Source organism: Streptomyces sp. NBC_00690 (assembly GCF_036226685.1).
GTDB lineage: Bacteria > Actinomycetota > Actinomycetes > Streptomycetales > Streptomycetaceae > Streptomyces.
Genome location: NZ_CP109009.1, coordinates 6421691 through 6537033, shown reverse-complemented (window position 1 = coordinate 6537033; position 115343 = coordinate 6421691). Strand labels below are relative to the sequence as shown.

General features: G+C 68.5%; 96 protein-coding genes, 2 pseudogenes and 1 riboswitch (2 of these 99 running past the window's edge). Of the genes and pseudogenes, 26 read left to right on the top strand and 72 right to left on the bottom strand.

Annotation, left to right across the window (positions count from 1 at the left end; translation table 11 throughout):
• The 5 genes from OID54_RS28675 to OID54_RS28655 all read right to left on the bottom strand — a co-directional run.
• On the bottom strand, nt 1-81 hold the 5' portion of the coding sequence (locus tag OID54_RS28675; RefSeq protein WP_329027843.1) for an oxygenase MpaB family protein. It extends 1344 nt beyond the left edge of the window; the window shows 81 of its 1425 coding nt (coding positions 1-81); its start codon is at nt 79-81; its stop codon lies off the left edge, out of view.
• A 71-nt stretch (nt 82-152) separates the two neighbouring features.
• The gene (gene uppS, locus OID54_RS28670) at nt 153-866 is read right to left on the bottom strand and encodes a polyprenyl diphosphate synthase (RefSeq protein WP_329024133.1); all 714 of its coding nucleotides are present in this window, start codon (nt 864-866) and stop codon (nt 153-155) included.
• A 550-nt stretch (nt 867-1416) separates the two neighbouring features.
• The gene (locus OID54_RS28665) at nt 1417-1968 is read right to left on the bottom strand and encodes a DUF6328 family protein (protein ID WP_329024132.1); all 552 of its coding nucleotides are present in this window, start codon (nt 1966-1968) and stop codon (nt 1417-1419) included.
• A gap of 284 nt (nt 1969-2252) precedes the next feature.
• The gene (locus OID54_RS28660) at nt 2253-2600 is read right to left on the bottom strand and encodes a PRC-barrel domain-containing protein (protein ID WP_329024130.1); all 348 of its coding nucleotides are present in this window, start codon (nt 2598-2600) and stop codon (nt 2253-2255) included.
• 350 nt (nt 2601-2950) lie between these two features.
• Nucleotides 2951-3121, bottom strand: coding sequence for a hydrophobic protein (locus OID54_RS28655; RefSeq protein WP_329024129.1), 171 nt, complete (start codon nt 3119-3121; stop codon nt 2951-2953).
• 235 nt (nt 3122-3356) lie between these two features.
• Here OID54_RS28655 and OID54_RS28650 point away from each other — a divergent pair, with 235 nt between their 5' ends.
• The 3 genes from OID54_RS28650 to OID54_RS28640 all read left to right on the top strand — a co-directional run bounded on the left by OID54_RS28650 (nt 3357) and on the right by OID54_RS28640 (nt 5784).
• Nucleotides 3357-4556: a phospholipase D-like domain-containing protein gene (locus OID54_RS28650; RefSeq protein ID WP_329024128.1), complete on the top strand. Its 1200-nt coding sequence runs from the start codon at nt 3357-3359 to the stop codon at nt 4554-4556.
• Nucleotides 4557-4845: 289 nt separating this feature from the next.
• Nucleotides 4846-5253: a DUF2267 domain-containing protein gene (locus OID54_RS28645; RefSeq protein ID WP_329024126.1), complete on the top strand. Its 408-nt coding sequence runs from the start codon at nt 4846-4848 to the stop codon at nt 5251-5253.
• Nucleotides 5254-5541: 288 nt separating this feature from the next.
• Nucleotides 5542-5784, top strand: coding sequence for a hypothetical protein (locus OID54_RS28640; RefSeq protein ID WP_329024125.1), 243 nt, complete (start codon nt 5542-5544; stop codon nt 5782-5784).
• A gap of 51 nt (nt 5785-5835) precedes the next feature.
• Here the strand turns inward: OID54_RS28640 and OID54_RS28635 are convergent, their stop codons facing one another.
• The 5 genes from OID54_RS28635 to OID54_RS28615 all read right to left on the bottom strand — a co-directional run bounded on the left by OID54_RS28635 (nt 5836) and on the right by OID54_RS28615 (nt 10104).
• Nucleotides 5836-6348: a hypothetical protein gene (locus OID54_RS28635; RefSeq protein WP_329024123.1), complete on the bottom strand. Its 513-nt coding sequence runs from the start codon at nt 6346-6348 to the stop codon at nt 5836-5838.
• Nucleotides 6345-8408, bottom strand: a complete 2064-nt coding sequence (locus tag OID54_RS28630) for a hypothetical protein (RefSeq protein WP_329024121.1) — start codon at nt 8406-8408, stop codon at nt 6345-6347. Before OID54_RS28630 ends, OID54_RS28635 begins: the two co-directional genes overlap by 4 nt.
• A complete protein-coding gene (locus OID54_RS28625; protein WP_329024119.1) occupies nt 8408-8851 on the bottom strand; it encodes a hypothetical protein in 444 nt (147 codons plus the stop codon). Before OID54_RS28625 ends, OID54_RS28630 begins: the two co-directional genes overlap by 1 nt.
• A 156-nt stretch (nt 8852-9007) precedes the next feature.
• Complete coding sequence (locus OID54_RS28620; RefSeq protein WP_329024116.1) at nt 9008-9253, bottom strand: DUF397 domain-containing protein; 246 nt, start codon at nt 9251-9253, stop codon at nt 9008-9010.
• Entirely contained in the window at nt 9250-10104 is an 855-nt protein-coding gene (locus OID54_RS28615; RefSeq protein WP_329024114.1) for a helix-turn-helix domain-containing protein, read from the bottom strand. The genes OID54_RS28620 and OID54_RS28615 overlap by 4 nt, the downstream gene beginning before the upstream one ends.
• A 368-nt stretch (nt 10105-10472) precedes the next feature.
• Between OID54_RS28615 and OID54_RS28610 the strand changes: the two genes are divergently transcribed.
• Nucleotides 10473-10916, top strand: a complete 444-nt coding sequence (locus OID54_RS28610) for an ATP-binding protein (RefSeq protein WP_329024112.1) — start codon at nt 10473-10475, stop codon at nt 10914-10916.
• A 46-nt stretch (nt 10917-10962) separates the two neighbouring features.
• On the opposite strand, the gene OID54_RS28605 is transcribed toward OID54_RS28610, so the two are convergent.
• Together OID54_RS28605 and OID54_RS28600 are read right to left on the bottom strand one after the other, a co-directional pair.
• On the bottom strand, nt 10963-12072 hold the full coding sequence (locus tag OID54_RS28605) for a M20 family metallopeptidase (RefSeq protein WP_329024110.1): 1110 nt from the start codon (nt 12070-12072) through the stop codon (nt 10963-10965).
• Between the two features lie 320 nt (nt 12073-12392).
• Nucleotides 12393-12698 (bottom strand): beta-Ig-H3/fasciclin, encoded by a 306-nt coding sequence (locus OID54_RS28600; protein WP_329024108.1) that lies wholly within the window; start codon nt 12696-12698, stop codon nt 12393-12395.
• 141 nt (nt 12699-12839) lie between these two features.
• Between OID54_RS28600 and OID54_RS28595 the strand changes: the two genes are divergently transcribed.
• Complete coding sequence (locus tag OID54_RS28595) at nt 12840-15641, top strand: AfsR/SARP family transcriptional regulator (protein WP_329024107.1); 2802 nt, start codon at nt 12840-12842, stop codon at nt 15639-15641.
• A gap of 14 nt (nt 15642-15655) precedes the next feature.
• Here the strand turns inward: OID54_RS28595 and OID54_RS28590 are convergent, their stop codons facing one another.
• Nucleotides 15656-15832: a helix-turn-helix domain-containing protein gene (locus OID54_RS28590; protein WP_329024105.1), complete on the bottom strand. Its 177-nt coding sequence runs from the start codon at nt 15830-15832 to the stop codon at nt 15656-15658.
• Nucleotides 15833-15991: 159 nt separating this feature from the next.
• On the opposite strand from OID54_RS28590, the gene OID54_RS28585 reads away from it, so the two are divergent.
• The gene (locus tag OID54_RS28585) at nt 15992-16342 is read left to right on the top strand and encodes a VOC family protein (RefSeq protein WP_329027841.1); all 351 of its coding nucleotides are present in this window, start codon (nt 15992-15994) and stop codon (nt 16340-16342) included.
• A gap of 116 nt (nt 16343-16458) precedes the next feature.
• On the opposite strand, the gene OID54_RS28580 is transcribed toward OID54_RS28585, so the two are convergent.
• On the bottom strand, nt 16459-17778 hold the full coding sequence (locus OID54_RS28580; RefSeq protein WP_329024104.1) for a serine hydrolase domain-containing protein: 1320 nt from the start codon (nt 17776-17778) through the stop codon (nt 16459-16461).
• A gap of 158 nt (nt 17779-17936) precedes the next feature.
• On the opposite strand from OID54_RS28580, the gene OID54_RS28575 reads away from it, so the two are divergent.
• The gene (locus tag OID54_RS28575) at nt 17937-18074 is read left to right on the top strand and encodes a hypothetical protein (RefSeq protein ID WP_329024103.1); all 138 of its coding nucleotides are present in this window, start codon (nt 17937-17939) and stop codon (nt 18072-18074) included.
• Between the two features lie 164 nt (nt 18075-18238).
• Here the strand turns inward: OID54_RS28575 and OID54_RS28570 are convergent, their stop codons facing one another.
• The 7 genes from OID54_RS28570 to OID54_RS28540 form a co-directional block, all read right to left on the bottom strand.
• Nucleotides 18239-20305, bottom strand: a complete 2067-nt coding sequence (locus tag OID54_RS28570) for a PhoX family protein (protein ID WP_329024100.1) — start codon at nt 20303-20305, stop codon at nt 18239-18241.
• A 738-nt stretch (nt 20306-21043) separates the two neighbouring features.
• Entirely contained in the window at nt 21044-22471 is a 1428-nt protein-coding gene (locus OID54_RS28565; RefSeq protein ID WP_329024099.1) for a GntP family permease, read from the bottom strand.
• A gap of 152 nt (nt 22472-22623) precedes the next feature.
• Entirely contained in the window at nt 22624-23751 is a 1128-nt protein-coding gene (locus OID54_RS28560) for a glycerate kinase (RefSeq protein WP_329024097.1), read from the bottom strand.
• A 182-nt stretch (nt 23752-23933) separates the two neighbouring features.
• Nucleotides 23934-25001 carry a CdaR family transcriptional regulator gene (locus OID54_RS28555; protein ID WP_329024095.1) on the bottom strand — a complete coding sequence of 356 codons (1068 nt, stop codon included), beginning with the start codon at nt 24999-25001 and terminating at the stop codon, nt 23934-23936.
• Nucleotides 25002-25245: 244 nt separating this feature from the next.
• Complete coding sequence (locus OID54_RS28550) at nt 25246-25443, bottom strand: hypothetical protein (RefSeq protein WP_329024093.1); 198 nt, start codon at nt 25441-25443, stop codon at nt 25246-25248.
• Nucleotides 25444-25638: 195 nt separating this feature from the next.
• On the bottom strand, nt 25639-27450 hold the full coding sequence (locus OID54_RS28545) for a sacsin N-terminal ATP-binding-like domain-containing protein (protein ID WP_329024091.1): 1812 nt from the start codon (nt 27448-27450) through the stop codon (nt 25639-25641).
• On the bottom strand, nt 27447-28334 hold the full coding sequence (locus OID54_RS28540; protein ID WP_329024089.1) for a hypothetical protein: 888 nt from the start codon (nt 28332-28334) through the stop codon (nt 27447-27449). Before OID54_RS28540 ends, OID54_RS28545 begins: the two co-directional genes overlap by 4 nt.
• Before the next feature lie 296 nt (nt 28335-28630).
• On the opposite strand from OID54_RS28540, the gene OID54_RS28535 reads away from it, so the two are divergent.
• The 3 genes from OID54_RS28535 (at nt 28631) to OID54_RS28525 (ending at nt 33651) form a co-directional block, all read left to right on the top strand.
• Nucleotides 28631-29248, top strand: a complete 618-nt coding sequence (locus OID54_RS28535) for a chloramphenicol phosphotransferase CPT family protein (RefSeq protein ID WP_329024087.1) — start codon at nt 28631-28633, stop codon at nt 29246-29248.
• 125 nt (nt 29249-29373) lie between these two features.
• On the top strand, nt 29374-29880 hold the full coding sequence (locus OID54_RS28530; protein ID WP_329024086.1) for a DinB family protein: 507 nt from the start codon (nt 29374-29376) through the stop codon (nt 29878-29880).
• 132 nt (nt 29881-30012) lie between these two features.
• Nucleotides 30013-33651: an nSTAND1 domain-containing NTPase gene (locus OID54_RS28525; protein WP_329024084.1), complete on the top strand. Its 3639-nt coding sequence runs from the start codon at nt 30013-30015 to the stop codon at nt 33649-33651.
• Nucleotides 33652-34083: 432 nt separating this feature from the next.
• Here OID54_RS28525 and OID54_RS28520 read toward each other — a convergent pair whose 3' ends face one another.
• From OID54_RS28520 to OID54_RS28510, 3 genes are all read right to left on the bottom strand, one after another.
• The gene (locus OID54_RS28520) at nt 34084-34839 is read right to left on the bottom strand and encodes a DUF2637 domain-containing protein (RefSeq protein ID WP_329024082.1); all 756 of its coding nucleotides are present in this window, start codon (nt 34837-34839) and stop codon (nt 34084-34086) included.
• A complete protein-coding gene (locus tag OID54_RS28515; protein WP_329024080.1) occupies nt 34832-35020 on the bottom strand; it encodes a hypothetical protein in 189 nt (62 codons plus the stop codon). Before OID54_RS28515 ends, OID54_RS28520 begins: the two co-directional genes overlap by 8 nt.
• Before the next feature lie 515 nt (nt 35021-35535).
• On the bottom strand, nt 35536-35829 hold the full coding sequence (locus OID54_RS28510) for a hypothetical protein (RefSeq protein WP_329024078.1): 294 nt from the start codon (nt 35827-35829) through the stop codon (nt 35536-35538).
• A 377-nt stretch (nt 35830-36206) separates the two neighbouring features.
• Between OID54_RS28510 and OID54_RS28505 the strand changes: the two genes are divergently transcribed.
• Complete coding sequence (locus OID54_RS28505) at nt 36207-37682, top strand: cellulose binding domain-containing protein (protein ID WP_329024076.1); 1476 nt, start codon at nt 36207-36209, stop codon at nt 37680-37682.
• 120 nt (nt 37683-37802) lie between these two features.
• On the opposite strand, the gene OID54_RS28500 is transcribed toward OID54_RS28505, so the two are convergent.
• Complete coding sequence (locus OID54_RS28500) at nt 37803-38438, bottom strand: helix-turn-helix domain-containing protein (protein ID WP_329024075.1); 636 nt, start codon at nt 38436-38438, stop codon at nt 37803-37805.
• A gap of 58 nt (nt 38439-38496) precedes the next feature.
• Between OID54_RS28500 and OID54_RS28495 the strand changes: the two genes are divergently transcribed.
• On the top strand, nt 38497-39504 hold the full coding sequence (locus OID54_RS28495) for an NAD(P)/FAD-dependent oxidoreductase (RefSeq protein WP_329024073.1): 1008 nt from the start codon (nt 38497-38499) through the stop codon (nt 39502-39504).
• A 113-nt stretch (nt 39505-39617) separates the two neighbouring features.
• Here the strand turns inward: OID54_RS28495 and OID54_RS28490 are convergent, their stop codons facing one another.
• From OID54_RS28490 to OID54_RS28415, 16 genes are all read right to left on the bottom strand, one after another.
• Nucleotides 39618-40121 carry a MarR family winged helix-turn-helix transcriptional regulator gene (locus OID54_RS28490; RefSeq protein ID WP_329024072.1) on the bottom strand — a complete coding sequence of 168 codons (504 nt, stop codon included), beginning with the start codon at nt 40119-40121 and terminating at the stop codon, nt 39618-39620.
• Nucleotides 40122-41012 carry a class I SAM-dependent methyltransferase gene (locus OID54_RS28485; protein ID WP_329024071.1) on the bottom strand — a complete coding sequence of 297 codons (891 nt, stop codon included), beginning with the start codon at nt 41010-41012 and terminating at the stop codon, nt 40122-40124. It lies immediately after the preceding gene.
• Entirely contained in the window at nt 41005-41538 is a 534-nt protein-coding gene (locus OID54_RS28480) for a VOC family protein (RefSeq protein ID WP_329024070.1), read from the bottom strand. Before OID54_RS28480 ends, OID54_RS28485 begins: the two co-directional genes overlap by 8 nt.
• Complete coding sequence (locus OID54_RS28475) at nt 41535-41882, bottom strand: hypothetical protein (protein ID WP_329024068.1); 348 nt, start codon at nt 41880-41882, stop codon at nt 41535-41537. The genes OID54_RS28480 and OID54_RS28475 overlap by 4 nt, the downstream gene beginning before the upstream one ends.
• Complete coding sequence (locus tag OID54_RS28470) at nt 41879-42979, bottom strand: class I SAM-dependent methyltransferase (protein WP_329024066.1); 1101 nt, start codon at nt 42977-42979, stop codon at nt 41879-41881. Before OID54_RS28470 ends, OID54_RS28475 begins: the two co-directional genes overlap by 4 nt.
• Before the next feature lie 20 nt (nt 42980-42999).
• On the bottom strand, nt 43000-44562 hold the full coding sequence (locus tag OID54_RS28465) for an ABC transporter substrate-binding protein (RefSeq protein ID WP_329024064.1): 1563 nt from the start codon (nt 44560-44562) through the stop codon (nt 43000-43002).
• On the bottom strand, nt 44559-45515 hold the full coding sequence (locus OID54_RS28460) for an ABC transporter ATP-binding protein (RefSeq protein ID WP_329024062.1): 957 nt from the start codon (nt 45513-45515) through the stop codon (nt 44559-44561). The genes OID54_RS28465 and OID54_RS28460 overlap by 4 nt, the downstream gene beginning before the upstream one ends.
• Nucleotides 45512-46543 (bottom strand): ABC transporter ATP-binding protein, encoded by a 1032-nt coding sequence (locus OID54_RS28455; RefSeq protein ID WP_329024060.1) that lies wholly within the window; start codon nt 46541-46543, stop codon nt 45512-45514. Before OID54_RS28455 ends, OID54_RS28460 begins: the two co-directional genes overlap by 4 nt.
• A gap of 1 nt (nt 46544) precedes the next feature.
• Nucleotides 46545-47444, bottom strand: coding sequence for an ABC transporter permease (locus OID54_RS28450; protein ID WP_329024058.1), 900 nt, complete (start codon nt 47442-47444; stop codon nt 46545-46547).
• Between the two features lie 3 nt (nt 47445-47447).
• A complete protein-coding gene (locus tag OID54_RS28445) occupies nt 47448-48395 on the bottom strand; it encodes an ABC transporter permease (RefSeq protein ID WP_329024057.1) in 948 nt (315 codons plus the stop codon).
• Between the two features lie 91 nt (nt 48396-48486).
• Nucleotides 48487-49494: an SDR family oxidoreductase gene (locus OID54_RS28440; protein WP_329024055.1), complete on the bottom strand. Its 1008-nt coding sequence runs from the start codon at nt 49492-49494 to the stop codon at nt 48487-48489.
• 39 nt (nt 49495-49533) lie between these two features.
• Nucleotides 49534-50937: an aldehyde dehydrogenase family protein gene (locus OID54_RS28435; protein WP_329024053.1), complete on the bottom strand. Its 1404-nt coding sequence runs from the start codon at nt 50935-50937 to the stop codon at nt 49534-49536.
• A gap of 14 nt (nt 50938-50951) precedes the next feature.
• Entirely contained in the window at nt 50952-51749 is a 798-nt protein-coding gene (locus OID54_RS28430; protein WP_329024051.1) for a maleate cis-trans isomerase family protein, read from the bottom strand.
• Nucleotides 51746-52882 (bottom strand): FAD-dependent oxidoreductase, encoded by a 1137-nt coding sequence (locus OID54_RS28425; protein WP_329024049.1) that lies wholly within the window; start codon nt 52880-52882, stop codon nt 51746-51748. Before OID54_RS28425 ends, OID54_RS28430 begins: the two co-directional genes overlap by 4 nt.
• 460 nt (nt 52883-53342) lie before the next feature.
• Complete coding sequence (locus OID54_RS28420; RefSeq protein WP_329024047.1) at nt 53343-54212, bottom strand: HpcH/HpaI aldolase/citrate lyase family protein; 870 nt, start codon at nt 54210-54212, stop codon at nt 53343-53345.
• A gap of 75 nt (nt 54213-54287) precedes the next feature.
• Nucleotides 54288-55736 (bottom strand): dihydroorotase, encoded by a 1449-nt coding sequence (locus tag OID54_RS28415; RefSeq protein ID WP_329024045.1) that lies wholly within the window; start codon nt 55734-55736, stop codon nt 54288-54290.
• A 163-nt stretch (nt 55737-55899) separates the two neighbouring features.
• Between OID54_RS28415 and OID54_RS28410 the strand changes: the two genes are divergently transcribed.
• The 4 genes from OID54_RS28410 (at nt 55900) to OID54_RS28395 (ending at nt 60245) form a co-directional block, all read left to right on the top strand.
• The gene (locus OID54_RS28410; RefSeq protein WP_329024044.1) at nt 55900-57099 is read left to right on the top strand and encodes a CaiB/BaiF CoA transferase family protein; all 1200 of its coding nucleotides are present in this window, start codon (nt 55900-55902) and stop codon (nt 57097-57099) included.
• A 2-nt stretch (nt 57100-57101) separates the two neighbouring features.
• A complete protein-coding gene (locus OID54_RS28405) occupies nt 57102-57875 on the top strand; it encodes a cyclase family protein (protein WP_329024043.1) in 774 nt (257 codons plus the stop codon).
• On the top strand, nt 57868-59289 hold the full coding sequence (locus OID54_RS28400) for an MmgE/PrpD family protein (protein WP_329024041.1): 1422 nt from the start codon (nt 57868-57870) through the stop codon (nt 59287-59289). Before OID54_RS28405 ends, OID54_RS28400 begins: the two co-directional genes overlap by 8 nt.
• A gap of 134 nt (nt 59290-59423) precedes the next feature.
• A complete protein-coding gene (locus OID54_RS28395; protein WP_329024039.1) occupies nt 59424-60245 on the top strand; it encodes an IclR family transcriptional regulator in 822 nt (273 codons plus the stop codon).
• Between the two features lie 89 nt (nt 60246-60334).
• On the opposite strand, the gene OID54_RS28390 is transcribed toward OID54_RS28395, so the two are convergent.
• The 4 genes and pseudogenes from OID54_RS28390 to OID54_RS28375 form a co-directional block, all read right to left on the bottom strand.
• Complete coding sequence (locus OID54_RS28390) at nt 60335-61216, bottom strand: siderophore-interacting protein (RefSeq protein ID WP_329024037.1); 882 nt, start codon at nt 61214-61216, stop codon at nt 60335-60337.
• 424 nt (nt 61217-61640) lie between these two features.
• The gene (locus OID54_RS28385) at nt 61641-62678 is read right to left on the bottom strand and encodes an ABC transporter substrate-binding protein (RefSeq protein ID WP_329024035.1); all 1038 of its coding nucleotides are present in this window, start codon (nt 62676-62678) and stop codon (nt 61641-61643) included.
• A 508-nt stretch (nt 62679-63186) separates the two neighbouring features.
• On the bottom strand, nt 63187-63543 hold the full coding sequence (locus OID54_RS28380) for a cupin domain-containing protein (protein ID WP_329024033.1): 357 nt from the start codon (nt 63541-63543) through the stop codon (nt 63187-63189).
• A 188-nt stretch (nt 63544-63731) separates the two neighbouring features.
• Nucleotides 63732-64558 (bottom strand): annotated as a pseudogene (locus OID54_RS28375) (sulfurtransferase).
• Nucleotides 64559-64783: 225 nt separating this feature from the next.
• Between OID54_RS28375 and OID54_RS28370 the strand changes: the two are divergent.
• Complete coding sequence (locus tag OID54_RS28370) at nt 64784-65584, top strand: VOC family protein (protein ID WP_329024032.1); 801 nt, start codon at nt 64784-64786, stop codon at nt 65582-65584.
• Between the two features lie 159 nt (nt 65585-65743).
• On the opposite strand, the gene OID54_RS28365 is transcribed toward OID54_RS28370, so the two are convergent.
• The 4 genes from OID54_RS28365 to OID54_RS28350 all read right to left on the bottom strand — a co-directional run bounded on the left by OID54_RS28365 (nt 65744) and on the right by OID54_RS28350 (nt 71365).
• A complete protein-coding gene (locus OID54_RS28365; protein WP_329024030.1) occupies nt 65744-66481 on the bottom strand; it encodes a thymidine kinase in 738 nt (245 codons plus the stop codon).
• An 84-nt stretch (nt 66482-66565) separates the two neighbouring features.
• Nucleotides 66566-67768 carry an alkaline phosphatase family protein gene (locus tag OID54_RS28360; RefSeq protein ID WP_329024028.1) on the bottom strand — a complete coding sequence of 401 codons (1203 nt, stop codon included), beginning with the start codon at nt 67766-67768 and terminating at the stop codon, nt 66566-66568.
• Nucleotides 67768-68382, bottom strand: coding sequence for a DUF5998 family protein (locus OID54_RS28355; protein WP_329024026.1), 615 nt, complete (start codon nt 68380-68382; stop codon nt 67768-67770). Before OID54_RS28355 ends, OID54_RS28360 begins: the two co-directional genes overlap by 1 nt.
• Nucleotides 68383-68428: 46 nt before the next feature.
• Complete coding sequence (locus tag OID54_RS28350) at nt 68429-71365, bottom strand: bifunctional acetate--CoA ligase family protein/GNAT family N-acetyltransferase (RefSeq protein WP_329024024.1); 2937 nt, start codon at nt 71363-71365, stop codon at nt 68429-68431.
• A 367-nt stretch (nt 71366-71732) separates the two neighbouring features.
• Here OID54_RS28350 and OID54_RS28345 point away from each other — a divergent pair, with 367 nt between their 5' ends.
• Nucleotides 71733-72014, top strand: coding sequence for an HPr family phosphocarrier protein (locus OID54_RS28345; protein WP_329024023.1), 282 nt, complete (start codon nt 71733-71735; stop codon nt 72012-72014).
• A 294-nt stretch (nt 72015-72308) separates the two neighbouring features.
• Here the strand turns inward: OID54_RS28345 and OID54_RS28340 are convergent, their stop codons facing one another.
• From OID54_RS28340 to OID54_RS28330, 3 genes are all read right to left on the bottom strand, one after another.
• On the bottom strand, nt 72309-73199 hold the full coding sequence (locus tag OID54_RS28340) for a M23 family metallopeptidase (protein ID WP_329024021.1): 891 nt from the start codon (nt 73197-73199) through the stop codon (nt 72309-72311).
• 12 nt (nt 73200-73211) lie between these two features.
• Nucleotides 73212-73374: riboswitch (cyclic di-AMP (ydaO/yuaA leader) on the bottom strand.
• Nucleotides 73375-73622: 248 nt separating this feature from the next.
• A complete protein-coding gene (locus OID54_RS28335; protein ID WP_329027839.1) occupies nt 73623-74990 on the bottom strand; it encodes a M16 family metallopeptidase in 1368 nt (455 codons plus the stop codon).
• A gap of 26 nt (nt 74991-75016) precedes the next feature.
• Nucleotides 75017-76369, bottom strand: coding sequence for a M16 family metallopeptidase (locus OID54_RS28330; protein ID WP_329027837.1), 1353 nt, complete (start codon nt 76367-76369; stop codon nt 75017-75019).
• 176 nt (nt 76370-76545) lie between these two features.
• Between OID54_RS28330 and OID54_RS28325 the strand changes: the two genes are divergently transcribed.
• The gene (locus OID54_RS28325) at nt 76546-78996 is read left to right on the top strand and encodes a DNA gyrase/topoisomerase IV subunit A (RefSeq protein WP_329024020.1); all 2451 of its coding nucleotides are present in this window, start codon (nt 76546-76548) and stop codon (nt 78994-78996) included.
• Nucleotides 78997-79315: 319 nt separating this feature from the next.
• Here OID54_RS28325 and OID54_RS28320 read toward each other — a convergent pair whose 3' ends face one another.
• Nucleotides 79316-80509 carry a CobW family GTP-binding protein gene (locus tag OID54_RS28320; protein WP_329024018.1) on the bottom strand — a complete coding sequence of 398 codons (1194 nt, stop codon included), beginning with the start codon at nt 80507-80509 and terminating at the stop codon, nt 79316-79318.
• 10 nt (nt 80510-80519) lie between these two features.
• A complete protein-coding gene (locus OID54_RS28315) occupies nt 80520-81701 on the bottom strand; it encodes a citrate synthase/methylcitrate synthase (protein WP_329024016.1) in 1182 nt (393 codons plus the stop codon).
• A gap of 80 nt (nt 81702-81781) precedes the next feature.
• Between OID54_RS28315 and OID54_RS28310 the strand changes: the two genes are divergently transcribed.
• From OID54_RS28310 to OID54_RS28300, 3 genes are all read left to right on the top strand, one after another.
• Nucleotides 81782-83014, top strand: coding sequence for a citrate synthase (locus OID54_RS28310; protein ID WP_329024013.1), 1233 nt, complete (start codon nt 81782-81784; stop codon nt 83012-83014).
• Between the two features lie 177 nt (nt 83015-83191).
• Nucleotides 83192-84859 (top strand): sensor histidine kinase, encoded by a 1668-nt coding sequence (locus OID54_RS28305; RefSeq protein ID WP_329024012.1) that lies wholly within the window; start codon nt 83192-83194, stop codon nt 84857-84859.
• Entirely contained in the window at nt 84856-85605 is a 750-nt protein-coding gene (locus tag OID54_RS28300; protein ID WP_329024010.1) for a response regulator, read from the top strand. The genes OID54_RS28305 and OID54_RS28300 overlap by 4 nt, the downstream gene beginning before the upstream one ends.
• A gap of 126 nt (nt 85606-85731) precedes the next feature.
• Here the strand turns inward: OID54_RS28300 and OID54_RS28295 are convergent, their stop codons facing one another.
• The 5 genes from OID54_RS28295 to OID54_RS28275 form a co-directional block, all read right to left on the bottom strand.
• The gene (locus tag OID54_RS28295; protein ID WP_329024008.1) at nt 85732-87324 is read right to left on the bottom strand and encodes a solute symporter family protein; all 1593 of its coding nucleotides are present in this window, start codon (nt 87322-87324) and stop codon (nt 85732-85734) included.
• The gene (locus OID54_RS28290) at nt 87321-87962 is read right to left on the bottom strand and encodes a DUF485 domain-containing protein (RefSeq protein WP_329024007.1); all 642 of its coding nucleotides are present in this window, start codon (nt 87960-87962) and stop codon (nt 87321-87323) included. Before OID54_RS28290 ends, OID54_RS28295 begins: the two co-directional genes overlap by 4 nt.
• A gap of 99 nt (nt 87963-88061) precedes the next feature.
• Nucleotides 88062-88859, bottom strand: a complete 798-nt coding sequence (locus OID54_RS28285; protein WP_329024006.1) for a response regulator transcription factor — start codon at nt 88857-88859, stop codon at nt 88062-88064.
• Nucleotides 88856-90016, bottom strand: a complete 1161-nt coding sequence (locus tag OID54_RS28280) for a sensor histidine kinase (RefSeq protein ID WP_329024004.1) — start codon at nt 90014-90016, stop codon at nt 88856-88858. The genes OID54_RS28285 and OID54_RS28280 overlap by 4 nt, the downstream gene beginning before the upstream one ends.
• A 226-nt stretch (nt 90017-90242) precedes the next feature.
• Nucleotides 90243-92360: a DNA gyrase/topoisomerase IV subunit B gene (locus OID54_RS28275; protein ID WP_329024002.1), complete on the bottom strand. Its 2118-nt coding sequence runs from the start codon at nt 92358-92360 to the stop codon at nt 90243-90245.
• Nucleotides 92361-92816: 456 nt separating this feature from the next.
• On the opposite strand from OID54_RS28275, the gene OID54_RS28270 reads away from it, so the two are divergent.
• The gene (locus tag OID54_RS28270; protein ID WP_329024000.1) at nt 92817-93047 is read left to right on the top strand and encodes a DUF7455 domain-containing protein; all 231 of its coding nucleotides are present in this window, start codon (nt 92817-92819) and stop codon (nt 93045-93047) included.
• 249 nt (nt 93048-93296) lie between these two features.
• On the opposite strand, the gene OID54_RS28265 is transcribed toward OID54_RS28270, so the two are convergent.
• The 6 genes from OID54_RS28265 to OID54_RS28240 all read right to left on the bottom strand — a co-directional run bounded on the left by OID54_RS28265 (nt 93297) and on the right by OID54_RS28240 (nt 103039).
• Nucleotides 93297-94109, bottom strand: a complete 813-nt coding sequence (locus OID54_RS28265; RefSeq protein WP_329023998.1) for a serine protease — start codon at nt 94107-94109, stop codon at nt 93297-93299.
• 213 nt (nt 94110-94322) lie between these two features.
• Nucleotides 94323-95873, bottom strand: a complete 1551-nt coding sequence (locus tag OID54_RS28260; protein WP_329023996.1) for an RNA polymerase sigma factor — start codon at nt 95871-95873, stop codon at nt 94323-94325.
• Between the two features lie 423 nt (nt 95874-96296).
• Nucleotides 96297-97184, bottom strand: a complete 888-nt coding sequence (locus OID54_RS28255) for a FadR/GntR family transcriptional regulator (RefSeq protein WP_329023993.1) — start codon at nt 97182-97184, stop codon at nt 96297-96299.
• A 159-nt stretch (nt 97185-97343) separates the two neighbouring features.
• The gene (locus OID54_RS28250) at nt 97344-99323 is read right to left on the bottom strand and encodes an ATP-binding cassette domain-containing protein (protein ID WP_329023991.1); all 1980 of its coding nucleotides are present in this window, start codon (nt 99321-99323) and stop codon (nt 97344-97346) included.
• 1255 nt (nt 99324-100578) lie between these two features.
• On the bottom strand, nt 100579-101343 hold the full coding sequence (locus tag OID54_RS28245) for an NUDIX hydrolase (protein WP_329023990.1): 765 nt from the start codon (nt 101341-101343) through the stop codon (nt 100579-100581).
• Between the two features lie 193 nt (nt 101344-101536).
• A complete protein-coding gene (locus OID54_RS28240) occupies nt 101537-103039 on the bottom strand; it encodes a DUF4192 domain-containing protein (RefSeq protein ID WP_443055686.1) in 1503 nt (500 codons plus the stop codon).
• A gap of 132 nt (nt 103040-103171) precedes the next feature.
• Here OID54_RS28240 and OID54_RS28235 point away from each other — a divergent pair, with 132 nt between their 5' ends.
• Both OID54_RS28235 and OID54_RS28230 read left to right on the top strand, forming a co-directional pair.
• Nucleotides 103172-105397 carry a RecQ family ATP-dependent DNA helicase gene (locus OID54_RS28235; RefSeq protein ID WP_329023987.1) on the top strand — a complete coding sequence of 742 codons (2226 nt, stop codon included), beginning with the start codon at nt 103172-103174 and terminating at the stop codon, nt 105395-105397.
• A 230-nt stretch (nt 105398-105627) separates the two neighbouring features.
• The gene (locus tag OID54_RS28230) at nt 105628-106257 is read left to right on the top strand and encodes a hypothetical protein (RefSeq protein ID WP_329023986.1); all 630 of its coding nucleotides are present in this window, start codon (nt 105628-105630) and stop codon (nt 106255-106257) included.
• A 290-nt stretch (nt 106258-106547) separates the two neighbouring features.
• On the opposite strand, the gene OID54_RS28225 is transcribed toward OID54_RS28230, so the two are convergent.
• The 6 genes and pseudogenes from OID54_RS28225 to OID54_RS28200 form a co-directional block, all read right to left on the bottom strand.
• Nucleotides 106548-107165, bottom strand: coding sequence for a hypothetical protein (locus OID54_RS28225; RefSeq protein ID WP_329023985.1), 618 nt, complete (start codon nt 107163-107165; stop codon nt 106548-106550).
• Nucleotides 107166-107247: 82 nt separating this feature from the next.
• Complete coding sequence (locus OID54_RS28220; protein WP_329023983.1) at nt 107248-107949, bottom strand: ribonuclease HII; 702 nt, start codon at nt 107947-107949, stop codon at nt 107248-107250.
• A 492-nt stretch (nt 107950-108441) separates the two neighbouring features.
• A pseudogene (locus OID54_RS28215) lies at nt 108442-109646 on the bottom strand (DUF4153 domain-containing protein).
• Nucleotides 109647-110086: 440 nt separating this feature from the next.
• Nucleotides 110087-111004 carry an ADP-ribosylglycohydrolase family protein gene (locus OID54_RS28210; RefSeq protein WP_329023982.1) on the bottom strand — a complete coding sequence of 306 codons (918 nt, stop codon included), beginning with the start codon at nt 111002-111004 and terminating at the stop codon, nt 110087-110089.
• A 12-nt stretch (nt 111005-111016) separates the two neighbouring features.
• Nucleotides 111017-111676, bottom strand: a complete 660-nt coding sequence (locus OID54_RS28205) for a histidine phosphatase family protein (protein WP_329023981.1) — start codon at nt 111674-111676, stop codon at nt 111017-111019.
• A gap of 205 nt (nt 111677-111881) precedes the next feature.
• Nucleotides 111882-112487 (bottom strand): YdbC family protein, encoded by a 606-nt coding sequence (locus OID54_RS28200; protein WP_329023979.1) that lies wholly within the window; start codon nt 112485-112487, stop codon nt 111882-111884.
• Nucleotides 112488-112702: 215 nt separating this feature from the next.
• Here OID54_RS28200 and OID54_RS28195 point away from each other — a divergent pair, with 215 nt between their 5' ends.
• A complete protein-coding gene (locus OID54_RS28195) occupies nt 112703-113227 on the top strand; it encodes a TerD family protein (protein WP_329023977.1) in 525 nt (174 codons plus the stop codon).
• Nucleotides 113228-113520: 293 nt separating this feature from the next.
• Here the strand turns inward: OID54_RS28195 and OID54_RS28190 are convergent, their stop codons facing one another.
• Nucleotides 113521-115343 carry the 3' portion of a vitamin B12-dependent ribonucleotide reductase gene (locus OID54_RS28190; RefSeq protein WP_329023975.1) on the bottom strand. The gene runs 1063 nt beyond the window's last position, so 1823 of the gene's 2886 nt are visible here — the last part of the coding sequence; its start codon lies beyond the right edge, outside the window; it ends in the stop codon at nt 113521-113523.

The following is a 115343-nucleotide window of genomic DNA, read 5'->3' as shown; positions in this document are numbered from 1 at the left end:
GACCATCGCCAGCGCCCAGCGCGGATCGTTGAAGAACTGGTCGAACTGCGAGCCGGGGCCGAACAGCGGGCTGTCATCCACGGCCTGGTGCGTCGGCCCCCCGTCGCTGGCGGCCGTCGATTCGCCGCTGCCGGGCTGAGGGGTGGTGGTGGTCACGGTCGGTGGGCTCCATTCACGGCAGAAGTGACACCGCCGAATCGGCGGTCGCGCTGTTGGTAGGTGTGCACGCACTCCACGAAGTGCGCCGCACGGAAGTCAGGCCAGAGGACGGGCGGGAAGACCCACTCGGCATAGGCGACCTGCCACAACATGAAGTTGGAGATGCGCTGCTCTCCCGAGGTCCGGATGACGAGATCCACATCGGGTGTGTCGGGAAAGGGAAGATGGGCGGCGAAGCTCTGCTCGGTGACCGCATCGGCCGGTACGCCACCGCGAATAAGGGACCGGGCCGCCTCGACGATGTCGCCGCGCCCGCCGTGGTCGAACGCCACGGTCAACGTCATACCGCGATTGGCCTCGGTCAAGGTCATCAGGTCCTCGAAGTCCCGGGCCAGGGGCGCCGGGACCTTCGAGTCGGACACCCCGAGGAACCGACAGCGAATTCCGCGCGCATGCAGCAGCGGTGCATGCTTGCGCACCACACGGCGCACCAGATGCATAAGGAAGTCGATCTCACTGCTCGGGCGGCGCCAGTTCTCCGTGGAGAAGGCGTACAGGCTCAGCCACTCCACCCCGGCCGAGCGGGCGGCCTCGATGACGTCGATCACCGTGGTCTCCGCCGCGCGGTGCCCCGAAGTGCGCGGCAGGGACCGCTGCGCCGCCCATCGACCGTTGCCGTCCATCACGCACGCGACGTGACGCGGCACGCCCCTGCGCCGGCTCCCGCTCTCCGAAGGCCGCTTCTGGGTCTGAGTCGGTAACCGGGTTGAACCACCGACGTCCCCGTCGACCTGCACGTGCGCCCCTCCCGTCGTTGCGGCAAGAGCAGCTCACCGCAGGCGATCCCGCTGACTCGGCAGGGCGGGCCGCGGCTCGAAAGGTTCACTACGGGTCGGCACATGCCGTACCGAGGCACACCGGCGGCGCTCGGCGACGAAGAATCGCCGAGCCGTCGGTCAACGTGAAGCCCCCGACGAACCAACCCTCAGTACGGACAACTGCGCGACCGTCCCTCTCCCCTGAGGACCACCCCGGTCAACATGCAGGAGGATGCCGGGCCACCCCGTCGGATGCACGGGACTTGACGCCCATTCACTCGTACGGGGCACCGGACGTACGGGCGGCGTGCGCGGCGGCGTGGCCATGAGGGCGTACGTCTCGCTCCGAAGGGCTGCATCGCGAGCGGCAACAGGAATCGTTCGCGGACCCCGTCAGCGCTGTCAGACCCGTCGGACCCCGTCAGCCCCGCCAGAACCGTTAGAGGGTGGGGGTGCGGTTCGCCTGTTGGCGCAGGCGGAAGGGGAGGACGTACCAGCAGAGGGCGAACCAGAGCATCACCACACCGCTGATCGTGGTGGCGAGGGGGCCCGGTAGCACCACATGCAGGATGAGGAGCAGGGTGCAGCCGATGGTGCAGGCGAGCAGGACCATGCCGAGGACCATCAGTCGCCCTGCCGTGCGGACGACTTCGTCCTTCATGCGCTGGCCCGAGAGGAAGCGGTGGATCGATACGGGGGCTATGAGGGAGGCGGTGGCCAAGGCCCCGAGTGCCACGGTCGCGACGTAGAGTGCGCGGCCGGGCGTGTCCAGTTCACGGAAGGTCGGGGTGAACGCCAGGCTCAGCAGGAACCCGAACAGGATCTGAACACCGGTCTGGGCTACCCGGGTCTCCTGGAGGATCTCGTTCCAGCGTCGGTTCTCGCGCTCGCGCGGCGACTCCTCGACGTCATCCGATGTGTCGTTCCGACCGCCCGGGCACCGGCACACGTGCTCGACACCGGGTCTTTCGCTTCCATCCGTCACGCTCATCGGCGCACCCTCCCTTTTCTGGCCGAGCGTCTACCCCTCTTGCACGGGAACACGCCGTGCAACCTTGCTCCGACGCTCTCCCCCACGAGGGCCGCACGACCCGAGCCGCCCCACGGCGGCCGTCATGCCCGTACGAGAATCACAACCCGGCAACGGACTGGATGGGCCGGGCCCGGCGGGGGCAGACGGACGAGGCGGGTGCGGCGCCTGGGGAGGTCAGCCGCACCCGTCGCTCCTCGTGCCCGTGACCGGTGAGGGGTCATGCACCGGTATGGGCAGGCGACCTAGGCGCGGGGCGTCCCGTAGTAGGTGCCGACCTGGTGGTGGTAGCCGGTGTCTCCGACGTGCTTGTCCTTATCGAACTCAGGCGAGCCCTTGATCTCGTCCTTGGTGCGGTCGACGTAGACCTTCTGCTCGGCAGGGTCGATGCGGGAGATGGTGCCGGCCGGCAGCAGTACGTGCTTGCCGAAGATCCACATGCCGGTGTCCACGACGAGGAAGGCTGCGCCGACCTCCTCCGAGTACTTGTCGACCTTGCCGATCTGGCCGTCGGTCGCTTCCACCTTGAAGCCGGTCAGGTCCGAGCCGGTCTGATGGCCGGACGCTGCGTGGTATCCCCATATGTTCGTCATGTTGAATCCTTTCGATCAAAGTGACTGCACGGATCAGACAGTGAACTCATCGACCCGGCAGGTGATTCATAGAAGCGGCTTCCCGAATCGATCCGGAACATTCCCGAAAAGATGGAACACAGGGATAAAAACGGGATCAGCCTCCTGGTCGCGGTATCACCGATAGTGCCGCTGGTTGGTTTTCTCGCCCTTGCCCATGGACTAAGGCAGCACGTTTTCGATGGCGAATGTCACCCCGATATTTCGACTGCCGGGGCACTGCTCAGGGCACAACCAGCTGCCTCACACACGCAGGTGGGCCGGGACAGAAGAAGATCTCTGTCCCGGCCCACCCAATGCGGGAAGACGTGCTACCAGCGGTACCAGCGACCGCGACGGCCACCGCCGCCACCCGGCCGGACGACGAAGCCCAACACCCATACGACGAGCAGGATGACAGCGAGCCACCACAATGCTTCCAGAGCGAATCCAGCGCCGAAAAGCAGAAGGACGAGAAGAAGAACGAGAACCAAGGGAACCATGATTATTAACCTCCGGAAAATCAGGTGCCCCGACGAGAAACATTCACTCCTGAAAATCTGCTGTTTTGATCTGACCGAGCCTGGGCAAGAGAGGTGGCCGTGACGTGACACACCCCCCACATTTCCGGATCCGACGATGCCGTAGGGTGCCTCGCTCTTACGAATGCGCGGTACAGTCAGCACACCGTGCCTGCCGATCCTCGGGGCGGCATTTCCCGAATGGCCAGGTGACGACATGACACGACTGCCGTACGAAACCGCCCCATCGTCTTCCCTGCTGGACGAGCGGAAGCAGCGCATGAGACGCAGGCTGGAGCGTCTGATCGGCATCGCCGCCACGGAAGGGAACGCCCTGCTGCCACTGCGCAACGGGGACGAGATCTTCCCCGCGATGCTGGAGAGCATCCGCAACGCGGAACACACGGTGGACATGATGACCTTCGTGTACTGGCGCGGTGACATCGCGCGCCAGTTCGCCGAAGCGCTGGCCGACCGGGCTCGCAACGGAGTGCGGGTGCGTCTGCTGCTGGATGGTTTCGGCAGCCGTCTCATCGAGAAGGACCTGCTCGACCTGATGGATCGGGCCGGTGCGCAGGTGGCCTGGTTCCGCAAGCCCCTGTACCTCTCCCCGCTGAAGCAGAATCACCGTTGCCACCGCAAGGTGCTGGTCGTGGACGAGTCGGTGGCGTACACCGGCGGGGTGGGCATCGCCGAGGAGTGGTGCGGTGACGCCGGCAGCGAGAACGAGTGGCGTGACACCCACGTCCGGGTGAGCGGTCCCGCCGTGGACGGTATCGCCGCGGCGTTCGCACAGAACTGGGCCGAGTGCCATGACTCCCTCTTCGACTCCCACGACCGCTTCACCACCCACTCTCCGCAGGGGGACGCCGTGGTGCAGGTCGTGCGCGGCTCGGCCAGTTTCGGCTGGCAGGACATGCAGACCTTGATCCGTGTCACGCTCGAATCCGCCCAGGAACGCTTCCGACTGGCCACCGCCTACTTCGCCCCGGACGCCTACTTCATCGATCTGATCTGCGCTGCGGCCAGACGCGGGGTCGAGGTGGAGATCCTGCTCCCCGGCCCTCACACCGACAAACGGGTCTGCCAACTCGCGGGCCAGCACCACTACGAGGAGCTCCTCGAATGCGGTGTGAAGATCTTCCAGTACCAGCCGACGATGATGCACGCCAAGGTGATCACGGTGGATCGGATCACCTCGCTGATCGGCTCCACCAACTTCAACCGCCGCTCCCTCGACCATGACGAAGAGGTCATGCTCGCGGTCCTGGACGCGTCGTTCACCGCCACCCTGGACGGTCACTTCGACGAGGACCTCCAGCTCAGTGAGCGGATCGAGAAGGGACGCTGGAAACGGCGATCCAATGGTCAGCGGCTGCGGGAGGCCGCTGTCGCCCCCATCCGAAGGTTCCTCTGACCGGGGTACGGCGTGGGGTCGATCCGCGTCTGACCGCCACCCTTCTGAGGACACTGAGAACCCTGAGGGCACTGAGCCCACTGAGAGCGCTGGGACCGGTTCACCACGAGCCGCGGCAGCGACGCATGAGCGCCCCGGGAACGGGAACCCTTGTGCCCGACGGGTCGCGCTCCAACCCTCAGCGGATGGCGGCCCGTTGTGGGACGCCGACGATCCGCGCGGTTCGCATGCCGAACCGCTTCCGTGCCGTCCGGTGTATCCGGACAGCTTTGAGAAAGGACACCCCATCTTGCCGTGGCAACTCCTCCTTGAGCAGGTCAGGTACGCCGGCCGATACGCCACCCCAGAGGAGGGTGAACGGGCCCTGCGCGCAGTACTCACCGTCCTGGGCGGACAACTCAGTGACAAAGAGAGTGCGGAGCTCGCTCGGCTCCTCCCCCGCGAGGCGGGACAACTGCTCGTCGCTCAACCGTCGCTCGTCGAGCCGCTGAGCGCGCCCGCGTTCGTCGCTGCTGTCGCCTTCCGGCTCGCACCCACCACCTCACCCCAGGCCCGCTGGGCCGCCAGCACCGTCCTCGCCCTCGTCGCCCAGCACGCCGGCCGTCCCCTCACCCGCCGCCTCCTCGCCAAACTTCCGCCCGGGCACGCCGTGCTCTTCGGGCAGAGCGGATTCACACCCACTGCTGCCGCGGCCTGAGCCCGCAGGCCCGGCACAGGGCCGGGTCAGGTGCGGGCGTAGTGCGGTGGGTGAGCGGGCGTCGTCCCCTGGCGGCGGTGCTTCCACGGCTTGTGCGGCGGCGGGTGGATCAGGGTGAGCAAGATTACCTGGCCTTCCCAACTATCCATTGGTGCAGACCACTTGTCGAGCCTCGTTCGATGCGGATAGTTTTCACCCGGCCGCCCCAGCCGGGAGCAACCGTGCCGTCGGCGGAGCATGTCGCGACCCCCGTCCCTGGACCACCGCACCGCACCTTCAGGAGTTGTGATGACCTTGAAACGAAGTGCTGCCGGCGTGCTCGCCGGGTTCCTCACCATCGGCGCCGTCCTGTTCGCGGGCGCCGGCTCCGCATCGGCGTCGATCGGCTATCGCGCGATCAGCGACCACTCGACATACGCCGAATGCAAGCGCGCAGGCGCCGCCGTGGCGCATCTGTACGGACCGCTCTCCGACTGCAGGCCCCACCAGTTCGTCGCCAACGTGTACACCCTCTGGGTCCGCGTGCTCTGATCTTCCACGGCGTGTCGCCGCCTGCCTCGGCGCGGCGGCGACACGGTTGGGTCATGACGTGCAGTCGACGGCTGCCTGGGCCTTCGGGAAGTACGCCGCCATGAAGCGGGTGAGGTCCTCACGACGCTCCGGGAGGTCGGAGGCCGTTGTCAACGGGTACGCCTGGACGACGAACTTGCGGCGCTCGCCGGCGGAGGCGCAATCAGCCACGGCGATCGCCATGGCATCGCTGACCCGGGCATTGTCGCCCACGCTGATCTCGGCGGGATTCGTCAGCTCCCAGGCTTTGGTCTCGACGGGGTCCTCCTTCGCGGGTACGAAGTAGCTCTTCACCGAGAGGACTCCCTTCCCGTCCACACTCAGGCGGCACTGCGAAAGTGTCGCCTGTGAACCGGACTTGGTCTGGTCGAGCTTCTTCCCCTCCGGCAGGAGCGGGTCCACCGCCCCACTGTCGACGGCCACCCCACAGACTTCGTCGGGTGCCGCGTAGACCTCATCGGATGAGCAGGCCGCCGTAGCACCGACGAGTACGAGTGCGACGACTGCGATACGGGTCCGCCTCACTGGTCGCCCGCCAATCCGGCCGCCCGACCGTTGCCGTCGAAGGCGGCGCCGTTGATCTGGTCCGTCAGGACATAGCGGTTGGCTCCCGAGTCGGGGTTGGCCTTGGCCCATTCATCGGCGAGCGCCTGCAACTGCTGTTCACGGGCTCTGAACGTCGTGCCGTTCTCGCGCGAGATCTCGTCGTTGATCCGAGCCTGCTCGTCGAGTTGCCATTGGTAAGCGAGCGCATCGACACCGCGCTGGGCCGCGTCGCCGAGTACCGGAATGAAATTGGCGGCCCCGCCGAAGCCGTGGTACATCCACTTGGCTTCCCAGGAGGGGTCTTCCTTGTCCGTCTTGAGCGCCTGGTAACGCGCCTCCTCCAGGAAGCCCACCGTGGCTCCGGACCTGAGCAGCGTCTCCTGCGGGTCGCTCGGACGATCGTGGTGGATGTCGCGCAACATCTCCTGGTTCATGCCGTCGTTGAGGATGCCATAGGACTCCTGATCACGGGAGATCTGCTTGCTGACCTCCAGTAGCTGGCTGCGATCCAGCAGTCTGGGGTCCTTCGCATCGTCCGCCTGCGCGCTGGCCGTGTGGTGCACCACATCTCCATGGTTGATCAGGACCTTCGCCATGTCGTCGCGCATCTCGACGGGGAAGTCGTCGCCGCGTTCGGAGAGGAACCTCAGGGAGCGGTCCAGTGCCTCGCGGTGTGCGGGGGTGTGGTCGACGGGCTTGGCGGTGGGGTCGTTGGGGTTGATGCCGGTGGTGGCGGCGACGAGGGCGGCGCCGGTCGCCTCACGGGCCCCGTTGCCGTCCTTGCTGTCGAGGGGCGTGTCGTCGAAGGTCTGCCGGTCACCGAGTACGTATTGGGCGTTGTCGGTGGGGCGGGTGGTGTTGAAGAACTCGGTGGCGGCATCGGGGCTGGCCGCGAGCGCGCTCATGAAGCCGGTCATGGGGTCGCGGCCGAAGTCCTCGCCGATGAAGTTCAGCTTCGGCGTGGGCGGGAGTCCACCGTTCCAGTAGTTCGCCGGGAGTTGCATCTTCTTCTCGGTGGCCACGAGCGCGTTGCCGTAGTTGTTGAGGAAGCGGTTGTCCCAGTCCCCGGTGCGCATCAGGTTGCTCATGATCTGGTAGCCGTAGACCTGGCTGCCACGGGTCTGGACGCGCTCCTCACCGAGCTTGACCATGTCCTTCTCCCAGTTGCGCATGGCGGGGCTGTCGGACTGGGTGGCACCCGCCAGGGTGAGGGAAAGATTGCTCTGGAAGTCGCCGAACTGTTCATGGCGGGAGCGCTGGAGCGCACCACCGTCCGAGGGATCGGCGAGATCCGCCCAGAAGTCGAGCAGTCCGCGCGGCCCGATCGCGGTGGCCAGTGTCTCCTGGAACAGCGGGTCGTCCTGGTAGCGGGCGAGATCGCGATTGAGGCGGTCGAACTCCTCGGGGGACATGTCGTCGCCCTTGGTCTGCATCAGCTTGGCGATCCGGTCGGCGTCCTTCATCGCCTCGGCCGCCCGGTCGCGGTCGTAGTACGCGGCGTCGGAGAACCCGAACTCGGTCTGCCCCACGAGCATGGTCAGGGCGCGGGCAGCGCTGCTGTCGCTCTCGGTCGCGCCTTCCAGGATGCGTTGGATCTCGTCCCGGAACGCGATGGCGTCGGCTTCGGAGTGCTCGGGAACCGTGTGCCCCTTGGCGGCACGGTCGGGGTGGATGTTCATCGTGACGGTGAAACCGCCGTCGCCGGTGCCGATGACGGTGAGGTTCTTCTCCAGCCCCCGCCCGATGGCCGCGTTCAGCTTGGCCTTGTAGTCGACGAGTTCGCCGTGGGTGTCGCTGAGGATGTTCTTGATGCTGGTCGCCTGGGTCGCGGCATCGGCGAACTCCTTGGCCGTCTTGCCGATGAACTCCCGGGTGACGGTGGCGTTCACCCCGGCCCAGTTGGCCTTTGCGGCCTTCCCTCCGAGATCCCGACGGGCGTCCTCCTCCAACTCCCACAGTTTGGTGGCCATGGCGGTCCAGTCGGTGACGGCGGTGGCCAGTTTGGAGAAGTCCGCGAGGCGCAGGGCGTCGAGGTCCATCAGCGCTGCGCTCCTTCTTCGAATCCCTGGTCCAGCTGGGCGAACTTGAACTGCGTGACCAACCAGCGCTCATCACCGGCGTGGGCGTTCTGGGTGTAGTCGAGGTGGTTGGAGATATGGGCGCAGGCGTCCAGCACCGTGCCCATCTGGGTCTGCCACTTCTCCGCCACCGTCGCCAGGGCGGCCCCCAGGGCGAAGTCCACCTTCAGGGAACCCGCGGCCTCGGTGGTGCTGGCCTTGGCGTGGTCGCCGTCCGTGCCGAGCCGCTGGCGCAGTTTGAACGCGGCGTCGCCCACCGCCGCCAGATCCTGCTGGTCGACGGCCAGGTCACCTTGCGGCCCGGGACCACCGCCTCCATCCGGGGCGACCTGGTTCAGCCGCATCGCGGTCTGCCGATCGGTCGCCGCCGACCTCAGCTCAGCCCATTCACTATCAAATGACACAAGTCCCCCTGGCGAACACGTATGACGATCAACTTTCTATCAAGCGATCGATAAATGAGGCCAGGAAGGGGGTCGGTTCGGCGCTCGGAGGGGGGCAGAACAGGAGAACGCCCCGCCGCCGGAGATCCGGAGCGAGGCGTTCTGTCGCGCGGTGGGTCAGTGGTGGGACGCGTACGTGAGGAAGGTGTTCCAGGCTTCCGGGGCGACGGCCAGTTGCGGGCTCTGCCGCAGCTTGGAGTCCCGGACATGGATCGTGGTGGGGCAGGCGGCGACCTCGACGCAGTCACCCTGACTTCCACTGCTGTAGCTGGACTTGTGCCAGGACATCGCCACCTCGACGCAGTCATCGCCCTGCGAGCCGCTGTAGCTGCTCTTGAACCAGGCCAGTTCGGACGTGCTCATAGCGTTCCTCGCAATCGCTTCAACAGGCCCAAGGAGTCCTCGGGGGTCAGGGCCTGTGAGCGCATCTTCGCATAGCGTTGATGAAGACGGCTGACCTCTTTCGGGTCGGAAATGAGGCGTCCGTTTTCCTGGCCTTCCGAGTAGCCGAACCACCGGTTGTCCGGGGTCTCCGCCAACCGCAGTGGTCCGTCCAGACCCGCGTGCACCGGCTGCCGTAGCGGCATGAGCTGCAATTCCACGTTCCAGTTGCGCTCGATCAAATCCAACAGGTGGTCGTACAACTCGCGTGTTACGGCGTCTCCTCCGGTGTGCCGTTCCAGCACCGCCTGTTCCACGATGAAGCTGAATGACGTTGGCGGTTTCCTGCTCGTGGACAGTAGGTCGTGACGGGCCAGTCGAGCCGCGATCCGCTGGTCCATCGTCTCCGCGTCCGGCAGGGGCGGCACGCTGAATGTCACCGCCCGCGCGTACCCCTCCGTCTGCAACAACCCCGGCACCACCCGGCACTCGTAGGTGTTGAGGCTCACCGCCTCCGCCTCAAGCTTGGCCCACTGGCGGAACCAACTCGCCAGGCCAGGTTGGCGGGAGAGGTGTCGGGCGGCGCCGCGCAGGGCGCCGAAGGCGTCCAGGACCTCTTCCGCGCGTTCCACGAAGTCCGGTGGCGGGAAGCGGCGGCCCTGTTCGATGGAGGCGATGGTGGGGACCGAGTAGCGGACCCTCGGGGCGAACTCCTCCTGGGTCAGGCGCGCCCGTTTGCGGAACGCTTTGACGACCTCGCCGAACGCCCTGAGGCTGTCCGATGTCTCCGGTTCACCACCGGCGGCGACGCCCGCACCCGTACCGTCCGTCATTCCAGACACCTCCCGCGCGACCGTTGTTCCCCGTATCCAACGCGCCAACTCGGCCATGCTCACGGGCGGTTACCCCTACCGTCCAGGCCCCGAACCCGTACGCTGCTCCCGCGTACCAGTCGCCAGCTGCCCGTAACAGCAGGTCAGCGCCGTAGGTAAAGCGTTCTCTGACATGGCCCGACCAGAATGGCGCGACTACCGTACGTATGTTCATACCCTCACCCGGGCCACGGGCGGATGCACCGCGCGACGACCCCGCGGAGGTTACGGGCGGTCGGTCCTACGGTCGAGTGGGGAACTCGTACGCAGGGACGGCGTAGGGGTCGTCGATCTGGTGAACGTCCCTGGCCAGCGGGCACATTGGCGCCATGCCAGCTTTCCCCCTCCACGACATTGAGGCGACCGTGCACGTCTTTCGGCAGCGGTTCACCTCCTCACCGCTGGGCGCCCGCTTGGCTCGCCACCTCGCGAGCTACCGCCTCCAGGACTGGGGCGTACCGGCCGGTTCCGCCGTCGGTGATATCGCCGCCCTCCTCATCGCGGAACTGGCCGCGAACGCAGCCACCCACGGCCGAGTGCCCGGCGCGGACTTCGAACTGGAGCTCTCGCTCACACCGGAACTGCTGCGGATCGATGTCTCGGACAGCCATGCACGACGTCCCCCAGGGCCCGGCGCCCTGGTCGAAGCGCGGCTCGAACAGGACGGCGGACGGGGGCTGATGCTGGTGGAGGCACTCGCCGACCGCTGGGAAGTGGTCGATCGGGCGCCCCGGGGGAAGACCGTGCGCGCCGAACTGGACCGGCAGCGCTGACGGTCGGCGGGTGCTTCGGCGCCCGCCGCTCACGGTCCCTACGCGCTCACTCGCTCCGGGAGTCGCGGATCGCGTTCACCAGTCCGGTGACGAGGTTCGCCCGCTCCTCCATCGCGTCGATCACCAGATACTCATGCTCGGCGTGGGCACCGCCACCGACGGCTCCCAGACCGTCGAGCGTGGGCACTCCCAACGCGCCCGTGAAGTTGCCGTCGCTGCCGCCACCGACCGCCTTGCCCAGGATGCCCGGCTGAATCCGCTGCGCCATCGCGAACAGCTCCGCCGACGCCGACTCCGGCATCGGCGGCCGACCCACGGCTCCCGAAACGGTGATCTGGGCCTCGTCCAGATGGGGGGCGAGTGTCGCCATCCACGTCTCGACCCTTTCCTTCTCCTCGGCCGATTCGACGCGGACATCGACCAGGACCGTCGCCTCGGCGGGAATCACGTTGTCCGTGGTTCCCGCAGATGCCACCGTCGGCGTCACCGTCGTCCCGATCTCTGGCCGACTCAGTGCCGAGATGTCCAGCACCTGGTGCGCCGCTTCGATCAGGGCGTTCACTCCCGCTTCGGGCTCCAGCCCCGCATGCGCTGCACGTCCCTTGATGGACACCTCGAAGGTGCCGCACCCCTTGCGGCCCGTCTTCAAGCCGCCGTCATCGGCGGCGCCCTCGAACACCAGCACAGCTCCGCAGGTGCGGGCCAGCTCCTCGATCAGGGCCCGAGAGGAGCGCGATCCGACCTCCTCGTCGGCGGTCACCAGGATCTCCACACCCGAAAGATCGTCCAGCGCCGCCAGACCGTGGATCGCCTGCACCAGGCCACCCAGCATGTCGAAGACTCCCGGGCCCGTCGCATGCCCGTCCGCCACCCGGAACGGGCGGCGCTCCAGCGTGCCCAGCGGAAAGACGGTGTCATGGTGGCCGAGGATCAACACCCGGGGCTCGCCGCCGCCCGACCAGCGCAGGTGCGGTCCGGCCGCGCTCTCCACCAGGACGGCCTGTCCACCCAGCCGGTTCTCGATGACCGCGGCCACCGCGCGGGCCGATGCGTCCAGGGCGGCGAGATCACGCGACGGGGACTCGACCTCGACGAGCGTCCGTAGATCCTCGATCATCGCGTCAACACTCACAGCAGCGCTCTTGTGCATCGTCATGCCACCAAGATACGGGCAGCGTCCCACGCGCCAGGGGACGCAGCATGGGACGGAAGAATCCCCGCACCACCCGCGTCACAGCCCCTGCACCCCGCAGGAACCGTTGCAGCCCCGCTCAGCCGTTGTGCTGCTCACAGCGGTCGCGCGGGGCTGCCGCGGGATTCCCGGGGCGGGCTGTGGACACGCCACATCCGCCCCGAGATCCACGGCTGTCACCCGGCGTGACGATGACAGGAGCACAGTGCGGCCCGATCGAGTCGTCAGGCACCCCCGCGGCCGACGCGTTCGAGGTGTCGGGGTGGTGAGGTAGCGCGGTCCCGTCAGCAGTTCACCGTACGGTCGTAGTTCCCGAGGATTCCGCTGTAGATGTACAGCGTGCTGGCGCCGCGCGCCAACCGGTAACACTGGCTGTCCGGGGCCAGGGACACGACGACCCGCACCGAACGGGTGCCGGAGCAGTTGTTGGTGAGCAGGACGTCGAAGCCGTCGGTGGTCGCCGTGACCATGCGGCCGACGCAGGACGGAGCCGTCGTCGCAGCCGCCGCGGGCGACGCCGAGAGCGCCAGGGAACCGACGAGAGCCACCGCGGTCACCGCGGCCTGTGCAGCCTTCCGGGACTTTCGCATCATGCACTCCTTGCGTAGGGGTTGTTCACAACAGCCCGAAGGTTAGGCTGGCGCGCGCACAATGTGCGCACGACATATGCACAACTCGGTTTCGGACAGCCCACGTTGTGGGTCCCCGCTCTCGCGACATGGTTGGTGACGGTGCGCTTCGCTCTCCTGGGCCCCCTGGAGGTCACACTCGACGGGCAAAGCATCGCCCTGGGCTCCATCAAACAGCGCCTGCTGCTGGCTACCCTGCTCAGCCGCCCCTCGGAGACGGTGCCGACCGGTGTACTGGTGGCCGCCCTGTGGGGCGAGGACCCGCCGGCGTCCGTCGCCGCCAACCTGCGGACCTACGCCCGGGGGCTGCGTGGCGCCCTGGGCGGCGACGGCTCCTGGGACGGCATGCCGCACACTCGGGGCGGCTATCTGCTCCGCGTCCCACCGGGCGCGACGGACGTGGAACGCTTCGACGAGGCCGCCTTCCGGGGCCGCCGCGCGCTGGCGGCCGACGATCCGGCCCTGGCCTGCGAGGAGTTGTCCCGGGCGCTCGCCGAGTGGCGCGGCCGGGTCCTCGAAGGGCTCGCGCTGCCGGACGCGCTCGTGCCGTGGGCGACCGGTCTGGAGGAGCGCCGGTGCCACGCCGAGGAGGACTACGCCCAAGCGCTGCTCGCGGAGGGCGACCTCTCGCAGGCGGTGCGGCGGATGCGGAGACTGGTGGCGTCCCAACCCCTGCGGCAACGGGCCTGGGGCCATCTGATGCTCGGCCTGTACCGGGTGGGCGATGTGGGGGGAGCCCTGGAGGCGTACCGCACAGTGCGCGACGCGCTGGTCCGGGAAACCGGTCTGGAACCCGGGCCCGACCTGGCGCAACTGCACCAGGACATCCTCAAACAGCGAGCGACCACGGGCGGCGGTGACTCCCCGCCACCGCCGCCACGCCCCCAGCAACTCCCGCTGATCACACCCGATTTCGTCGGCCGGGAGGAGGCCATCGCCGCGCTCGACTCCAGTCTCCAGCGCACGGACGACCAGCTGTCGGGCGTCGTGATCACAGCCGTCTCCGGAATGGCAGGGGTCGGCAAGACGACGCTCGCGCTGCACTGGGCCCACCGGGTCGCCGAGCGGTTCCCCGATGGGCAACTCCACGTCGATCTGCGGGGGTACGACGAGAGCGGGGTGGTGTCCGCGTCCGACGCGCTCCAGGGGTTCGTTCAGGCACTGGGCGTACCGCAGGCCCGCATACCGTCCGGTACGCAGGCGCGGGCGGGCCTGTTCCGCAGTCTCCTGGCCTCGCGCCGGATGCTGATGGTGCTGGACAACGCCCGGGACTCCGCCCATGTCCGGCCGCTGCTCCCCGGTGCCGGGACCAGCGTGGTGATCGTCACCAGCCGGGACCGGCTCCAGGGGTTGGTGACGTCCGAGGGGGCGCGGGCGCTGACCCTCGATGTGCTGAGCGCCCAGGAGTCGGCCCGGATGTTGGCCCGTCGGCTGGGCCCGCGAGTGGAAGCCGAACCGGACGCCGCCGCCGACATCGTGGCCCTGACGGGGCGGCTGCCCCTCGCCCTCGCCGTCGTCGCCGCACGGGTGGCGGACCACCCGACGTTCCCCTTGCACTCCTTCGCGGCCGAACTCCGTCCCACCGGAGCCCTGTTGGACGTACTGGAGGACGGCGACGCACAGCGGATTCTGTCCTGGTCCTATCTGGCCCTCTCCGCGGAGGCGGCCCGGCTGTTCCGGCTGCTCGGGCTGCACCCGGGGCCTGATCTGACTCTGGACGCCGCGGCTGCGCTGGCCGGTGCCCCGGTGTACTCCGTCCGACCCCTCCTGCGGGAGCTGACCCGGCTGCATCTGCTGACCGAACACCGCCCCGGCCGCTATCGGTTCCACGATCTGCTGCGGACGTACGCGACCGCGCTGGTCAGGACCACCGAGCCGGCCTCCGGTGTGCTCCAGGCCCGGGAGCGGTTCTACGACCACTGTCTGCACCGCGCGCACGCCGCCGCCGTGCTCGTACAGCCGCAGTGGCCCGCCGTCGTGCCCGTGCCCCGGCTACCGTCGAACAGCGGCGAGTGCGCCCGGGACGCGGAGGCCGCCCTTGCGTGGTTCGCCGGCGAGCGCCAAGTGCTGTTGCGGGCGGTGGCGCAGGCCGCGGCGTACGGCTTCGAAACGTACAGCTGGCAGCTCGCCTGGGCACTCACCGCCTATCTGGCGCCCCTCGGCCAGTGGCAGGACCAGCGCACGGTCCAGGAGACCGCGTTGGCCGCCGCCGAACGGTCCGGTGACGAGGTGGGCGAGGCCATGGCCTGTCGGCTGCTCGCCCGGGCCGACTCCCGACTCGGCGCCCTCGACACCGCCGAACAGCTGCTGCGCCGGGCCCTCGGGCTGTACGAGCGGTTGGGCGAGTGGAACGGGCAGGCCCAGACCCTGCACAACTACGTCGAGCTCTGCTACATGAGCGGTCGGCTGGCCCAGGCCCTGGAACACGGGCGGGAGGCGCTGCGCCTGTACGGGCTCTCCGGCAACCGGGACGGCGAGGCCCGCACCCTCAATGCGATGGGGTGGCTCCATGCCGCGCAGGGCGACTACCCGGCCGCCATCGACCACTGCACGCGTGCGCTGGAGCGACAGCGGCAGGCGGGCGATCGCAACGGGCAGGCCGCCACGCTGGACAGCCTGGGGTTCGCCTACCACCACCTGGCCCGCTACGACCGGGCGGTGACCAGCTATGAGGAGGCGATCGAGCTGTTCCGGTCCTCGGCCGACCGCTACCACGAGGCCGAGACCCTGGTCAGGCTGGGCGACACCAAGTTGGCGACCGGCCGTTCGGCGGAGGCGGAGGAGATCTGGGAACGGGCCGCCGCGATGTTCGACGCACTGTGGGACCCGGAGGCCGACGCCGTACGGGAGCGCTTGGCGGAGCTTCGAGGCACGGCCGGGGGAAGCGCCCCCTTGGCGCCCTGAGACCGGTTCCCGCATCAGTCGTATGAGTCAGCCCCCTGGGTCGGCCATCCGAGTTCCCGCAGCCGGGCGATGTCCCGTCGGACCGTGCGGTCGGTGGCCGCCATGCGCTCGGACAGCTCGCGGCAGGTCCACGTCGATCGGGTGGACAGCAGCGAGACCAGTCGCAGCAGACGGGTGGAGGTGCTGATCACATCCCGAGGTGTGCCCCATGATCAGGACCGAAACTGTCCTCATCTCGTCCTAGCGTCCTCCCCATGAGTACCGAAACCACCTTGACCACCGACAGCGCTTTGCACACCGAAGCCTCATCGGACACCGACACCGCCACCGCATCCGGGCCCGCGATCCGCATGCTGTCCATCGACTTCGACTGCCCGGACCCGATCGTGCTGGCCCGCTTCTACGGTGACGCTCTCGGCCTGCCCGTCATCTACTCCAGCGATGACTTCGTCCTGCTCGGTCGGGAGGGCGCACCCGGTCTCGGGTTCATCCGGGTGGCCGACTACCGGCCGCCGACCTGGCCGGACCCGTCCCAGGGGAAGCAGGCACACATGGAACTGGGCGTCGACGACCTGGAGGCGGCCCACGCCCGGATGCTGGCCCTGGGCGCCGTGGAGCCTTCGGTTCAGCCACACCCCGATGAACGGAGGGTCCTGCTGGACCCCGCAGGCCACCCGTTCTGCATCTCCACGGAGAGCTGACGGCATCGGCCGGCCGATGTCCACGACCGCGCACCTGCGGCTCCCGAGGTCCGTGGGTCGGTGTTGTGGGTGCGCGGTCGGGTGGGCAGCGTGACCGCCGGGCGCTGCCAACAGGCTCAGCGCCTGGCGGTCACGGGGTGGAGGCGTTGGGAGATCCCCGTGATCCCCTCCGAGATCCCCTCCGAGGTCGTGTCATTGGGAGACGGGGTGCCGGTTGCGCTTCCCGTACCCGAGCCGTTGGCACTCCCCTGCTCGGTGCCTTGTCGGTCGGCTCTCGGAGTGCCGCAGAACTCGGCCTCCATCGTTTCGAGCATCCCCGCCGAACTCCAGTCACCGTTGAGGTTGAAGGCGAACGCATGGCGGCCGTCCTCGGTCGCCACGGCGTACGAGAGCGAGCCGACCCAGCTTCCGCCGTGTCCCCACAGCGTCTTGCCGCAACTCGACGTGAGGCGTTCGAGACCGAGTCCGTAGTCCGAACCGGGCGATACGGTCCTCATGGCCTTCAACTGGCGCGGGGAGAGCAGTCTCCCCTTCATCAGTGCACTGAAGAAGCGGTTCAGGTCGCCCGCGCTGGAGATGATGTCGCCCTCGGCCCAGGTCTGCGACGCGTTCTGCAGGGTGATGTCGTAGATCTTGGTGGCCGCGGGGTCACGCGTCAGTTTCGAGTACGCCCGGCTGCTCGGTCGCGGCATGAGGGAGCTGTTCCCCGGCATGACGGTGGCGCGCAGCTTCAGCGGCTTGATGATGCGGTCGCGGACCTCGCGCTCATAGGTGCTCCCCGTGGCCTTCTCCATGATCAGCGCGGCCAGCACATAGTTGGTGTTCGAGTACGCGTACTCGGTACCGGGCGCCGACGTCGGTGGGTTCGACATGGCGGCGTCGACCGCCACCTGAGGCGTTCTGGTCTTGAAGCGGTTCTGGTAGAAGCCTGGTTCGAGGTACTTGGCCGCATAGGCGGGATCATTGATGAAGTCGAACACCCCGCTGGTGTGATTGAGCAGCTGCCGTACGGTGATCTTCCGTCCGTCGTGCCCCTGGCCGCGCACCACTCCCGGCAGCCAGGTGTCGACGGTGTCATCGAGGTCGAGTCGCCCCTCCGCCTCCAGTTGGAGCATCACGGTGGCGACGAACGTCTTGGTGATGCTGGCGACACGGAACCGGTCGTCGGCCTTGCGCGGAGCACCGGTCTTCAGATTGCCGACGCCCGCCGTGGCCTTCCACACGCCGTCCTCGGTCAGGGCCTGCGCCGTGACGCCGGGGATGCCGTTGCGGACGATGGCCTCCATCGCCTGTTGTGTTCCTCGATGTGCGGTGTGGTCCGGATGGTGGTCGGTACTGTCCGAGCGGGCCTGCGCCGGTGCCGTGAAGGCGGAGGCGGCCAGCGCCACAGCCATCAGGCCCACCACACTCGTACGCGCTCTCCCTCGTGCTGGCATGTGCGACTCCCTACGGTTCGCTGCGCCGCGGGCCGGGGTGGGCCGCGCGGTCGTGATGTGGGGTGGCGCCCTGGTTCGGCTGAGACCGCCCCGCATCGCAACAGACCGCAAAGAGGGATGAAATGGTTGATTCCCGGAGAAAATTACTAGATCACCGCTTGAGTTCCTGGATCACGGCCCAGTGGTCGAAGACCACGGCTCAGTGGTCGAAGACCACGGCTCAGTGGTCGTCGGACGGCGAGGAGAGCATGCGCCGCGGCACCTATGAGGACTCCGGTCTGGGGTGCGGGGGTTGACTGCGCAGGGCCTCGATGCCGGGCACCCGTCAGACGAGGAATGGCCGCAGGTCCATCCGTACCGGACAGACCGAACAGACCAAACAGACCGGACAGAGGTGTGCCCGGCAGCCGAGGAAACCGCTCCCGTCGCCTCGACCACCGGGCACCTGAACGCGCGGACGTCAGACGCCGATGTCCCGGCCGTCCTTGCGCCAGATCGACACCACGGCCGGCCGGACGAGCTTGCCCGGGCCGTCCGGCCAGGTGCTGTCGGGCTTCTCGACCGTGGCGAAATCGGTCTCGCCCGGATGTTGGACGGCGACGAGGACTCTTCGGTCCTGCACCACAGGGCCGCAGGTCTCCGCCCCGATCGGCACGGTGAGGAACTGCTTCAGCTCACCACGGCGCTCGCCCTGGGTGGCCACCCCGAACAGCCCGTCGTTGGAACCGAGTTTGTTGCCGTCGGTGGAGATCCACATATTTCCGTGCGGGTCGAACGTCACATTGTCCGGGCAGGAGATCGGGCTCACCCGGTCCTTGGGGAAGCCGGCGAAGTAGGTCTGCGGGTCGTTCGGGTCACCTGCCACCAGGAACAGCCGCCAGGCAAAGCCGTCGCTGGATGGATCGTCCCAGTTCTCCGCCAGCTCCAGGATCTGGCCGTGCTTGTTGAAGTTCCGCGGATTGGCCTCGTCCGCGCCCGGCTTGCCGGGGTTGCCGCGCTCGGTGTTGTTCGTCAGCGCCACGTACACCCGGCCCGTGCGCGGGGACGGTTCCACGTCCTCGGGACGGTCCATCTTGGTGGCCCCCACCTTGTCGGCCGCGAGCCGGGTGAAGACGTACACCTCGTCCGCCGTCATCCCCGGCACGTGCGAGACCTTGTTCGTCGCCAGGGGAATCCACACACCGGAGCCGTCGAACTCACCGTCGGCCGGATGCGCGCCCGTACCGGTGCCGTTGGTGTACTCGGGGCTGTCGCCGGTCAGCTTGGCGACGTACAGCGTGCCCTCGTCCAACAGGGTGAGGTTGTGTTCGCGCGCCGCACGGGAGTTGCCCTTCTTCATCCGCCGTGAGGAGACGAACTTGTAGAAGTACTCGAAACGTTCGTCGTCGCCCATGTAGACGACCGGGCGGCCGTCGTCGGTCAGCCGGGGCTGTGCACCCTCATGCTTGAAGCGGCCCAGCGCGGTGCGCTTGCGGGGAGTGGAGTCAGGATCGTACGGGTCGAGCTCGACCACCCAGCCGAAGCGGTGTGATTCGTTGGGTTCCTGTCGGACGTCGAAGCGCTTGTCGAACCGCTCCCACTTGCGCTCGGTCGCGCCCGTGGCGAGCCCGTAGCGCCGGTCGGTGGGACGACTGGAGTTGGCGAAGTAGTTGTTGATGTTCTCCTCGCCGTGCAGCGTCGTCCCCCAGGGCGTCTCGCCACCCGCGCAGTTGTTGAACGTACCGAGGACTCGGGTGCCCGACGGGTCGACGGAAGTCTTCAGCAGGGGACTACCGGCAGCAGGCCCGGTGACACGGAACTCCGTGGTGGCGGTGATCCTCCGGTTCAGCCGGTGGCGCGGGACGGCGGTCAACCGGCCCGTACCCCGTTCCTCCTGGACCACCACGACCGACAGCCCGTGTCCGGCCCAGCCGATCTCCACCTGTTCGCGAGTCGGGTTCTGGGGATCGTAGTTGCGGAACATCAACCACTCGCTGGTGTATTCGTGGTTGGCGACCATGATCTGTCGACCGCGCTCACCGGGCAGCGGGAGCAGGGACAGGAAGTCGTTGTTGTAGCCGAACTGGCCGGCCTGCGCCTTGGCCGTCTGCCTCTCGGCGTCGAAGGCGGGCGCACCGCGCAGGATCGGATCGCCCCAGCGGATCACGATGTCCTGCCGGTACCCGGAGGGGATGGTGACGGTGTCGGCCACATTGGGTGCGACGGGTGCGAAGCGCAGGCCACGGGCGCCATCGGCGCGCCCGCTCCCCGCCCCCCGGGAGACCGCAGCGGCAGCGTGCGCCTGTCCGCCCCCGCCAGGGCCGGTGACGCTCGCGGTACCGGCGGCAGCGGCGACGGTCACCACGGCTGCGGCGCGCACCACGGACCGACGGGAGAGCGCTCCGGCGATGATGTCGGCGGCGTACTCGTTGTCACTGGTGTTGGGGACTTCCTGGAAACAGGCGTCACCGCACCGGTATCGGCAGGTGAGCGCGGAACGTCCACCCTGGTGCGGCTTGGAGCTCAGAAGCGGCAGCATATTGCGCACTGTGTCCTCCTCCGGCGCGATGGCGCCGACAGCTTTGGGAGTTTTCCCGGCCAGACACTAAGGGGATATGAACCAGGTCACAAGACAATGGATCTGGAATTTCTAAAAAGTCGAATCAATAATCATGGCCATTACACGCATAGGTGCTCACTCATGGGCAAGCCTGCGAACATGCCTGATCAGAGAGGGAGTGCACACCTCTCTTCAATATCCGGTCTCGGTGATATCCAACCGGCATCTCAACAGGTCCGTTTCAATGCGAAACAAGGTCGGTCCATGGCGAACCGACACCGAGACCCCCACATATACCTACCCGATGAGAACCCTTGAGCCACCACCTCTCGATGTCTCGCAATTTTGGATATTCGATGCCAGGTCGTCCATCTACGGGTTACGCCACGGGTGATTTTTCCCCGATACCGCCTTTCCCCGACGCTCACCCGTTTCCAGGAAATAGGCTGCTTTCCCATCCAGAACGGAACTCCAGGAGGGAATGCCCAGAAGGCGGGTGCGCCGATGGTGGATGTCCATGGTGGGGAGTCCGTGGCTCAGACTCCCCACCACCCCGACCAGCGGGCCTTTCCGACAGTCAGGGCGGGACCCGGAAAGGGGGCGAGGGCGGAACCCGGGGTCGGAATCGGCGGTCGACCCGGGGCTCCGCCCTGACTGTGGGAACCGGTGGTGGCAGCGGCCGGCAGGAGCCCGCTGCCACCATCGGCTTCAGGGAACTACCGGGGGCTACAGGACGAAGACTCCGATGAGCATGACCGCGGCGAGCGCGGTGACGCCCTGGACGAGGGTCGCCGCCGTATGGGCCCGGTAGGCCGTCTTGACGTTCATGCCGGAGAACTGTGAGACGACCCAGAAGTAGGAGTCGTTGACATGGCTGACCACCATCGAACCCGCACCGATCGCGAGGACCGCCATGACCTGGCCGATCGGGATCGCACCCATCGTCCCGTCCAGACCCAGCGCGGGCAGGAGCGGCTGCGCCAGGGTGGAGGTGATGATCAGGGCGGCGGTGGTGCTGCCCTGCGCGGTCTTGAGCAGTGCCGCGAGGGCGAACAGGACGAGCAGCGCCGTGAGTCCGCTGACCGCCGAACCATCACCGATGAGGGTGCCGATGTAGTCGGCCATCGGGGTGCCCTTGATCACCGCACCGAACGCACCGCCCGCACCGGTGATGACCAGGATCGGAGCCGCGTCCACCAGTCCCTCGGCGACCCATGTGGTGAGCGCCTTGGCATCGAGCTTCTTCGGGAGCAGCAACAGTGCCAGCAGCACACCGATGAGGAGGGCGTTGACCGGGGCGCCGAGGTCCTTGAGCAGACTGCCGAAGGCGCCGTCGATCACGGTGCCGTCACCCGAGGGGAAGGCGGCGACCGAACCCACAGCCATCAGCACGATCGGCAGGAGGATCGGGGTGAGGGCGCGGGACAGGCTGGGGAGGTGGTCGAACTGCTCCTTGTACTCCTCGAACGTCTGCTTGGCGTCGGGGAGCTTGCTCTCCAGATTTCCGGTGCGGCGCAGCGCCCAGGCCAGTCCGGCGAGGGCGGCGACGAGGGAGACCGGGATGGAGAAGAGGATGACCCAGATCAGTCCGTCGGAGCCGATGCCGACGTTGCCGGCCGCTGCGATCGGGCCGGGGGTCGGTGGCACGAAGGTGTGGGACGCGTACAGGCCGGTGGCGAGTGCGGTGCCCAGGACCACGGGGTTCTTGCCGGTCTTGCGGGCGATCGAGCGCTGGAGCGGCGAGAGCACCACATAGCCGGAGTCACAGAAGACCGGGATGGAGACGACCCATCCGATCAGGGACATGGCTATCGCGGGGTGGCGTTTGCCCACGACCTTCAACACGGCTTCGGCGAGGGTGACGGCCGCGCCCGTGCGCTCCAGCACCTTGCCGATGATCGTGCCGAAGAGGATCACCAGACCGATGCTGGCCAGGATGGCGCCGAAGCCCTCGGCGATGGTGGTGCCGAGCTTGTCGACGTACGCCTGGTCCGAGCCGGTCGCGGCTCCGATGCCCATCGCGACCAGGCCGAAGCCGTAGGTGGCGAGGACGATGGCCAGGAACGGGTGCATCTTGAATCGGCCGCACAGAAGAATGATCAGGCCGATACTTGCCGCCAACGCGGCGAGCAGGGCGGGTCCAGCGGTGCTCATGGGACTCCTTGCGGGGACAGGAACGGCGTTGCGGGTACGGGGAGGGAAGGGAGCCGGTCCTGAGCAGGACGGGAGCCCTCGGGTGGGTCAGGCAATGCGGTGCGCCGGTGGGTTCGGCGGGGTCAGTGCGTGCGGTGGGCCGGGGGGAGGGGTCAGCCGGACCGCAGGCGTACGGCTTGTTCGGCGGCGTTGGCCAGCAGCCGATCCGCCGACTCGGTCATGAAGGACAGCGCCCGGGGACCGTCAGCGATGCTGAGCGCGGCGGTCAGACCGATCTCGTGCAGTTCGTCGATCGGGTGGACGATCTCGCCGGCGAGTGCGACGGCGGGGACACCACGCTCCCGGGCGAGCCGGGCGACGATGGAAACGACCTTGCCCGCCGCGCTCTGCCGGTCGAGCCTGCCTTCTCCGGTGATCACCAGGTCGGCGCCGGCGAGCGCCGCCGGGAGTCCGACGGTGTCGGCGACCAGTTCACAACCACGGACCGGCTCGGCGCCCAGGACGGCGACCATGCCGCCGCAGGTGCCGCCGGCCGCTCCGGCGCCGGGCAGATCGTGCACCCGTACGCCGAACTGTTCGGCGAGCACATCGCCGAAGCGGGCGAGGGCGCTGTCCAGTTGCCGTACCTGTTCGGGGGTGGCGCCCTTTTGCGGACCGAAGACCGCGGCTGCACCTTCGGGGCCGACCAGGGGGTTGGTGACGTCGCACGCGATGCGGAAGCGCGTCTGGCGGACGGAGTCCTTCACCCCGCTGACGTCGATGCGCGCCAATTGTGCGAGCGCCGCGCCGCCGGGGGGCAGTTCGGCGCCTTCGGCGTCCTCGAACCGTACGCCGAGCGCACGCATCAGACCGGTACCGCCGTCGGTGCTGGCGCTGCCACCGATGCAGACGAGCAGGTCGCGCGCTCCGCGTTCGATGGCGTCGGCGATCAGTTCGCCGGTGCCGGTGGTGTCGGCGTGCAGGGCGTCCCGCTCCCCCTCGGCGAGCAGGGGCAGTCCCGATGCGGCGGCGAGTTCCACCACCGCGGACCCGCCGTCACCGGAGAGCACATAGCGGGCGGGGACGGGACGACCGAGGGGGCCGGTGGCACTCAGGGTGACTTCCTGGCCCCCGGTGGCACCGAGGATGCAGTCGAGGGTGCCTTCGCCACCGTCGGCCATGGGGACCCGGACCACTTCCGCGGCCGGCAGGGCGCGACGTACACCCGTCTCGATCGCCGCGCAGACCAGGGAAGCAGAAAGGCTGCCCTTGAAGGAGTCGGGAGCGATAACAACACGCACAGAACCAGGCCCTTCGGGAGGAATGAGCACATCCGGGGAGTCCGATGAGCTGTGTCGGAACTCTAGGTACTGGGGTGCCCGGTCAGTATTGGCCCGGATGACGAACTTTTCCCCCCTGTGCACACCCGAGGTTGTGCACGGTGCACAACACGGATCTGGCGCAGTGGGCCGATCCCGACGATTCAGTCGAGCTCGGTGAGATGCAGGGCGACCTGGAGGACGACCGCGTCCTGGAAGGAGCGGGGATCGCGCGAGGTGAGGTCCTCGATCCGGCCCAGCCGATAGGCGAGGGTGTTGCGGTGCACATTGAGCGCCAAGGCGGCATCGGTGATGCTGCGGTCCTGGGCGAAGTACACCCACAGGGTGTGTCGGAGCTCGGCGGAGAGCGTGCCGAGGATGCGTTCGGCGGTGGCGTTGCGGGTGTCGGTCGCGATCCGGGCGAGCAGTGCCGGGAGTTCCAGGTCCGACAGGCGCACCTCGCCGACGAGCTTTCTGCGCATCGCGAACCTGGCCTGCCCGGTGCGTTCCACCAGGGCGGCGAAGTCCTCTGACCGACCGGCGTCGAGGACACCGATGTCCTTGCGGCTCTCGCACAGGGACACAAGGCGGCGGCGCAGGGCCACGGCGGCGGTGCCACCGGCCACGGCCCACACCGCGCCCTCGGCGTCGGCCGCGACCAGCACGGCCGCCTCGTCCACTTCGAGCCAGCGGTACAACTCGCGGGGGTCGGCAGCCGTGTCCTGCTGTCCGCAGTGCAGGACGAAGAGGGTGTACGGGGCCTCCACCCGGCAACCCGCGAGTTGCTGGCGTTGACGCCAACTCTGCACGGTGAGCCGTTCGGCGACGAGGTCCTCGACGATCTGCTGTCGCACCCGGTGGCGCCAGCCGGCCTCACCGAGGAACGCCTGTTGCATGACCATCAGCTCGGCCAGGTGCGCGATCGCCCGGGCGATCTCACCGACATCCCGCGGCTCACCACTGACACCGACGACACCGACGATCTCGTTGTCCAACCGCAGGGGCAGGTTCACACCGGCCCGGGTGCCGTGGAGGGTACGGGCCTCTTCCCCGGTGACGGAGAAGGGCAGCCCCGTCTCCAGTACCCGTCGGGCACCCTCATGGAGGCTTCCCACGCGCGATCGATCGCCACTGGCGGTGATCACACCTCGCTCATCCATGATGTTCACGTTGACCCCGAGGCGGCCGACGATGTCGTCGACAATGGCCTGAGCGGTCGTGCCGGCAATCATCGGGCCAAGATACCCGCGTAGACGGAGTACGCCAGGGTTCGTGCACCAGGGTTCGCGACCGTTGTGGGTGTCGCGGTACGACGATGAAGCTGCCGGCCACTCCCCCGGCCGTCCTGCACCGCGCGAGTCCCCGTACGGCATCTCGTGGACGGCGGGCAGTGCTGGAGGGGTGGCGGCGGGGATCAGACCGGGTCAGTGGGCGGTGTCGACGCGCACCGACCCGGTGTGATCCCCGCGCACGACCTCAGCCGAGGATGTCGTAGATCCCGCACTGCGCGGACTCGGAGTCCACCACGAAGCCGGGGCTGCACCCCACGACGATGCGCGGGTCCTGCTCGATGGTGATGATGATGTCGCCGAAGTCTTGGGCCGAGGCGGTGGAAGCGCCGGCGATGCCGGCGACGGTGAGCGCGAGGGCGGCCAGCAGGGTACGCATACGCATGGATCTGTCCCTTGGTCGTGGATGAGCCATCGAATGTGAACGTCGAGCGGACACTACCGACGCGGCGTGATCGTGACGGTGTCCACATCGCGCTGCGCCGACCACGGCACCCGATCGGCCCCCATCCCACGGGAGCGAGGTCCGGCCACGGGCTGCGGCCGGACCTCGCTCCCGAAGAATGGACACGTCGAAGGGCTACTCGACCGTTCGGGCGAAGCGCGCCCAGTCGGTGAACTCCCAGTCCCAACGACGGCAGACCCGCTCGCGCGGCAGATCCTCCTGCGAGGGGTCGAGGAGCATCAGGGCGACATGGCGACCGTCTCCGACGATCACCGCCAGCAGATAGCCGCCCTGGGTCGTCAGCATCAGGGACATCTCGTTGTTCGTCATGGCGAACCGCGCGTCGGGACGGTCGACCTTCTTGACCTCGATGCGTACGGGTCGCCCCTGCGCGTCGATGCCGTCCAGGTCGTAGCCGACGTTCTGCCCGCTGACGTCCTGCAGGCTCCAGCCCTTGCCGTTGAGGAACTCCATGGTGGCGATCTCGGCGGTGCGCCAGCGCGCCAGGACCGCCGGCAGGGAACCGTCCGGCGCGGGGGCGGCCTTGGCTGCGGACACCACCGGGGCGGTGGGCGGCGGCGGTGGCACGGCGGGCGCCGCCGCTTCGACGAGTTCCCGTTCGACCGGGGTGAGCTTGCGGCCGTGTGTACGGGCGAGTTCCTGGAAGTGCCCGCCCAATCGGCTCTGGAGCGGTTCGGAGAGTACTTCGCTCCCCCGTGCGCTCAGGACCGCCGACAGATCGAGCGTCTCCAGTCCAAGGACCGCCTTGACGGCCCGCGCGGCCGACTGGTTGCCGGGGGCATACAGCGCCGCGGGCGCCCCCGCGGGAAACACAGCCGCCACGTCGTCGGGCTCCAGCAGGACGCCGGAGTACGCGAAGGGCGGGCGACGGGCCGTCATCTCCTGCCGGAGCGCGGTGACCAGGAGCTTGCTCGCCGATGTGCCCGGGGACACCAGCAGGTTGCGGATGTCCTCGCCCTCCAGAACCAGTTGCCACAGCCGATCGAACACGGGATCGCCCGGGGTGCGCAGCCTGTCGGCGATGGCCCGGGCAGCGTCCGCGAGGACCTGTCGGGTGGATTCGTCGGCGACCACGGCATGGGTGCGCGAAGGATCGGTGAGGAGGTCTCCCGAGACGACGACGGGCAGACCGACCTCGTCGTCGAGGGGAAGGAAGCACGCCAGTCGGCCGCGCAGTCCGGTGAGCGTCATGGCCCGGGCATTCAACGGAACGGCAACGGTCGCCCGGCCGTGCACCAGGACCCCGAACCGGGCTTCGCCCTCCGCCAGCCGAAGGACGATGTCCGAGGCGTCGCGCTCGATGTGGATGTCGCGCTTGCCGACGTCGGAGCTGATCTCGATACGCCGCACGTTCCGTAGGAAGAGCGCGCTGATCGGGTCGAGGGCGTCGAACCCGGCATCCGCTTCGGGTCGGCAGGTCACGGTGAAGACGGCGCCGTGCACCGGGTCCCCGCGGTGGATCTCGGAGGGTATCCGGATCAACGGGATGGCGTTCGGGCTCATCTCCCCGAGCAGCGCGGCCGAGGCGGCACGGTCGAAGGAGAAGCCCACATCACCGGAGCGCACGTCGATGCGGGTGGCGACCGCGGCCAGCGACTTGAAGCCGATGCCCCGGTAGCCGATCGAATCCCCACCACGGGTCTTGGTGGAACTCGCACTGCGGCACAGCGCCTCGACGTCCGCGGCGTCGAGGAGGCGTCCGTCGTTGGTCCAGCGAAAGCGCCCGCCGCCGAGGGCTTCGATGCGTACGGTGCCGGAGCCCGCGTCGTCGGAGTTCTGGAGCAGTTCATACGGGACGCGATTGCGGTAGGTCTCGGCGAGCAGCCCCTCCATGCGCGCGATCTCCCCGAAGAGACCGGGCGCCTGGGTGTGTTCGCGGACCAGCGCGTCCTGGAGTGCGGTGAGTCGAGGGACGAGCTCGCTCACAGGTCTTCCGCATCGACGAGCCGGACGACGACACGCACCGGCTGCCCCGCGTACTCGTCGAGGTCGTCGCCGACGTCCGCGATCCAGCGCGGCTGGCGCCCGGGAAGCTTCCCCCCGTCCTGGACGGCGATGTGGCCGTACAGGCTGACCTCGCGCTTTTGCAGGAGGAACCCGGCCTCGTCGAGCACTTCCACCACCAGACCGGGCAGGGCCACCTCGAAGGGGCACTCGTCGTCGAGGGTCGCGTCCTGATCGCGCCAGTCCTCGGCCGCGAGGTGGTCGGCGAGCAGTTGCTGCGCCGTACCGAACTCGGCGGAGCCTTCGAGGTGGACCCGCAGCACCTTGTCGTAGGAGTCACGGAGGATGTGGGCGCTGCTGGTGTTGAGCCGCAGTCGTACGGACTCGTGGGTAGTCTCGTCCAGCACCTCGATCGGCAGGGCGGTGAAGTTCGTCGGCGGCAGGCTCAACCCCGAGTCGATCTCCTCCACGTCGAAGGCGGTGAGGCGCAGGGCGATGTCCTCGGCCTCAAGGGGCTTCTTGCACTCCCATGACGCGCTCTTGAGGGAGATCCGCTGGGGGCGCTTGCTCACCTTCTTGACGGTCTCCAGGACGACTCGCTCGTACCGGGGGGCCGCGGAGGAATCCTCCCGACGGCTCAGGGCGATCAGCAGGGGTGGCGCGTAGTCACCGCCGCCGAAGCGGTCCGTCCAGTCCTCGGGGAGGAACCGGACCGTGCCGGAGACCGCTATCTCCTGGAAGTGGTCCTTCTTCCCGTAGCTCTTGGTGACCAGTCGCGCTTCGACCTCGTCGATCTGCCATCCCACCAGGGACAGAGAGAGGTCGTCGACCTCGATATTCAGCGTCTGAACAGACTTGTCACTCATTGTCCTGCTCGCCCTCCCCGCGGTGGTGCACACTGCGCACGCCAGGATCCGATCTGGCAAACGGACGATACCGCCTGTAAGGGTCGTTCAGGTCGGTGGGGGAAAGGAGAGGGTTCCCGATCCGAAGGCCCGAGGTAGCCCGTGCCCGCAGGGATGCTCGGGGCCGAGGTCGGGCTCTGCTCTCGGACCCTGCCGGGTGTGCCGTGGGGCCGGGCGACCGGGAGGATGTGCACCGACGGTAGGTTGGTCCGGGTGAGGCCCGACGATGCATCCCCGCAGACCGTGAGCGAGCGACGATGACGACCACACCAGCCGCCGCAGCGGACGGGCCTGTCGACCGGCCGGAGGTGTCGGAGACCGTCGGCGGTCTCGTCATCTTCCTCAACGGCACGTCGAGTTCCGGCAAGTCGAGCATCGCCCGCGAGTTGGCCACGCAACTCGAAGACCCCTGCTTCCATCTACCGGTGGACGCCTTCCACGCCATGCGGTCGAGCCCCGCACTCGCACCGGATCGGCTACCGGCCGTCCTCAAGCGCACCTGGATGGGGTACCACCGCGCGGTGGCCGGCATGGCGGCGGCCGGCAACACCGTCATCGTCGACTACGTACTGAGCGAGCCGTGGCGCCTGAGGGAATGTGTGGCGCTCCTTCGCCCCCAGGACGTCGTCCTCGTCGGTGTGCACTGTCCGCTGCCGGAGTTGGAACGCAGGGAACAGGCCCGGGGCGACCGCCTCGTGGGGCTGGCCGCCCACCAGTTCACACGGGTCCATGCACACGGCCTGTACGACCTGGAGTGCGACACCAGCACCACCACATCGGCCGAGTGCGCCCGACGGATCAAGGACTTCCTACCGTCGCGGCCCACTCCCACCGCCTTCGAACGCCTTGCCGCGCTCGGCCCGGCCCCCTCCTGAGCAAGGCCCTTCCCGCACCTGCCGGCATGGCCGTTCGTCACATCCGAGGACTTGCCGGGCGGTGCCGCCGTCCGCACCGGGTCGCACCCGGTGTGGCGTCGGTACGGACGGGCAGGAAGGACCGCATGGAGACGACACTGCCGGACGGACGCCCCGTCCCACCCCCTCAGGCCGATGAACGCGCCATGCTGGAAGCCTGGTTGGACTTCCACCGCGAGACCCTCGTACTGAAGTGCGCGGACCTCGACGACCACCAACTGCGCACCCCGTCCGCTGCACCGTCCAGCATGACCCTTCTGGGCCTGGTGCAGCACATGGCGGAGGTCGAACGCAATTGGTTCCAGCGGGTGTTCGCCGGAACGGACATCGCTCCGGTGTACGGAACGTGGGACGGCGACGGTTTCGCCCTCCGATCCGACCGGGGGTGGGAGCAGGTCCTGACCGACTGGCGGACCCAGATCGCACGCGGCCAGGAATTGGTCAGGGACGTCCCCCTCGACGCATGTGCCCGTACCGAGGGGCAGGAGTTCTCGTTGCGTTGGATCCTGATCCACCTCATCGAGGAGTACGCACGTCACAACGGTCATGCCGATCTCCTGCGGGAACGGATCGACGGGGTCACCGGCGCCTGAGCCCGCTCACCGGCTGATCGACAGGGTCCCCACATCGGCCCGCTCACCGGGCCGGCGGTGGAGCGTGGCCCTCCGATCCATCGCACCCTTCGGTTCCCCTACGCTCGCAGTCATGGGGGAGGGAGCCTGATCATGGGACGTCGGGAGAAACCGTTGGAGCCGGAGGCGGGGCCGGTACAGCGCTTCGCATCCGAGCTGAGGGAGTTACGCCGTACGGCGGGGGGCCCGACCTATCGGGCGATGGCGAGGAGTTGTCCATACTCCGCGCCCACGCTCTCGGTCGCGGCGGCAGGTGAGCGCCTGCCATCCCTCGCGGTGACGCTCGCCTATGTCGTGGCCTGCGGCGGGGACCCGGAGTTGTGGGAGAAGCGTTGGCACATGGCCGCCGCCGACGAGGCCGGCAACACGCGCGACGACGGCGCCGAAGCCCCGTACCCCGGTCTGGCCCGCTACGAGCCCGAGGACAGCGACCACTTCTTCGGCCGGGACGCACTCGTGACCGAGCTGCTGGAGCTCATCGGTCGGCGCCCCTTCGTCGCGCTCGTCGGGGCGTCCGGCAGTGGGAAGTCATCGCTGCTACGGGCCGGGCTGATCCCCGCCGTCCGGGCGTCGACGGACGGCCCGGAGGTGATCCGCATCCTCACCCCGAGCCCGCCGCACATCCGCGATGGGCTGCTCAGCGAAGGCGCGCTGGTCCTCGTGGACCAGTTCGAGGAACTCTTCACCGTCTGCCGCAACCCGGTGGAACGCAACGCCTTCATCCAAGCGCTGCTCGACTCCCCGGCCAGGATCGTCATCGCCGTCCGCGCCGACTTCTACGGCCGGTGCGCGGAACACCCGGCACTCGCCGCAGCCTTGAAGGAAGCCGTCCTGTTGGTGGGACCGATGACGGCCGAACAGTTGCGGGAGGCCGTGGTGGGCCCCGCCACCGCGGAGCAACTCACGGTGGAGCGGGCGCTGACCGCCCGTATCGTCGCCGACGCGGGCGCCGAGCCCGGCGGGTTGCCGCTGGTGTCGCACGCCCTGCTGGAAATCTGGCGGCGCCGACGCGGCCGGACGCTCACCGAGGCGGCGTACGAGTCCATCGGCGGCCTCCACGGGGCGATCGCCCACACCGCCGAGGGGGTCTTCGCCGGCTTCACCGAACCGGAGGCGCACGCCGCCCGCGTACTCCTGCTCCGGTTGATCACCCCGGGCGAGGCGAGCGCGGACACCCGTCGCCCCGCCCAGCGGGCCGAGTTGGAACTGTCACCGGAGTCGACCCTCGTGCTGGAACGACTGGTGCGGGCCCGGCTGCTCACCATCGACGACCAGGCGGTCAATCTGGCCCACGAAGCCCTGATCACCGGCTGGCCCCGATTGCGGCGGTGGATCGAGAACGACCGCGAAACACTCCGCATGCACCGGAGGTTGACGGAGGCGGCCGGCGTCTGGGAAGAGTTGGGGCGGGACGAGGGCGCACTGTACTGGGGCGCACAACTGGAGTTGGCACGGGAGGCGTTCACCGAATCGGACGCGCTCACCCCAGAGGAACGCGCGTTCCTCCTGGCCTCCACACAGGCCCATGACAAGGCCCGGCGTGCGGGTGCCCGGGCCACCCGTCGACTGCGGTTCCTCACCGCGTGCCTCTCCCTGCTGGTCTGTCTGGCCACCATCGCCGGGGGGATGGCCTGGTGGCAGAGCGAGGTGAGCCAGCGACGCGCCGTCGATGCGGAAGCCCGCCGAGTGGCGCAGATGGCCGACACCATGCGGGAGACCGATCCGGCCACCGCCATCCGGCTGAGTCTGGCTGCCTGGCGACTGGCAGATCTCCCGGAGACACGGCGGGCGCTCTTCGCGGCGGCAGCCCAGTCCGACATCGCGTCATTCACTCCGCCGTGGACCTCCGCGCCCGGGTTCATCAACGGTCAGCACCGCCTCAGCGCGGACGGTCAGACAGTGATGAGCGTCGGTGCGAACCACATCGACCGCTGGGACGTGTCGAGCGGCAATCGACTTCCCCAGCTGAAGATCCTGGAACGCAGTTGGACACGGGTGATGGAGATCGCCCCCGATCTACGGACCGCCGTCGTCCGCGTGGCACGCGGAGTCCAGTTGTGGGACCTCTCGTCGAGCACACCGACGGGCCAGGTACTGACCTCGCCCCACGGATTCTCCCAATCCTGGTTCACGACGCGCGGCCATCTGCTCGCCCTGCACGAACAGGGGCGATCGGTGGGGCTGTGGAACATCCGGTCCGGAGCGAAGGTGCTCGATACGGGCGGCAGATGGGACACGATCCACCAGGTCGAGGTCACATCCGACGATCGCCTGCTGGTCTTCTGCGCCGATGAAGGCCCGCTCCAGCTCTGGAACGTCCGCGAGCGGCGCCGGATCGCCACACCCTGGCTCGACCGCATCGGCAGCTGTGCGCGGAACTCGTTCCGGTTCACCCCGGAGGGAGGGACGCTGGCGGTCGCCACCGCCACGGGTGTCCGTCGCTGGGAACTGTCGTCGGGACGGGAGTTGGCCCGGGTCGGGACGACACCCCAGTCCGATCTTGCGTTCAGCGCAAACGGAGCCTATCTGGCCACGCTCGGCGACGGGGAGATCCTGGTCTGGCGCATGACCTCCCCCACCCAGCCCATGCTCCGCTTCCCCGTACACGGCAGGAACGTCTTCGCCCTCCGCCTGGACATGTTCCGGGGTGTGCTGCGCTATGCGATGGGCCAGAAGCACGCCTTCACCGTGCGCACCATCCATGTGAGCACCCCCACGCGTGACGTGGCACAGGAAGTACCGCTCACAGCTGCGAAGTACAGCCCGGACGGCACCGCGCTCGCCACCGTCAGCGCTGGACGGTACGAGCTCCGCAATGGCGACGGCACCGGACGCCTGGGGGAGCTTGAGCCCGCCCCGGCGGCCTGCGACGTGGACTGCGCCCGCTTCCTGGCGTTCGACCGCCACTCCGAGACCTTCGCGTATCTCCCGGCGTCGGGCCGGGTCGTGGTGTGGAACCTGAAGAACGTCAGACGCACCCGGACGCCCCCGGTTCCCCCCGGTGTCACGGCTCTGGCCCTCATCGACTCACTGGGCAAGGTCGTCGTGTCCCGTACCTATGCGCACCTTCAGTTCGTGGACGCGCTCTCACTGGCTCCAGGACAGAAGGGGGCGGTGTGGTCGAATCTGGTCGAAGACCGCCCGGGTACAGTCCTCGCGACGGGCGCGTACGACTCCCTCGTGACCTCGGCCCGGCAGCGCATCACCCACGACTCGAACGGGATGTCAGCCGACCACTTCATCGCCCATGGGGAGGGGCCGCTCACGGCGGTGGCGGTCAGCAATGACCGTGAACTGATGGCAGTCAGCGACGTGGACGGGCGGATCACCCTGTGGGATGGCGAAGGGAGGCGAAGGATCAGTGTGCTGAGCGCGGGCGACCCACTGGACAGGACGGTCGATGCGACACCTCCGGCGCTGGCCTTCTCCCCCGACAGCCGCAAACTCGCGGTCGGCGAGGCCAGCGGTGGAGTACGGGTGTGGGACACCGCCTCGCCCCGTTCGCCGGGGAAACCGCTCCCCCAGTCCTACGGGCCGGTGTTGGCGCTCTCCTTCACCCCCGACACCCGGCAAGTACGGGTGACCACCCCGCACACGGCGTCCCACACCTGGTCGCTCGACGCCAGCCACACGGCCGAGGCACTGTGTTCCCGACCGGGGCAGTCCTTTCCCAAGGCCGAGTGGAAGACCTATCTCCCCGATGTTCCGCATCGGTCCATCTGCCCCGGCTGAGCCGCCCGCGCCGGCGGACGTACGCCACGAGGCACGTCCGCCGGCGACGCCAACCGGAGCCCTATACAGTTCCCGCCACGCCGGAGCATCGAGAATCGGCGTGGCGCAACAACTGCGCCCATAGCCCCGCATCTAACATGGAGAAAACCACCGAAGCCATGCGATATCCCACATATGATCGTCGCATCGCGCCCAGGCGAGCCCACATCGGATGCGCGGGACTCGGCCGAGCTTGATCACGGGTGTGACCTGAGGGGGCCTCCCTCGTTCAACACATCATGATCGACAAGTCTGGATCACCTGTCGGGAGCGGCCTGTTGGCCGCCGCGGGAGGATTCCGCACGGCGGCCCACCATCACGCGGGTCGCCCACACCCGCAACTGCGCCCTGTCGAACCTCGATGACCCTCTCTGGCCAGCCGGTTCCTCGCGGTCAGGCGTCGGTGCGCCGGCCCTTCCGCAGTCCGTCGACGGCAGTTCTGGCCCGGTGCGCGGCATCGGAGCGGACACGGGCGTGCCGGGGATGAGTGAGGGTGACCTGCCGGATGAACTGATGGAAGCAGGCCAGCGCCGCCACCGGCGGAATGGCCGCGACCGACACACCGGGCACCGTCTTCGTGGCATGCGCGATGCACAACACCATCGCCACACCGGTGAAGCACACGACGATCAGCCAGGCGTGCAGGGCCTGCCGTCGATGCATCGCGGCGCGCAGGATGGACAGACAGGCCACCAACCAGGGCCCGAAGACAAGGAACGGCCATCCTCGGGCCAACTCGTCCGGAACACCCACCAGCGCCAGATAGCGCAGGGGGTCGTAGGAGACCAACGCACTGAGCATTCCGACGGCGGTCATCAAAAAGGCGGTCATCATCGCAATGATCGCGCTCAACAGCCGCGTTCCGCTCGGCCAGACGATGGGCTTGCGCGGCTCGCGCACCTTGCGCCGACTGTGCGAACGCGGCCGGGGAACTGCGGGCGGCGCCGCGGGAGTGGCCCGCAACAGCAGGGTCAGCTCATCGTCCCAGTCCATCGTCGGCTGCCCGATGTCATGATCGAGGAGATAGGGCTGGTACATCTCCTGAGGTTGCGTCAGCTCGTCTTCGACCCTGCGCACGCTGTCCCGGTACCAGTCGTCGGGCCCCACCTGGGGATACCCATGGTCAAAGGGGTCCGGCGGGTCATACATGCCGCACCGGCTCGCGTTTTCCCTCATCCGCCCGGAGCGCCGCGGGGGGCGACGTCGGGGGACATCCCTCGAAGCGGGTGCGGAAGTCCTCCCTGATGTTCTCCAACCTGGCCAGGAAGTCGGCCAGGATGTCGGCGCAGAACGGCGGGGGCTGCAACCTGACGATGTTCGGGTCGCTCACGTCCGGAACGATCTGAGGGCTGCGCATCGGCACCGCCCTTCCGGGCACGGGAGCGAGGGCGGCGAGGTCACGGACGGGTGGGGCATCGCATTTCAGTGGTGTCACGCCGAGCCAACGATCCCGACGACCTCGCCGAAATGGGTCGATTGGGTGACTCGGCCCGGAACGGGGTGATCTCTTCAGCGCCCGCTTGACCTGTATCTCTACGTGATATGAGACAAAAAAGCCGATCTGATATCGGCGTCACTCGCCCGCCCGGCGCGTCCTACTGTCCGTTTGCCAGATAGATCCGCTACAGCACCCGAACGACCAAGAGCCCCTGGCCCCGGCGCCATGGGGCGCCTTCACTTCTACCTCCGGGGCGCTCCCGTTTCCTCGACGCGACTCAGGGAGGCTCCGACCGGGGGCATTCCGCCCGGCGTGGTCCGCTGCCGTGAGAGAGCCGGCCTCCGCATCGGCACTGGATACGGAGGCCGCGCATCGTGCACTCGGCACTCGGCTCTCGACATGACATTTCAGTTCACGCAGAGTGGCGGATCGGTGCCGCGTGAAGTGCGGTGCTGCGGCCGCCAGCCGAGGGCGTGGTTGATCACATTGCCGTTGGTGCAGTTGTTGGTGTGGTCGGCCAGGTAGTCCCCGAGTACGGGGACGACCGCCACCTCCTGGAGGCAGACCGCGGCAGCGGTGAAGTTCCAGTTGTTGGCGGCGTTGACGCCGCCGCCGAAGTTGCTGTCGTTGTCCGCGTGGGCAGGGGTCGCGATGGAGACGCCCGCCAGTGCGACAACCGCCAGAGTGATGATCTTCTTCATGGTCGGTGAACGAGCAACGGTTGAAGGCGTTACGCCGTTGTGCGAACACGGCCGACCACCGCAGCGGGGCATGGCGCCTCGGGCCGGTGACCCCGCGGGCGGTGTGCCGCGGGCACATATCCGGGGAAATCCCGGGAGCGACCAGCATGGGTCCGAGGCAGACGGTCCTTCGTCTTGACGCGGCAGCCCGCGACCGATAGTCAATGCAGGCGGCTTTGGTATAGACCAAAGCCCGCATCGACCGGTACGGCTCGCGCTCGTTCCCCGTATGGGAGGCAGCAATGCGAAGACCATTGGCGTCCTTGGTCGCCACCGTCCTCGGGGTTCTCACCCTGTTATGCGCCCCACCCGCCTCCGCCACCAGCCCGTTGGTGCTGGTGACGGCAGAGTTTCGAAAGACCTCCTCCTGGGAGAACGGCTACCAGGGCACGTACACGATCAAGAATCACAGCCGTACGGCGCTGAGCGGTTGGACCGTTGAGTTCGATCTGCCCGCGAGCACCACCGTCGGCGCCCACTGGGACGCCCAACTCATCCGCCAGGGGAACCGCTACAGCTTCCGCAACGTGGGCTACAACGGGCCGCTCGCCCCCGGGGCCTCCACCACGTTCGGATGGGTGGCCCAAGGCAGCGGTGTGCCTGCGCAGTGCGTGGTCAACAAGGGCGGGCCCTGCGAAGGGGGCGGGGACATCACAGCGCCGACGGTTCCCACCGGTGTCCACATCACCGGGATCGAGGACGGGGCGCTCACCCTCAACTGGACGGCATCGGTGGACGACCAAAGCCCGGTGGTGAACTACGACCTCTTCGTCAACGGAGTGCGGTACGCGACCCTGGCCGGCGTCACCTCCTACCGTGTGACCGGCCTCCAGCCCGCTACGCCGTACACCTTCCAACTCATCGCGAAGGACGAGGCCGGCAACCAGTCCGCGTCGAGTAACGCGGTCACGGGCACCACCGGGGACCTCAGTCCGACGCGCACCAAGCCCACTGCGCCCTACGTCGACATGGGTGCCTGGCCCACTCCGAGTCTGAGCACGCTGGCTTCGGAGAGCGGACTGAAGAACTTCAGCTTGGGCGCCATCACCTCACCGACCTGCAAGGCGATGTGGTTCAACTACTACGACCCCCGGGCCGGGTGGGGCAAGGAGAACATCAACGCATTGCGGGCCACGGGCGGAGAAGTCAAGGTCACCTTCGGCGGTGCGGGCGGCAGGGAACTCGCCCAGAACTGTGACTCGGTGGACGCCCTGTTCACCGAGTACGACGCGGTGGTCAGACAGTACGACCTGCGCTATGTCGACTTCGACATCGAAGGCGCGGCCGTCAACGATCCGGTTTCCATCGCGCGCCGCTCGGCGGCCCTCGCCCGACTGCAACAGGCCCACCCGGGTCTGCGTATCTCGCTCACCCTGCCGGTCGCTCCATCGGGGCTGACACAGACGGGCCTCTCCGTGGTGACCTCGGCCCGCGATGCGGGTGTCGCGTTGGACGTGGTCAATGTGATGACGATGGACTACTTCATGGTCATCGACTACGGCGATGCGGCGATCCAAGCCGCGGAGGCCACGGTCACCCAGTTGAAGGCGCTCTACCCGGCCCGCACCGACGCCCAGCTCTGGGGGATGCTCGGGGTCACACCGATGATCGGTGAGAACGACGACCACCAGATCTACGACCAGGCCGACGCCCGGCAGTTGGTGGCGTTCGCGCGGAGCAAGAAGCTCGGCATGATCTCGTTCTGGGATGTCACACGCGACCGCAACGCCTGCACCGGAAATCTGTCCCTGTGCACCAACGTCCCGCAGTCGCCGTATGAGTTCTCCCGGATCGTCGGCGCCTACAACGGCTGACGGGCCCACGGCTGTCGCCCCCTCCGTCACCGCGGACAGTGGGCAGTGCGCAGTGGGCACGGAAGGCGCCGTCCCCGCCCCGAGGAGGAGCGGGGGCGGTGCCCATGCCGGAGACTGGTGCTACTCCTGCTGTTCCGCCGTCGCGGACTCCAGAGCCTTGCGTCCGCCGCTGGCCGGGCGGGCACGGACATGGACCCGCTCGCCCTGGCGACCGAAGAGGCTCAGCACCTCCACCGGATGCTCGCCCGTACTCCCGAACCAGTGGGGAACGCGCGTGTCGAACTCGGCCGCCTCCCCCGCACCCAGCAGCAGATCGTGCTCGGCGAGGATCAACCGCAACTGCCCGGAGAGTACGTACAGCCACTCGTACCCCTCATGAGTGAAGAGCTCCGGTGTGCTGCGGGACGTCGGAATGACCATCTTGAACGCCTGGAGCGGGCCGGGGTGACGGGTCAGCGGCAAGACGACAGCGCCGTTGATCCGCTGTGGTGTGATCCGCACGCGGGGATCGCCGACCTCGGGTGCGCCGACCAATTCGTCGAGGGGCACCTGATGGGCCTGGGCGATGGGCAGCAGCAGTTCCAGGCTTGGGCGCCGCTGGCCGGATTCCAGCCGGGACAGGGTGCTCTTGGAGATGCCCGTGGCCTCCGAGAGCGCAGCCAGGGTGACCCCGCGCTCCGTACGCAACTTCTTGAGCCGCGGGCCCACCTCGGTCAATGCCCTGGCGATGGCAGATGAGTGCTCCACGCCTCCCATTGCACACCCTCTTCCCGAAAACAGCAACAAACGTTGTCGCCCTGGCATGGAGATCCGCATGCTGACGGCAGAGGTGATGGCGATGGACGGCTTGAAGGAGGCACCGGTGGTGGACGAATCGATATACGACGTGGTGGTGGTCGGGGGCGGGGCCGCCGGACTCAATGCGGCACTGGTGCTGGGGCGGGCCCGACGCCGGGTCGCAGTGATCGATGCGGGCGAGCCACGCAATGCACCGGCCGCACATATGCAGGGGTTCCTCTCCAGGGACGGCATGTCGCCCGCGGCCCTGCTGGAAGTGGGGCGCGCCGAGGTCGCCGGCTACGGAGTGGATCTCATCGACGCGCGGGTGGAGCACATCGGGCCCGGGTTCTCGGTACGGCTGGAAGGCGGCGCCGCAGTGGCGGCACGCCGCGTCCTGGTGGCGAGCGGGCTCCGCGATGAGCTGCCCGATCTGCCCGGAGTCGCCGCGCGCTGGGGGCGCGATGTGCTGCACTGCCCGTACTGCCACGGCTACGAGGTGCGCGATCGGCCGCTCGGGGTGGTCGCCACCGGCCCGGGTGCCGTGCATCAAGCGCTGTTGCTGCCCGAGTGGTCGCAGGACGTCGTCTTCTTTACCCACGAGGCTCACGGGGCCCGCGGGTTCGCAGTGGGTGAGGACGAGCGGCGGCAGTTGACCGCACGGGGAGTGCGCATCGTCGAGGGTGCCGTCAAGCAACTGGTGCTAGCGGGCGACCAGTTGGTGGGCGTCGAGCTCGCCGAGGGACAGGTGGTGAGGCGCGAAGCCGTGTTCGTACAGTCCCGCATGGTGCCCCGCGACACGCTGCTGATCGCACTGGGGTGCGCGGTGGACGACGATGGCTGGGTGATCACCGATGGGGCCGGGCGGACCAGCGTCCACGGCGTCTGGGCGGTGGGCAATGTCGCCGATCGAAAGGCCCAGGTGGTGACGGCAGCGGGAATGGGCTCTGCCGCCGCGATCGCCGTCCACCAGGATCTCGTCGCCGAGGACACCCAGCGGGCGGTCGAGTCCCTACGGGCGGGGACCGCCGTCCCCGCGGTGTGACACCTCCTGCGTCGGGGCAGATCACCGGCCGATCGGAGTGATTCCCCCCGATCGGCCGGATTCCCCCGGGTCCGGGATCGTTCGGCGACCCGGAGGAATCCGCAACCGCTTGCTCATCGCGTGTAGACGTCGCGATCCCGGGCCGGCAGGGCCGCCAGTACCGCGGGCTCCAACCAGGACAACACCCTGGTCAGCACCCGCATGGTGGTGGCGAGGTCCTCGCCGCCCGCGATCTCCTCGATTTCCCGCTGAAGCCCCGAGATCACCGCGAAGACCGATGTCTCCAGGTCCCGCCCCAGCGGGGTCAGGGTGATGACCTGGCGGCGGCCGTCGGTCGGATCCGGCGAACGGGCCACCAATCCGGCCCGTTCCAGATCGGCGAGGAGAAGGGTCCCCGACGGTCGGGCGAGCGCGAGAGAGGTGACGAAGTCGTTCTGCAACATGCGCCCGTCGGGCGAACGCCACAGTCGGACCAGCGCCGCGGCCTGGGCATAGGTGACGCCCAAGGGCCGCAGCGCGACAGATAGACGGTCCTGTATGAGCCGTGAGGTCAGCGTCAGGAGACCGCTGAGGTGGTTCTCCGACCCGAGGAACGCGCCCTCACCGTTGTCCGCCACCTAACCGAGGTTACCCTTGACTGCCCGCCAGCTGGCGGACTGGCTGTGCCGCTCGACCATCACGATCTCCTCACAGCCCAACTCGGCCAGGATCGCCGGGTGGTTGGCCCGGGAGTAGTCGAGCATGAAGGGCTCGACGTTGTTGCGGACCATGCCCTCGCGCTGTCGCCAGTCCCGGTCGTTCTCGGGGATGGCCCAGTCGAAGAAGCCGAGGAACCCGCCCGGTTTGCAGACCCGCACCATCTCGTGGACGGTCCGTTCGATCTGGTACGTCGGCATCTCGTGCAGCAGATGCGACTCGTGGACCACGTCGAAGGTGCCGTCGTCGAAGTGGGAGAGCTCGCCCGAATCCATGTGGTAGAAGCTGACGTTGTCGATCCTCAACTCCTTCGCCCGTTTGCGAGCCCAACGCAACACCGAAGGGGAGAGGTCGACCCCGATCACTTCGGCATCGGGGAAGACCTGGGCGTAGACGAAGGCGGTCGCTCCCGTGCCGGCGCCGACCTCCAGGATGCGCTGGGGACGCACCCCGCGGTCGAGCACCTGGCTCTCCACCCACCACTGGATCTGTTCCCGCTTGCCGAGGGGGAAGTCCTCCGCCATGCGCTCCAGCCGGTAGCCCATGGACGGGTGCATCCAGTGCAGTCCGTTCATGTGGTGGACCGGGTTGGAGACGTAGTAGGAGGGGAAGTCGGCGGGGCGGTCCTGGCCGGGCGCCAGCAGATCCGACAGATCACCGGGACCGGTGGCCTTGGGCGCCCGGTTCATCTCCCACTTGATGATGGCGCGCGAGAGCTTGGGGTGCTTCTTGGCCAGCCGCAGGGACAGCAGGGTCGGCTTCCAGCCTTCGGGCAACGGGGGGCGCGGACGGGTCGTCGTCTGCTCAGCCATGGCTCACCTCCGGGTCGGGTACGTACTTGGGGTCGTCCAAGTACCGCGGGGTGTTCGGGTCTTCGAGGTTCTGCTCCTCGACGCACCGGTCATTGGGGGCCTGGATCTTGATGATGTTGTTGTCGGGGTCGAGGATCGTCAGGAGCATGCCGTACTGCCCCTTGAACTCCGGGGTGAAGTACGGGACGCCCATGGCCTCCAGATGGGCCCGGGTCGCGGCCAGGTCCTCCACCTGGTAGGTGACCGAGACGGGGGTGTCCCACACGTCGACGGGTTCCTTGCTGGGCACCCCGCGACCGGTGATCTCGATCCGCCGGTTGTCCGGGCCGACCAGGACGGCCATCCGGAACGGCCGGTTGGGCACTCGGATGGGGATGTCGAACTCCAGCTTGAAGCCCAGGACGTTGCGGTACCAGCGCACCGCCCGCGGCTGGTCGGTGGAGCGGATGGTGATCATGCTGGTGCGCCAGAGGATCGACCCGTCGCTCTGCAACGGCTCACGCTCCAGCCAGGCGGGTGTGCTCACGAGGCTGCCGCCTTGCCGGCCGCGGTCGCCTTGACGACGGCGTCGGCCTTGAGGGTGGCCTCCGGGCCCATGAGGTCGGCCGCCAGCGGGCCGAGGAGACGGTCGAAGAAGGCGTCCCGGTCGGTGCGCCAGGCCGGCTCGGCCTCCGCGGGAATCACATAGTCCTCGGCCGCTCCGGCGGGCAAAGTTCCCCCGTCGGTCAGCAGCTGCTCCAGTACGCGGACCCGGTCGCGCAGGACGTAGGTCTCGCCTGCCAGGGCCAACACCATGCCGAGGAGCTTGTCGATGGCGGGGTCGTCGAAGAAGACCATCTGTCCATCGACGATCTTGGGTGCCTGCTTCATTCCGGCTTCCTTCCCGTGACCAGACGCCAGCCGCCCGCACGTGCCCGACGCGGGTCGGGGGGAGCGGCAGAGCCGTACGCCTTCTTGTCGCCGTGCTTGAACGCGTCCACGACGGTCGTGACGACATCGGTGTAGCCCGCGTCGATGAGGGGCTTCTCCAGGTCCGCCCTAAAGAACTCGGACATAAAGGGCTCATTGTTGATGTGAGCGTGCCAGTCCATCATGAACAGGCCGTAGGTGGTGGGCAGTTCACCGGCGGTGTAGATGGCGAACTGTCCACCGGGCTCCAGTAGTCGGAAGCTCTCCCGGACGATCGCGGCCACGTGCTCCGCGGGCATCTCATGGAAGATCATCGTCGAGGTGGCGAGCTGGAACGAGCCCGACTCGTACCCGGTTTCCGCGGCGTCCTTCTGGACGAAGGTGATGGGCAACCCCCGGTCCGCGGCCTTGAGGTGCGCCCACTTCAGGAAGGGCGCCGCCAGGTCCACGCCGATGACCTCGGCCCCGGGGAAGGTCTCGGCAAGACCGAAGGTGCCGTCGCCGGTGCCGCAGCCCAGATCGATGATCCGACGGTACGGGCCCTTGGGCAGGGCTTCCGTCTTCGCCCGGTGGATCGAGCCGACGTTCTCCAGGCCCGCGAAGTGGATGCGGGTGCCGAAGTCATAGACCGGACCGTCCAGATCGTCCTGCCAGTAGCCGCCCTTCTCCAGGTGGTAGTCGGTGTCGGCGTAGTAGGCGGGCATCTCCAGCTCGGGATCGAGTTCAAGACCCTCGATGCCGGCGATCCGCTCCTCCAGTTCGGCCCGATGCCCTTCGATGTAGGCGTGGGTGCCGCGGGGGCCGTACTTCATCAGCAGTTGGGTGTGCCGCTGGAGGTACATGAAGTACCGGAAGAGGGCGGATTCCTCGATGACCTCCCCTATCTCGGTGGTCTCCTCGGGGGCGCGGCCGTGCTCCGCCGCCCAGTCCCCGGCCCGCTCGTCGAACGCGTCGAGGAGGGGATGGTGGAGCTTGGCCCAGCCGATCCGCAGTCCTAGGTAGAAGTCGAGATAGGCACGGTCGGTGCCCGTTACGGGTTGATCGTTGAGTCCCAGCATGATCGATTCTCCTGTTCTCCTTAACGGCTTGAGATGCTGACGCCCCGCAGGTTCAACCGACCGAGGAGCAGCGCCTTCTCGTCCAGGCCGCTGACCTCGGCGCGCTGGGCGACGAGGAGCTTGGGGTACACGGGCGGCAGTTCGATCGCCTCTTCGGCGAGGATCCGGTTCAACTTGCCGGCCAGTTGGGCGCGCTCGGCCTCGTCCGAGGTGGCGAAGAGACGACCGAAGTCGCGGTCGAAGGCGCCGTTGCGGTAGCCGGGGTTCTGTCGGGACGCCGCCCGGTAGACGGTGAACTGCGAGAGCGGCATGGAGCCGCCGACCAGCCCGTATTCCTGGACGGTGAGGGACATGTCGTAGTCGCGGATCAGCCAGCGGCGGTTCCAGTTCGCCGGATCGGCGACGTCCAGGGTGACCTTGATGCCGAGCCGGCCCCAGTTCTCGGCGAAGACCTGGGCGATGTCACGGGCCGCGCCGCTGGTGGACACCATGATCTTGAAGGTGGTGTCCTTGGAGACGCCCGACGCCTTCAGCAACTCCCGCGCCTGGTTCAGATCGGCCTTGGCCGGATAGGGCCGGTAGCCGGCGTCGTAGCCGATGACATTGGGCCCCAGCGGGCCCTGAGCGATCTCCGCCTCACCGTGGAAGACGGCCTCGCGCACGCCCTCGCGGTCCATGGCGAAGGCCAGTGCCCGTCGGAAGTCCGGGTTGTTGAACGGCTTGCGGGTCATGTTGAGCATGGCCCGGATGCCCCCCGTGCCCTGGATCTCGTGGAGCTTGAGGGACCGGTCGCGCTGGATGCCGGCGATGTCGACGGGCTGCACCCCGGTCGCTATGTGGATCTTGCCTTCCCGGAGGTTGACCAGCCGGGTGGACGGGTCGGGGACCGACGTCATCACGATCGCCGACAGTTGGGGCTTCGGTCCCCAGTAGCCGTCGAAGCGCTTCAGCCGCATGGACTGGCCGGTGACGACCTTGTCCACCTGGAACGGGCCGGTCGCCACCAGTTTGGCCTTCTCGGCGATGAAGTCCTTGTGGCTGATGGGGATGCGGGCCAACTGATCCGGCAGGATGCCGTACGGCATCCGCAGTTCCAGCCGTACGGTCAGCGGGTCGACCACCACCGCCCTGTTGAACCAGGGCGCCAGCAGCGACAGGAACTGACTCTTGCCCCGGCTGCCGGGGATGAAGTTGAAGCTGGCCGCGACGTGCTCGGCCGTGAGGTCGTCCCCGTTGTGGAAGCGGACGCCCTTGCGCAGTCGGATCGTGTACGAGACCCCACCGGGGCCCGCCACCGGCAGGGCGGCGGCCAGATGTGGGACGAGCTTGCCGGACGCGTCGTGGGTGAGCAGGGTGTCGGTGGCGGGCTCGGTCACCCAGCGGACGTTCTGGGAGTTGGAGTAGAGCGGCGCGAATCCCACCGGTACTTCGAAGAGCCCGACGGAGAGGGTGCCGGAGGAGCCGGACGACGAGGAACCGCCGGTGTCGTCCGCCCCCGCACAACCGGAGAGCGCGGCGGCGGCGATGGCGGCTGAGGAGATGCGCAGCACATCGCGTCTTGAGTGGCCTGGCAGAGCGTTCATGACGGGCTCCATGCGGTGAGGTGGCAGGCGGCGAGATGGCCTTCGCCGGATTCCCGCGCGGCGGGGCGGGTCTCCGCGCACTTGGGCAGGACGTGCGGACAACGGGTGCGGAACCGGCAACCGCTCGGCGGATCCACTGCGGACGGAACCTCCCCTGCGAGCGGGAGCAGTTCCTTGCGTCGTCGGGGGTCGGGCACCGGTACCGAGTCGAGGAGGGAACGGGTGTAGGGGTGGACGGGGTTGTCGAAGACCGCGTCTGCGTCGCCGGATTCCACGACGTGGCCCAGATACATCACCAACACCTGGTCGGCCAGCAGTCGCGCGACATCGATCTCGTGGGTGATCAGGAGGTACGTCAGACCGAGGTCGTCGCGCAGGTCGCACAGGAGGTTGACCAGGCTCGCCTTGACACTGACGTCAAGGCTCGCCGTCGGCTCGTCCAGGACGAGCACCCGGGGTTGGGCGGCGAGGGCACGGGCGATGGTGACGCGTTGCAGTTCGCCGCCGCTGACATCGCCCGGGTAGCGCAGCAGGAAGTCCGATGCCAGTCCGGTGACGTCCAGCAACTCCTGGACCCGTGCGGCACGCCCGTCCTTGTCCAGGTCGGGCCGGTGGATCAGGAGGGGCTGGTTGAGCGCGTGCCCGATGGTCTTGCGGCGGTTCAGAGCCGACCAGGGGTTCTGCGCGACCAGTTGGATGCGGCGCTCCCCCGCGATGGTGATCGAACCGGCAGTGGGTTCGGTGAGTCCGAGGAGCAGTTTGGCGACGGTGGACTTGCCGCAGCCGGACTCTCCGATGATGGCCAGGGTCTCGCCCGCGGCGATCCGGAAGCCGACGTCGTCGACCGCGTGCACGGTCCGCATGCCGCGGGCCCTGAACCAGGGAACGGATCCCTTCCCCTGCTTGAGCGAGAAGTGTTTGGTCAGGCCCTCGGCCTCGATGGCGATCGTCATGCCGCGGCCTCCCCCCTCGGCACACCGACGCCCGCCGCGTCCTCGGCGAAGTGGCAGCGCACCAGGGCCCCACCGACCGTGCGGTTCTCCGGCTCCTGTTCCCGGCACCGGGATTCGGCCCGCGGACAGCGCGGGGCGAAGGCGCACCCCGGCAGCCGGTTGGCGCCGGCAGCGGTCCCCTCGATCACCTTGATGCGTTCGCCGCGCTTGTAGCGGCTGGGCAGCGCCCGGAGCAGCGCCTGGGTGTAGGGGTGCCGGGGGTTGTCGAAGAGTTCCCCGATGGGGGCGGCTTCGACGAGGCGTCCCGCGTACATCACCCCGACCCGGTCGCAGACCTGGGCGATCACTCCGAGGTCGTGGCTGACGAAGACGACTCCGAGGCCGAGCCGGTCGCGCAGATCGAGGATCAGCCGCAGCACCTGGGCCTGCACGGTGGCATCCAGGGTGGTGGTGGGTTCGTCGGCGAGGAGGAGCGATGGCCGTCGCGCCAGCGCCGCCAGCATGATCAGGAGGCGCTGGAGCTGTCCGCCGGAGAACTCGAAGGGGTAGCCGTCGAGTCGTTCGGCGACCGCGCGCAGCCCCACTTGGTCGAGGAGGTCCACGATCTCGGACTGCGGCATGTCGCCGAGGAACCAGCGCAGTTGCTTGCGCAGGGGTGTGACGGGGCTGAGGGAGGTCATCGGGCGCTGCGGGACGAGTCCGATGCCGGTACCCCGGATCTGCCGCAGTTGGGCGGGCTTCATGGACATGAGGTCCAGGCCCTGGAAGCTCAGCTGCGAGGCGTTCGTCACCGCGACGCCCGGGAGCAGTCGCATGATGGCCGACAAGACGGTGCTCTTGCCGCTGCCCGACTCTCCGACCAGGCCGAAGACTTCGCCCGCCGCCAACTCGAACGTCACCCCTCGTACGGCGGGGACTTGGCCGCGTGCGGTGTCGAAGACGACGTCGAGGTCACGGACAGCGAGTAGGGGTTCGGTCGTCATCGCGGCTCCCGAGGCACCGGGGCGACGGTCGGCGGTACGGTCCACATCAGCGCTCTCCTCGGTCCAGCAGGTCGTTGGCGCCGTCGCCGAGGAGGCCGAAGCCCACGGTGGCGACCAGCAGGACAAGACCGGGCATGACGCAGTACCACCAGGCGCCGGCCATCATGTAGCGGGTGGCGTCGGCGATGACTCCGCCGAGCGTGGGGGTGGGCGGTTGCACTCCCACGCCCAGGAAACCGAGTGCTCCTTCGGCGAACACGGCGACCGCCATCCACAGACAGCTCTGCACGATGACCGGCGGGAGCACGTTGACCATCAGCTCGTCCATGATCACGCGGCGCCGGGACACCCCCAGGAGCCGCAGGGCGGAGATGTAGTCCTCCTGGATCTCGGCGAGGGTGGCTGCACGGGCGACCCTCGCGAAGTAGGGGGTGGCGGCGATGGCGATCAGCAGGATGATCTTGCCGGCCGCGCTGACCTCGATGGGCCCCAGATGGAAGGAGCTAACGCCGGTGATGCCGAGGACGACCATGGCGAAGACGAACAGCGGCACCGTCTGGATGGCTTCGAAGACGCGCATGATCAGTTCGTCCGGCCAGCGCCCGGCGAAGTATCCGGCGCACACTCCCAGGGGCAGGGCGAAAACCAGGCCGATGCCGACGCTGATGACGGCCACCAGGACGGACACCCGGGCTCCGGCCGCCACCCGGGAGAGCAGATCGCGTCCGAGGTGGTCGGTGCCGAACCAGTGGGCGGCCGAGGGGCCGGCCAATGGGTCGCCGGTGCGCTGCAAGGGATCGACGGTGAGCATCGGACCGAAGACCGCGAGGAGCAGATAGCTGGCGACGAGGACGACTCCGATGACCGTCATCCCTTTGACATGGCGGCCTTTGACGACGATGCGGCGTCGGCCGACTCGTACGCGGGTGGGAGAGATCGTGGTCATGGCTCAGGTACCTGCGAATTTCTGCCGGACGCGAGGGTTCAGGGCCGCGTAGAGGATGTCGACGATCAGATTCGCGAGCAGGAAGAAGACGGCGAGCGAGAGCGTCGCCCCGACGGCCAGCGGGTAGTCCTGGCGGCGGATGCTGTCGACCAGGAGCCGCCCCATGCCCGGCAGGTTGAAGAGGTTCTCGATGAGGACCGATCCGCTGAGCATCACCCCGACCAACTGGCCCACCACCGCGGTGGTGGGGAGCAGGGAGTTGCGGAAGGCCAGGGAGCGGTTGATGCGCCGCTCCGACAGGCCCATGGCGTGACCGAACCGCACATAGTCGGTACGCACGGACTCGATCATCGAGACCCGCAGGGTGTTGGCGGTGACACCGAAGGTGCCGAGTCCAAGGACGAAGGCGGGCAGGACCAGGGAGCGCAGATGCCCCATGGGGTCTTCGGCGAGACCGACCCAACCGCTGGAGGGCAGCACTCCTGGTAGATAGAGGCCGAAGAGCAGGACGAGCAGTGCGCCGAGCCAGAAGCTGGGGACCGCGATGGAGAGGTTGCCGATGATCCGGACGGTCGCGTCGACCGGGGTGTCCCGGCGGGCTGCGGCCACTCGTCCTGCGATCAGGGCGAGGGGGATCCAGAACAGCAGCGAGACCATGGTGAGTTCGAGGGTGATGGGCAGTCTGAGCATCAGCTCATGGGAGACGGTGTCTCCGGTGAAGATCGATTCGCCGAGGTCTCCGGTGAGTATGCGCCCGAGTTCGGTTGCGTACTGCACCATCAGTGGCTTGTCGAGTCCGAGTTCGCGCTCGACGCTGGCGATCTCGGCCGGGGAGGCGTCCGCGCCCACGATCAGATAGGCCGGACTCCCGGGCGCCATGCGCATCAGGAAGAAGACGAGAGTCAGGACGATGAGCAGGACCACCGCCATGGCGGCTGCCCGGCGGAGCATGTGGGCTACCAACGGAACCTCACTTCCGTTAGGTTACCTAACTGATTGGGTGGGGCCGGGGCGACCGAGGCCGCCCGGCCCCCGCTAGTCGTTACGACTTATTGGAGTAGTGGTCTCTGAACACGCGGTACGCGGCGACCAGTTCGGGATCGTGCTCCTCCGAGCCCTCGGGCCGGAGCAGACCGAAGCGGAAGACACCTTCACCCCGCTCGTTGTGGACCATGACCCAGTACTCGGTCTTGCCCGAGTGCCGACCGGGGCCCTCCCCGAACTCCAGACGCCAGCGGGTTTTGCGCGAGAAGTGCAGCTCCGGCCCGTCGAAGTAGTTGACGTAGTTCTCGGAGACCTTCCAGTTGGTGAAGTGCTCCTTGGCCTCGGCCATGGCCTCGCCGGTGGAGCCGCCGAAGACCGCCAGATGCACCCGGCCGAGCCGCTTCAGATCGAAGAGGAAATCGACGATGTTCACCCGGGGGGTCAACTCGTTCAGCGCATCGGCCGGTGCGAGCTCACCACCCAGGACCTCGATCGCCCGGCCCGTCTGGTCGTGCCGGCCGAGGAGTTCGGCCACCACGGCGGCGACGTCGGCGCGGGCGACCTTGCCCCGGCCCAGCGCCGTACCGAGTTGCACCTTGCCGGTGGGTTCGTCGTCGGTGAGTCCGCCCGGGCGCAGCACGGTCCAGTCGAGCCCGCTGCCCGCGAGGTGCGCCTCCGCCTTGGCCTTGATCTCCAGATAGGGGCGGAGGAAGTCCGGGGAACGCTCCGGGTTGTCGGTCCCCTTGGAGGTGACCAGGACGAATCGTTTCACTCCCTGGCGTACGCAGGCATCCATGAGCGCGGTCGCGGCGGTGTTGTCGAGGGCTTCGGCGGACTCCACCGAGCCTCCGGCCGGGCCGGCCAGCCACACCACGGCACCGGCGCCCGATACGGCCGCGTCCAGGTCCTCGGCGGAGGCCGCGACCAGATCGAGGGGATGGGACTGGGCGCCCGGCACGGGGTCGGCCGAGCGGGTCAGCGCCCTGGTGCCGTGTCCGGCGGCGGTCAGGAGCGGGATGAGACGGCGGCCGGTACGGCCGGTCGCACCCGCAACGACGATCAGCATGGAGGGTCTCCTTGGAGAGGGATGGGAAGTCGTCGGGATTCAGAAGTCGTAGCCGGGCGGAATGCCGGGTTCGGTGGATGTCCAGACGCTCTTGGTCCAGGTGTAGAGGCGGACCGCGTCAGGGCCGCCCTCGCGGCCGTACCCCGAGTGGTCGACGCCCCCGAACGGGACGCTGTCGGAGAGCATCCGATAGGTGTTGAGCCAGATCGTGCCGGCGCGCAGCCGGCTCGCCATGCGGTGGGCGCGGCCGAGATCCTTGGTCCAGACGCCTGCGGCCAGACCGAAGTCGGTGGCGTGGGCCAGTTCCACCGCCTCCTCCTCGGTGGCGAAGGGCATCACCGCGAGGACCGGGCCGAAGATCTCCTCCCGCATGATGCGCATCTCGGGGTTGACCTCGGTGAACAGGGTCGGTGGCACATAGAAGCCACCTGACTCGGCGCCCGGGTAGGGGGCGTCGGCTGCCAGGGTGGCGCCCTCGTCCTGTCCGAGCCGGATCATGTCCAGGGTCTTGTCCCGCTGCCCCGGGGTGACCTGCGGCCCGACCTGGGTGCGGTGCTCCCGCGGGTCGCCGACGCGCAGTCCGGCCACGGCCGTGCGCAGTTTGGCCACGAAGGTGTCGTACACCTCGCTCTGCACCAGGAGCCGTGAACCGGCGATGCACATCTGGCCGGTGGCGCTGAAGGCACCGAGGAGTACGGAGGCGAGCGCGGCGTCGAGGTCGGCGTCGGCGAAGACGATCTGCGGTGACTTGCCACCGAGTTCCATCGCGATGGGTGTCAGGTTCTCGGCGGCGGCCTTCGCGATCACACGCCCGGTGGCGTCGGCCCCGGTGAAGACGATCAGATCGGCACGCGGGTCGGCCACCAGCGCCTTGCCGGTCTCGGCGCCGCCCGTGAGGACCTGGGCCATACCTTCGGGCAGTCCGGCATCGGCCAGCACCTCGGCCAGCATCAGCGCGGTGAGCGGGGTCTCCTCCGCCGGTTTCAAGAGGCTCACATTGCCGAACGCAAGGGCCGGGGCGATCTTCTTGGCGGCGAAGACGTAGGGCACGTTCCACGGGATGACCCCGACGGCCACGCCGTAGGGCTCGCGCTTGGTATAGGTGTGGAACGGGCCCGCCACATCGAGGGTGTCACCGGTGACCTTGTCCGCCAGTCCGCCGTAGTAGGCGAAGCAGGCCGCGGCCCGGCCGGCCTCCCGGCGGGTGTCCTTCAGCAGCTTTCCGGTGTTGAGGGTCTCCGTCTGTGCGAAGTCCTCGGCGCGTGTCTCCAACAGGTCCGCGACCTTGAGCAGAATGCGGCCACGTCGCTCGGACGGTACTTTGCGCCACTCCTCCAATGCCTTGCGCGCGGTGCTGTACGCGAGGTCGACGGCGGCGGCGTCCAACTGCTCGACCTGGCCGAGCGCCTGTCCGTCGATGGGACTCACTACGGTGGTGGGCATGCAGGGCGTTCCCTTCAGTGTTCCGCCAGCAGACGGCCGGCGCCCTCGACTCGATCGGTGATCCCGGTGGCCCGTAGGCCAGCCCACAGGGTTGCGGTGTTGATCGCGACGACCGGAATGTCCAGCCGGCTTTCCAGCTCCACCGCAAGGGCGGCGAACCAGAGGTTGGTGCCCACCTGGACGATGGCGTCCGGACGGGCCTGGGCCAACCGGGCGACCGCGGGGGCTATCGCCTCCTCGCCCACCTCGGCGATCTGGTGCGCCGAGGTGCACAGCAGGGTGTGATAGTCGGCGATCTCGAAGCCCGCATCGGTGAAGTAGGCGCGGACCTGGCGGTCGTTGACGGGTCGATAGGGGCTGAGGACGGCGATCCGGCGGGCGCCGAGCGCCCGGAGTGCGAGCGTGCAGGCCGTGGAGCCGGCGATGGCGGGCACACCGGCCCGCTGGGCGATGTCGGCCTCGTACGCCTCGGCTCCCGCCACCCCGCCGTAGAACGTCGGTGCGGACATGCCCAGCAGTACCCGGTCGGGCCGGCACGTCATCACCGAGCGCAGCGCGGTCGGCACTCCCTCGCGTACGTCGGCGAGCAGTCGGGTGGTGTCGTCGTCGCTGGCCACCGAGGGTGCGGGGACCATCATCCGACCGGAGTGGAGGGTGACGCCCCGGGGCGCCATCGCTATGTACTCGGCCTCCACGACCGTGTTCGTCGAAGGGACGAGCACCGCGAGGCGGGCGCGCTGTTCACCGATCCGCAGCGGAAGGACGTCGGAGCGGGGCCCGGTGGACGAGTTCCGCTCGTCGACGCCGATCACGGCAGCAGTCCCTGTCTGCGGACCGCGTTGAGCATGGAGGAGTCGAGCAGCCACTGCCGGGCACGTTCCGGGTCGGCCGCGGTGGCGGCCATCTCCTGTTGTGCTGCGAGCCGCTGGGCGGGATCCTTCTCGCCCAGTGCCCTGGCATTGCGATCAGTGATGATCTTGACGTAGTCCAGGGCGATCCTGCGGCGTTGCTCCGCCCAGCCGTCCAAATCGTGTGGCAGGGCTTCGACCAGCGAGAACGCATCGTGGATGCCGTTGTTCATCCCCATGCCACCGATGGGGCTGTTCACATGTGCCGCGTCCCCGATCAACAACACTCGCCCCTCCTTGAACCGTTCGGCGACCCGCTGGTGGATGAAGTAGAGCTGGTGGTGGATGACTTCGTAGGGGACGGGGTGCGGGACGACCCCCTGGAGCATCTGCTCCCACACCTCGGGGTCCCGGATCTCCTCCTTGACGGGGAAGAGGACCCGCCAGGCGTCGGGCGCCCGCAGGAGCACGACGTACTGGTCGGGGTCGGAGATGTAGTTGACCTTCTCCAACCCGTCCAGGTGGTCTTCGAAGGGGAAGGGGGTCAGGAGGACCAGATACCGGTCCTCGTAGGTGAATCCTTCGAAGGCGATGTCGAGTGACTGCCGGACCGCTCCGGACGCACCACCTGCGTCGATCAGATAGTCGCCCTGGATGTCCGAGGTCCCGTTCGGGCCCTCGACAGTGACCATGACGTTGTCGGTGTCCTGTTTGACGCCGCGCACGGTGTGTTGGAAGCGGACCTTCTCGCCCAAGCGGTCCAGCAGCAGCTCGCACAGCTTGTGCTGCTCGGCTTGGAGCCGGAAGGGGAAATCAGTGTCGTCGGCGAGGTGCTTGTGGTCGAAATTGGCGACCAGTCCGCGTTCGCGGTCCCGGTGCTGGTAGACGGGGGCCTTGAGGCCCTGTTCGATCAGTGGGGCGGTGATGCCGATGCGGTGCAGCAGGTCGAGGGTGGGTGGATGGAAGGTGGAGGCTCGGGGCTGGGTGGTGATCGCTTCCCCGGCTTCGAACACCTCCACGGTGTGTCCTGCTTCGGCGAGCAGGACGGCGGTGGTCAGGCCCACGGGGCCCGCCCCGGCAACAAGGACATGTGGCACGGCTGCCTCCCAGTTGTTAGGGGATAAAACAACTTTGCCGACAAGGCGTCAATACCTTTGGGCCAGTTGATTGGCTAGGAAAATTCCCCACACGGGCGTTTGAGCACCCGAAGGTGGCTTTGAGCTGCACTGCGAGTGGAGAGGTGCACCGAGAAGATGGGTGCGCGATGTGGTGAACGGAGTCGGTGGCCAGATCTCGATGCAGCGACAGACCAGTGGCCGCAGGGGTTCCCCAGGCGTGAAGAGCCCGAGGGGAGGCGCTACGGCACGATCACGGGGAGCGTTGTGAAAGGGTCACAACGGACACGTTTGCCCTCCTCCCCTGGTGCCCCGGGCCACCGTGCGCGGGGGGGCACGGCGAAGTCCGTCCCGAACGGATCACCTTCGGCCCCGAGGTGCGTGCAGGGCCGAACACAACGCAGCGACACAACGCGCCGAGAAGTCCCGGGGCGGGCGGAGGTCAGGAAGGGCTGACCAGTGGCACTCCCGTCTGTGTCAGTACCCGACGGGCCGAACGCACCACGGCCTCGTCGACCAACCGGCCGGCATCGTCCAGACAGACCCCCTCCCCCGCAGCTCTCGCCCGCTCGTACCGTCCGATGAGATCCCGCGCCCGCTCCACCTCGCCCTCCGACGGGGTGAACACTTCGTGCACGACGTCGAGTTGGGCCGGGTGGATGCACGCCCGACCTCGAAAGCCGAGCCGTTTCAGCGCACGGGTGGAGGTGCGCAACCGATCGAGATCACGGAAGTCGGTGCTCACCGGGGCCATGGGCGGACCGATGCCGGCCGCGGCTGACGCCAGCACGACCCGGGAGCGGGCGTACAGCAGCTCGCGTTCGTCGGGCCCCGGTTCGATACCGGTGTCGGCGCACAGGTCGGCCTCGCCCAGTTGGAGGCGTACGACGCGCGGTCCACGCGCCAGCAGGGGAGCCGCATGCACCGCCGCGGCCGACTCCAACAGCGGTACGAGCCCGAAGGCGCCCTGTCGAAGACCCACCTCCTGCTCCGCCCGACGGAGCGCGCCGTCCAGTTGGACCAGACGGCCCACGCTCTCCGTCTTCGCGGCACAGAACCCGACCACCGCTGTCGCCGCAACGGCCGCAATGTCGGCGAGTCCCTCCTCGCTGGGATTGATGCGGACCCACAGGCGAGGCGCCGCACAGGGAGCGAACGAACCCAACCACTCGGCCACCGTGCGCCGTGCGTCATCCTTTCCACCGGGCGGTACCGAGTCCTCCAGATCGACGATCAGTTCATCCGCGCCCCGATCGAGCGCCTTGGCGAGCTTGTCCGGGGCATTGCCCGGCACATAGAGGGCCGATCTCATAGAGCTCCCTTCTACTGAGGTGTCGAGCTCGCGGTTGCCGTCGGTGGCAGCACGCACGGCCGCGACCGGCGCAGCTCAGTCGCGGCGCAGATAGGCGCCCGACGGTTCGCCGATGATCTCCGGGCCGTCCTTGCCGAGCCGGTAGGCGATCCGCCCGCCGACGACGGTGGCGACGGGCCAGCCACGCACGGCTACACCGTCGAACGGGCAGTGGTCCTGACCGGAGAGCAGCAGATCGGTGCTGACCTCCCGTTCCAGGTCGAGGTCGACCACCGTGAAGTCGGCGTCGAAGCCCACGCCGAGGCTCCCCTTGCGGCCCCAGAGGTTGTACGCCTTGGCGGGATTGGCCGAGGCGAGCTCGGCGATCCGGGTCAGTGGGAGCTTGCGGCGGTGGTGGCCTTCGCTGATCAGTACGGGGTAGAGCAGCGCGGTGCCGCCGAAGCCCGGGCGCGCGGGCCACAGCTCGTCGCCCTTGTGCTCCTCCATGCAGCAGGCGTGGTCGGATGCCACCCAACTGACCTGGCCGTCCTTGATGCCCTGCCACAGGAACTCGCTGTCCTGTGGGGTGCGGATCGGTGGGTTGACCTTGCCGCCGAGCCCACCGCGGGCGTCCAGGGTCTCGTGGTCGAGGCAGAGATGGTGGAGGGTGACCTCGAACCGGGCGTCGTTGCCGTGCAACTGCCGGCCGGTGATCGCCGAGCGGAGTGCGTCGGCGCTGGAGAGGTGGAGCAGGTTGACGTTGGTGCCGGTGTGTCCGGCCAGTGTGGTGGCTTCGGAGATCGCCACCTGTTCCGTGAGGGTGGGGCGCCCGTCGGAGTACGCCTTGAGGTTCTGTGGCTGACCGCTGTTCCGGGTGCGCTCGATGAAGACCCGCATCAACTCGGCCTGCTCACAGTGCAGGGAGAGGGAGAGCCGCAGGTCGGGATGGTCCTGTTGGGTCTTCGCGAGTTGTTCGAGGATCAGATAGAGATGCCCGAGGTCGTACTCGTCACCCATGGTGAAGGAGCGGGCGTCCCTGCTGTTCGCGGTGAGGTCGAAGCCCTTGTAGAACATGTAGTACTTGAAGGACGTGATGCCGTGGTCGGCGACGAGGGAGGGTATCTCCCCGATCTGGTCCACGGTCATGGGCGCGAGGTGGAAGCCGTAGTCGGTGAACGACTTTCCGGCGACCGCGTCCAACACCTCGGGGAAGATCTCCTGGTAGGAGCCGGTGCGGTCGAGGTAGTGCTGTCCGGTTCGGAAGTAGGACAGCACGGAGGTCACTCCGCCGACCAGTGCGGACCTGGTCTCCTCGTAGGCGTCGAGCGCCAGGTCCCGGTAGATGCCGATGTGGAAGTGGGAGTCCACCGCCCCCGGCAGCACCGCCTTGCCGTCCGCGTCGAGGACCTCCGCGGCGTCGGTGGTCGGCAGATCGTCACCGATGGCGACGATGCGGCCGTCGGCGACGGCGAGGTCCGCACGGACTTCGCCGTGGTACGGGAGTACGAGGACTCCACCTTTGACAAGCAGGTCGTATCGAGTCATACGGGCCGGGTCGATCAAGGGTTCTGATCGACCGTCACCTCCTTCGCGATGTCGGAGCCTCCCGGGCTGTTCCAAAAATCGTAACGCCGTTCTACATTCAGGGCTAGAGTCTGACGGCAGATTCGAAACAGCATTCCGATAAGTGGAACAGGTGGGAGGACAGGTGTCTGAGCCGGGACCACTGGATGGGATCGTCGTACTCGATCTCGCCACTCTCTTCGCAGGACCGCTCGCCGCGACGATCCTGGGCGACTACGGCGCGGAGGTCATCAAGGTCGAACATCCGTCGAAGGGGGACCCGTCGCGCACCCACGGCCCCGCCAAGGACGGCCACGGGCTGTGGTGGAAGATGCTCGGCCGCAACAAGAAAGCCATCACCTGCGACCTCGGCTCCGATGAGGGCGCCGAGTTGTTGCGGGGGCTGGCCGCCGGGGCGGATGTGCTCATCGAGAACTTCCGGCCCGGGACACTGGAGCGCTGGGGTCTCGCCCCCGACGTCCTCCAGGAGATCAACCCTCGGCTGGTGATCGCCCGCGTCACGGGCTTCGGTCAGTTCGGGCCGTACTCCAAGCGCCCCGGCTTCGGCACCCTGGCCGAATCCATGAGCGGATTCGCCGCCGCCACCGGAGAGCCCGACGGCCCGCCGACCCTGCCGCCCTTCGGACTTGCCGATGGAATAGCGGCTCTGACGTGCGTCAGCGCCATCTTGATGGCGCTGCACCACCGAGACGCGAACGGTGGGCCCGGGCAGATCGTCGACCTCGCCATCATCGAACCCCTGGTCACCCTGCTCGGCCCCCAACCCATGGTCTGGGACCAACTCGGGATCGTCCAGGAACGCACCGGCAACCGGTCGGTCAACAACGCTCCGCGCAACACCTACCGCACCCGCGACGGCCGTTGGGTCGCCGTGTCGACCAGCTCGCAGAACATCGCCGAACGGGTCCTCACCCTGGTCGGCCACCCCGAGGTCATCGACGAACCCTGGTTCGCGGGCGGCTCCGGCCGTGCACAACACGCGGACCTCCTCGACGACTACGTCGGCGGATGGATCGCGGTACGCGATGCCGACGATGTGATCGACGCCTTCGAGCAGGCCCAGGCCGCGATCGCGCTCGTCTACGACATCCGTGATGTCTTCGCCGACCCCCAGTACCAGGCCCTCGACACCATCACCACCGTCGAGGACCCCGACCTGGGGCCGCTGCGGATGCAGAACGTGCTGTTCCGGCTCGACCGGACGCCCGGTTCCATCCGTACGACCGGCGCCACGAAAGGCGCCCACAACCAAGACGTCTACGGCAGCCGGCTCGGCCTGGCCACCGAAGAGATCGACCGACTCCGCGTGAAGGGCGTTCTTTGACCATGCGACTGATAGACCTCGCCCAGCCCCTGCGACGGGGGATGCCCCAGTCGCCCAACCACCCGCCGTTCCGCATGCTCCTGGAGCGCCGACACGGTGACATGGTCCGCACCGACGGCGGCTCGGCGGCCAACGAGATCATCATCACCGGTGGTCATGTGGGCACCCACGTGGACGCCATCGCCCATGTCTCCCAAGACGGACTGGTCCACGGAGGGCTCAAACCGGACGGCATCACCAGCCACAACGGCTTCAGCGAACTCGGCATCGACGACTTCAGGCCGTACGTCGGCCGTTGCGTACTGCTCGATGTGGCTGCCGTCCATGGTGTCCCCACCCTGCCCGCGGGCTACGAGATCACCCCGGACGACCTCGACAAGGCGGCGGCAGGACTCGCCCCACAGCCCGGGGACGTCCTGCTGATCGGAACCGGCTGGTCCAGGCTGTGGCACGACGGAACATCCTTCATCGGCCACTCGGAGGGAGTACCGGGCCCCGGTGAGGCCGCCGGCCGCTGGCTGGCCGAACGCCGACCGCGTGCGGTCGGCGGCGAGACGATCGCCTTCGAGCACCTCGCACCCGGCGAGGGCCATGCGACCCTGCCCGTCCATCGCGTACTGCTGGTCGAGTCCGGCATCAACATCGTGGAGACGATGAAGCTGGACGAACTCCTGGACAGCGGCGTACGGGACTTCACCCTGGTCCTGAACCCGCTGAACGTCGTCGGCGCGACCGGCGCCCCCGTACGGCCCCTGGCGGTGATCGACGATGAGTGAAGTGGTCACGACCGACCGGAATTCGCTGACCGCCGTCCAGCAGTTCGCGCACTTCGCCGTGGAGTGCCGGGACAAAGGACTCCCGGACCCCGTCGCCGAGGACGTGGTCGGCCGGGTGCTCGACGTGGTGGGCAACTGTCTGGCCGGCCGCGCCGAAGGCGGCCCCGCCGAGGCCGTCCTGGAGACCGTCCGCGCCTGGGGCGGCACACCGCAGTCAAGCCTCTTCGGTACGGAGGATCGACTACCCGCCCCGCAGGCCGCCCTGGTCAACGGCACTCTTGCCCACACCCTGGACTTCGACGACACCCACCTGCCCTCCGTACTGCACCCCAGCGCCTCCGTGGTCCCTGCCGCCCTCGCCGTCGCCGAGGAGGTCAGCGCGAGCGGTGCACAGTTGACTGCGGCGGTGGCGGCGGGCATCGAGATCTGCAACCGCCTCGGCATGGCCTCGTACCGCCCGGACATCCGCAACTCCGTCTTCTTCGAGAAGGGCCAGCACGCCACCTCGATCTGCGGCACCCTGGGCGCGGCGGCGGCTGCCGCCCTGCTCTACGGCCTCGACGAGGGCGGTGTCGCCGACGCCATGGGAGTGGCGGCGAGCATGGGCTCGGGTCTGCTGGAGGCCAATCGCACCGGGGGCACGGTCAAACGCATCCACTGCGGTTGGGCCGCACACGCCGGAGTGTCCGCAGCGGCGCTGGCCCGGGCCGGCATCACCGGACCGCCGACCGTACTGGAGGGCCGGTTCGGCTTCTTCCAAGCCTGGCTGGACGGCACCTGCGACACCCAGGCCATGCTGGGTGGGCTCGGTCAGCGGTGGGAGACACTGCGGACCGTCTACAAGCCCTACCCGTCCAACCACTTCACCCACCCGGCGATCGACTGCGCGCTGGCCCTGCGCCGGGAAGGTCTCGTCCCGGCCGATGTGGCGTCGATCGAACTGGGGATGCCCGCGCCCACCCTGCGGACGGTCGCCGAGCCCAGGGAGCAGAAGGTCCGGCCGCAGACCGCGTACCACGCCAAGTTCTCCGGCCCCTTCACCGTCGCCACGGCACTGCTCGGCGGCGGTGGGCTCGGTGTCTACCTTGATGACTTCACCGAGGAGACGCTCAGCGATCCCCAACGGCTGGCGCTCGCCTCCAAGGTCGTCTGTGCGGTGGACGAGCGGGCCAGCGAGATCTTCCCCCATGCGTTCGCCGCGGTGGTACGGGTGCGCACCAAGGGCGGATCGGTTCTGGAGCAGCGGGTGGACTCTTCACTCGGCGGGCCGGGCCGGCCCCTGAGCCGGGAGCAGTTGCTGACGAAGTTCCGGCTGAACGCCGCTCGTGACCTACCGGAGCAGGGCGTTTCACGTCTGCTTGAGGTGACGGCGAAGTTGGCCCAGGCACCGGACGTACGCGCACTGTTCCTATGATCGGGTGGTCGCCGACCGCACCGGGCTGCCGCGCACGGCACCGCCTGCGCAAAAGCAGTGAAGTCGGCGACGCGCCCCGACCGTCCGTGGTGGTATCAGTCCCACACCACGATCCCCCACCGATAAGGAAGCCGATGCCGACTGACGCCCCCGGAGCGGCAAGGGCCCGGAAGACGGAGACCGGCAGCCAGACCGCCGCCACGGTCGAACGATCCGCGGACGTCCTGCTGCTCTTCGCCGAACCTGGCACCCTCACCCTCGGGGTGACCGAGATCGCCGAGCGGTTGGGGCTGTCCAAACCCACCGTGCACCGCATCCTCGCCGCCCTGCGCGTGCGGGGGCTGGTCGAGGTCGACGAGGAGACCCGGCGCTACTCGCTGGGGCTGAGCACCATGCGTCTGGGGCTGGCCTACTTGGACCGGATCGACGTCCGCGCCCTCGCGGCGCCGGAGCTGGTACGGCTCTCACGCGTGACCGACGAGACGGCGACGCTCTCGATCCTGACCTCCGGGAGCCGGGTGTACGTGGACCAGGTGACCCCCAACCGCGAGGTGATCATGTCGGTACGGCTGGGCATCCCCTACCCGCTGCACGCGGGTGCCTCGTCGAAGGCGTTCCTGGCGTTCCTCTCCGACGACGAGATCGACGCCTACTTGGGCGAGGAACTCGCCCGCCTCACCGAATCGACGGTGACCGACGAGGCCGCGTTGCGCAAGGACATCGCCACGATCCGCAGACGGGGCTTCGCGCAGTCCATCGCTGAACGCCAGTCGGGGTCGGCTTCCGTGGCGGCCCCCCTCTTCGACCACCACGGCAGTCCGGTCGGGGTGATCAGCATCTGCGGGCCCCGTGAGCGGTTCCGGAGCGAAGCGAAGCGCTGTGCGCAGGTGCTGTTGGAAGCGACCCAACGGCTCTCCGCCCAGATGGGGGCCACCACACCAACGGCTCCACGGTAGCCCCCTCCCTCACCCGCGCTAGCGGCTCGATCGAGCGTCTGTGGCAGTGTCGACGAGCAGCGCCGGCGACCAGTGCCGATGGGGCGCGGTCAGCCCTGGGCGCTGCCCACCTGCACTTCGTCCATCGCCTCGGCCTGGTCGGCGAGATCATCCGTCGTCGGTGCGTCGTCCTGGGTGAGCTTGAGGCGCCAGTAACCGGTGAAGGCCACGGCCCGCTTGTCGATGCCCCGGTCGTTGACCAGATGCCGCCGTAGCGTGCGGACAGCCGAGGACTCCCCGGCGACCCAGGCGAACACCTCGCCCGAGGGGAAGTCCGCGGCCCGTACCGCGTCGGCGAGGATGGTCGAGTGGCCGGCCGCGGTGCCACCACGGTGGAGCCAGTGGACCTCGGCATCGCCGACGGTGGTGAACTCCTGCTGCTCGGCCGGGCCGTCGACCTCGATGTAGGCAATCGCGCGCTCCCCCGGTTCCAATGCCTCGATCAGGGCACCGATCGCCGGTAGTGCGGTCTCGTCACCGGCGAGCAGCGTCCAGTCCCGCAGTCCGGGGGTGCGGTAGTGGCTGACCGCGGGCCCGTACATGCCCACGACATCGCCGGGTTCGGCCTGGGCGGCCCAACGCGAGGCCGGGCCGCTGTGGTCGCCATCGCCGTGGAGGACGAAGTCGATGTCGATCTCCTGGCGCACCGGGTCGTGGCTGCGGATGGTGTAGCTGCGCATCCACGGCCGCTCGGCCTCGGGCATGGCCAGGTAGTCCCGGTACCAGCGGCCCACATCGCCGTCGGCGGGCATCGGTGGGACGACCGGGGCTCGCCCCTCCTGTCGGGAGAAGAACAGCTTGGAGTGCTGATCGGGGCTGACATGGCTGAAGTCGGCCAGATCCTCACCGCCGAAGGTCACCCGCTGCATGAGCGGGGTGATGCGTTCGGTGCGGCTGACGTGCAACGCGGAGTACCTCAGTGTCCCGGCCACGGGTCCACCCCCAGAAGTTCAGTAAACAATAAGGCTAGGCTAACCTCATTCGCTGATCATCGGGACTCCCGACCCCCGTCCGTGCAGGGCGTCACACACTGCCCGCGCGGTGCGGGAGACGATGAACGGGGGCGAACCATGAGGCGATAGCGCAGGTCAGGCGGCGCCTCGCGGTCGATCACGAGCTGTGGCGGCATCCATCGACACCAACACCGATACCGACCGGCATCGGCATCGGCATCTAACGGATTCGTACGGTGCACATGGCGTTGGGTGCGGACCGCAGCGCGCACAACAGACCGTGTGGGGTGGGCCCATGTGGTGCACGGGCCCACCCCACACCGCAACCGTCAACCCGATCGCCGCCGGTGGCCGAACCGACGCCCGGACCGGCAAGGTGCTCACCGGTACATGGCCCGGGCCGCTACTCCGCGAGCTTGGCGACCGTCGGTTCTATCTTGCTGAGCAGATACGCCGTGTTCGCCGGGTTCGGCAGGAGCACCACGTACGCCGTGCCCATGTCGAGGCTGGCCAACCGGCCCGTCCTGGTGAGGTCGAGCGCTTTCACCAGGGCATGGTCCTTGATCTTCGCGTCCCTGAAGAGCAGGAACGCAATGTCGGCCGCGTCGAGGCGGTCGAGTTCCTCCAGGCTGAGCGCCGCACTTCCGGTGGGGCCGACATCACCCGCGAGGGCCGCGAATTCGGCGGGCACCACGAGACCGAGTCGTGCGAAGAAGCGGTTCACCTGTGCATCCGGAGTGACGAGAAGATAGGCGTTGTCGGGTAGGGCCTGCCCGAACAGCGCCTTCTTCCCCTTGGCCGCTGGGTGCTTGGCCACGAAGTCGGCTATCGCCCGCTCCGACGACGCGATCAACTCGGTTGCCGCTTTCTGCTCACCGAGGAGTTCACCCATGAGCCGAGTGGTCTCCGTGGGGTCGTCCTGGGCGAGTTTGGTGCGGTAGCCGAGGGTGGGGGCGATCGCACTCAACTTGGAGTAGGCGTCCTGGTACGTCGGCTGGCCGGAGCTCATCAGGATGAGATCGGGGCGCAGTGCGGCGATCTTCTCCACATTGGGCTTGATCTCGTCGAGGACGGCGACCTCTTCGTCGAGGGGCGGGGTGACGGCGGGGAAGTTCCGCCCGTCCGCTCCCCCCGAGAACTTCAGCGCGCCGACGATCGGAGCACCCAGCGCCCGGGCCAACGCGACGTCGACATAGCCGAGGGCCACGACCCGCTTGGGCTTGGACGGAACGACGGTCTTGCCCTTGGCATGGGTGATGGAGACCGGATAGGACCCGGCCGCCCCGGCCTTGTGGGAATCCGTCGGCTCGTCGCCGTCGGAGTTGCCACAGGCGGTCAGGGCGAGAGCGAGGGCGAGCGTCACGGCGATGAGCGCCGAGAAACTGCGGCGGCTCCGGTCGCCCCGGTTGGGAGTGTGAGGGGTGCGGGAGAGTGGCTGCACGTGGTCCGTTCCTCTCGATGTCCAACCCGTGGAGAGCTTCACTAGGAACATTTTGGTGAGGCTAACCTAACTCTCGACTCAAGTGGCCGAAACGGCAGCATTATTGACACATCGTCAGCTCTCGCGAGGCAGTCATACCGCGTTGTTCCCGCACCTCGGGCCGGACCTTTCACCGCGTCGGCGGCACCCGCATCGACACCCGTCAGGGCCCTGTCGTGGCACTCTCGTACGGGTACGAGGAACGCACGCGGCACGCAGGAGGAGGCTGTGTGCCCAACCGTCCGCGAGCGAGACACCCCCACCGGCCGCTTCGACTCCTCGCCGCCCACCCGGCCGTGGGATTCGATGACCGTATCGGCACTGCGATGCTCGGCCCGCCCCGGCGACTGATCGGCCGGTGAACGCGCCGCTCCCCGGCACGGCGAGCCGTACCGGGGAGCGGGCAGAAGCACGGGAACGCCGAGGGGGTGGGCAGCCCTAGGACTGTCTCGTGATCCCCCGCGGGCGCTCAGTCCTTAGGCGGCAGGGTGATCGCGTACGCCTTGCGGAGCGTCTCGTGGACGGTCCAGGTCGTACGGTCGCCCCGGCTCAGCACCCCCAGGTCACCCGGCCCGACCTCAAGGGTGGGGCCGCCCTCGATGTCGATCGTGGCCCGGCCACTGACGACGACAAAGAGTTCCTCCTCCTCGACATCGGTGACCACACCGGGGGTGATCTGCCAGATACCGCGCAACTGCCGGCCGTCGGCCGACTCCCACAGGAGCTTGCCGCTGACCTCGGGGGTGCCGGAGACGATCTGCCCGGGATCGAGCGGGTCGGGGTCGAGCGAAGCGTCGGGGATGTGCACGGAGAAGCTCTGGTCCATGGCCGGGGCGGTGCCTTTCCTTGCGTACGGTCGTGCCGGATTTCGGCGCACTCGGGGTATTGCTGCACTACTGAGCTGACCATCTCATAACCATGTGATAGGTCCGAGATGCACCCCTCCCCCGTCGACCCGCACGGCCGGTGGCAACCGATCCGCCCGGCCGACCCCGACCGCCCGGGCTTGCCGCCTCAGCCTCGATCCGGCCCGGTCGCCACCGGCCGTCCGGGATCCTGGGTCCACTGCGACCAGGACCCCGCGTACAGCGCAGGAGTGAATCCGGCGAGCTCCAGAGCGACCGCCTGGTGCGCGCCGGAGACCCCGGAGCCGCAATAGACCCCGACTTCCGCGCCGGCCTCGGCGCCGAGCGCCTCGAAGCGGGAGGCCAGCCGGGCAGCGGGCAGAAAACGCCCCTGCTCGTCCACGTTCTCGGACGTGGGTGCGGACACCGCCCCGGGGATATGACCCGCCACGGGGTCGATCGGCTCCACTTCGCCCCGATAGCGCTCGGCGGCACGGGCGTCGAGGAGCACCCCCGAGCGGGCCAGTGCCGCGGCCGAATCCGCCGTCAACAGCGTTAGCGCGCCGGGCTCGGGAACGAAGTCACCCTCGGCCGGCTTGGGCGTCTCGCTCTCCAACGGGCCTTCCCAGGCGGTGAGCCCGCCGTCCAGCACCCGCACCGACCGGTGACCGGCCCACCGCAACAGCCACCACGCCCGCGCCGCGCCCCATCCTTGCGCGGCGTCATAGGTGACCACCGGAGTCCCAGCCGAGACCCCGGCACGCCGCATCGCCGCACCGAAGGCTTCGACATCGGGCAAGGGATGACGGCCGTCGACCCCGGGTGGGGAGGCCAGTTCCGCGTCCAGATCGATAAAGACGGCACCGGGGATGTGCCCGGCGTCGTAGGCGTCCCGACCATGGGGACCCCCAACTGGTAGCGGACGTCGAGGAGGACGGGCGGCTGCTCGCCGGCCAGTTCAGCGGCGAGATCGGCGGCGGAGATGATGGGGTTCATGCCGGCCATCCTCGCTCAACGCCGACGCCGCAGAATGCCTCCGAAACAGATCTGCAATGACAAATCCGGCATGCTGGGGAGGCAACCCGCCAAAAGCGGCGCGGCCAGGGCGCACTGAGCGCCGGGGGATGGAACCATTCGCTCGGGGCGCACGCCCTTTCCACACGACGGCGCGCACCCCGTCCCCCCGTACGGCCACCACGATGGTCCGAGGAGAGAGTGACGATGACCGAGGCAACTCGGCGCACACCTGGCACACCCTGCTGGGTGAGCTTGATGGTGCATGGCCTTGATGAGATCCAGATGTTCTACGGCGAGCTGTTCGGATGGGAGTTCGCCCCCGGGCCGGGCCAACTCGGCCCCTATGTGCGCGGGCTCCTCGACGGCAAGGAGGTCGCGGGCATCGGACGGCTACCCGCGGACCGTCAACTGCCGATCGCCTGGACGCCCTATCTGTGGACCGATGACGCCGACGCGACCGCGGAGTTGGTCAGATGCAGCGGTGGCACCGTGGGCGTGGGCCCGTTGGATGCAGCCGATGCCGGCCGGATGGCGATCGTGACCGATCCCGCGGGTGCGGTGTTCGGTCTCTGGCAACCGGCGAGCCACCACGGCATCTCGCTGCATGGCACCCACGGCACCCCGGTCTGGCACGAGTTGCTGACCTCGACGACGACGTCGGTGAGCAAGTTCTACGAGACGGTCTTCGGCTACGAGACCCGGACGGACACATCCGTCGAACCGAAAGAGGGGAGCCCGCTGGAAGAGGAATACGATCATGTGACGCTGCTGCTGGACGGCCGAGCCGTTGCAGCGTTGCACGGAGTGGGCCGCACCCTGTCGCGGCGCCGCGGTACCGCCTGGATGACGTACTTCCAGGTCGAGGACACCGATCGCAGTGCCTCCCAGGTGATCGAGCTGGGCGGGCATGTGATCACTCCACCCTGGGACGGTCCGCACGGCCGCACGGCCACCGTGTCCGACCCCGAGGGTGCCGTGTTCACCCTCGTACGGCTGCGGCCCTGACGCCGTGCCGTAGATCGACGGCACGCGGTGCGGCCGGGTCTGCGGGTGAGTGAAGCTCAAGGGTCGGTTCCGGGGCGGTGTGAAACGCCTTCGGAACCGACCCGGGGTGCGCGGCGCGATGCGCTCGACCCAGCGGTGATCAGGGGTGATCAGCGGTGATCAGCGGTGTCCGGCGGTGGCGTCCCGCTGCTCGGCCCCGGTGACCGGTTCGGTGGACGCCACGACGGAGTGTGTGGACGCCGGGCCGGTGTCCACGGGCAGGACGTCCGGGGAGAGCGCCGCAGCCCGGGCGCTGGCGGCCGTCATCCGACGTCGGTGGTGGCGTCGGCACAACACCTCGTAGCCGACCTCTCCGGCCATCCCGTCGGCGTTGACATCTCCGATCACCACCAGCGCGCCTTCGACCACCATCAGCCCACCGACCGTACGGGCGTTGTGCGTGGCCCTGGCTCCGCACCAGCACAGGGCTTCCACCTGGAGGACCTCAATACGGTCGGCGAGTTCCACCAGGCGTTGGGAGCCGGGGAAGAGCTTGGAGCGGAAGTCGGTCGTGATACCGAAGGCGAAGACGTCCAACTCCAGGTCGTCCACCACCCGGGCCAGTTGGTCGATCTGCTCCGGCGCGAAGAACTGTGCCTCGTCGGCGATGACGTAGTCGCAACGTCCGCCCTGGGAGAGCCGGTCGACGAGGTGGCCGTAGAGGTCGAACCCCTCGGCGGCCTCCACCGCATCGGTGACCAGTCCGAGCCGGGAGGAGAGCTTCCCCTCACCGGCACGGTCGTCCCGGGTGAAGATCACGCCCTGGAGACCGCGCGCCGAACGGTTGTGCTCGATCTGCAGAGCCAGGGTGGACTTTCCGCAGTCCATGGTTCCGGAGAAGAACACCAGCTCGGGCATGGCGGAGTGAGGACCTTTCAGGTCTGTGGGGTGATGGACACATCGTGGGTGGTGCGATGAGAACGTACGGGATCGGGTAAGGCGTCAGGTGCGGACTTCGAGCAGGGGCACCAGTTGTTCGGTGGCGGTCATCGAACCGTGCATCCCCACCATCGCCGACTCGTTCGGCTCGTTGATGGATGCAGTGATCGCCACATCGGTGCAGGCCGCGGCCACCACATCGCCGATGCGCCCGATCACCCGCTCGTCGACCGAAGGCCCGAACCAGCCTGCCGTCACGGCCTCTTCACGACTCGCGACCCAGAAGCGGTCGCCGAGTACCTCACGCCAGACGGCCAGGACGTCGGACTGGGCTCCGGGAACCGCGTACACATGACGGGCTCGTCCCTCGCCGCCCAGGAGTGCGACACCGGCGCGCAACTCCCAGTCCTCGTCGAAGTCGATCCGCGACTCCTCGTCGAAGGGAATGTCGATCATGCCGTGGTCGGCGGTGACGTAGAGCGCCGACCGCGGGGGCAGTTGCTCGGCCAGCCGCTGGACCAGCCGGTCGACGTACATCAGTTGGCCGCGCCAGGCATCGGATTCGATGCCGAAGCGATGCCCCTTGCCGTCGACTTCGCTGTAGTAGGTGTAGACCAGCGAGCGATCGGCGGCACCCAACTGCTCGGCTGCCAGATCCATGCGTTCCTCGCCGCTGAGCCGGCCGTGGAACGTGCCGCCGCTGAGGGCGATCTCGGTGAGCGGCGTGTGCTCGAATATGGGGGACGAGACCTGCGCGGTGTGCACACCGGCCTCGTGAGCGCGCTGGAAGACGGTGGGGTACGGCTGCCAGCTGCGCGGATCGGTGTACGGCTTCCAGCGCAACTGGTTCATCAGCCGGCCGCTCTCGGGGTCCCGGACCGTGTAGCCGGGCAGACCGTGCTGGCCGGGCGCGAGACCGGTGCCGACCGAGGCGAGGGACGTCGCCGTGGTCGCCGGGAAGCCGACGGTGATGGGCTGCCCGGTGGCACCTCGCGAGCTGGCGAGCAGCGAGGTGAGATACGGCGCTTCGTCCGGGTGGTCCTTGATCTGCTGCCAACCGAGGCCGTCGATCAAGAAGACGCAGTTGCGGTCGGCCGGGGCGAGCTCTCCCATGAGCCGGGAGTACCCGGGGACGCCTTGACCTGCGACGAGAGTGGGGAGGAGATCGGCGAGCGATCCACGGCCGTACGCGGGTACGGGTGCCGTGTCGATGGCGAGCGGCGTCGGATCGTCGGGCCAGACCGCTTGGGGCGTGTGCTGCACCATCAGCGACCGGTCGCCCGGCCGGAGGGTGCGGACGCCGTGGCCGCGGTCGCCTCGGACAGGGCCTGGGCGAAGACCAGCGTCTGTCGGACGGTGTCGGGGCCGTCGCCCGCTTCGCTGACGCGCAGGCTCAAGTCATCGGCGGTGGAGTTGCCGGTGTAGCCGTGGTCAGCTTCGCAGTTGGGGTCGCCGCAGGCGGCGGGCTCCAGGTCGAGTCGGGCGACCGCGCCCCAGCCGATGGTCAGGACGACCTCGCGCGGCAGGGTGCCTGGGGTGTAGGACTCGGGGTTCGCCACCACCCGGCTGACCACGACCGAGGAGATCCGATCGAGTTTCACGGACTCGGTCGAGGTCGTGGCGTAGGGCGTGGGGGAACTGGAGTCGGCCGTCTGTTCATCGGTGTGGCTCACGATGAAGCGATGGCTCGTCAGGACGAGGACGGTGACATGACGCCGTACTTCGTTGGCGTCGAAGGTGGTCTCCTGGTGCACCAGGTACGAACCGATCTGCTCGCCGCCGACGGCGGCTTCCACCGCCTCGGCCACGAGAGCCGGGTAGTAGCCGCTGCGCTCGATCGCCGCGCGCAGCCCCTGGGTCGTCGTACCGGTCTTCGCCATGCGGTCCATCCTACGGGGCCAGTGGGGGGTCAAGCGTTCAGTCCGCTCAGTAGCTCGGGAGTCGACGTGGGCCCAGGTCAGTGAAGGCGGCGGGCGGTGCGAGTCGCACGGATGCACCGAGCACGGAGAGGCCATGCTGAGCCACAACGACGGGTTCAAGACTGATTCCGACTACTTCCGGGTGATCGTCGACCAAACGTGATACGCGCAACAGCAGCTGTTCCAGGGCCGCGGTGTCCACCGGCGCCGAGCCGCGCCAACCGAAGAGGAGCGGAGCAGTCCGGATTGCTCTGATCAGCTCGGCGGCATCGCGGTCGGTGACGGGGACCAATCGGTGCGAGGTGTCGCCGAGCAGCTCGGAAGCAGCACCGGCGAGCCCGAACGAGAGCACGGCGCCCACGGCGGGATCGATGACCGCACGAACGACCGTGTCCACGCCCCGGGGGGCCATCGCCTGGACGACGGGTTGCAGCTCGACGGGCTTTCCGAGCAGGGCGGTGAGCTCCCCGTACGCCTGCCGCAGCTGGGTCTCGTTCGCGAGGTCGAGACGCACACCACCGAGATCGGGGCGATGCCGCAGATGGGGGGCGGTGGTCTTCAGCGCCACCGGATACCCCAGCTCCTCGGCCGCGGCGACTGCTTCGTCGGGGCCGGGTGCGGCCAGCGCGCTCCGCACCTCGATCCCGTAGCGCGCGAGCAGCCGGTGGGCCTCGGCGGCCGGGAGCGTGGCCGCCTGGGCGTCCTCCACATCCCCGAGCAGGTCGTGGATCTGCGCGGCGGCACCGCTCTCGTCGATGTCGTCGTACGCCGGGACCTTCCCCGGCTCGGCCGCGTCCCGTCGCCAGCGGGCGTAGGAAACGGCTTGGGACAGGGCCCGGACGGCACGCTCGGCGGCCGGATAGGTGGGGATGCGGCGCCCGGGCTCGGGCGCGCCCGAGCCTTCGACCACGGTCTCGTGCTTCGTGGGGACCGGGGCACCCGTGGCAGGGACCTGTCCACCCGGGTGGGCCGTGCCAGCGGTCGGCGTGGAGCGCTCATCACTGGTCCCGGGCTGGTGGACGGTTTCCGGAGCACCGACCGTCCCACCGGACGCGCTCCGACGGCCGGTGGCGCGCGGCTGGAGCGCGGCCAGTGCCGAGGAGAGACCGCCGAGTTCCACATGGACCACGGCCACCGGCTTCGCTGGGGCGGAAGCCGCCGCCTCACTCAGGGCCGCGGCCAGGACCTCGGCGTCGCCTGCCCGAAGATCGCCGTCGTCCCCCACCCAGGGGATCGCCGTCACCACGACCGCGTCGCAGCCGTCGTCCGCGAGGGCCCGGGTGAGCGCCGCCCCGAAGTCGGCCGGGGTGGCGTCGGTGGTCAGGTCGAGCGGTGGCAGGGGGCGCAGTCCTTCGGTCAGGCAGGCGTCGTAGGTCAGCAGTCCAAGGGATTCCGAGTTGCCCAGGATCGCGATCCTGGGACCTGCGGGCAGCGGTTGGCCGGCCAGGAGAAGGCCGGCGTCGACGAGTTCGGTGACGGTGTCGACGCGGAGCACGCCCGCCTGGCGCAGCAGCGCGCCGACGGCCGCGTCGGGAATGCGGGTGACGGGGACGGCGTGACCGGGCGGCTCGCTGCCGCTGTGGCGAGCCCCCTTGACGACCACGACGGGTTTGACCGCCGCGGTGCGCCGGGCAAGCCGGGTGAACTTGCGCGGGTTGCCGATCGATTCGAGGTACAGCAGGACGACATCGGTCTCGGGGTCCTCGTACCAGTACTGGAGGAAGTCGTTCCCGGACACGTCCGCACGGTTGCCGGAGGAGATGAAGGTGGAGAGGCCGGCGCCGCGGCGGTGGAGCCCCGACAGCAGGGCCATGCCGATCGCGCCGGACTGGGTGAACAGACCGATGCGGCCCGGCGCCGGAGAGTGGGGCGCGAGCGAGGCGTTGAGACGGACGGCTTCTGCGGTGCTGATGATGCCGAAGGAGTTGGGCCCGATGATCCGCATGCCGTAGGAGCGGGCCTGTCGTACGAGATCGCGTTGGCGATCCCGTCCCTCCGGCCCGCTCTCGGCATATCCCGCGGAGACCACGATCAGCCCGCGCACCCCGTTCTCGCCGCAGTCGGCGACCACGTCCGGTACGTGTTCGGCGGGCACCGCGACGACGGCCAGATCGACGCCCTCGGTGGTCTCGGCGGCGATCTCCGCGACGGATCGGAAGGCCGGAACACCGTCGACGTCGCGCTGGTCGGGAGGGAAGGAACGGTTCACGGCATAGGTACGGCCGGTGTATCCGGAGCCGATGAGATTGCGCAGGACCGCCCGGCCCACCCCGCCGATCGACCGTCCGGTGCCGATCACGACGACCGAACCGGGTGCGAGCAGCCGCTGGACGGAGCGTGCCTCAGCCCGTTGTTCACGCGCCCGCTGCACGGCCAGGGACTCGGCGGTCGGTTCGAGGTCGAGGGTCAGATGGACGGACCCGTCCTCGAAGCTGCGCTTCTGGGTGTAGCCCGCATCCCGGAACACCTTGATCATCTTGGCGTTGGCGGGAAGCACCTCCGCCGCGAAACGGCGTACCCCCCGCTCCCGGGCCACCGCCGCGATGTGCTCCAGCAGGGCGGAGGCCACACCTCGACCCTGGTGGGCGTCCTGGACCAGGAACGCGACCTCCGCCTCATCCGCGGGAGCGCTGGCGGGCCGGCCCCGGGAGTCGATGCGGTCGTAGCGGACGGTGGCGATGAACTCGCCGCCGACGGTGACGGCGAGCCCCACCCGGTCCACGTAGTCGTGGTGGGTGAACCGGTGGACGTCCTTGGCGGAGAGCCGGGGGTAGGGCGCGAAGAAACGGTAGTACTTGGACTCGTCCGAGACCTGTTCGTAGAAGCTGACCAAACGGTCCGCGTCCTCGGTGGTGATGGGTCTGATGCGCGCTGTGGCGCCATCACGCAGCACCACATCCGCTTCCCAGTGATCGGGGTACGCGTGCTCGGGCGTGGTCTGCATGCCGAAAGCCTAAAGCGCGCCGACCGATCGTGAGGGCTACCCGGCACAGTCCGCGGGGGCGGACCGTCGGGGGTGCGCGACCGGGAGGCATCCGGCCCGGGGCGGGCGATGCCCCACCTGCGAAGAGCCGAAGGGCGGTGGCGGCGCGCACGTCGGGGCCCGGTCGTGGATTCGCCCAGCGAGGGGAGGCTCCCCGCAGTTGTGGAAGATCAACATTCAGGAGGCGCTGAGCAGTGCGAATGAACGGGATTTATCCCGCCCTGTGCCGCTGACCTGGGGGCACGCGCCACAGGTCGGGATGCCGGCTCCCGGAGGGACCAGCGTGAGAGACTGGTCTAGACAACCGTTGAATTCGAAGGGCAACACCATGGCTGAGCGCCGCGTCAACGTCGGCTGGGCCGAGGGCCTTCACGCCCGTCCCGCCTCCATCTTCGTCCGTGCCGCCACGGCCTCCGGCGTCCCCGTGACGATCGCCAAGGTCGATGACACCCCGGTCAATGCCGCCTCCATGCTCGCCGTCCTCGGGCTGGGCGCGCAGGGCGGCGAGGAGATCGTCCTCGCTTCCGACGCACCCGGCGCTGACGAAGCGCTCGACCGACTGGCGAAGCTGGTGGCCGAGGGCCTGGACGAGCTTCCCGAGACGGTCTGACCCGGCACTCGTCCGAACCCCCGGCGCTCGCGGGTCAGGCACCCCACCGGACCGACGCACTCCGCGGACGACCCTCCGCGGTACCGACCCCTTGGCGACACCGGCCCTCAGGGTCGGACGCAACAAAGCCGCGGCATCCCCGGATCGGGGAGGCCGCGGCTTTCTGTGCTTGTGGATGCCTTGAGACATCAGATCCAGCCGAGGGCTCAGGGCCCCGTGGGATTCCGTCGGTAGGCGCTGGCGCCTACCTCGCCCGCACTGACGACCGCTCGCCGGCCGCCAGCGCGGCCCGGTTCAGATCTTCACACCGTGGGCGCGCAGATACGCGAGCGGATTGACGTCCGACCCGTAGTCCGCGCTCGTCCGGGCCTCGAAGTGCAGATGCGCCCCCGTGGAATTGCCGGTGGAGCCGGCGCGGCCGAGTTGGTCACCCGGCATCACGCTCCGACCGACGGAGACACTCAGCGACGACAAGTGCCCGTACTGCGTGTACGAACCGTCGTTCATCTTGAGGACGACGTTGTAGCCGTACGCCCCGCCCCAGCCCGCTTCGACGACCGTGCCCGCGCCCACCGCCACCACCGGGGTCCCCGTGGAGGCGTGGAAGTCGATGCCGGAGTGGCTGCCGGATGACCACTGCGAGCCACCCGCACGGTAGTCCGTGGTGACGTGGGATCCGGCGATCGGCAGCCGGTAGGCGTTCAAGCGCTGGCGCTCGGCCTCACGGGCCGCACGCTCCTTGGCCTCGCGTATCTCGTTGGCGCGGGCCTCGGCCTTGCGCCGGGCCTCCGCAGCCGCCTCCATCCGGGCCAGTGCCTCGCGCTTTTGGATGACGGCCTGGTCGGCGACCTCGTCCGACAAGGACTGCGCGGACAGCATCTGGGCCGTCAGGGTGTGCTGGGTACGCGCCGTCTGAACGATGGTCGAGCCGGTCACGGCCGCATCCATCGTCACCGGGGTGGCACCCGCGGTGGTGCCTTCAGCGCTCTCGGTGCTATCGGGGCTATCGGGGGTGGCGACCGAGCCGGCATCGGCGGCAAAGCTGTCATCGGTGGCCAGGGCCGGACCTGCCAGGGTCCCGACGACTCCGGTGGTGGCGAGGGCCGCGGCGGAGGCGAATCCCGCACTCGTACGCGTCTTGCGGCCCGGGGCACGGTGTCTCCCGGTGGAACGGGCGAGCGCCATGTAGAGGCTGGTCCTTTCCTTCCTTCTCGCCTACCGGGTTAGCTGACGGGTTCGGAGCAGGAAGGTCTCCTACGAGTCCCTCCGCACGGTGGCGAAGGCACCCGATTCACCCCAAGGGACCTGGGTCCCCGGCTCCCCAGACTCGCGTCTGACGGGGACTCGGCGATGACTGTCCGTGCCGCGGATGCGGCGTACTGCCCGCGAACAGCCGCACTGACGCTAAGCGGACGGACCGCCAGGCGCCAAACAGACCGGCATTTTTGTTGCCCACGCCACAGTCGAGACGGTGGCCTTCCCCGTAAAACGGACAGGTTTCCTTCCTGTTCGGGTCGCTCGCACTCCCGGGACACGGCGGGGCCCCGGCGCCAGCTGGCTACCGGGGCCCTGCAGCAGACGGCAGGCCGTCCGACCGGAAGCGGTCAATCAGCCCGCCACCACGGTCACTTCTCCGATGCCGAGAGCCCGCACCGGCTCCTCGATCTGCGCGGCATCGCCCACCAGGACCGTGACCAGCCGGTCCTGGGGGAAGGCGTTGACCACGGCGGCGGTCGCCTCCACGGTGCCCGTCTGGGCGAGCCGCAGATACAACTGGGCCTGGTAGTCATCCGCGAGGTGCTGCTCCACCTGGTCGGCGAGCGTGCTCGCCACGGAAGCCGCGGTCTCGTACTTCAGCGGAGCCACCCCGACCAGGTTCTGGACGGCGACATCGCGCTCGGCGTCCGTCAGGCCCTCGGCAGCGAGGGTGCGCAGCACCTTCCACAGATCGTCGAGCGCCGGCCCGGTGTTGGGCGTGTCCACCGAGCCGCTGATGCCCAGCAGGGACGCACCCGTCCCGTCGGCGGTCGACCGCAGGACCTGCCCGAAGGCCCTGACGCCGTACGTGTAGCCCTTCTCCTCCCGCAGCACCCGGTCCAGGCGCGAGGTGAGGGTGCCGCCCAGGCAGTACGTACCGAGGACCTGCGCCGGCCACACCCGGTCGTGCCGGTCCGCGCCGACCCGGCCGATCAGCAGTTGCGTCTGCACGGCACCGGGCCGGTCCACGATGACGACCCGGCCGCGGTCATCGCCGGTGATCGCGGGGACGGGACGGGGCGCGCCGCTGTCGCCCGACCAGTCGCCGAGGGTTTCGGCGAGCACGGCGTCGACATCGACGTCGGTGAGGTCACCGACGACCACCGCGGTGGCGGTGGCGGGTCGCACGTGCGCATCGAAGAAGGCGCGCACGGCCGCGGAGTCGATCCGGGAGACCGTCTCCTCGGTGCCGAGCCGAGGACGCGAGATGCGCAGCGTGGCCGGGAAGAGCTGCTTGTACAGCTCCTTGGCCGCCCGTCGGCCCGGGTTGGCCGACTCGTGCGGGATCTCGTCCAGGCGGTTGCGTACCAGCCGCTCGATCTCGCTGTCGGCGAACGCAGGCGCGCGCAGGGCCTCCGCGAGCAGCCCCAGCGCCTTCAGCAACCGGGACACGGGCACTTCCAGGGAAACCCGGACCCCGGCGTGGTCCGCGTGGGCGTCCAGCGTGGCGCCGCAGCGCTCCAACTCGGCCGCGAACTCCTCGGCCGAACGCTTGTCGGTGCCCTCCGACAGGGCGCGCGCCATGATGGTGGCCACGCCGTCCAGGCCCTCGGGCTCGGCGTCCAGCGGTGCGACGAGGGAGATCTCCACGGCCACGACCTGCTGGCCGGGGCGGTGGCAGCGAAGCACGGTCAGACCGTTGGGCAGGGTCCCCCGGTCGGGAGCGGGGAAGGCCCAGGGCCTGGCCTCGCCCGGCTGGGGCTGCGGGTGGAACTCCATGGTGGTCAGCGCCTGCGCTGCATCGGTCACTGGTCCGCCCCCTCTTCTGCGTCGTTCTGCTCGTCCGCGGCGTCCTGCTCCGCGGACACCGGTTCGTACACCAGCACCGCCCTGTTGTCCGGGCGCAGTCGGGCCTTGGCGATCGCCTGCACCTCGTCAGCGGTGACGCTCAGGACGCGGTCCACGGCCGTCAGCGCCAGCTGGGGGTCGCCGAAGAGCACCGCGTACCGGCACAGTTCATCGGCACGGCCGGCGACGGTGGAGAGGCGGTCCAGCCATTCGCGCTCCAGCTGGGCCTGAGCACGCTCCATCTCCTCGGGGGTGGGGCCCTCCTCGCCGAAGCGGGCGAGCTCCTCATCGACGGCGGACTCGATCTGCGGGACCTCCACTCCACCGGAGGTCTTGACGTCCAGCCAGCCCAGGGACGGGGCTCCGGCCAGGCGCAGCAGTCCGAAGCCTGCGGCCACCGCCGTCTGGTCACGGCGCACCAGACGGTTGTGGAGCCTGGAGGACTCTCCGCCGCCGAGGATGGTGAGCGCGATGTCCACGGCGTCGCACTCGCGGGTGCCGTCGTGGGGCAGCCGGTAGGCGGCCATCAGCGCGCGGGCGGGCACTTCCTCCTCGATGACCTCGCGCAGCTGCCTGCCGATGTTCTCCGGCAGGGAACCGTCGCGCGGGGGCTGCTTGCCGTCGTGGGAGGTGATGGAACCGAAGTACTTCTCGATCCAGGCGAGGGTCTGCTCGGGGTCGATGTCCCCGACGACCGACAGGACCGCGTTGTTCGGCGCGTAGTACGTGCGGAAGAAGGCGCGGGCGTCCTCCAGGGTCGCCGCGTCCAGATCGGCCATGGAGCCGATGGGGGTGTGGTGGTACGGGTGGCCCTCCGGGTACGCGAGGGCGGTCAGCCGTTCGAAGGCGGTGCCGTAGGGGACGTTGTCGTAGCGCTGGCGGCGCTCGTTCTTCACGACGTCCCGCTGGTTCTCCATCGATTCGTCGTCGAGCGCGGCCAGCAGCGAGCCCATGCGGTCGGCCTCCAGCCAGAGCGCGAGCTCAAGCTGATGGGTGGGCATGGTCTCGAAGTAGTTGGTGCGCTCGAAGCTCGTGGTGCCGTTCAGCGAACCGCCGGCACCCTGCACCAGTTCGAAGTGACCGTTGCCGTGGACCTGCTTCGACCCCTGGAACATCAGGTGCTCGAAGAGGTGGGCGAGGCCCGTGCGGCCCTTGACCTCGTGGCGCGAGCCGACGTCGTACCAGAGGCAGACCGCGGCGACCGGGGTCAGGTGGTCCTCGGAGAGCACCACCCGCAGGCCGTTGGCCAATCGGTGCTCCGTCGCTGTCAGGCCGCCGGAACCGGCCTGCGCTGTGGCCGTATGACCCATGGGCATGTACGTCCCTTCGATCGCGATGCTGTTGGTTGTCTTCGCAGCACTGCCACTGTATGCAAGCAGGCTGACACCTGGCGAAGTTCCCGGGTCGCGGTCGGCGTTGTCAGTGGGACGGTCCACAATGGTCGGCATCAGTTCCCGATCCGGTACGTGAAGGAGCAGCAGCCGCGATGGCCCGCCGCAGCACGAAAACCCCGCCGCCCGACGATTTCGAGGAGAAGATCCTCGACATCGACGTCGTCGACGAGATGCAGGGCTCCTTCCTTGAGTACGCCTATTCGGTGATCTACTCCCGTGCCCTGCCCGACGCCCGTGACGGCATGAAGCCGGTCCAGCGTCGGATCGTCTACCAGATGAACGAGATGGGGCTGCGCCCCGAGCGCGGCTATGTGAAGTGCGCCCGGGTCGTGGGCGAGGTGATGGGCAAGCTGCATCCGCACGGGGACGCGTCGATCTATGACGCCCTGGTGCGGATGGCACAGCCGTTCTCGATGCGGGTCCCCCTGGTCGACGGCCACGGGAACTTCGGCTCGCTGGGCAATGACGACCCGCCCGCCGCCATGCGGTACACCGAATGCCGAATGGCCGACGCCACCTCGTTGATGACGGAGTCCATCGACGAGGACACCGTCGACTTCTCCCCGAACTACGACGGGCAGGAGCGCGAACCCGTCGCGCTCCCCGCCGCGTACCCCAACCTCCTGGTCAACGGCGCGTCCGGGATCGCGGTGGGCATGGCGACGAACATGCCGCCGCACAATCTGGGCGAGGTGATCGCCGCCGCCCGTCATCTCATCCGCTATCCGGGCGCCGACCTGGCCACGTTGATGCGCTTCGTCCCCGGCCCCGACCTGCCCACGGGCGGCCGAGTCGTGGGGCTGTCCGGCATCAAGGACGCGTACGCGACCGGTCGGGGCACCTTCAAGATCCGCGCCACGGCCACCGTCGAGGACGTCACTCCGCGCCGCAAGGGCCTGGTGATCACGGAGCTGCCCTTCACTGTCGGTCCGGAGAAGGTGATCTCCAAGATCAAGGACCTGGTGGGGGCGAAGAAGCTCCAGGGCATCGCGGACGTCAAGGACCTCACCGACCGCGCCCACGGGCTGCGTCTGGTCATCGAGATCAAGAACGGCTTCATCCCGGAGGCCGTGTTGGAGCAGCTCTACAAGCTGACGCCGATGGAGGAGTCCTTCGGCATCAACAATGTGGCGCTGGTCGACGGCCAGCCGCTGACGCTGGGGCTGAAGGAGCTGCTGGAGGTCTATCTCGACCACCGGTTCACCGTGGTGCGCAGGCGCAGCGAGTTCCGGCGCACCAAGCGTCGCAACCGGCTGCACCTGGTCGAGGGCCTGTTGGTGGCCCTGCTCGACATCGACGAGGTCATCCGGCTGATCCGCTCCAGCGACAACTCGGCCCAGGCCAAGGAGCGGCTGATCGAGCACTTCTCCCTGTCCGAGATCCAGACGCAGTACATCCTGGACACCCCGCTGCGTCGGCTCACCCGGTTCGACCGGATCGAGCTGGAGAGCGAGCGGGACCGGCTGACCTCGGAGATCGAGGCGTTGACCCGCATCCTGGATTCGGACGCCGAACTGCGCAAGCTGGTCTCCGGAGAACTGGCGTCCGTGGCGAAGAAGTTCGGCACCGATCGACGGACGGTCCTGCTGGAGTCGGCGTCCACCCCGGTCGCCGCTGCGGCACTGGAGGTCGCGGACGACCCCTGCCGAGTGCTCCTCTCGTCCACGGGACTGCTCGCACGGACGGCGACCGGCGAACCCCTGCCGGACGGCGGCACCAGGCGCGCCAAGCACGACGTGATCGTTTCCGGGGTTCTGTCGACCGCCCGCAGCGATGTGGGCGCGGTCACCTCCAGTGGCCGGCTGCTGCGCCTGTCGGTGATCGACCTACCGCAGCTGCCGCAGACCGCGAGTGCGCCAAACCTCTCCGGTGGTGCTCCACTGGCGGAGTTCTTGTCGCTGGAGGCGGACGAGACGGTCATCTGTCTGACCACCCTGGAGGAGTCGTCGCCCGGGCTCGCGCTCGGCACTCTTCAGGGCGTGGTCAAGCGCGTCGTCCCGGACTATCCGACGAACAAGGACGAACTGGAGGTCATCTCCCTCAGGGACGGTGACCGCATCGTCGGGGGTATCGAGTTGCGGACCGGCGAGGAGGATCTGGTCTTCATCAGCTCCGACGCCCAACTCCTGCGCTTCCCCGCCGCGCAGGTGAGGCCCCAGGGTCGGGCGGCGGGCGGCATGGCCGGCATCAAATTGACGGCGGACGCCCAGGTGATCTCGTTCACCGCGGTTGACCCGGCGGTGGACGCGGTGGTGTTCACGGCTGCCGGCTCCACCGGGGCTTTGGACGACTCGTTCACCACGGCGAAGCTGACACCGTTCGACCAGTACCCGCGCAAGGGTCGGGCGACCGGCGGTGTGCGCTGCCAACGGTTCCTCAAGGGCGAGGATGTGCTGCTCCTCGCGTGGGCGGGGGCGACTCCGGTCCGTGCGGCGCTGAAGACCGGCACGCCGACCGACCTTCCCGAGCCAGATCCGCGCCGCGATGGCTCGGGGACCCCGTTCGACGTGGCGGTGGCGGTGCTGGCCGGTCCACCGAGCTGAGGACGTGCCGAAAGGTCTCGTCGGCCCGCCTCGGGTCGGGCCGACGAGACCCTTCGGTGCTCGGTACTCGGTACTCGGCAGGGGCTCTATCGCCTTGGGTGTGGTCCCGCTGACGAGGTACCCCAGGCCCGTGGAACCCCGTAGTGGGGGCTGTGGGGCTGGGGCGGGCGCTCGCGTCGGTGGCTCAGGTCGGGGACGCCCGCTGCAAGGTTCGCGAGGGCCGGATCACCGCGGGAGCCCGGCCCACCAGGCCCGTACCCATCTCTGACCACGCACGGGCCCACGCGATCGAACGAGCCCTTGACGGCAGAGCGGCGGCCTACGCCTCCTCGCCTGGACCGGTCCAGGCGTACGACTCGATCGTCTCCCGGCTCCGGGCCACGGCGTCCGGCGCCGAATCGCGGTCAGAGCCGTCAGCGTCATGGGCGTCGTCGGATTCCTCTGACGGCTCCTGCACATAGCGCAGCACACCCCACATGCTGCGCTCGTCGGACGCTTCGTCCTGGTCGTGGACGCGCGTGGCGTCCAACTCCCCCAGCAGGGTCGGCCCGTCGACGCCGGCGCCGATGAGGACCAGTTGACTCAGCCGCTCGGCACCGCGCGGCCAGGGTTCGGGATAGAACCGCAGGAACCGCCCGACCGCGTGCACGGCGTAGCGGTTGCGGGGGTCGGCCGCCCCGAAGTCGATGAACCCCTTGATCCGGTAGAGCCCCTCGGGCCGGGTGTCGAGGAAGTCCAGCAGTCGACGCGGATGCAGGGGCGCGCTGGAGGTGAAGGCGACGCTCTCGTACGAGGTGTGGAGGTGGTGTTCATGGCCGCAGCCGGACCGGCCCTCGCAGACGTCGTCCGTCAGAAGGTCGTCCGTCAGAAGGTCATCGAAGGCGAGTTGGCCGACCCGTTCCGTACTGGGCCTGCGATCGAAGAACAGCTCCGGGTCAACCCGTCCGTAGCGGGATTCGACCAGGGTCCCCGGGGCCTTGAGTTCCTTCCGCAGCCGGTCGAGCGCGTCCCGGTCGACCCGGTCGGTCTTGTTGAGCACCACCAGGTCGGCGAGGGCGAGGTGGCGGTCGATCTCGGGGTGGCGTTCGCGGGTGGTCTCGTACTCGGCGGCGTCGACCACTTCCACGAGCCCGCCGTAGACCATCCGTTCGTTCTCGCTGGCGAGCAGCATCCGGACCAGTTCGGAGGGTTCGGCGAGCCCGCTGGCCTCGATGACGATCACATCGAGGCGGGCAGCGGGCCGGGTGAGCTTGTCGAGGAAGACATCGAGTTCGCTGGCGTCCACGGCGCAGCACAGACAGCCGTTGCCGAGCGAGACCGTGGAGTCGCCGAGTTGACCGGCGACCGTCATGGCGTCGATCTCGATCGACCCGAAGTCGTTGACGATCGCTCCGATGCGGGTGCCTCGGCTCGCCCGCAACAGATGGTTGAGCAAGGTGGTCTTCCCCGATCCGAGGAAGCCCGCGAGGACGATGACGGGGATCTGTCGGCTCGGATCTGGAAGCGAACTCACCTGGGGCCTCTCACAGGACGGGCACGGGCTGGGGCGGGGGCGGACCCGCATAGCGGGCCGCCGGGCGGATGATCTTGGAGTCGGCCGCCTGCTCCAGGATATTGGCGCTCCAGCCGATCACTCGGGCCGCACAGAACGTCGGGGTGAACATCGACCGCGGCAGTCCGCACAGCTCCATCACGACGCCCGCGTAGAACTCGACGTTCGTGTGCAGTTCGCGTCCCGGTTTGAGCTCGGCCAGGAGCTGTTCCACCTCCGCCTCCATCTGTACGGCGAAGTCGACCAGCGGTCCGCCGAAGCCCTCCGCGATGGTGCGCAGCATCTGCGAGCGAGGGTCTTGAGTGCGGTAGACGGGGTGCCCGAAGCCCATGATCCGATCACCCGCGATGACCCGTTCCCGCACCCAGGGGCGGATGCGGTCGGGGGTGCCGATGGCGTCCAGAGCATCCAGTGCACGGCTCGGGGCGCCACCGTGCAGCGGTCCGGAGAGCGCACCGATCGCGCCGGTCAGACAGGCGACGACGTCCGCCCCGGTGGAGGCGATGACCCGACCGGTGAAGGTGGAGGCGTTGAAACCGTGGTCGATGGTGGAGATGAGGTACTGCTCGATCGCCCGTGCGCGGCCGGGGTCCGGCTCGGTGCCGGTGAGCATGTAGAGGTAGTTGGCGGCGTACGGCAGATCGGTGCGCGGTTCGACGGGGGCGAGCCCCTGACCCAGCCGGTACAGGGCGGTGAGCAGGGTGGGTACGACAGCGCAGGCGGCGAGTGCATCATTGCGGCGCCCTTCGTCGTCCAGGTCGTACACCGGGCTCAGCCCGGCGAGCGCGCCGAACATCGACAGGGCGGTGCGCAGTCCGGCGAGGGGCCCGGAAGGGGAGGTAGCCCGGGAGATGGCGGGCAGTACGGAGCGCATCTCCGCGGGGAGGGCCCGCAGCGCGGCGGTGCGGGCGAGGAAGTCGGCCTGTTCGGCGGCATCGGGCAGCCGTCCGTGCACCATCAGGTGCCAGACGTCCTCGAAGCTGCGGTTGGCGGCCAGTTCCACGGCGTTGTACTGGCGGTAGTGGTAGAAGCCCTCCCGGCCGCGGACGTCCCCGATCCCGGTGTCGGTGACGATGACGCCCGCGAGTCCGCGCGGTACGGCGGGGGCTGAGATCGCTTCGGCAGTGGTGTGCATGGTCTCCTCCTCAGACATGATTCGACTGTCCATGCTTGACGCAATCATTGTCAATATTGATTGAATCAATATGCCTATGGAGTGGGTACGGTGTCCTTATGACCGACCACTCGGCCGACGCGCCCCGGCTGACCACCCGCGAAACCGCCGACCGGCTCGGGGTGAAACCCGCGACGGTGTACGCCTATGCGAGCCGGGGGCAGCTGACCAGCCGCCGCGATCCGGAGGGACGCGGCAGCACCTTCGACGCCCGCGAGGTCGAGGCGCTCGCCCGCAAGGGCCGACGGGAACCGGCCGCGGGTGGCGACACCCCCCGCATCCGTACCCGCATCACACTGATCGACGGCGACCGCTACTACTTCCGCGGGGTGGACGCCACCGAACTGGCCGGGCGCCACCACTACGAGCAGATCGCGGAGTGGCTATGGACCGGGACCCTGCACACCGAGGTCCGTTTCACCGCGCCCCCCGAAGCCCTGGCAGCGGCTCGACGCTCGATCGAGGCGCTGCCCGAGAGCAGCGGTTCGGCGGACCGGCTGCGCGTCGCGGCCATCGCCGCCGGGGTGACCGACCCCCTGCGCTTCGATCTGGGGCGGGACGCGGTGCTGGGCGTCGCCCGGATGCTGATCCCCACCCTGGTCGACGCCCTGCCGCCGTGCGGTGAGCCGCCTCACCCCGATGCCCCGATCGCCGAGCGGCTCTGGAGCCGGCTGACCGCGAATCGCCCGGACACCGCATCCCTGCGGGCCCTGGATCTGGCGCTCTCGCTGCTCATCGACCACGATCTGGCCGCCTCCACCCTGGCCGTACGGGTCGCGGCGTCCGCGCGGGCCCATCCGTACGCCGTGGTGTCAGCAGGGCTCGGGACCCTGGACGGGCCGCTGCACGGGGCGGCCAGCGGGCTCGCCCACCGGATGCTGGCCGAAGTACTGGAGCGGGGCAGCGCGGCGGCGGTCGTGGCGGACCATCTGCGGGCGGGCCGACCGGTACCGGGATTGGGGCACCGTCTCTACTCGGGTCCCGACCCCCGCGCAGAAGCCCTCTTCGCCGCCCTGGAGCGGATGCCGACGGCGGGAGCGGCCCTGGGGGCAGCCCGTGCGGTGGAGGCGGCGACCGCCCGCCAGACACAGCTGTGCGGCAATGTGGACCTGGCGCTGGCCACCCTGTCATTGGCCTCCCGGATGCGGCCTGAAGCGGGCGAGACCGTGTTCGCCGTGGCCAGGACCGCCGGCTGGATCGCCCATGCGCTGGAGGAGTACGGGGAGCCGGGGCTGCGGTTGCGCACCAGCGGCCAGTACGACGGTCCGCAACCGCCCAGGGCCGTGCCCTAGGCGGTCCGGGCGGCGGGCGTCCGCCTCGACCTGAGCCGTCGTGGGGACCATGCTCGCGCCATCAACCGGAGAGCCAAGATCCGCATCATGTCGCCCCTGTATTCATGACCTCGCAGAGCGTCGACTGTGAGATGCATGATTTCGGAAAGGGCCGCTTGCCCCTTACCGTTCCTATCCATGAGCCCCGAACCGACCGCCCCGGCCAGACGACGGCGGTTCGGCTGGCCGCAGCGGGTCTTCTCCCAAGTCCTACTGATGCAGCTGGCCATCGCCGCCGGGGTCACCGTACTGGCCACCGGCTTCTTCCTGGCCCCGCTCAGTGCCCAACTGGACGATCAGGCGATGCGCCGCGCCCTGGCGATCGCGCAGACCACCGCGTCGCCGGAGATCGCCGACAAGCTGATGAACAGCCGCCCCACGCCACAGGGGCCGGTCCAGGCGGATGCCGAACGCATCAGGCAGGCCACGGACGCCGAGTACATCGTGATCATGGACACGGGTGGGGTCCGCTGGTCGCACACCTCGCTCAAGGAGATCGGCCGGGTCGTCTCCACCGACCCGAGCGTGCCCCTGGCCGGCGAAGAGATCATGGAGATCGACAGCGGCACCCTAGGCCGCTCGGCCAGAGGAAAGGTTCCGCTTCGGGACGGGACCGGTCGGATCGTCGGCGCGGTCTCGGTCGGCATCGAATACGACAGCGTCCGGGACCGACTGTTCTCCGCCATTCCTGGGCTGCTGCTCTACGCGGGTGGCGCACTTGCCGCGGGCTCTCTCGCCGCATACCTGATCTCCCGCAGGCTTCAGCGTCAAACCCATGACCTGGCCTTCTCCGATATCTCGGCACTGCTGGCCGAGCGAGAAGCCATGCTGCACGGAATACGCGAAGGGGTGGTCGCACTCGACGCCCATGGCCGGATACGGCTGATGAACGACGAGGCACAGCGACTGCTGGGCATCGGCCCGGACGCCAAGGGGCTCCCCCTCGACCAGGTGCTCGGCGAGGGCCGTACCACCGATGTCCTGGCCGGACGGGTCACCGGCGTCGATCTGGTGACCGTGCGCGGCCACCGGGTCCTCATAGCCAACCGGATGCCCACCGATGACGGAGGTGCGGTGGCCACCCTGCGCGATCGCACCGAACTGGAACAGCTGGGGCGGGAGCTGGACTCGACCCGCGGTCTGATCGACGCGCTCCGGGCCCAGGACCACGAGCACGCCAACCGCATGCACACCGTGCTCGGCCTGCTGGAACTGGAGATGCACCACGAGGCGGTCGAGTTCATCACCGAGGTGGTGGGCGTCCACCGGGCCACCGCCGAGCAGGTCACGGAGAAGATCCACGATCCGCTCCTCGCCTCGCTGCTGGTCGGCAAGGCGACGGTGGCCGCCGAGCGCGGTGTCTCCCTGCGCGTATCGCCGGAATCGCTGTTGCCTGACCGGCTGGTCGACCCCCGTGGACTGGTCACGGTGGTCGGCAACCTCGTGGACAACGCCATGGACGCGGCGGCCGGCTGCGAAGACGCCCATATCGAAGTGGAACTGCATGTCGAGGGCCGCACCGTGGTCCTCAGAGTGACGGACACCGGTCCCGGGGTCCCCGAGGCACAACGCGAGTTGATCTTCACGGAGGGCTGGACCACCAAGAAGCTCCCCGCCCACGGCAAGCGCGGCCTCGGGTTGGCGCTGGTGCGCAGGGCGGCGGAGCGTCAGGGCGGTAGCGCCCAGGTACACGAAGCGCCGGGCGGCGGAGCGGAGTTCACCGTCGTCCTCCCGGAAGCCCTGAGCGAACTCTCCGGGCCCGAGATGGTCGAGCCCGAGCCCGTCGCCTCCGGGGAGGCGCGATGAGGGACGGATACGCGACGGGAGCGGGGCGCGGCTGCACGGGCCCTGGAGACGGCCGCCCCCATCGCCCCATTGATGTCCTGGTCGTGGACGACGATGTACGGGTGGCGGAGATCAATGCCGCCTACGCCGCGAAGGTGCCCGGCTTCCATGTCTCCGCGAAGGCGCATTCCGCCGCGGATGCGCTGGCGAGGATGAACGATTCATCGGTGGACCTCATCCTCATGGACCACTACCTCCCGGACGGCAATGGCCTCGCCGTCGTGCGCGAACTGCGCCGCCTCGGCCATCAGACCGATGTGATCATGGTGACGGCGGCCCGCGATGTGGCCACCGTGCAGGCGGCCATGCGGCACGGCGCACTCCAGTACCTGGTGAAGCCGTTCAACTTCGCCGGGCTGCGGACCAAGCTGGAGGCGTACGCCGGCCTACGACGAACCCTGAGCCGCGGCGGGGAGGCGGAACAAGCCGAAGTCGACCGCATCTTCGGGGCCCTGTCGGCCAGTTCCCTCACCCCCGACCTCCCCAAGGGCCACTCGCCGACGACGGCTGCCACCGTTCGTCAGGTCCTCCTGGCGGCCGAGGATCCGTTGTCCGCCCAGGAGATCGCCGACCGTACGGGACTGAGCAGGCAGACCGCCCAGCGCTACCTGAAGCTGCTGGAGCGCACCAATCGGGTCCGGCTGAGCCTGCGGTACGGCGACACAGGACGGCCCGAGCACCTCTACCGCTGGGCCCCGAGTACCTGAAGAAACCTTGCACCGGGACAACCTTCGCGCCTGAACGGCCCCTTCCGCCGAACTGCCGGAACGGTACGCCTACGCCACGCCCACGCCGAGACGGACTGTGGGCCACCGGACGGCGAGGTGAGGCCCTCATACGGAACCCGCCCCCGTCAGGGCCCGCACCTCCGTCTCGGCGTAAGCATCCGCGTCGCCCGGCTCGACGGACAGTCGGGTACCGAGCCAACCGCTCATGAATCCAAGCGGCACGGAGACCAGTGCGGGGTTCTGGAGCGGGAAGAGATGGAAGTCCCACCCAGGCACGAGCGACTCCGCACTCCCCGACACCACCGGGGAGAACACCACGAGCAGGACCGCCGACCCCAAGCCCCCGTACACCGCCCACACGGCACCGCGTGTGGTGAAGTCCCGCCAGAACAGGGAGTAGACGAGGGCCGGGAGGTTGGCGGACGCCGCAACCGCGAACGCCAACCCGACCAGGAACGCCACGTTCAGATCGCGGGCAAGCAGTCCGAGCACGATGGCGACCGCCCCGACACCGACCGCGGCGACGCGTGCGACGGCGACCTCGCTGCGCGGTCGGGATCCCGGACGCTGCACAGAGCGATGGAGATCGTGCGCGATCGACGCCGAACAGGCCAGGGTGATCCCCGCAACCACGGCCAGAACGGTCGCGAAGGCGATCGAGACCACCACCGCGAACAGCACGGTTCCCGAGGTGGAGCCGGCGCCGCCCCCGAGGTCGAGCGCCAGCAGGGGAACGGCCGTGTTGCCCGCCGCGTGCGCCGCGCGCACCCGGTCGCTGCCGACCACCGCGGCGGCACCGAACCCGAGCACGATCGTCATCACAGAGAAGCTGCCGACGAGACCGATGGCCCACACGGTCGAGCGCCGCGCCGCCCGCGCCGTCGGCACGGTGGAGAATCGAGACAGAATGTGCGGCAGACCCGCCGTGCCCAGGACCAGCGCCAGTGCGAGGCTGATGAAATCCAGCCGCGCGGTCCAGTTCCCGCCGTAGTGGAGTCCGGGCGCGAGAAAGGCACGGCCGTGACCGCTGTGCTCCGCGGCCGAGTTGAGCAGGGCGTTGACGTCCCCGTGGAACCGAATGAGTACGAGGACAGTCAGCGCGAGCGTCCCCGCCAGCAGCAGGGCGGCCTTCACGATCTGGATCCAGGTGGTGGCCCGCATCCCGCCGAATGACACGTGAATCACCATCAGCGCACCGACCGCGACCATCGCCCAGCAGCGCGTTTGACCGCTCGTACCGCCGAGGAGCAGCGCCACCAGACTGCCCGCACCCACCATCTGCGCCACCAGGTACAGGAGCGAGACGACGAGGGATGACGTACCCACTGCGCGGCGCACCGGGCGCTCCCGCAACCGGGACGCGATCACGTCGGCCAGGGTGAAACGGCCGCAGTTGCGGACGAGTTCGGCGGTGAAGAACAGCACTACGAGCCAGGCGACGAGAAAGCCGATCGAGTACAGCATCCCGTCGTAGCCGAAGAGTGCGATCGCTCCGGAGATCCCCAGGAAGGAGGCGGCCGACAGATAGTCCCCCGCGATGGCGAATCCATTCTCCATCGCGGAGAACTGCCGCCCGCCCGCGTAGAACTCCTCCGGTGACCCCTGTTTGCCGCGGCCGACCCGGCTGGTGATGCACAAGGTGGCCGCGATGAACGCACCGAACAGCAACAGCGCAAGGACCTGGTGATCGCCGCTCATCGGCCGGCCCCCGATCCCATCCGGTGCGATCCGTCGTGCACGGCGGCTGCCGACCGGTGTGCGCCGGCCCGCTCGTACACCGTCCACCGCAACTCCAGTGCCGCACGGTCCCGGTAGCGCCGCGCATGACCGGCGTAGGCCCAGGTGAGCAGGAAGGTGGTGAGGAACTGCGCCAGGCCGGCGAGCAGGGCCACGTTCAGCGCGCCGATCACCGGTCGGGCCATCAGCCCCGGTGCGGTGACGACGGCCACCACATAGCCGAAGTACCAGAGCAGAAAGGCGACGGCGGCCGGTCCGACGAACCGGCGATAGCGGCGGCGCACCTGTTGGAAGGCGGCCCCGCGCTGCACCTCCCGGTAGACGTCCACGGTGCTCGGGGAGTCGACGAGCCGCGCCGATCCGGGCGGTACGGAAGCCTGGACGAGTGGCTGGTTCCAGCCGAAGAGACCCCCCGGATACGGTGGTTCCCCCTCGCCCCGAAACGAGATGCCGGGCCCCGTTTCGATGCTCGGTACCGGGCCCTCATCGGCCCGTGAATCGTGCCTGGCCAGGCGATCGATCCGGCCGGAGGCGGCTGCGCCGTCCCACGCCCCCTCGGGCCGCACCGACGCTGCCCACTGTCCTGCCTGCTTCTCCACCGCTCAACACCCCTTGGTCAGCGAACCTTTTCGGCCGCGTGCCTCAGGATGGACAGAAGGGGAAGATCCCGGACTCATGTGCAGAAGTGCTTCACACCATCAGGTGATGCTGGAGCCAGGTGGCTGCGCGAGGCCCTCCCGATAGGCATAGCGCACGGCCTGCGCCCGATCGTGGAGGTCGGCCTTCGCGAAGAGATTGTTGATATGGGTCTTCACCGTGGCGTTGGAGATGTGCAACCGGCGGGCGATCTCGCCGTTGGTGAGGCCGTCTGCGATCAGTGCCAGCACCTCCCCCTCACGGCTGGTCAGCCCGTCGGGGAGCCGGGGAGCGGCCGGTGCCTGGCCCGCCGTGAGCTGCTCCAGAAGCCTTCGCTGCACCACGGGCGTCAACCAGGCCCGCCCTTCGATGACATCACGGACCGCGCGGGCGATCTCATCGCCGTCCGCGTCCTTGGTCAGATAGCCGCGGGCTCCGGCGCGCAAGGCGGGAAAGAGTGAGGCGTCGTCCGCGTACGTCGTGAGGACCACCACCTGGGTCCCGGGGTACGTCTCACGGATGCGGCGAGTGGCCTCCACCCCGTCGCACCGGGGCATCCGCAGGTCCATCAGGACCACATCGGGAGCGAGTTCGGCGACCAGGGCGACCGCCTCGGCACCGTCCTTCGCCGTACCGACGACCTCGATCCCGGGCAGCAGTCCGAGCAGCATCACGATGCCCTCGCGCACCACGGTCTGATCGTCGGCGACGACCACACGGGCGGGTGCGGATGTGGTGGGCTCGATGCCCTCCAGGTGGCTGCGGACCGAGTGGCCCGGCGCCTTCGCTCCGCCGGCGCCGTCGGCCCCCATGCCTGGCCAGGGGTCCATCGGCGTCCCCCCGATCGATTCCTCGGTCATACCGGCACTCTCAGTCGCACCACGAAGCCGTCCCCCTCCGGTCCCGCCTCCAGGGTGCCGCCGAGCAGTTCCGCCCGCTCGCGCATCCCCAACAGACCGTACCCGGATCCGGATGAACCCAGCTCCCCGCTGTCCCGTTGGGCACCGGCGTCCCGGACCTCCAGGGTCACCCCGGACGTCTCGTACGCCAACAGCATCCGCACCTTGGCGCCCGGCGCGTGCTTGCGGGCATTCGTCAGCGCCTCCTGTGCCACGCGTCGCACTGTCTGCGAGATCTCGGCGGTCAGCGGCTGGCGCTCGCCCCTGACCTCGGATTCCGTCCCATCGGCCCCGGCCAGCTCGCGTAGGTAGTCCTCGACGGGAGCGATCTCGCCACGGAGCGCGGAGAGTGCCTGGCGGGTCTCGGCGAGTCCCTCGCGGGCCATCCCACGGGCGGCGACAACGCGTTCGAGGATCTGGTCACGAAAGGGGCCTTCGGGGCCGCGTTCGATCTGGAGTCGCGCCGCCTCCAGATGGACGAGTTGCGCGGAGAGGCTGTGCGCGAGGACGTCGTGGATCTCCCGGGCGATGCGTGCCCTCTCGGCGAGGGCGGCGGACCTGGCTTCGGCCTCACGCGCCGTCCGTTCCTGGGCCAGCAGACGGAACCCTGCACCGCGCGCCTGGGCGTCGAGCCGCAGGGAGAAGCCGCCGAGGAGCACCGCGCCTACCGTGAGCCAGGAACCCGGCGCGTAGTCGAACCCCATCACGACGAAGGCCAGGGCGAGGAGCCCGGCGCCGAGGCCGGAAGCCAGTGGGAGCCGTTCCATGGCGCTGAGGGCGGTGGTGATCCACAGCACGGTCGAGGGGACCAGGCCGCCAGCTACCGAGGCACCCCAGCCCATGGCGGCGATCCCAGCGAGCAGCGCGAGGGAGGGCAGCAGCCGATTGTCGAGGGTGGTGTGGTGGTAGGCGAAGACCGCGGCAATGCAGCACAGGAGCGCCAGGGGTGGAATCACACCCGCCGCGCCGGAGAAGTCCCCGGACACATAGGCGCCGAACAGGGCCCATGCCGACAGGGCGGCCATCAGCACCAGGTCGAGGACGGTACGCCCACGGGGCATGCCGAGATGGGTCAGCGACTCCTGTATGGGCCAGGCGGTCCACTTGTTGCTCCGCACGCGTGCCCTCCCCCTCTGTCGGCTAGGAAGGGGCCGGGCACTCGCTCCCGGACCCCTCGGTCATCGCCGATGCTACGGAGCGGGAGCAACCCGCAGAACAGCCCGTGGGTGGAGCCTTGGGCTCCACCCACGGGTGGTGTTCATGTGACTCCAAGACGCTGTACGACGTCCCGAGCACCGATTTCCGGCCACATGGAAGGGAAGGTTCCGCGATGCCGGCCGCGGGTCAGGCGTCGATGCGGGAGCGGTCCAGGGTCGCCGCGGAACTGGTGATGAACTCCTTGCGGGGGGCGACCTCATTCCCCATCAAGAGATCGAAAACCTGCTCGGCGGAGTCGAGGTCACCGATGTTGATCCGGCGCAGCGTCCGGTGGCGCGGGTCCATCGTGGTCTCCGCGAGTTGGTCGGCGTCCATCTCGCCGAGGCCCTTGTAGCGCTGGATCGAGTCCTTGTAGCGGATGTTCTTGCGCTGGTACTCCAGCAGCGTCTGACGCAGCTCGTTGTCGGAGTAGGTGTAGACGTACTTGTCCTGGCCCTTCTTGGGCTGGACAAGCTCGATCCGGTGCAGCGGCGGCACGGCGGCGAAGACCCGGCCCGCTTGCACCATGGGCCGCATGTACCGCTGGAAGAGCGTCAGCAGGAGACATCGGATGTGCGCGCCGTCCACATCGGCGTCGACAAGAAGGACGATCTTGCCGTAGCGAGCAGCGTCGATGTCGAACGTGCGTCCGGATCCGGCCCCTATGACCTGAATGATCGCACCGCACTCGTTGTTCTTCAGCATGTCCGAAACAGACGACTTCTGAACGTTGAGGATCTTTCCGCGGATCGGCAGCAGCGCCTGGAACTCACTGTTGCGGGCGAGCTTGGCGGTGCCGAGCGCGGAGTCCCCCTCCACAATGAACAGCTCACTGCGCTCGACGTCGTCACTGCGGCAGTCGGCCAGCTTCGCCGGTAGCGAGGACGTCTCCAGCGCGGTCTTGCGACGCTGCGCTTCCTTGTGCTGACGTGCGGCGATCCTGGTACGCGCCGCGGCGACGGCCTTCTCCAGCACTGCACGGGCCTGCGCCTTGGCGTCGCGCTTGGTGGAGGTCAGGAACGCCTTGAGCTCCTTCGCCACGACCGTGGCGACGATCCGGTTCGCGGCGGACGTGCCCAGGACCTCCTTGGTCTGCCCCTCGAACTGGGGTTCGGCCAAACGGACGGTGACCACGGCGGTCAGGCCCTCCAGAGCGTCGTCCTTGACGATGTCGTCCTCAGCGACGCGCAGCATCTTGGCCGATCGCAGCGCCTCGTTCACCGTCTTGGTGATGGAGCGCTCGAAACCCGAGACATGGGTGCCGCCCTTGGGGGTGGCGATGATGTTCACAAAGGACTTGACGTTGGTGTCGTAGCCGGTGCCCCATCGCAGAGCGATATCAACAGCGAGTTCCCGTGTGACCTCGGTGGGTGTCATGTGCCCCCGGTCATCGAGTACGGGAACGGTCTCCTTGAAGATCCCCTGCCCGGTGAGCCGCAACACATCGCAGACGGCCTTGTCCTGCGCAAGGTACTCGCAGAACTCGCTGATACCGCCATCGAAGCGGAAGATCTCCTGGCTCTTGCCCTCGCCGGCGAGATCGCGCTCATCCCGCACCACGATCGTCAGCCCCGGCACCAGGAACGCCGTCTGCCGGGCGCGCTGGTGCAGCGTCTCCAGCGAGAGCTTGGCGTCCTTGAGGAAGATCTGGCGGTCCGCCCAGTACCGGACGCGGGTGCCGGTGCGCGCCTTGGGGATCCGCTTGGCCTTCCGCAGCCCGTTGCCCGGGTCGAAGGGGGAGTCGGGGCCCTGCTCGGTGAAGATGCCGGGCACACCACGTCGGAAGCTGATCGAGTTGATGGTGCCGTTGCGGTCGACCTCGACGTCGAGACGGGCCGACAGCGCGTTCACCACGGAGGCTCCGACGCCGTGGAGACCGCCGGAAGCGGCATAGGAGCCACCACCGAACTTTCCTCCGGCGTGCAGCTTGGTCAGGACGACCTCGACACCCGAGAGACCCGTCTTGGGCTCGACGTCGACCGGGATGCCTCGCCCGTTGTCCTGGACCTCGACCGAGCCGTCCTCGTGGAGGATGACCTCGATGTGGTCGCAGTAGCCCCCGAGGGCCTCGTCGACCGAGTTGTCGATGATCTCCCAGATGCAGTGCATCAGGCCGCGGCTGTCGGTGGACCCGATGTACATGCCGGGACGCTTACGGACCGCTTCCAAGCCTTCGAGTACGAGCAGGTGCCGCGCTGTGTAGTTGGAGCCGTCACGCTCCGCGGTCAGCAATGCTGTGGACGGCACGGACGTTTCGGCGGTCACGCGGTTCGCTCCTCGCTGAATTTCAAATGTGGCCTCGTGGGGTAAGGCCCGGCGTCGGTTGCCGGCTCAGAGCGTACCGATGCCTGGTAGAGCCGGTGTAACGCCACCCATGAGATTTTCGATGCTAGTCCAACCTCGCATACTTGTTCGATCCCTCGAAGGGGTGACGCGAACATCACGTTCCCTTCGAGGCATGAACCATTTAGGCTCCGGGCACGTCCTCATGAACAACCGGCAACCCAGCCGGGAGGGCAGTCCCCGGTACGAGCAAGACCAAGCAACCCACAAGCAACGCGAAACCCGTAGCGCACAGCAATACGGCTCATTCGCCGCCACCCGGCAGCAGACAGCCGCCTTGAGAAGAAGTTTCGAGGAAAAGCCCCGAGCGGGAACGTTTTCGGGCTGGTTGGATGTTGACCCTGGTACGACAGCTCGTCGAGCTAGAGAAGAGGCGACGTGACTACTGTTCTGACCCCCGCGAGCCCGCTGACGGCCGCTGACCGCTGCGACAGGTGCGGCGCCCAGGCATATCTGCGTGTCGTCCTGACCAGCGGCGGTGAACTGCTCTTCTGCGCCCACCACGGACGCAAGTTTGAGCCGGAACTCAAGAAGATCGCCGCGGAAATACAGGATGAGAGCGACCGGCTGACGGCCGTTCCCGCCGGTGCCGGCGAAGAGGATCACTGACACCTCACATCCACGACGAGCTAGGTCGATCTGAGATCGGCTGACGGGCGGTTGCTCCTGATCCCATCAGGAGCAACCGCCCGCTCTCGTACCGTCACAAGAACCCGGTACGGTCGCCACGACCGTCGGCCCGCCTCCGGCTGAAAGCCAAGAGCCGTAGAGGCCGCGGAGTGGATCTTGCGCGGACGCTCGGCGCGCAAGGGCCCCGCGGCCCCCTGCCAGAGACCATCCGCGCGGGTCGCCCTGCCCCTACTGGGGCACCGGCAGTGCTGAGACCCGCGCGTACACCCCGGGGCTGTCCGCCCGGCCGCACCCGCTCCCCCAGGACACCAGGCCGATCAGCCGCCCCTCTGCCACCAGTGGCCCACCGCTGTCCCCCTGACAGGCGTCACGGCCGCCTGCAGGGGCTCCGGCGCAGACCATCGTCTCGGCGGCGTAGCGCCCGCTCAGACCCCCCGGATAAGCCCGCTCACAGGTCTCATCAGAAAGCACGGTCACCTGGGCGGCGCGTAGGGACGTGGCGTAGTTGCCATTGCCCTCGGTGTCCCCCCAGCCGTAGACGGCCGCGGCCACCCCCGGCCGATAGGCAGGGTCTCCGTCACCAGCAACCTCGATCACATGGGTCGACGGCAAAGCTTCCGCAAGGGTCACCACGGCAAGATCGGAGCTACTGGTGAACGGATCGTAGTCAGGTGAGACCCAACGCTCCGTTACGGGAATCTCCTGACCGGCCTCACCGGTCAGCTCCGTACGCCCGACGATCACCCGGAGGTCGGGGATCTCTTCCTCTCCGAGCACCGTCCGACTCAGACAGTGGGCCGCGGTCATCACCTTGGTCGGAGCGACCACCACTCCGCCGCAGAACTGCCCCGAGCGCGTTCCCCCGAACCGGTCACGACTGGCCAGCGCCACCACCCAGGGACTATCGGCCGCCCGCACGGGAAACCCTCCCACCACCACGCTGTCGGCGAGGGCCGGTACGGGCGCCGCCAACGGGGCCACTGCCACCGCGGCGATCAGAGCCAGCGCCCCGGTCAGGGCTCGTACGAGAGAACGACACATCGGGTCTCCTGACTTTGCGTGAATGGGAGTCCACCCAGAGTCATTCAACACGCTGGTGTACGCACCTGCGGCGCCCGGCCCCACGCCGCTCCGGAGCCACCACTTCCGTTGATCGCATCCATCGACACGGCACGACGCGACACGACGAAGGGTCCGACTTCACCAGGAAGCCGGACCCTTCGGGGAACGCGGTTGCTCAGGGCGTGCGAGCCCTTAGTCGAGGTAGTCGCGCAGGACCTGCGAACGCGACGGATGGCGCAGCTTCGACATGGTCTTCGACTCGATCTGGCGGATGCGCTCACGCGTCACGCCGTAGACCTTGCCGATCTCGTCGAGGGTCTTCGGCTGGCCGTCCGTGAGACCGAACCGCATGGAAACGACACCGGCCTCCCGCTCGGAAAGCGTGTCGAGAACCGAGTGGAGCTGCTCCTGGAGAAGCGTGAAACTCACCGCGTCGGCGGGCACCACGGCCTCGGAGTCCTCGATGAGGTCACCGAACTCGCTGTCGCCGTCCTCGCCCAGTGGGGTGTGCAGGGAGATCGGCTCACGACCGTACTTCTGGACCTCGATGACCTTTTCCGGGGTCATGTCGAGCTCCTTGGCCAACTCCTCCGGGGTGGGCTCACGGCCCAGGTCCTGGAGCATCTGGCGCTGGACGCGCGCAAGCTTGTTGATGACCTCGACCATGTGCACCGGGATACGGATGGTGCGGGCCTGGTCGGCCATCGCGCGGGTGATGGCCTGACGGATCCACCATGTCGCGTACGTGGAGAACTTGTAGCCCTTGGTGTAGTCGAACTTCTCGACCGCACGGATCAGACCGAGGTTGCCCTCCTGGATCAGGTCCAGGAAGAGCATGCCGCGGCCGGTGTAGCGCTTGGCCAGCGAGACGACCAGTCGGAGGTTGGCCTCCAGCAGGTGGTTCTTGGCGCGGCGACCGTCCTCGGCGATGATCTCCAGCTCGCGCTTGAGCTTGGGCGCCAGCTTGTCGGAGTTCGCCAGCTTGTCCTCGGCGAACAGTCCCGCCTCGATGCGCTTGGCGAGCTCGACCTCCTGCTCGGCGTTGAGGAGGGGAACCTTGCCGATCTGCTTGAGGTAGTCCTTGACCGGGTCGGCGGTGGCTCCGGCGACGGCGACCTGCTGCGCAGGAGCGTCGTCTTCGTCCTCGTCGGACAGGACGAAGCCCTTGCTCTCGCCTTCGGCCTCTTCGTCGTCGCCCTTGCCCGGCTGCACCTCGTCGAGCAGCTCTTCGCCGTCGCCGGGCTCGTCGGAGTCCTTCTTGGCGGCGGTCTTCTTGGCCGTCGTCTTCTTGGCGGCGGTCTTCTTCACCGTCGCCTTCTTGGCCGTCGCCTTCTTGGCGGCGGCCTTCTTGGCAGGCGCGGCACCCGAGACCTCGTCGCCGGCCTGGGCGTCGACGGATTCGGTCGCCGACGTGGCCGCGACGGTCTTCGCCGTGGTCGTCTTGGCCGCGACGGTCTTGGTGGCGGTGCGCTTTGCCGGGCTCTTCGCAGCGACGCTCTTACGGGCGCGCCTGGGCGACTCTGCGGCATTCACCATCAGCGTCACACCCTCTTCCTCAAGGATCTGGTTGAGGCTGCGCAGAACATTCTTCCACTGGGTTTGCGGAATCTGGTCGGCCTCGAAGGCGCGACGCACGTCATCGCCGGCGATCTGCCCATCAGCCTTTCCCCGCTCGATGAGCGCCATCACAGACTCGGACTCGGCGATCTCCGGCGGGAGCGTACGGGATGTGCTGGCCGACACGAACAACCTCTCGGAACGATGGAAACGGCTTCCGGCCCCGCCCATGATCGGGCTTGAGCCGACGACCACAGGCTGCGGATGGCCGGTGGCGCGGGCGGCTGAACCTCAGAACTGCGCGGAACTACACAGCGTCATGAACGACGGCTGTATTCCTTCCTCGGCTATCACCTCTTAGGTCATCGCCCTGTTCCGAGGAGTGTTACGCCCAATTCGCGTGGCCCGAGTCACACCCCATTTGCGGCAAATTACTCATAGAGGGTGCAGAGCGTACATTTGCGCCGCCGGACCCCCGTGGAATCCGGTGGCACTCCGCAGGTACGACTCCGCACGCCCGGCCCACCGCATGCCGCTGCGGGGCCAGCAGCTGTACACCTGCCCCGAACCGGCCGATGTACGCCTCCGCACGCGACCTCGCGGCCGGGTTCAGTGCTCGCGGGGTGCGGGCACGACGCGCTCCCCTTCCGGGTGGACCGTCAGCAGCTGGCGCATCGCGGATTCGGCGGCCTGGGAGTCGCCGGCGGCGAGGGCGTCGGCGATGCGGGCGTGGTGACCCAGGGACGCCTCATTGGGTCGGTCACAGCCGGTGACCGGGCCACCCGAGACGTGCAAGGCGGACGAGACGATGCCGGAGAGGTGCTCCAGCATGCGGTTGCCGGCGAGCTGGATGAGCAGGGAATGGAACTCGGCATCGGCGCGGGAGAAGGTGATCCCATCACCCTGCGCAAGGGCATGGCCCATGATCTCGACCATGTCACCCAGGCGCTGCTGAACGTCCTCACGGCCATGACCGGCCGCGAGACGGGCGGCGAGGGGCTCGATGGTCCAGCGCAGTTCGCAGAGCTCGCGACGCTGGTCCTCGCGCTGGGGGCCGAAGGCGCGCCATTCGATGATGTCGGCGTCGAGGAGGTTCCAGTCGGCAACGGGACGGACCCTGGTACCGACATTGGGGCGAGCGCTGACCAGGCCCTTGGCCTCAAGGACGCGGAGCGACTCCCGCACGACGGTGCGGGAGACTTCGAAACGCTGTCCGATCTCCTCGGGAACCAACGGACGATCGGCGCCCAGGTCCCCGGAGACGATCATCTGGCCAAGTTGCTGAACGAGTTGGCCGTGCAGGCCGCGTCCCCGGTTACCGGCAGCGCGGCGGCCAACGCGTCCCAACTCTGTGTCTGGCCCGTCCCAGGAGGGCGGAGCCACACGTTCAGCGGCAGGCTGCTCCCCGTAGGGGTATCGGTCGAGTTCGCCCGAACCTGCGAGGCCGGTGTCAGCGGGGCGGGCGGCGGTCATCATGGTGTGCGCAAGGGTACTCACGCATCCTTTGTCGGCCCCACTTCAGCAGCCCTTGAGGTCTTTGGTGAAAAGCACACGAAAGGGTGATCGGTGCTTCCCCCATAATTGACGACTTATCGGAGATAAACGGGCGTACTCAAGGGAGTTACCGGCAGATTGCCCCACCTCGATCGCGGGCGATCAGCAATGCGTTCTCCGGCGAAGCCCGACGAACACAAACATGCAGACCAGGACAGCCAACGACAACCCCAGGGCTGTTCCGACGGGTTGGGCCAGCATGCGGACCCCCGCCAGCAGCAGGTCGTCGGTCTGGTGCGGCAACCAGAACCAGGCCAGCTCACGCACCCTGTCAGGGAGCCCGGCCGTCGAACGCGCTGACGGGACGACGGACGCCTGCCGCACAAGAGGTGCGATGACGACCGGTACGAACATCACTGCGGCCACACCCGCCGCGGTGACACGGAAGACACCGGCAGCCAGCAGTCCGGCCCAGGCACACCCAATGGCCAGGGCGCACCAATGCATCAGTAGCGCCGGCAGGTTCCCTTGGACGACGATCGCCTCCCGGCCGTAGACGACGGCGAGCACCTGTGTGTCGATGCCCGCGACCAGCAGCGCGATCAGCACCGCGACGGCTCCCGTGACCAGCATCTTGGCGAGCAGCAGGGCAACCCTGCGGGGCACCGTGCCGCGAGCGGCCAGTACCGGATAGCGAAACTCCTCACCGAAGGAGAGCGCTCCGATCAGACCGGCGCAGAGAGCCGCTGGAGGCAGGGGGAGAAAATCTGGCCAGGCAGCGATGGCGACCGGCACCGGGACTTCACGAGAGCGGGCGAGCAACAGACACAGGACCGGGGAGACCAGGAGGGCGGCGCCGAAGACCAACGCAGCGGTTCGAACGCCGAGCAATCGCAACAGTTCATAGCGGACTGGACGCAACGGGCTGCGGAGGGGGCGACGCGGCGGCTGACTCGGCGGCTGGCTCGGAATCAGCTCAACCGCAGAGACGGACCCGGGGCTCGGCCCGGCCGAGGGCGGCGACGAGTGTCCGGATCGCTCGACACCTTGCCCGGGAGCCGCGGCCAGCGCAACAGCGGGCACCCGGCTCTTGCTCTTGGCCTCACCCTCCTTGGCCTCACCTTCTGGATGCTCGCCGTTTCCCCTGGCCGAGTGGGAAGGATGCATGCGGTCGGGGGCCTGCTGGAGCTGCGGCGGAAGTGGAGCGATGGCAATCCGGTCTTGGCGTTGGCTCCGCTCCCGCGTGCCGCCGCCCGCGTGACCGGGGACGATCGAGCCGCCCGTCTCCTCTGTGAGGCGGTGTACGAGGACACGATGGCGGTACGCGATCTCCCCCACCTCGGCGCAGTTGCTGCCGTAGACGGAGAGTTCGCTGCCCGCGTCAACGACCACTTCGACGGATCGCCTGGCAACCCGCGCCTCGCGGTGCAGAAGTGAGGCCAGGCGTGCGGCATAGGGAGTGCACACGACGACGCGCGGGCGCAGCCTGGTTCGCGCGAAGTCAACGACCTCCTGGTCCGCGATCAATCTTCCCTCGTCCACAGTGACCACACGGTCCCCGATCCGGGCCGCCTCCTTCGGGTCATGGGTCGTCCACAGGACCGTTCCACCTCGGTCTGCGTGAGCACGCATCAATCCGTACTGCCAAGCCTGTTCCCGTGCGGTGAGCCCCCTCCCCGGCTCGTCCAACAGCAGGGTCTGGGGAGCGCCGAGCAGAGCAGCGGCGATGCCGAGTCTGCGGTCAGCGGCCAGCGGCAGGGCGTCGAGGCGTTGGTCGCCCAGAGCTGTGAGGCCGATGTCCCGGAGCAACTCATCAGCACGGGCCAACGCAACCCCCGCCGCGGCACAGAGCATCCGGAGTTGTCCACGCGCCGTGCGGGCCGGATGCCCGGGTACGTCGCCCAGGAGCGCCCCCACCTCCCGGGCCGGATGGGCGATTCGATGGAGGGGGTTCCCGCGGAAGTAGGTGATGCCACGACCAGGCTCAAGCTCCAACATGAGGCGAAGCGCCGTGGACTTGCCCGCCCCGGCGGGCCCGAACAGGGCCGTGACCTGCCCCGGCCCGGCCTCGAAGCTGAGGTCCCGAACGGCGGGTGGGCCCGATCGCCCGGGCCTGCTGGTGAGTCCGATGGCCTGAAGCATCTCTTCCCTCCCGGAAGGCGGAAGCAAGACCGCGGAGCGGCGGCACGGGCACCGGAGCAAGATAACGCGACATTCGCGACTTTCTACGCAAGAGCCCTTCTGAGGGATTTCGCTTCAGCACTCGCTTCACTCGCGGCACTGGCGGGCCGCGGCAAAGCTCCGTGCGGCATTGGTGATGGCGGGTGGGGGTGGTGATCGTTCAGGGTGGGAATTCGCTTGCCGCGGGTTCCACCCTGCCTGGGCCCCCGCCCCCTCCCCTCCCCCGCCCCGGCCCCTCTTTTGCCTGACCTGCCCCGTGTTTGGCTGGCCTGCCCCGTGTTTGGCTGGCCTGCCCCGTGCTCGGACTCCGCCCTGAAAGGGGCGGCGAGTCCGAGCACCCTTGCGTGTCCAGCCTCTCTCGGTGCGCGACCCAGTCCCTACCGACCCCGCCAAGGCGCCCAGAAGGCTCCCTGCCGCACCACGGGCACTTCGGTGCGCCCGGGGTGCCAATGCGAGCCCTGGGCGGCGCAGCGGACCACCCAGCCCCTCAGCGCGTCATGGGCGGCATTGAGGCGCCGAGGGCCCACGACCACATGCACCCTCACCCCAGTCACACGCCCCGACCTGTACACCGCAGCCGGGAGCAACCAGTCCAACGCCCCGCGCCGGACGCCTGGCCATGCCCAGGAGATGCGCTCTCGGTGCCGAGAGCCCTTCATCACGGCGCTGAGGCTCCATGCGCCACCGCCGAAACGCACCCGCCCCAAAGGCTCCCGGCTCCCGGCTCCCGGCTCCCGGCTCCCGGCTCCCGGCTCCCGGCTCCCGGCTCCCGGCTCCCGGCTCCCGGCTCCCGGCTCCCGGCTCCCGGCTCCCGGCTCCCGGCTCCCGGCTCCCGGCTCCCGGCTCCCGGCTCCCGGCTCCCGGCTCCCGGCTCCCGGCTCCCGGCTCCCGGCTCCCGGCTCCCGGCTCCCGGCTCCCGGCTCCCGGCTCCCGGCTCCCGGCTCCCGGCTCCCGGCTCCCGGCTCCCGGCTCCCGGCTCCCGGCGAGGGAACTCCCCTACAGGTCAGTGGTCACGGTTGATCGGCGACGGTTCATGAATGTGTGGCTCGCCCCCGCGACTGCACCGCAGAGCCGCCGCCGAAAGTCCTGCTCCGGACCCATGAGGCCCGTCCGCCTTCCCGCGTCGGCCCCTGGAGCCCTTGCCACCGTCGACATGGGCGCGCAGGGCTGAACACCCGTCAGACGCCTTGTGCCAGACCTCCCGTCAGAACTCCCGTCAGACCTCCGGTCGGAGCATCGGCGGGTTGAGCACGGTGGCGCCACCGGCCCGAAAGAGTTGTGCGGGACGCCCTCCCTGCCGCGTGGTGGTGCCACCGGATGGCACCAGGAACCCTGGCGTGCCGGTCACCTTGCGGTGGAAGTTCCTCGGGTCGAGCGCGACCCCCCACACGGCCTCGTACACCCTGCGCAACTCCCCCACCGTGAACTCCGGTGGGCAGAAGGCGGTAGCCAGGGAGGAGTACTCGATCTTTGACCGGGCGCGCTCCACTCCGTCCGCAAGGATGCGCGCATGGTCGAACGCCAGTGGTGCGGGCGACTCCCCCTCGCGTCCCGATCCGCTGTCCTGACTGAGCAGATCCTCAACGAAGGCCCACCGCGCGCTGTTCGCATCGCCGCCCGGTCGTGGTGCGGGCAGATCCGGAGCCAGCACCAGGTGCGCGACGCTCACCACTCTCATACGGGGGTCACGCATCGGGTCACCGTAGGTGGCGAGTTGCTCCAGGTGCGCACCGTTGCCGGAGGCCGGGGAGTGGGGATCGTGGGCATAGAGCCCGGTCTCCTCGGCGAGTTCTCGGGCTGCGGCAGCCGCCAGGTCCTCCTCTCCCCGCACGAAGCCGCCGGGAAGGGCCCAGCGTCCCTGGAAGGGCGACTCTCCACGGCGTACGACCAGTGCACAGAGCGCATGACGTCGCACGGTGAGCACGACCAGGTCGACGGTGACTGCGAAGGGGGGATAGGCCGACGGGTCGTAGGGAGGCATGCCGTGATCATAGTCGTCTGCCTGACGATAAACGCGGCTTTCCCTGCCCGGGAGCTCTTCTTTACTTCCGCTTCGCCCGGACCGAAGAGGCTCCTGGGCAAGCCTGCTTCGTCTCTCCGCGCCTGCGGTGCGTTTGACACGAATGAGGTGCGATCAGGTCTGGGCGCAGCAGACTGGCGCACGGTGACGATCTTCATCCCTCCTTCTCCGTTTCCCGGCGATCCGGATCGTGCCGCCGTGCCCGGTCGACGCGAGTGCTGCCAGGCCGGGCCCGGTCGGCCTTGCGCGGCTTCGCGGGCGAAGGCGGTCGACTGCGCCCTGTTCGCAAAGGCTCCGGGTGCTTCTTCGGAGCCTGCCTCGGGCGCCGCCGGGAGTCCGTGGAGTCGTGCTGCGCGATGATCGGTGCGGACTTCTCCGCCGAGATGGCGATAGTCATCTGCACCTCGGAGGGTTTGCCCGTATCGGTGCTCTCAACGGTTTCGGCGGTCGCCTTCGACCGTGCGTTCGCCTCGGGCACGGGCGGGAGCACCGTTGACGACTGATCTTCTCGCGCCTCCGATGCCGTTCGTCCAGCCACTGTGGTGGCGGCGATGGCCTGGCCGTGACCCACGCGAAGGCACTGGCGGACGGTCTCCACGTCGAGATCCTGGTTGCACGCCTGTTGGAAAAGTCGGGCAAGGATGTATTGAGGGTCCCTGCTGAGGGCGAGTCCGAAGGCGACCCTGGCAGCGGGTTTGTCCCCGAGGGACCATGTCGTCCAGCCCGCGAGGGTCAGGGTTGGAGCGGCATACTCCGCGTACGGGCTGACGCACCGTCGCGACAGGGCCCGCCAGAGCCGCAGTGCAGATTCGGCGGCGGAGCCTTCGGACCATCGGGCGGCTTTGTCCCGGGTTTCCCGGTCCTGAAGTCCATGGATCAGGAGGGCGGCCTCGTCCACCGTGAGGAGGGAGTCGTCCTCGACGTCAGCCTCGTAGTCAGCCGCCGATGGGTGCGTTCCGGCGATCCGCGCCATCACCACACCCGCCAGCGCCAGGGTCTCGTCGGAGATCGCCGTCCGTGCACCTCCTTCGAGCAGTCGGGTCACCATCGCGGTGCCCGCCCTGTCCAGCGCCCTGCGCTGATCCGTCTTGGATCCCACCGAGGGAGGCCGTAGTCGCGCCTCCAGCTCCCGTTGCGATCCCCGCACCTGGACTCCTGCGTAGGCCGCCGCAGCGGCCATGACGGACGTACCCGGAATCGCCAGCTCGTTTCCCTCCGAGGGGCAGCAACGGTCATCGGGGCAGCAGTACGACCAGAACTGTCCTGCGGAGATGCACAGCGCCTCGTAGACCGGGACGTCGAGAGCACCGCACGCGGTCCTCAGCGAGTGGGAGAGCGGTCGTAGCCGCTCCATCGCCGCTCGGGCGCTCTCGTTGTCGGCGGGGTCCTGGCAGAGAAAGACGACGATGCCGTCGGGGCGGCGGCCGTGACGCTCGCTGCCTTCGATCAGGCATTCCGCGAGTTGCTGCGAGACCGAGGGCCATTCCAACGGTGAGGGCGGAATGCCCAGCTGCACGCGGGCGCCGAAGCGGCCCCGGCTGCCATGCAGTGCTACGACGACGATCGAGTCGCTCGGGTGATATCCCAGGACGTAGGGCAGCGCATCGGCCAGTTCGGCGGCACTACGCAGGGTGACCTGCTGCTCATCGGTACCCATGGATTCATGGTGGCTGTTCATGGCCACGACGATCCCGTGCCGCCTCCAGCCCCGCGACCCCTGTGGATAACGTTATCCACAGGGTGGAGACACCGTTCGCGCATTGTCGGTGTCGTCCTGTTGCATGGAGCCATGACCAACGCAGACCAAACGGATGACAGGCGTTCCACCGACCCGGTCGACATCACTGACCTCGCGGGTCTGCGGGCGGAGGCCGACGCCGTCCTGGCCCGTCTCGTCTCGGACGACACGGGCCGAGCTCGGCTGCGTGACGACCAGTGGCGTGCGATCGAGGCGCTCGTCGCTCAGAAACGTCGGGCGCTGGTCGTTCAACGGACGGGGTGGGGCAAGTCCGCGGTCTACTTCGTGGCGACCTCGTTGCTGCGTCGACGGGGCAGCGGCCCGACCGTCATCGTGTCCCCACTGCTCGCCCTCATGCGCAACCAGGTGGAAGCAGCCGCCAAGGCGAGGATCAACGCCCGGACGATCAACTCGTCGAACAGCGAGGAGTGGGCCCAGATCCAACAGGAGATCGCCGCAGGCGGCGTCGATGTTCTGCTCGTCAGCCCGGAGCGTCTGAACAACCCTGGCTTCCGGGACGAGGTGCTGCCCCAACTCGCCGCCGCCACCGGGCTGCTCGTGGTGGACGAGGCCCACTGCATCTCCGACTGGGGTCACGACTTCCGCCCCGACTACCGTCGGCTTCGCACCATGTTGGCCGAACTGCCCTCTGATGTTCCCGTGCTGGCGACGACTGCGACGGCCAACGCCCGTGTCACGGCTGACGTCGCCGAACAGCTGGGCACGGGTGGTGGCGCAGGTGGAGAGTCCGAAGCCCTGGTGCTCCGCGGCCCGTTGGATCGGGAGAGCCTGAGTCTGGGCGTCCTGCAACTGCCCGATGCGGCCACCCGGCTGGCCTGGCTCGCCGACCATCTCGGGGAGCTGCCAGGATCCGGAATCATCTACACACTCACGGTCGCCGCGGCCGAGGAAGTCACCACCAGCCTTCGCCGCAGCGGGCATGTGGTCACCTCGTACACCGGTCGCACGGAGAACGCCGACCGCCAGCAGGCCGAGGACGACCTCCTCGCCAACCGGGTCAAGGCCCTCGTGGCAACCTCCGCGCTCGGCATGGGTTTCGACAAGCCCGACCTCGGATTCGTCGTCCACCTGGGCTCACCTTCCTCGCCGATCGCCTACTACCAGCAGGTGGGGCGCGCCGGCCGTGGTGTGGAGCACGCCGAGGTGCTCCTGTTGCCGGGCAAGGAGGACGAAGCGATCTGGAAGTACTTCGCCTCGGTCGCCTTTCCTCCTGAGGAGTTGGTCCGGCGCACGCTCGATGTGTTGGCGCGTTCGGATCGTCCGCTCTCCCTGCCCGCGCTCGAACCGCTCGTGGACCTGCGGCGCACCAGGCTGGAGACCATGCTGAAGGTGCTGGACGTGGACGGGGCGGTGCGGCGGGTCAAGGGCGGTTGGACGGCCACCGGTCAGCCCTGGACCTACGACGCCGACCGTTTCGCCCGGGTGGCCAAGCAGCGGGAGGTCGAACAGCAGGCGATGCGGGAGTACGCGCGATCCTCGGCGTGCCGGATGGAGTTCCTCCGAAGGCAGTTGGACGACGAGGCAGCAACACCCTGTGGGCGCTGCGACAACTGTGCGGGCGGTCGGTTCAGCGACAAGGTTTCGGATGCGGCCCTGGAAGCCGCCCGCGGTGAGCTCAGCCGGCCGGGTGTCGAGGTGGAGCCCCGGAAGATGTGGCCGACGGGGCTCGCGTCCGTGGGCGTCGGGCTCAAGGGCCGGATCCCCGTCTCCGAGCAGGCTTCCGCCGGGCGGGCGCTGGGCCGGCTCTCCGACATCGGCTGGGGCAACCGGCTACGGCCGCTGCTGGCTCCGCAGGCGTCCGACGGCCCCATCCCGGATGATGTGGCCCAGGCTGTCGTGACAGTGCTCGCCGACTGGGCGAAGGGCCCGGGGGGCTGGGCGTCCGGGGCAGCTGACGCGCCTGCCCGTCCGATCGGCGTGGTGACCGTGGCTTCCCGAAGCCGCCCTGAGTTGGTCGGTTCTCTGGGTGCGCGCATCGCCGAGGTGGGTCGCTTGCCGCTGCTGGGCTCGGTGGCCTACACCCCGGAGGGCATGGAGTCCCGACCCTCGCGTACGAACAGCGCTCAGCGCGTGCGAACCTTGTACGACGCCTTCGTCGTACCGCCAGGTCTGGCGGAGGCCCTCAGCGGGGGCGGCCCCGTTCTCCTGGTCGATGATATTTCTGAATCTGGTTGGACCTTGGCTGTGGCGGCCCGACTCCTGCTGAAGGCTGGAGCGACGGGGGTGTTTCCGCTGGTCCTGGCGGTTCAGGCGTGACATCAGGAGGACACAGGAGGGGTCACAGGCGGCTTTTGTGGGAAGGGATATGAGAGGCATACCCGCAGATTCCCGCCGCTGATGCCAAATTGCTCGTTGCCGCATCCGGACGGGCCAGGAAGAATTGAACTGCTCCCCGCACAGCCCGTTCGCGGTCTCACAGGGCTGTGTCGCGGTGCGCCCTCACCCGACCCTGCCCGCACTGTGGGCGCGTATGCGAAGGGAGGACTGTGACCTTCGGATTCGCTTCGTCCGCAGCCACCTCAATCACCGCCAGGGCCAACTCCGCCAGCCGCCTCGCCAGGATGCTTCAACCTGGGGAATGGGCGGAAGCGGGTATCCCGCTCCTGCGTAACCCCAGAGAGGTGGTCAGCGGGCTGCATGCCCGCCACCAGCCGACGTTGACGACAGCCGTCGTCGCTGTGCTCGATCCCGAGGAACGGCTCACCGCCAGTGCATCGTTCACCCGTCGTACCGCCTTGGCGGACGGCTGGGAGTTTCGAAACGCGCTGCTGGCCAATCTCCGTCGGGTGATTCCGCACGATCTACGCCGCCGCACCCCGGTGCGAACGGCCGTGCTCCTCTACTGCCGTGAGGGTGACGAGCGGTGGACCGAGGAGGACGGTGCCTGGATGTGGGGGCTCCGCGATGCGTGCACCCTGCACGGGTTGCGGTGCGGTGCCTACATCACTCTGACCCGGGGCGGCTGGCAGGTACTGGGAGAGGGGCGGGGCGGGCGACGCCCCAACTCCACCTCGACCCCTGGTGACCTGGCCGAAGTATCGGCAGCGGCCGAGCCGATGAAACTACGCACCGCCAGCGGCGCATCCGAGATGCTGCGTCGCACGGCAGCACGCTGATGTCCCCGGGCACCATGCCCGGGGACCTCTGACATTTGCTCTGATCAAGACCCGTACGAGCCGCCGCACGGCCCTGCCCGCTCGACAGGACTTCTGCGCCTCGGGGCGACCAGCGGTCGACGCCACACGGTGGCCCACGAACTCACTCCGCCGCGCTCAGAGCATCGTTCGTCGGCTCGCCGCCGACTGCTGACACAGCAGAACGGCGAGCCGCACCGTACCCACCGACGTTCCGCGCCAAGGCATGAGCACCGGCGAGATACATGTCCGAGCAGTGCGCGCGCACAGCCTCAGACGGCAACGCCCAGGGCGCTGTTGACGCGCTGCGGATCTCCGCACACGATCAACAGTGCACCCGCTTTGGCCAGCGCGGCCGGCAAGGTACGCGCGGCGTCATCGTCGCCGCCACCGTTGACGGCCACGATCACCACCGGCCTCGACCGAGCGCGCTCGACGGCGGTGACGTCCGCATAGAAGACATCATCACCGGCGTCGTGCTGGGCCCAGTAGGCCGCTTCGCCGAAGGACCTCTCGTGCGCGGCCCACGGGTGCGATTGCCCCGTGGTCAGCACCAGCACATCACCGGGAGCGCGCCCCGTGTCGAGCAGGAGGTCCACCGTCTCGTCGGCGGCGTCGAGTGCGCCTTCCGCGGGCGCGGGGATCAGTTGGATCTGGGGCTGAGGGCCGGCCTCGGCGACAGCAGTGAGGGGCTGGCCGCCAGGGGACGACGTGCGTTGTGGCGGTGCGGGCTTGACCGCCGTGGCCCCCTGGCCGCTGGGACGGGGGGTCGCCATGGAACGCGGACCGGGTACGGGACGAGGGGTCGGCGCGGTGCGGCCGGTGGCCGGAGTGACGCGGGGACCCTGGGCGCTCTCGTGAATGTGAGGCTCCTCGGGGATGAGAGGCATGGGTGGATGTCTATCAAATGCCGGTTCGAATGGCATAGGCGGGTGGGCACGAAAGTGCGATCGGTCCGTTCGACGGACCGGTTCAGAAGTCGAAGCCGAGCTGGCCCTCGCTCTCGCCTTCCGCCGCGTTGACGGGAACCCGGACCTTCTTGAGGTGCTGCCACCGGGGCAGCGCGTCCAAATAGGCCCAGGAAAGTCGGTGGTAGGGCGTGGGCCCCAGTTCTTCCAGCGCGGCCCTGTGCACGGGCGAGGGGTATCCCGCATTGGCGGCGAAGGCGAAGTCCGCGAACTCGCCGGGCAGCTCGGCCATCATCGCGTCGCGACGTACCTTGGCGATGACGGACGCTGCCGCCACCGCGATGCACGAGCGGTCCCCTTTGATCACCGTGCGGACCTGCCAGGGAGAGCCGAGGTAGTCGTGCTTCCCGTCGAGGATGACCGCGTCCGGGCGCACCGGTAGCGCATCGAGTGCGCGGCACGCTGCGAGCCGTAGGGCTGCGGTCATCCCCAGCTGGTCGATCTCTTCGGGCGAGGCGTGCCCGAGTGCATGGGCGGTGACCCAGGTTTCCAGTTCGGCCGCGATTTGATTGCGACGCTTGGGGCTCAGCAGCTTGGAGTCGGTGAGTCCGGCGGGAGGCTGGCGCAGTCCGGTGATGGCTGCGCACACCGTGACGGGACCGGCCCACGCCCCCCGTCCGACCTCGTCGACACCAGCAATGACCTTGGCGCCGGTGGTCGCTCGGATCGAGCGCTCGACTGTGTGTGTGGGTGGTTCGTACGGCATGGCGCCAGCCAGGTTACGCCGCCCCACCCGGACCACGGCAACCGGATTCCCTTCTTGCTGTCGTCACTCGCGAATTCGGGGCGGCCCATCGGTGTCCTGCTGGTGAAACCCGTTGCCGATTCACGGCCTGCACGGAGGTGTCGGGTCCCCCGCCGCCGCCGGGAGCCGCAGTGCCGAGAGCTCTCACCCTTCACACCGAAAGAGACCCTAGGTAAGTATTCACTTACGCACACTGACTCATCAGATCGGCTTGATCACCAGGCATGGAGCTACCTCCCCCCTGGACACCATCATCCCCATTCTGACAGTGAAATTGAGCGGTGAGCAGACCTTTGCGGCCACCCATCACCACCACATCCGAGAGCCTTCTAGATCTTTGGGAACGCAAAGAATCGAGCGACACAACCGCGTGGCATCTGGTCATGATCGGACGACCGGGACTACCGCCCAGGGCGATCCTTCTCGGAATCCACTCCGCGGCGCCGAGCAGCTTCAGCCAGTGCCCGACGCCGCACGGTCACCGTTCACTGCACGGTATCCGTTGCCATCGGCACAGACCGGACGGGCTCCGATCCCGCGTTGCGCCAGGATCTCCCGAGCGCGGACCTGCCCCCAACTGGTCGCGTACCAAGCCCTTTCGTCGCCCTTGAGGTCCGTGGCGATCCCCTTCAGGGCGCAGGAGCGCCACGGCTCGGGCAGTTGGTCAAGAGCGGGCACGGCGTCCGCTGAGAGTTGCTGGAAGTGCTCGATGTCGATCTTGCCGGTGCGCTCGAAGCGCTGTACGTACCACTCGGCCACGATGACGTCCGGCGACATCAGTCCGAAGGCGAGGACGGCCGCTCCGGCGCTCGCAGCGACCGCGCGAGGCAGGCCAGGTGGCCCCGACCAGACCGGCGACCATGATCAGTACGATCACCAGCCCCAACCAGATCTCCATGGCGGCGACCGAGATCCGCAGTCGAGTGAGCCCGTAGGCATCGACGTACAGGTTCATGCGTCGTAGGGCGGCCAGCACAACGACAAGGGTGAGCAGGCACAGGGCCCCCAGAACCGCTCGTACGAGGGTCCGATCGCGCGGGTCTGCTCGCGGTGCCCAGCGCAGGGCTAGTGCGATCACGAGCAGCGTCAGCAGGGTCGCGCACAGGAGTTGCCAGAAGCCCTGGCGGGCGTACTCGGCGTAGGTGAGACCGGTCTCCTTCAAGATCTTGTCGTAGCCCCGAAGAGGACCGCGAGTTGCACGGCGATGAACACCGCGAAGAGCAGGTCCAGCAGTACGGCGGCGATCGCCAGGGTGCGCACCGCCGGCCCCCAGCGTCCACGGGAGCCGCTGAGACGATCGGGGAGCCCGCGCCGCGCCCACTCGACGCCGAGGATGAGCGAGTTCAGCAATCCCACCGAGCCGAGGAGGACTCCCCGAGCCAGGTGCGGCTTCCGTGCAGGGCGAGGGTGGCGGCGGCGAGCGCGGCGATCACGGCGAGGAAGGTGGGCCACCCGGCGTCCCGTAGGGCGGGCACCGCCAGGAGGGCGACTCCGCCCAGGGCCCACCCCCATGTCCAGGGCCGCGGTCTGCGGCCCGCCCGACGTGCGGCGAAGGAAGCTGCGAGCGTGGTGGTCATGGCCACGAGCAGCAGATTCACCCCGAGCCCTTCGCCCAGGAGCGAGGCACAGAGCACACCGGTGGCCAGCGCTGACCACAAGGTGGCGGCCGGGGCCGGGGGTCAAGAGCGTACGGTCACGGCCCAGGAGGTGGATTCGCTCCGGTGCTTCTTCGGGCCGGGTGTTGCCCATGGGTCGTTCGACTCACCGGACGGCGCGGGCGCCTCGGCGCTCTTCGGCGACGGCTCTGGTTCGTCGGCTGTGTCTCCTGCGGCGCGTACGTCGGACGCGTATCCCCCTCCCCCACAGGTCGGGTTGCTCGACCAGGGAGCCCGACGACCGCGAAGACTCGTCTGCGTACGCCGTACGAGGATCAGTGGCGGTGATCCAGGGGCGCACGTGACGGAAGGATAGGCTCAGGCCAGCACGTAGTGCGTCGGCCGCGGGCCTCCAGGATGAGGACCGTGACACTTCCCGCACCGGGGACGCTTCCCGCACTCCGGGCGCCTTCGCAGCAGAAGGAACCTCGTACGGGCGGCGATCACTTCCCTCGGTCAGGGATTCGCAGGAGCCAGTCAGGGAGTTCCTCGGTCCGCCCGCGCCATGCCTCGGGCGGCTGCCCACCACTGCTGGCGGCGACCACTCCACACGCGATCGCACAGGTCGTGTCCATGTCCCCGCCGACCTCGACCGTGGTCCAGAACGCGTTCTCGAAGTCTCCCAGCGACCGTGCCGCCGACCAGAGGGCGAACGGAACCGTGTCATGGGCGCTGGCCCGTCGTCCGCTGCCGAGGACGGCGGCGACGGTCGCCGCGTCGTCGTAGTCGAGCATGTCGCGGGCCCGGCGCAGTCCCGCCCCCACAGCACTGCGCGGCAGCAGCGCGATCACACCGTCCAACAGTTCCTCCGCCGACGGTGGACCCGTCGGAGCCGCAGCAAGGGCGGCGGCGCCGGCCACGGCCATGGCGCCCACCACGGCCTCGCGGTGCTGGTGCGTGGTGTACGAGGAGATCTCAGCCTGGTGCGTGGCCTGCTCGGGGTCATCGGCGTACCAGGCCCCGAGCGGGGCGGTCCGCATGGCTGAACCATTGCCCCAGGAACCCTGCCCCTGGAACAGACCCACCGCGAGTTCCCGCCAATCGCCGCCCTCTCCGATGAGCCGCAGCATCCGGTTGACCGTGGGGCTGTAGCCGCGGTCTATGTCATGGTGGCGGGCGAAGGAGCTGGCGAGGGCGTCCTGGTCGATCCTGCCGTGTTCGGCGAGTACGGCCACGACTGAACAGGCCATCTCGGTGTCGTCGGTCCACGGCCAGTCACCGGGCGGCACTTCGCGTCGCTTCAGCAGCGGATGGTTGGACGGCACGAAGAACCGGGCACCCAGGGCATCCCCCACGGCCAGGCCGCGCAGGCTGTCCAGGGCCCGGGCGAGTCGCCGGGCGGGAGAGAGGTCAGTGATCATCTTCCTGTCACCCTATCCGCCCGTCCCATACGGTTCGGGGGTGCGCCAGCGGTCAAAGGGCAGGTCAAGGGTGTAGCGCCCGTCATCCCCCAACTGAAGCACCCGCATCTCTCCATTGCGGGGATTGGAGAGGGATTCGAATTCCGCGACCGTCCAATGGAACCAACGCATGCAGAACAGCCGCATGGTCAGACCGTGCGTCACCAGCAGCACATTGGGCGGATGGTCTGGGGATTCGAAACTGCGATGAAGGCTTTCCAGGAAGGCGCCCACTCGGTCGTACACATCGGCGCCCGACTCGCCCTGGGCGAAGCGGTAGAAGAAGTGCCCGTACGTGTCCCGATAGGTCTTCTGCAGTTGGACATCGTCCTTGTCCTGCCAGTTTCCCCAGTCCTGCTCGCGAAGTCGGGGCTCCTCACGCACCCGGACCAAGGACGGATCGAGGTCGAACGCCCGGAAGGTCTCATGGGTGCGCCGATAGGGCGAGACGTACACGCTGACCTGTTCGCCCCCGAACAATTCACGGAGCCGAACGCCCGCCTCTTCGGCCTGTACCACTCCGGTACTCGTCAGCCGCAGGGCGTGATCGGGCTCGCGCTCGTACACGGTGTCGTCGGCGTTCCCCTCCGACTCACCATGTCGGACGAGGACGATGCGTCGCGGTCTTGCCATACGTCGACCCTAGATCGGGCCCGGCCGAAGCGGGCGGTCGGGCGGCTCGATCCGGCCCGCATCTCGGGTGAGGTGCGGCACATCGGAAGCGACAAACCGGAAGAAATCAGTACAGGGTAGTAGCAGCCGCCCATGCCTTCCCCGCTGACACGAGACCACCAGCAGGCCCTGAGGGACCGCCCCCGCCAGAGCGCCGCGCTAGGGCTCAGACCGTCCAGGACGGTTCGAGGGCGACGACATCACCGGCGAGCGCCTCGATGTCGGCTTCCGCCTGAGCCCGCAGAAGCAGTCGCTCCACGCGTTCCCGGCGGTACTTGCCGTGCTCGGCGGCGGACTTCCACATCGACATCACCAAGAACTCGTGGCCCGGCGCTTCTCCGAAGAATCCCCGCACCATCCCGGGCGAGCCGGCCATCGCCGGGTTCCAGACCTTCTCCTGCATCAACGCATAGTGCTCGACCCGCTCCGCACGGACCGTGCAGTGCGCGACCCGGACCACATCGACGTCGGTGAATCGCGGCTCGAAGCCCGTCTTCACATCGAATCGGTAGTCGAACAACTTGACCTGCATGTCCTTGAACGTCCCCGACTGCCCTGAGGCCAAGCGATCGTGGGAACGCGCCATGAAGGAGTCGTAGAACGCTCGGGATTCCCAGAACGCGAATATGTGAGCGGTGTGGGGTCGTACTCTGCTCCACCCACCACTCTGCCCCCGAAACCCCGGCTCACCCAGCAGCCCCGCCCACTTCCGCTGCCCCCGCTCGAACCCACGACGGTCCACCACGGTGCAACGAATCCACTTGACCAGCACCGCGCCATCGTAAGGCCCAGGGGGTGGCCGAGGTCACTCTGCTACCGGGCGTACTCCGTGCTTGTGGTGCACCGGCCGAAAGAGAACCCGCGCCCCCACCGGCTCCCGCGCCCCCGGAACGGGCGTAGACCAGACATTTCCTCGCCCCGACCGGTACCAAGCGGATACGGTCAACAGAACCAGAATTGCTGGAAGTTACGGGGAAGGGACATCTGTTGAGCAGCCTGAGCAAGGGCGTCGGCAAGGTCGAGGTGAGTCTTCGATGGGATCCGAGTCCGCTGGGTGAACCCGCCCACGACCTCGATCTCGTCGCTGCGACCTACACCGTGGACGAACCGCACGGCGACCCGGCCTACGTGGTCCACTTCGACAGTCGGTCGCCCGACGGGACGATCACCCTGACCAGGGACAGCCAGACGGGGCAGGGCTTCGGCGCCGACGAGGTGCTGACCCTGGAGTTCGAGCGACTCGCAGCGACCTACGGGCGGGTCGTCGTCGGGGTGGTCATTCAGCAACGCGACCGTCGGCGCGCGTTCAGCGATGTGAACAACACGGTGGTACGCATCGCGGAGGGCCCGACGGAGCTGTGGAAGAGCACGCTGTCCGAGGTGCCCCACTCCACGGCCGCAGTGGTCGCGGAGTTCGTTCGGGGCGAATCGGGCACCTGGCTGTTCCATGAGACGGTTCGTGGCCTCGACACCGATCCCGAGGCGTTCATCGGCCTGATGGGCCGGAACTGAGCCTTCATCTGGCACCCGAACCCGGCATGGCCGAAACCGATGGGTCGAGTCCGTACGGGCACTCGGCCAACTACTCGGCCCGCGCCGTGCGAATGCTGCAAGCCGGCTGAACAGGACGTCTTCTCATCAGGCGCGGGGCCTTGGGCCAAGCCGGCGGTCGGCTCCCTGCCACCCGACTGCGACGAAGCGACCCACAGAGAGCGGCCCGGTCGAATTCTCGACCGGGCCGCTCTGAGCCGTGATCACTACACCCGGGGGGCGTTTTGTCCTAGCTCTTGTCCTAGCGGTTTGTCCTAGCTGCAACCGCTGGTCGAACCGCAGCCCTCACAGATGTAGCAGGAACCCGCGCGCTGCATCTTCGTACCGCAGGAGAAGCACAGCGGGGCGTCCGCGCTGATGCCCAACTGCATTTCGACCAGTTCGGCGGAGGTGTGCACCTGCTGTGGTGCAGGAGCGGCGGCCTGCGGCGGGGCCGCCACCGTCAGGTCCTGCTGGAGCGGTGCCGACTGGGACAAGCCCTCGACGTCGAGCTCTTCGTCGGTGGGCTCGTATGAACCGGTCTCCAGGTGGCGCTGGCGCTCCTCGACCGAGTGGATCCCGAGGGCGGACCTCGTCTCGAAGGGGAGGAAGTCCAGTGCCAGCCGGCGGAAGATGTAGTCGACGATCGACTGCGCCATCCGCAGGTCCGGGTCGTCCGTCATTCCCGCGGGCTCGAAGCGCATGTTGGTGAACTTCGAGACGTACGTTTCGAGCGGAACCCCGTACTGGAGGCCGACGGAGACGGCGATGGAGAAGGCGTCCATCATGCCCGCGAGGGTCGAGCCCTGCTTGGACATCTTCAGGAAGACCTCGCCCAGACCGTCGTCCGGGTAGGAGTTCGCCGTCATGTAACCCTCGGCTCCACCGACCGTGAAGGAGGTGGTGATGCCGGGACGGCCCTTGGGCAGACGCTTGCGGACCGGACGGTACTCGACGACCTTCTCCACCGCGGACCGAATGGTGTCGTCGGTCTTCTTGGTGATGTCGGTGACCTCGACCTTCTCCTTGGTCTTCGCGGAGAGGGGCTGGCCGACCTTGCAGTTGTCGCGGTAGATCGCGAGCGCCTTGACGCCCATCTTCCACGCCTCGAAGTAGATCTCCTCGACCTCTTCGACGGTGGCCGACTCGGGCATGTTCACCGTCTTGGACAGCGCGCCCGAGATCCACGGCTGGATCGCGGCCATCATGCGGACGTGACCCATCGCGGAGATGGAACGCTCGCCCATGGCGCAGTCGAAGACGTCGTAGTGCTCGGTCTTGAGCGCCGGGGCGTCGACCACGTTGCCGTTCTCGGCGATGTGGGCGACGATCGCCTCGATCTGCTCGGGCTGGTAGCCCAGGCGGCGCAGGGCCTGCGGAACCGTGCCATTGACGATCTGCATCGAGCCGCCGCCGACGAGCTTCTTGAACTTCACCAGGGCGAGGTCGGGCTCCAGACCGGTGGTGTCGCATGACATCGCGAGACCGATGGTGCCGGTGGGCGCGATGACGGACGCCTGCGCGTTGCGGAAGCCGTTCCGCTCCCCGAGGCGGACCACGTCCTGCCATGCCTCGGTGGCGGCGGCCCAGATCGGGGAGTCCAGATCGTCCACGCGGATCGCCTTGGTGTTGGCGTCGGCGTGCTGCCGCATAACCCGGTTATGGGGTGCAGCGTTCCTGGCGTAACCGTCGTACGGACCCACCACGGCCGCGAGCTCCGCGGAGCGCCGGTAGGAGGTGCTCGTCATCAAGGAGGTGATGGCACCGGCGAGGGCGCGGCCACCGTCACTGTCGTAGGCGTGGCCCGTGGCCATCAGGAGCGCGCCGAGGTTGGCGTACCCGATGCCCAGCTGACGGAAGGCGCGGGTGTTCTCGCCGATCTTCTGGGTCGGGAAGTCCGCGAAGCAGATCGAGATGTCCATCGCGGTGATGACCAGCTCGACGACCTGCGCGAAGCGCTCGATCTCGAAGGACTGGTGGCCCTCACCGTCGTCCTTGAGGAACTTCATGAGGTTCAGCGAGGCGAGGTTGCAGGACGTGTTGTCCAGGTGCATGTACTCACTGCACGGGTTCGAGCCGTTGATACGACCGGACTCGG

Coding starts and splice junctions, on each gene's coding strand:
- OID54_RS28405 (WP_329024043.1), top strand. CDS start 57,102: ATGCGACTGATAGACCTCGCCCAGCCCCTGCGACGGGGGATGCCCCAG.
- OID54_RS28345 (WP_329024023.1), top strand. CDS start 71,733: ATGGCTGAGCGCCGCGTCAACGTCGGCTGGGCCGAGGGCCTTCACGCC.
- OID54_RS28585 (WP_329027841.1), top strand. CDS start 15,992: ATGCTGTCCATCGACTTCGACTGCCCGGACCCGATCGTGCTGGCCCGC.
- OID54_RS28620 (WP_329024116.1), bottom strand. CDS start 9,253: ATGAGCACGTCCGAACTGGCCTGGTTCAAGAGCAGCTACAGCGGCTCG.
- OID54_RS28650 (WP_329024128.1), top strand. CDS start 3,357: ATGACACGACTGCCGTACGAAACCGCCCCATCGTCTTCCCTGCTGGAC.
- OID54_RS28220 (WP_329023983.1), bottom strand. CDS start 107,949: ATGCCGTACGAACCACCCACACACACAGTCGAGCGCTCGATCCGAGCG.
- OID54_RS28610 (WP_329024112.1), top strand. CDS start 10,473: ATGCCAGCTTTCCCCCTCCACGACATTGAGGCGACCGTGCACGTCTTT.
- OID54_RS28285 (WP_329024006.1), bottom strand. CDS start 88,859: ATGACCGAGGAATCGATCGGGGGGACGCCGATGGACCCCTGGCCAGGC.
- OID54_RS28475 (WP_329024068.1), bottom strand. CDS start 41,882: ATGAAGCAGGCACCCAAGATCGTCGATGGACAGATGGTCTTCTTCGAC.
- OID54_RS28395 (WP_329024039.1), top strand. CDS start 59,424: ATGCCGACTGACGCCCCCGGAGCGGCAAGGGCCCGGAAGACGGAGACC.
- OID54_RS28400 (WP_329024041.1), top strand. CDS start 57,868: ATGAGTGAAGTGGTCACGACCGACCGGAATTCGCTGACCGCCGTCCAG.
- OID54_RS28540 (WP_329024089.1), bottom strand. CDS start 28,334: ATGAGTGACAAGTCTGTTCAGACGCTGAATATCGAGGTCGACGACCTC.
- OID54_RS28205 (WP_329023981.1), bottom strand. CDS start 111,676: ATGGCAAGACCGCGACGCATCGTCCTCGTCCGACATGGTGAGTCGGAG.
- OID54_RS28315 (WP_329024016.1), bottom strand. CDS start 81,701: ATGTCTGAGGAGGAGACCATGCACACCACTGCCGAAGCGATCTCAGCC.
- OID54_RS28225 (WP_329023985.1), bottom strand. CDS start 107,165: ATGCCTCTCATCCCCGAGGAGCCTCACATTCACGAGAGCGCCCAGGGT.
- OID54_RS28655 (WP_329024129.1), bottom strand. CDS start 3,121: ATGGTTCCCTTGGTTCTCGTTCTTCTTCTCGTCCTTCTGCTTTTCGGC.
- OID54_RS28535 (WP_329024087.1), top strand. CDS start 28,631: ATGACGACCACACCAGCCGCCGCAGCGGACGGGCCTGTCGACCGGCCG.
- OID54_RS28435 (WP_329024053.1), bottom strand. CDS start 50,937: ATGCCCACCACCGTAGTGAGTCCCATCGACGGACAGGCGCTCGGCCAG.
- OID54_RS28265 (WP_329023998.1), bottom strand. CDS start 94,109: ATGTGTCGTTCTCTCGTACGAGCCCTGACCGGGGCGCTGGCTCTGATC.
- OID54_RS28495 (WP_329024073.1), top strand. CDS start 38,497: ATGCTGACGGCAGAGGTGATGGCGATGGACGGCTTGAAGGAGGCACCG.
- OID54_RS28485 (WP_329024071.1), bottom strand. CDS start 41,012: ATGGCTGAGCAGACGACGACCCGTCCGCGCCCCCCGTTGCCCGAAGGC.
- OID54_RS28520 (WP_329024082.1), bottom strand. CDS start 34,839: ATGTATGACCCGCCGGACCCCTTTGACCATGGGTATCCCCAGGTGGGG.
- OID54_RS28530 (WP_329024086.1), top strand. CDS start 29,374: ATGGAGACGACACTGCCGGACGGACGCCCCGTCCCACCCCCTCAGGCC.
- OID54_RS28550 (WP_329024093.1), bottom strand. CDS start 25,443: ATGCGTATGCGTACCCTGCTGGCCGCCCTCGCGCTCACCGTCGCCGGC.
- OID54_RS28665 (WP_329024132.1), bottom strand. CDS start 1,968: ATGAGCGTGACGGATGGAAGCGAAAGACCCGGTGTCGAGCACGTGTGC.
- OID54_RS28360 (WP_329024028.1), bottom strand. CDS start 67,768: ATGGTGCAGCACACGCCCCAAGCGGTCTGGCCCGACGATCCGACGCCG.
- OID54_RS28600 (WP_329024108.1), bottom strand. CDS start 12,698: ATGCGAAAGTCCCGGAAGGCTGCACAGGCCGCGGTGACCGCGGTGGCT.
- OID54_RS28450 (WP_329024058.1), bottom strand. CDS start 47,444: ATGACCACGATCTCTCCCACCCGCGTACGAGTCGGCCGACGCCGCATC.
- OID54_RS28295 (WP_329024008.1), bottom strand. CDS start 87,324: ATGAGCGGCGATCACCAGGTCCTTGCGCTGTTGCTGTTCGGTGCGTTC.
- OID54_RS28465 (WP_329024064.1), bottom strand. CDS start 44,562: ATGAACGCTCTGCCAGGCCACTCAAGACGCGATGTGCTGCGCATCTCC.
- OID54_RS28325 (WP_329024020.1), top strand. CDS start 76,546: ATGGCCCGCCGCAGCACGAAAACCCCGCCGCCCGACGATTTCGAGGAG.
- OID54_RS28525 (WP_329024084.1), top strand. CDS start 30,013: ATGGGACGTCGGGAGAAACCGTTGGAGCCGGAGGCGGGGCCGGTACAG.
- OID54_RS28300 (WP_329024010.1), top strand. CDS start 84,856: ATGAGGGACGGATACGCGACGGGAGCGGGGCGCGGCTGCACGGGCCCT.
- OID54_RS28660 (WP_329024130.1), bottom strand. CDS start 2,600: ATGACGAACATATGGGGATACCACGCAGCGTCCGGCCATCAGACCGGC.
- OID54_RS28210 (WP_329023982.1), bottom strand. CDS start 111,004: ATGATCACTGACCTCTCTCCCGCCCGGCGACTCGCCCGGGCCCTGGAC.
- OID54_RS28555 (WP_329024095.1), bottom strand. CDS start 25,001: ATGATTGCCGGCACGACCGCTCAGGCCATTGTCGACGACATCGTCGGC.
- OID54_RS28615 (WP_329024114.1), bottom strand. CDS start 10,104: ATGACGGACGGTACGGGTGCGGGCGTCGCCGCCGGTGGTGAACCGGAG.
- OID54_RS28460 (WP_329024062.1), bottom strand. CDS start 45,515: ATGACGATCGCCATCGAGGCCGAGGGCCTGACCAAACACTTCTCGCTC.
- OID54_RS28250 (WP_329023991.1), bottom strand. CDS start 99,323: ATGCTTCAGGCCATCGGACTCACCAGCAGGCCCGGGCGATCGGGCCCA.
- OID54_RS28340 (WP_329024021.1), bottom strand. CDS start 73,199: ATGGCGCTCGCCCGTTCCACCGGGAGACACCGTGCCCCGGGCCGCAAG.
- OID54_RS28330 (WP_329027837.1), bottom strand. CDS start 76,369: ATGGGTCATACGGCCACAGCGCAGGCCGGTTCCGGCGGCCTGACAGCG.
- OID54_RS28240 (WP_443055686.1), bottom strand. CDS start 103,039: ATGGGTACCGATGAGCAGCAGGTCACCCTGCGTAGTGCCGCCGAACTG.
- OID54_RS28335 (WP_329027839.1), bottom strand. CDS start 74,990: ATGGAGTTCCACCCGCAGCCCCAGCCGGGCGAGGCCAGGCCCTGGGCC.
- OID54_RS28310 (WP_329024013.1), top strand. CDS start 81,782: ATGACCGACCACTCGGCCGACGCGCCCCGGCTGACCACCCGCGAAACC.
- OID54_RS28580 (WP_329024104.1), bottom strand. CDS start 17,778: ATGCCAGCACGAGGGAGAGCGCGTACGAGTGTGGTGGGCCTGATGGCT.
- OID54_RS28420 (WP_329024047.1), bottom strand. CDS start 54,212: ATGAGATCGGCCCTCTATGTGCCGGGCAATGCCCCGGACAAGCTCGCC.
- OID54_RS28565 (WP_329024099.1), bottom strand. CDS start 22,471: ATGAGCACCGCTGGACCCGCCCTGCTCGCCGCGTTGGCGGCAAGTATC.
- OID54_RS28440 (WP_329024055.1), bottom strand. CDS start 49,494: ATGCTGATCGTCGTTGCGGGTGCGACCGGCCGTACCGGCCGCCGTCTC.
- OID54_RS28370 (WP_329024032.1), top strand. CDS start 64,784: ATGACCGAGGCAACTCGGCGCACACCTGGCACACCCTGCTGGGTGAGC.
- OID54_RS28605 (WP_329024110.1), bottom strand. CDS start 12,072: ATGACGATGCACAAGAGCGCTGCTGTGAGTGTTGACGCGATGATCGAG.
- OID54_RS28445 (WP_329024057.1), bottom strand. CDS start 48,395: ATGCTCCGCCGGGCAGCCGCCATGGCGGTGGTCCTGCTCATCGTCCTG.
- OID54_RS28470 (WP_329024066.1), bottom strand. CDS start 42,979: ATGCTGGGACTCAACGATCAACCCGTAACGGGCACCGACCGTGCCTAT.
- OID54_RS28365 (WP_329024030.1), bottom strand. CDS start 66,481: ATGCCCGAGCTGGTGTTCTTCTCCGGAACCATGGACTGCGGAAAGTCC.
- OID54_RS28350 (WP_329024024.1), bottom strand. CDS start 71,365: ATGCAGACCACGCCCGAGCACGCGTACCCCGATCACTGGGAAGCGGAT.
- OID54_RS28510 (WP_329024078.1), bottom strand. CDS start 35,829: ATGAAGAAGATCATCACTCTGGCGGTTGTCGCACTGGCGGGCGTCTCC.
- OID54_RS28355 (WP_329024026.1), bottom strand. CDS start 68,382: ATGGCGAAGACCGGTACGACGACCCAGGGGCTGCGCGCGGCGATCGAG.
- OID54_RS28630 (WP_329024121.1), bottom strand. CDS start 8,408: ATGGACCTCGACGCCCTGCGCCTCGCGGACTTCTCCAAACTGGCCACC.
- OID54_RS28380 (WP_329024033.1), bottom strand. CDS start 63,543: ATGGACCAGAGCTTCTCCGTGCACATCCCCGACGCTTCGCTCGACCCC.
- OID54_RS28245 (WP_329023990.1), bottom strand. CDS start 101,343: ATGCCTCCCTACGACCCGTCGGCCTATCCCCCCTTCGCAGTCACCGTC.
- OID54_RS28415 (WP_329024045.1), bottom strand. CDS start 55,736: ATGACTCGATACGACCTGCTTGTCAAAGGTGGAGTCCTCGTACTCCCG.
- OID54_RS28640 (WP_329024125.1), top strand. CDS start 5,542: ATGACCTTGAAACGAAGTGCTGCCGGCGTGCTCGCCGGGTTCCTCACC.
- OID54_RS28305 (WP_329024012.1), top strand. CDS start 83,192: ATGAGCCCCGAACCGACCGCCCCGGCCAGACGACGGCGGTTCGGCTGG.
- OID54_RS28235 (WP_329023987.1), top strand. CDS start 103,172: ATGACCAACGCAGACCAAACGGATGACAGGCGTTCCACCGACCCGGTC.
- OID54_RS28500 (WP_329024075.1), bottom strand. CDS start 38,438: ATGGGAGGCGTGGAGCACTCATCTGCCATCGCCAGGGCATTGACCGAG.